Below are 115,343 nucleotides of genomic sequence, written 5' to 3' on the forward strand. Positions count from 1 at the left end.
TGGTCTACTACCCACCCGCCGACAGCCATATCACCGCGCGCGGTGCGGCACGCCAGCCCATGCATGCCATCGTGCATGCACAGCACCCGCTGGCCAGCGCTGAGCAAACCTCGCTGCAGGAGCTCAGCCAATGGCCTATTGCCATGCTTCAAGGTGTGTATGGCATTCGCCAGCTCGTGGAATATGCCGAACACAAGGACAAGATCCACCTCAGCCCCGCGCTGACCAGCAATCTCATCAGCGTGCTGCTGGCCTTTGTCACCAGCGGCCAGGGCGTGACCCTGCTGCCGCCCTGCTCCGTCACGGCCGAGCTGGCAAGCGGGCGCCTGCGCGCCATTCCCATTCACAACCCTGCATTTCAGGATGCGGAGATGCAGCTCATCACTCGCACCGGCCGCCATCTGTCCCCTGCTGCCAATCGCTTTCTGCTGTATTGCATGCAGGGCATGCAGGCGTTCCAGGAACCATGAGCGGCGACCCGCAAGACTCCAGGTCAGGCCGCCTGAGCATGCTGAGGACGCTGCTGCACTTGCCTTAGACTGCACGCAGCATGCAAACCAGTCTGGCTCTCACCCCCTCGCAACTGAGCGAATTCCTTCTCAACGTCGCCACCGTACGCCCCGTGTTCATCTGGGGGGCGCCAGGCATAGGCAAATCGGCACTGGTACAGAACTTTGCGCAAAGCGTGGGGATTGATTGCGTGTCCCTGCTGGGCAGCCAGCTCGCACCCGAGGACTTGCTGGGCGTGCCACAGATCATTGACGGCGTGACCCGCTTCTGCCCGCCCGCCATGATTGCGCGCGAGCAGCCTTATTGCCTGTTCCTGGACGAACTCAACGCCTGCAGCCAGGATGTGCAAAAAGCCTTCTACAGCCTGATTCTGGAGCGCCGCGTGGGCGAGTACCTGATGCCCGAGGGCTCCATCGTGATTGCGGCTGGCAACCGCGCCCAGGATTCCGCGATTGTGCGCACCATGTCCTCGGCGCTGATCAACCGCATGATTCACGTGCAGCTCAAGGTCAGCGCCAGCGAGTGGCTGCAATGGGCGCAGCAGGCCCAGTTGCATACCCTGGTGCTCGAATACCTGGCCCAGCGCCCCGATCACCTGTGGAGCCAGCCGCCCAAACATGAAGAGGCGTTTTCCACGCCGCGCTCCTGGCATATGCTCAGCGACGCCTTGCTCTCCTATGGCGATGCGCTGAACCTACAGACGCTGGAAGCCCTGAGCAGCGGCTGCCTCACGCCCCAGCATGCGGCGCAGTTCAAGGCCTTCTACAAGCTGGCCGACGACCGTCACCGTCTGGACGCCATCTTCAAGGGCGACGCCAACTGGCCCCATGCGCCGCAGGACAGGGATGTGCTGTATTTCCTGGCCCAGGCCTTCCGTGCGCGTCTGCTCAAGATCCTGCCCGCCGACAAGCAGCAAAGCGGCGGCGAGCTGCAGCAAACCGTGCACCGCTCCAAGGCCATGCTCAAGGAGCTGGCCCAGATCAGCCTGGAAATGGCCCAGATCGTCACCGCCGAAAGCGACGGCCAGACCCTGCCCGCCTGGTATATGGTGGAAATCGTGCGCGACCTGCCGCGCCTGGTGGAAGCGCGCGAAGCGGCCAGAGCCTGATGGCCAAAGCTCCAACGCGCGAAACGCCGGCCACCCTGGCCTATACGCAGGGCCTGGCCATGCTGCAGGCACACCCCATCTTTAGCGAACTCAGCCGCAGCCTGGGCTTTGTGCGCGGCGCCCAGTCAGGCTGTCCGATCCATGGCTGGGCGCAGGCCAGCCTCAACCACCAGCGCTTTACCGGCCAGATCGACATCCACCCCAAGCGCATGGCCAGTCCCGAGGAATGGGCGTATTGCCTGGGGCGGGCCACGCTCAGCTTCGCGCTGGAGCTGTTTCAGCGCGACCGCAGTCACTGGGCCCAATGGAGCGCGGCCTGCGATGTGGTCACGGCCCGCTTCATCCAGACCATCAAGCTCGGCCGTCCGCCCGAAGGCATGGAACTGCCCGACGGTCTGCCCCAACGCGACGAGGCTCAGTGGTACGTCCAGTTCTGCGAACAGGGCATACCCGCCTGGGCACAGTCGCTGAGCCTGGCCGGTCCCGGCCAGGGCGGCGCTCACCCCAGCCTGGCCCTGCCGGAGCAGTGGCCACAACCGGCCTCATCCACCAGCAAGCTACAACCGTATTGGCGCAGGTACGGCAACTGGCCCGAAATGTTTGCCGCCGGCCTGGCTCGCTCCGTCACCCAGTCCGTGGAAATGGCGGCAGGCGTGCGCCGCGAGTTTGGCCAGAGCCGTCCAGCCAGCAGCGCGCTGGACCGCGCGCGACACTGGTTCATGGACAGCTTTCCGCTGCTGGGCAGCATGGTCGCGGCGTTTGACATCATCGAGGACGCCAGCATCTGCGAGCGCGAAGACATTGCCGTCGCCGCGGTCGACGAAGTGCTGCGCACCATCTACATCAACCCCGGCCCGCGCCTGTCCGAGCTGGAACTGCGTTTCGTCATCGCCCACGAAGTGCTGCACGTCGCCCTGCGCCATCTGCCGCGCCGACGCGGGCGCGAGCCTTTTCTGTGGAACGTGGCCTGCGACTTTGTCATCAACGACTGGCTGATTCAGATGGATGTGGGTCAACCGCCGGGTATCGGTCTGCTCTACGACCCGGAGCTGCGCGGTCTCGGCGCCGAGGAGGTCTATGACCGCATCGCGAGCGATCTGCGCCGCATGCGCAAGCTGCGCACCCTGGCCGGTGGCCGGGGCGATATGCTGGAGCGCAATGTGGGCGACCAGCGCGGCGCGGGCGACTTTACCGATATCGACGAGTTCTGCCGCACCCAGCTAGGCAAAGGCCTGCTGCGCCACGAGCAAAGCGCACGCGGCCTGCTGCCCGCAGGACTAATCGAGGAAATCCGTGCTCTGCTGCAGCCGCCGATTGACTGGCAGGTCGATCTGGCGCGCTGGTTCGACCATCACTTTCCGCCCATAGAGACGCGGCGCAGCTATGCCCGCATCAGCCGCCGCCAGAGCGCCACGCCCGATATTCCCAGGCCACGCATTCAAGCCGACAGCCGCTGGCTGGAAGGCCGCACCTTTGGCGTGGTGCTGGACACCTCGGGCTCCATGGAGCGCCATGTGCTGGCCAAGGCACTGGGCGCCATCGCAAGCTACGCCGAGGCCAAGGACGTGCCCGCAGTGCGCCTGATCTGCTGCGACGCCGCAGCCTATGACCTGGGATATCTGCCGGCCGCCGACATTGCCCAGCGCATCGCCCTCAAGGGCCGGGGAGGCACCGTACTACAGCCGGGTGTGGATCTGCTGCTACAGACCGATGACTTTCCAAAGGATGGGCCCATCCTCATCATCACCGACGGCGAATGCGACCCGCTGCGCGTGCCGCACGAGCATGCCTATCTGCTGCCGCCAGGCCGCAGGCTGCCGTTTCGTACAACGGCCCCCATCTTTGTGATGGGCTGAGATTCAAGATCAAGCAATAGCTGTCTCGTGCAGCGCATGCCACAGCACGCCGCCAGCTGCGACTTCCAGAATCGCCATGGAATAGCGCGCATGGCTAACGCCGGCCAGCATATGTGTTTCGCGGTAGCGCAGCGCGATATGTGAGCCCGCCTGCCAGATGGTTGTCAGCTCATCCACCGCCATCTGCAAACCGGGCCTGCCGCCAGCAGCGCCCTCAAACATCTGCTGTACCTGGGCACGCGTCACGATCCGGCCGCCTGTGGTGACCATGCTGAAGCCTTCGGCAAACACCTGCATCAGCGCCTTGGTAGCGGCTTGGGCGGCATCGCCCTTTTGAGTAAAAACGGTCTGGATCAGCGCATGCACATCGTTAATGCTTTGTGCGGCGGCTTTGAGGTTCTGGTCGTTCATGCCTGGCTTTTTTCAAGGTGTGTAAACAGGTCAGCGGCAGCAGCCCAACCAGGGCGGCAACGGCAAAGCTTGCTTGATAGGCCGGCAGCGCACCGGTATGCGGCTGCAGCAGGTTGAAGATCATCAAAAACAGGGCCGCGCCCACGCTGAATGCCATCTGGCGGTTGATGTTCCAGACCACGCTGGCCTGGGGCAGTTCCGAGCCGTGAAAATCCATCAGCGCCGTGGTTTGCGCGGCATTGGCAGCCAGACCGCCGCCCAGGCCCATCAGGGCATAGGCCAGCACCAGGGCTAGCAGATCGCCTGCGCTGTTCACCGCCATCAGGCAGACAATACCCAGACTGTGCAGCAGCAGACTGACCACAAACAGCGGCCTCGCCCCCACGCGGTTGTAGATGCGGCCGCACATCAGCATGGCCAGCAGCGCGCCGCCGGCATAGACCAGCATGAACATGCCCGAGCGCTGGGCGCTCAGTGCCAGCAGGTCCTGCAGAAAAAATAGGCTCAGCAGATTGACGCCGGTAAACACGCCGGGCACGGCGTAGTACATGGCCATGGACACCCGCAGGCGTGGGCTGCGCAGCAGGCGCAGCTCGACCACTGGGTCTGCCGCTTTGCGCCAGTGGCGCAGATAGAGCGCGCTGGCTGCCAGACCCAGCGCAAGACACAGCAGCGCCCCAACCCGGCCACGGCCTGCACCGTACAGCGACATGCCCATGAGCACAGCAGTCAGTGCCGTGCCGATCAGCAGCAGTCCGGTCATATCCGGCTTGGCCGCAACCGACGGCTCGAATGACTCTGCCGAATCGCGCACCCAGCACCAGGCCAGCAGCGCGGCTGCCAGAGCCAACGGAATATTGGCAAAAAACACCCAGCGCCAGGAACTGCTGTCCACAATCAGCCCGCCCAGCCCCGGTGACAAAGCCGGTGCAATCAGGGCCACGGCCATGACCATGGTGGAGATGCGTGCACGCTCCGCCCCCTGAAACAAGGCAAAGGCCATGGCCTGCCCCACGGGAATCAACAGCCCACCGGCCATTCCCTGCACGAAGCGCCAAACCACCACGGCCGTAAAACTGCCCGCCATGCCGCAAGCAGCCACAGCCAGTGCGAACACCAGCATGGAAGCTGCCAGCAAACGCCGCGCGCCCCAGCGGCCGGCCAACCAGGTGCTGATGGGAATCACCAAGGTCAGGCCCAGGATGTAGGCATTGCCCACCCAGGCGGTGTCCAGGCTGGCTGTCTCGAACTCGGCAGCCAGGCGTGGCAAGGCGACTGCGGGCATGAAGATATTGATGCAGTCGATAAAAAACCCGGTCAAAAACACCAGGGCAATGCGGTAACGGTAGCTCATGTCTGTCCTTTGAGCTGCGCATAGTAGGCAGCTCAGTTGCCCGCGTCGATACCGCTATGCTTGATACTTTGTTTGACCAAACTGAACAATGGCCGCAACCACAAGCACTGCCATCCACACCCAGCTTCACCGCGTGCAGACTTTTCTGGCCGTGGTGGAACTGGGCAGCTACACCAAGGCCGCCGACTACCTGAACATCAGCAAAGCCATGACCAGCCTGCATGTAAAGGCGCTGGAAGAAGCCCTGTCCATTACCTTGCTGGTGCGCAGCACGCGGTCGGTGGCGTTGACGGAAAGCGGCCAGCAGTTCTATGACGAGTTCAAGCAGATCTTCGGCCATATCGAAGCTGCATTTGACAATGCCCAGCACGGCAGCCGCCGCCTGCGCGGGCAGTTACGCATCAGCACCACGGCCGAGTTTGGCGAGCGCTATGTGCTGCCGCTGATCCCGCAGTTTGTGCAGCGCTACCCAGGCATTGCCATCAGCCACGATGCCAATTCCTCGCTCAGTGATCTGGTAGCCGAAAAGCTCGACCTGGTTGTGCGCCTGGGCAGCCTGGCCGATTCCAGCCTCAAAAGCCGCAAGCTGGCAGATTATGAAATCTGGCTGGTCGCATCGCCCCGGTTGACTGGCCTGCAAGCCGTGCAGCAGCCACAAGACCTGGCCGATCTGCCCTGGATTGCCAACAGTAATCTGGACAGCCCCACGCACTGGGTGCTGGAAAGCGCCCAGGGCCTGCAGACCGAGGTGCAGGGCCGCACCGCCCACCAGTCCAATTCATCGAGCGCGATTCGTGCGCTGGCGCTGGCGGGCCTGGGTGTAGCCGTGCTGCCCGACTGGCTGGTGCAGGACGATGTGCGCAGCGGCCAGCTGCAGCGCGTGCTGCCCGAGTACACCCTGCCCAGCCAGCCGATTCATCTGGTCTTCCCCGGCAGCCGCCACCTGCCGCGCAAGACACGGGTGTTCATAGACTTTCTGGCCGAGCATCTGGTGCGTTGATTTCCCACAAAAACTCAAGACAAAACAACCTCTGACGCTTACCCAGAAAGCGCCAGCAGCTATCAAAAACATAAAATTCATACCATGCGGCTGCGCCCTAGCCTCAGGCATGGCCGTCTTGCAATCCGCACCAATCCGGGACACTACTGTTTAGCAGCTAGGCTTGGTGCTTACTCTTTGAACGGAAGCGAATCCTTGAGCACAGCCACCCTCCCCTCTTGCCCCCAATGCGGTCTGGACAACACCTATCCCGATGGCGATCTGCTGATCTGCCCCGATTGCGCCCATGAATGGTCGGCCCATGCAGAAACCATTGCCGATGAAGACAACGGCCCCCGCATCATCAAGGATGCCAACGGCACGCCACTGGCCGACGGCGACAGCGTTCTGCTGGTCAAGGACCTGAAGGTCAAAGGCTCCTCTACCGTCATCAAAAAAGGCACCAAGATCAAAGGCATTCGCCTGGTCTATGACAACGGCGACCATGACGTGGACTGCAAGACGGATCAGGGTCCATTCATTCTCAAATCCGAGTTTCTGAAAAAGGCCTGAGGCAACACTCCCCATCGCTGAACCCAGCGATCCACCCAACGCCCGGAGCCATGCCGGGCGTATCCGCTGGCACAATGTGGCGGCTCAAAAGCTCTGGCAACCCGCTTGTGCAAATAGAAGCCCAACTGGCTCCTTTCCGCGCTGGCCGTTATCAAAATACATACTCGGCCACATCAGCTATCCGCAGATGAAACGGCTGCCTGCCCCCCCGTGCTAGTGCGAGTTCAGGCGCAGCATGGCTCTCGATGGCGCACGCCATCGCCCCGCAAAACCGCAGCATCTCCCGCTGCCTTGCCGCAGCAAGGCCGACCCTAAGGCTTACCCTCGGATGTCATGATCTGGCAACTGAATTGCGGCATGCGTTAAGTCCATTCAGGGCACCAGACCTACATTGCCCCCTCGAACACCTTGATTTCTGCCCCCGCAGAGGTCAAGACAGGCTGATGCATACCTGTGCGCAGCCAGGTCCAGGCCATGAAGGGCAATAGCAGGAAATGAACCGGGAACTCGAAGGCAAGCAATCCAATCACTGGTCACAACCACAGTCTCCGCCGTGACCTCGTGAGGTCCTGGCAGCAAGACTTGGTAGCCTGTGCCCCACGGCTTGATGCTGTGGGCCTCTGCGCAGTTCCCCCTGTATTCAAGACAACAACAAAAGCCCGGCATAGCCCTAGCACAGCGGCTTGCAGCGTCTACATCGTGATGCAGCAAGACGTGCCGCGAGGAACCACCCAGCGCCCCATACCAACTTCCAAGAGACAAGCATGACCCCAAGCGCGACGACCATTTCGGGCGCAACGCCCAGGCAGGACACCAGCCACGACATCGATGCAGACAACGCGCTGTATGCCAAGGTCAGTTGGCGGCTGCTGCCCCTGCTGCTGATCTGCTACATGGTCGCCTACCTGGACCGCATCAACATCGGCTACGCCCAGATCCAGATGAAGCAGACGCTGGATTTCGGCGACGCCGCCTACGGCTTTGGCGCAGGCCTGTTCTTCATAGGCTACTTTTTGTTTGAAGTGCCCAGCAATCTGCTGCTGGAGAAGATTGGCACGCGCAAGACGCTGATGCGCATCATGCTGCTCTGGGGCGTCATCGCCACCGCCATGGCCTGGGTCTCCACTCCCATGCAGTTCTATGTGGCGCGCTTTCTGCTGGGCGCCTTCGAAGCCGGCTTCTTTCCCGGCGTCATTCTCTACTTCACCTACTGGTACCCCTCGGCACGCCGTGGCCGCGTGATCTCCATCTTTCTCTCAGCCGTCATGGCCATGGCGATTGCGGCCGGCCCCTTGTGCGGCGCCATTCTCAAATATATGGATGGCATCGACGGTCTGCATGGCTGGCAGTGGCTGTTTCTCATCCAGGGCCCTCCCGCCTGCATTCTGGGTCTGATCCTCTACTTCTATCTCCAGGACAAGCCGAGCGACGCCGGCTGGCTGACAGACGCCGAAAAAGCGCGCCTGCAACACAACATCGCCAACGACGGCGGCCAAGTTGCTCATCATGGCGGCCACGGGCACAAGGCGGCCCACAGCAGCGCCTCTCTGGGCCAGTTGCTGCGCGACCCCAAGGTCTATGCCCTGTCACTCGTGTATTTCATGATGCACGGTGCCACCTATCTGTTTGTCTTCTGGATGCCGACCGTGATTCAGGGCCTGGGGGTGCAGGACGTGCTGCATGTCGGCATCTACTCGGCCATTCCCTTTGTCGCAGGCTTCTTCGGCATGATTGCCTTCGGTGCCAGCTCCGACCGGTTCCGCGACCGCCGCTGGCATTTGTTCATCGCCACCGGTATGGCCATTGCCGGCCTGATCGTCACCCTGCAGATGCACGGCCATCTTGAGGGCTCGCTGATTGCCCTGGCCTTCACGCTGATCGGACTTGCGGCCCTGCCCCCGCTGTTCTTTGCCCTGGTCAGCGACTATCTGTCACCGGCCGTGGCCGCCGGCGGCATAGCGCTCATCAGCAGCCTGGGCAATCTGGGCTCGGCCGCCAGCCCCACGCTGGCCGGCCTGCTGACCCAGCACACAGGCAACCGGCACTACAGCATCTATCTTGTGCTGGTCATGCTGATCCTCTCGGCACTGGTGCTGATGGTGACAGTGCGCGACTCCAGGACCAGGCGCAGCTAAGCCATGCCCGGCGCGCTTGCCAGGCAGCGCCCGACCTGGATCTATCTGGCTGGCTGATTCGATGCCGAACGCAGAAAATTCATTAAAAATGACAGCTAACACTTACCTGTAAAGCGTTAGCAGCTATCAAAATCATTCCTCAAGCTGCGCTTCGGCCAAGGGATTCGCCTTGTAACTCAGCCAGCCTGCCGCCACAGACTTGCCCGCAGCAGCGCCTGCGCGGCGGTCGCTGGGGTGCGAGCGCCCCTCGCTCACCACCACTTCGGCAAAGTCAAACGGGCTCATGCCCGCTATGCAAGCCACATTCACACCATACTGATGCGGCGACGAGCGTCGCTGATGGAAGGTATAGATGCCGCAATGCTTGCAAAAGAAATGCTTGGCCTGCCCGGTGTTGAACTGGTAGAGCGTCAGCGCATCCTGTCCCTGCAGCACCTCGATTCCGCTCAAATCAGCCGACACCGCCACGGCCCCGCGCATGCGGCAAAACGAGCAATTGCAGCGCCGCGCGGTGTTCAGGCCATCGCTTAACAGAACGGTAAAGCGCACCGCGCCGCAGTGGCAGGCGGCTTGTAACGGTCGAGAAAAATCAAGGCTGGTGCAAGGCATGGCTGTCTCAATCAAGGGGCAGTTTTGTGGCGAGCGCTGGAATCAGCGCCATCCAATATCCATCAAATCAGGCTCAAGCGTTATGCAGCAAGCGCTAGCAGCTATAAAACTAAAAATATCCCGATCAGGAATTTTTTAACTCAAGGCAGCTGAGCTCAGCACATATTTCCCGTTCGGGAAATTTAATTAATATCGCCGCTTTACGTGTCAGGCGTGAAATCACGTGCACGCTCAGGCCATGCGCCGCAGCGTCAAGGCCCAGCGCTGCTCTATCAGTTGAACGATCTGTTCCACCACGGCATTGCCCGCAAAGCCATGCTGTGGCGCAGCCTGCAGCTTGCAGACCGGCGAAGAAAGGCCGACTCTGATGATCGTCAAACGGCTCAGCCTGCAGCGACTGCGATAAAGCAGTGGCCTGCGGCAGCGCCAACCAGTCGGTCGCATAGGCAAAGCTCAGCCGCCCATGCACCAGCGACAGACTGCCGACGCGCCCATCAAACAGCCAGACTTCGAGTTCATGCGCCATGGCGTGCGCCCTCTGCTACTCCCTCAGATGCTATATACGGCAAACCGCCCAACTGCAACTCTCCCCCCAGCGCATCGATCACCCGCAGCACATGCTCCAGCCGCACCGTGGGCTTGCCCGACTCAAGATCCACAATAAACCGCGTGCCCACGCCTGCGGCCAAGGCAAGCTGCGGCTGGGTCAGCCCCAGTTGTTTACGGGCGGTGCGCAAGGCCGCGCCCAGTTGCTCGGTTGTTTGGATGGTGGACATAAGATGATTAGCCTGGAAATTCCCGTTCGGGAAATTATGAAACAGAGCACGCAGAAAAGGAATCGATATTTCCTGATCGGGAAACTCATTGACAGACAAGCTCAAGCACCAACGCCAAAAATTCAAGATAAAACAGGCTCCAGCGCTTATGCATCATGCACTGGCAGCTATCAAAACTAGTCTTTAAGCTGTGCTTCGGCCTGCGCGTTGGCTTCATAAGACCCCCAACCCGCCGCCACGGGCTTGCCGGCAGCAGCACCCAGCTTATGGTTGCTGGGGTGCAAGCCCTCCTCGCTCACCGCGACCTCGGCAAAGTCAAATGGGCTCATGCCTTCAATGCAAACCACATTTACTCAAGCACTCAAAGCAGCACGATCACAGATAGAAAACTGAGAATCAGTCGGTCTCAAGCGCTTATGCAGCAAGCACAAGCAGCTATGAAATATAAAAAAGGCAGCCCGAAGGCTGCCTTTGTTTTAAGCAAGCGAAACACTCACTTACGTGTGGGTGGCACATCCGTGCAGGAACCGTGGGCCACTTCCGCCGCCATGCCGATGGACTCGCCAAGGGTTGGGTGGGGATGGATGGTCTTGCCGATGTCCACGGTGTCGGCGCCCATTTCGATGGCCAGGGCGATTTCACCGATCATGTCGCCGGCATGCGTGCCGACCATGCCGCCGCCCAGGATACGGCCGTGGCCGTGAGCTTCGGGGGAATCGTCAAACAGCAGCTTGGTGAAGCCTTCGTCGCGGCCGTTGGCGATGGCGCGGCCGGAGGCAGCCCAAGGGAACAGGCCCTTCTTGACCTTGATGCCTTGTGCCTTGGCCTGGTCTTCGGTCAGACCCACCCATGCCACTTCGGGGTCGGTGTAAGCCACCGAAGGAATCACGCGGGCGTTGAAGGCAGCAGAAGCCAGTTCCTTGTTGCCTTGCAGTTCACCGGCGATGACTTCGGCAGCCACATGCGCTTCGTGCACGGCCTTGTGCGCCAGCATGGGCTGACCCACGATGTCGCCAATCGCGAAGATGTTGGGCACGTTGGTGCGCATCTGGATGTCGACGTCGATAAAGCCGCGGTCGGTCACGGCCACGCCAGCCTTGTCGGCACTGATCTTCTTGCCGTTGGGCGTGCGGCCCACGGCTTGCAGAACCAGGTCGTAGGTCTGGGGTTCAGGCACGGTGACGCCGTCCTTGGCAGGAGCGAACGAGACCTTGATGCCTTCGGGCGTGGCTTCGGCACCCACGGTCTTGGTGTTGACCATGATGTTGTCGAAGCGTGGCGCGTTCATCTTTTGCCAGACCTTGACCAGGTCGCGGTCAGCGCCTTGCATCAGGCCGTCCATCATCTCCACCACGTCCAGGCGTGCGCCCAGTGTGGAGTAGACGGTGCCCATTTCCAGGCCGATGATGCCGCCGCCCAGAATCAGCATGCGCTTGGGCACTTCCTTCAGGTCCAGAGCGCCGGTGGAATCGACCACGCGGGGGTCCTTGGGCATGAAAGGCAGGTGCACGGCTTGCGAGCCTGCAGCGATGATGGCGTTCTTGAATTGAACGATCTTCTTGCTGCCGGTCTTTTCCTGGCCGGAACCGGTGGTTTCTTCGACTTCGATGTGGTTGGCAGACACGAAGTTGCCGTAGCCGCGCACGACGGTGACCTTGCGCATCTTGGCCATCTGGCCCAAGCCACCGGTCAGCTTGCCGATGACCTTTTCCTTGTGGCCGCGCAGCTGGTCGATGTTGACTTCGGGAGCCGCGAACTTCACGCCGGCCACTTCCAGGTGCTTGACTTCGTCCATCACGGCTGCCACGTGCAGCAGTGCCTTGGAGGGGATGCAACCCACGTTCAGGCAGACACCGCCCAGGGTGGCGTAGCGCTCGACCAGCACGACCTTCAGGCCCAGGTCGGCTGCGCGGAAGGCTGCGGAGTAACCGCCAGGGCCACCGCCCAGAACGACCACGTCGCAGTCCATGTCCACGGTGCCGGCAAAGTTGCTGGCCACGGGAGCGGGAGCGGCAGCCACGGGGGCGGGAGCGGCTGCGGCGGGCGCAGGCGCTGCGGCTTGTGCCGGTGCGGCAGCACCGGCTGCCACTTCCAGCGACAGCACGACGGAGCCTTCGGCAACCTTGTCACCGACCTTGACCTTGATTTCCTTCACAACGCCAGCGTGGCTGCTAGGAATTTCCATGGAGGCCTTGTCGCTCTCCACGGTGATGAGGGACTGGTCCACGGACACGGTGTCGCCGGCGTTGACCAGCAGTTCGATCACGCCCACTTCGGCGAAGTCGCCGATATTGGGTACCTTGATATCGATGAGGCTCATATGCGCTCCTATCTTGGTTTTTGTCTCTGCGCCGCCTGAAGGATCAGGCAGCAAAAACGATTTTTCTCGGTTTGAAGCCGGACGGTGACGCCTTAGCTCCAATCAAAGGTCTGCAGCACGGTACGGCTTTGGGGCTCGTAGAACAGCAGGATTTCGCAGTCATGCCCCGTGAACTCGTTGGCATAGGTGCTGGTGATGAACTCGAACGCAGCGCCCGTTTCCGGGTGAATGGGGTGAATACCGTCATCCGTACCAATGCCGCTGAGCAGCGGGTTGGTCAGATTGCTCCAGTTACCACCCCACGCAGGCCCGCCCAGCACGCCGAGCAGATAGCGCCCTGAAGTGGAGTCATAACAGTCCGTACCTGGCTCATACAAAGGCAGCTTGGCAACTTCAGCAGCGTCATTCCAGGGCTTGGCGGCATTCCAGCCATGGGCCAGAAAGTCCCGCCTGGCCTGCTCATAGGCCGCGTGCTGGGTTGCGTAATGCAGCTCCATCACATCGCGCCATGAGTACTTGGCCTCATGGTGCAGTTCAAACGGCGGTACAACCCCAAGTTTGACTAGTTCACGATGCTGGCTGCGCACCTCGCGCCAGTCGAGCGATTTTTCCGCCCAGTCGGCCCGATCCTGCTCCAGCATGAAGTAGCGCCAGTCGCCCAGCAGCTCGTACTTGCCTTGTTCGTCGAGTTTGAAAGCCAGCCAGTCAGGCTTGAGCAGCGCGTTGCCAAACTCCTCGCCCCCCCACTCCCCGACTTGCCCTTCGTAGGGCTCGCAAGGGGCGACGAGATGAATCGGCCCGCTCCAGGCATCGTCGAGCAAGGCCAGATCGATGGTGACCAGCGGCAGAAAATGCCGCGCGTACTTCTCGACCGGCTCGGCGAAGACGTCAGCCGCATCCGGAAAAGGCCGGATACCGGGAATGACGCCACGCAGATGCTCGATGGGATGCTGTCTCAGGTTCTTCATCTCACTCATGGGCTGGCAAGGTGAAGCGCAAGGCATCTAAAAAGATAGCTACTTGCGCAGTTCAGATAAGCGCTACAGGCCGATTTCGCTAAAAATCGGCCTGCCCGTCAGCTGCTTAGAGCAGGATGCGGCGGTAGTCGGCCAGCACAGCGCCCAGGTAGGCGTTGAAGCGTGCAGCGGCTGCACCGTCGATGACGCGGTGGTCGTACGACAGCGACAGAGGCAGCATCAGACGAGGCACGAACTGCTTGCCGTCCCACACGGGCTTCATGGCGCCCTTGGACAGACCCAGGATGGCGACTTCAGGCGCATTGATGATGGGCGTGAAGTTGGTGCCGCCGATGCCGCCCAGAGACGAGATCGAGAAGCAGCCGCCTTGCATGTCCGCAGCGCCCAGCTTGCCGTCGCGGGCCTTCTTGGCCAACTCGCCCATTTCCTGGCTGATCTGCAGGATGCCCTTCTTGTCGGCATCCTTGAGCACGGGAACGACCAGGCCGTTCGGCGTGTCAGCGGCAAAACCGATGTTGAAGTACTGCTTGTAGACCAGAGTGTCGCCGTCCAGAGAGGCGTTGAACTCGGGGAACTTCTTGAGCGCAGCCACCACGGCCTTGATCACGAAAGCCAGCATCGTCACCTTGACGTCGCTCTTGGCCTTGGCGCTTTCGGCATTGGTCTGTACGCGGAAGGCTTCCAGCTCGGTGATGTCAGCCTCGTCATTGTTGGTGACGTGGGGGATGACCACCCAGTTGCGGTGCAGGTTGGCACCCGAGATCTTCTTGATGCGCGACAGCTCCTTGCGCTCGACAGCGCCGAACTTGGCGAAGTCGACCTTGGGCCAGGCCAGCACTTCCAGACCGCCGACGTTGCCGCCGGAAGACTTGGGAGCCACGGCCTGCTGAGCCAGGGTCTGCACGGCGCCGGCCATCACCGACTTGGTGAAGGACTGGATGTCTTCCGCCGTGATGCGGCCCTTGTTGCCCGAGCCCTTGACTTCTGCCAGAGGCACGCCCAGTTCGCGAGCGAACTTGCGCACCGAAGGCGAGGCATGGGGCAGCTGACCCGAAGGCGCCACGGTGGGGTTGTGGGCTGCAGGTGCGGCAGCAGGAGTGGCGGCCACAGGGGCTGCAACCACGGTTGCAGGTGCTGCAGCCACAGGAGCGGCAACCGGTGCCGCCACGGGAGCGGCGGCCTGCACGGGGGCAGCAACTGCGCCCTGCACTGTCATCTGGCCGACGACGTCGCCCACGTTGACGGTGTCACCCAGCTTGATGGTCAGCGCCGTGATGGTGCCGGCCGAGGGCGAAGGGATTTCCATCGAGGCCTTGTCGGACTCCACGGTAAACAGCGATTGCTCGGCGGTCACGGTGTCACCCACCTTGACCAGCATCTCGATCACGGCCACGTCCTTGAAGTCGCCGATATCGGGGATCTTCAGGTCCACGGTGGAGGATGCTGCAGGAGCGGCGGCCACAGGGGCTGCAGCCACGGGGGCAGGGGCTGCAGCCACGGGGGCAGGAGCTGCGGCCACGGGTGCTGCAACAGGGACAGGCGCCGCGGCGGCAGGTGCGGGAGCTGCATCGGCAGTCTCCAGCATCACGACCACGGAGCCTTCCTTGACCTTGTCGCCCAGGGCAACCTTGATTTCCTTGACCACGCCAGCCTGGCTGGAGGGGATTTCCATGGAAGCCTTGTCGGACTCCACGGTAATCAGGGATTGCTCGACCTTGATGGTGTCACCCACCTTGACCAGCACTTCGATCACGCCGACTTCGGAGAAGTCGCCAATATCGGGGACCTTGATTTCTGTCAATGCCATGTTATCTGTCTCCCCTTCTTAGGCGTGCAGCGGGTTGATCTTGTCGACGTTGATGCCGTACTTCTTGATCGCTTCGGCCACGGTCGTGGCGTTGATCTTGCCTTCATCGGCCAGACCGCGCAGTGCAGCCACCACGATGTAATGACGGTTGACTTCGAAGTGTTCACGCAGCTTGGCGCGGAAGTCCGAACGGCCGAAACCGTCGGTACCCAGCACCTTGTAGGTACGGCCCTTGGGCATGTAGGGACGGATCTGCTCGGCGTAGGCCTTCATGTAATCGGTCGAAGCGATCACGGGGCCGGGGTGGGCAGCCAGCTGCTGCGACACGAACGGAACCTTGGCGGCTTCCATGGGGTGCAGCATGTTGAAGCGGTCCACTTCCTGACCTTCGCGGGTCAGTTCATTGAACGACGGGCAGCTCCAGACATCGGCGGCAATGCCCCAGTCCTTTTCCAGCAGTTCCTGGGCGAAGAAGGACTCGCGCAGGATGGTGCCGGAGCCCAGCAGTTGAACGCGCAGGCCGCTCTCTGGCACCTTCTGGCCAGGCTTGACCATGTACATGCCCTTGAGGATCTGCTCTTCCGTGCCGGCTTCCAGGCCAGGCATGGGGTAGTTTTCGTTCAGCAGCGTGATGTAGTAGAAGATGTTTTCCTGGTTCTGCACCATGCGACGCAGACCATCTTGCATGATCACGGCCACTTCGTGAGCGAAGGTGGGGTCGTAAGTCACGCAGTTGGGGATGGTGTTGGCCAGGATGTGGCTATGACCGTCTTCGTGCTGCAGGCCTTCGCCGTTCAGCGTGGTACGGCCCGAGGTGCCGCCCAGCAGGAAGCCACGCGCTTGCAGGTCGCCAGCCGCCCAGGCCAGGTCGCCGATGCGCTGGAAGCCGAACATCGAGTAGTACACATAGAACGGGATCATGACCCGGTTGCTATGGCTGTAGCTGGTGGCTGCAGCAATCCAGCTGGACATGCCGCCGGCTTCGTTGATGCCTTCCTGCAGGATCTGGCCGGCCTTGTCCTCGCGGTAGTACATCACCTGGTCCTTGTCGACCGGGGTGTATTGCTGACCGTGGGGGTTGTAGATGCCGACCTGACGGAACAGGCCTTCCATACCGAAGGTACGGGCTTCGTCCACCAGGATGGGCACCACGCGGGGGCCGATGTTCTTGTCGCGCAGCAGCTGCGTCAGGAAACGCACATAAGCCTGGGTCGTGGAGATTTCACGGCCTTCGGGTGTGGGCTCCAGGATGGCCTTGAAGGTGTCCAGCGCAGGAGCGGTGAACTGCTCGTCAGCTTGCTGGCGACGGTGTGGCAGGTAGCCGCCCAGGGCCTTGCGGCGCTCGTGCAGATACTTCATTTCCGGCGTATCGTCGGCCGGCTTGTAGAAGGGAATGTCCGCGATCTGGCTGTCGGGGATCGGAATGTTGAAGCGGTCGCGGAAGGCCTTGATGTCCTCGTCGCTCAGCTTCTTGGTCTGGTGAACGTTGTTCTTGCCTTCACCGACCTTGCCCATGCCGAAGCCCTTGACGGTCTTGACCAGCAGCACCGTGGGCTGACCCTTGTGGCCGTTGGCAGCGGCAAACGCTGCGTAGACCTTCTGCGAATCGTGGCCGCCGCGGCGCAGGTTCCAGATCTCGTCGTCGGACATGTGCTCGACCATCTTCAGGGCGCGAGGATCGCGGCCGAAGAAATGCTGGCGAACGTAGGCACCGTCGTTGGCCTTGAAAGCCTGATAGTCGCCGTCGTTGCACTCCATCATGATCTTCTTGAGCACGCCGTCCTTGTCCTTGGCCAGCAGCTCGTCCCAGCCCTTGCCCCAAAGCAGCTTGATCACGTTCCAGCCGGCACCGCGGAATTCGCCTTCCAGCTCCTGGATGATCTTGCCGTTGCCGCGCACGGGACCGTCCAGGCGCTGCAGATTGCAGTTGATCACGAAAACCAGGTTATCCAGGTTCTCGCGCGATGCCAGACCGATGGCGCCCAGGGATTCCACCTCGTCCATTTCACCGTCGCCGCAGAACACCCAGACCTTGCGGTTTTCGGTGTTGGCAATGCCGCGTGCGTGCAGATACTTCAGGAAACGCGCCTGGTAGATGGCCATCAGCGGGCCCAGGCCCATGGACACCGTGGGGAACTGCCAGAAGTCGGGCATCAGCTTGGGGTGGGGGTAGCTCGACAGACCCTTGCCGTCCACTTCCTGGCGGAAGTTCAGCAGTTGCTCTTCGGAGATACGGCCTTCCAGGTAGGCGCGGGCATAGATGCCGGGCGAAACGTGACCCTGGATGTACAGGCAGTCGCCGCCGTGGTTTTCGTTCTCGGCGTGCCAGAAATGGTTGAAGCCGGCCGCAAACATATTGGCCAGCGAAGCGAAGGAGCCGATGTGGCCGCCCAGATCACCGCCTTCAGGGGGGTGAATGCGGTTGGCCTTGACCACCATGGCCATGGCGTTCCAGCGCATGTAGGCACGCAGACGACCTTCGATCTCGAGGTTGCCGGGGCACTTTTCTTCCTGGTCGACTTCGATGGTGTTCACGTAGCCGGTATTGGCCGAGAAAGGCATGTCCACGCTGTTCTGGCGAGCGTGTTCAAGCAGATCCTCGATCAGCTTGTGAGCATAGTCCGCACCTTCGCGGTCGATCACCGCAGAGAGGGCATCCATCCACTCGCGCGATTCTTGTTGGTCCAGGCCGGCAGGAAAGCCAGCGCCTTTGGGATCAGTCTGAGCTGTCATTGTGAGTGTCTCCTTCGAGAGGGGGGTAGCTTTATCACGAAGCAGTGAGTGCGGCATCACACGGGTGCGGCAAGCGCCACACCGCATAACGCGTGGCACAGCACCTTCGGGTGCTCCCCGGATTAAACCGATTCACTGTGTCGATCGCTGGCGAGTTTCGCACATTTTTTTTAAATTTCAAATTGTGCTTTGTGATTTCACTATATAAAAAAATGCTGCAAATGCACATACAGTGAAGCCTCCATAGATTGTCTTTTACGCGACAGAAATAGTCGCAGATTCCACTAGGTCTCTCCCCTACACTGGAGGCATGCAAACAAGCAATCACGAACGAGAAAAAGAGGACGCAAAAAGCGCGCAATCCGTTGCATCCCCTGTGCGCTGGTGGCGTAGCTGGTGGCGCAGCCTGTCGCCGACCCGGCAGGATCGCTATGCCGCGCTCGCGCCGCTGGCGTCGGTGCTGATGTTCATGGCTGCAATCATTGCGTCGTTCTGGTATTTGCGCACGGAAGAAGTGGATCGCGAGCAGGAGGCACTGCGCCGCGACGTGGAATACGCCCAACAACGCGTGCGCCTGCGTCTGCTGGAGCGCCAGGAGCAACTGATGCGCATGGCTCGTGACATCGGCAACCGCGAGATGCGCAAAGCCGACTTCGACGGCCGCACCGAAGCGTTGATCAGCCAATACCCCGAGCTGCAATCGATTACCTGGATCAATGACAAGCGTCAGGTTGTGTACAGCCAGTCAGCTCCGACTGTGGCCACGGATCAGCTGCGCGCCGTGGGAGAAAGCCTGCATCAGGGCGAGACCCTGCAAGCCTATGAGCAGGCCCGCGAGATGCTGCAGCCCATCTATGTGCAGGAAACAGCCCAGCCCAATGAGTTGCCGCCACTGCTGCAACTGCATGTGCCAATCAGCGCCAACAGCCGCTACCAGGGCGAGCTGCTGGCCGAGTTTTCGGTGGACAGTCTTCTGCGCTATGGCACGCCCACGGAAGTGATGGCCCGTTACGCCATCACCATGCGCGATGCCGACAACCATGTGCTGGCCGGCACTCCTCTGGCACCGCGCAAGACGCCTACCGAGCTGCTGCACTGGCGTGCCATTGCGAATGAATACGAAGTGCCCGTCTCCCCGGTGGGCACGGCGCTGATGATGCGCGCCCAGGCCTACCAGACTTCGCTGGGCGTAGTCGGTAGCGGCCTGTTCTGGCTGGTGGGCACCTTGTCGGCCATGACGGCCTGGCTGCTGCTGGCCACCTGGCGCCACACACGCCGCCGTCAGCGTGCCCAGGAGGCCCTGGTGGCCGAGACCAACTTCCGCCGTGCCATGGAAAATTCCGTGCTGACGGGCATGCGAGCACTGGATCTGCACGGCCGCATCACCTATGTGAACGCAGCCTTCTGCCAGATGACAGGCTGGAGCGAGAAGGATCTGGTCGGCCAGGTTCCACCTTATTCCTACTGGCCCGATAACGACTACGACAATCTGCATTCACAGCTGCGCGAAGAGCTGTCGGGCAAGACCATCGTTGGCGGCTTTCAGGTACGTGTGAAGCGCAAGAACGGCAGCCTGTTCGACGCGCGCCTGTATGTATCGCCGCTGATTGATGCCCACGGCCAGCATACGGGGTGGATGTCGTCCATGACGGACATTACCGAGCCCAACCGGATTCGCGAACAGCTGTCTGCCTCATACGAGCGCTTCACCATTGTGCTGGAGGCGCTGGATGCCTCTGTTTCCGTGGCCCCTCTTGGAAGTGCCGAACTGCTGTTTGCCAACAAGCTGTACCGCCAGTGGTTTGGCTCGCACACCGAAGGACATCTGCAACTGGTCGCCCAGGCTGGCAAGCTGCCGGTTCGCCACCAGCCCGAAGCCGAGAACGAAGACGGCCTCATGGGCTTGCCCACGGACACGCTGACTGCCGCACGCAGCGAGAACGCCGAGATCTTCGTGCCCAGCCTGGGCAAATGGCTGGAAGTCCGCTCGCGCTATCTAAGTTGGGTGGACGGCCGCCTGGCCCAGATGGTGATTGCCACCGACATCACCCAGCGCCGCCTGGCCGAGGAACAGGCTGCGGCCCAGGCTGAAAAGGCCCAGACCGCCAGCCGCCTCATCACCATGGGAGAGATGGCATCCAGCGTGGCGCACGAGCTCAACCAGCCCCTGACCGCCATCAGCAATTACAGCTCCGGCATGCTGACGCGCCTGGAAAACGGCACGCTTACACCCGAACAGATGAAGTTCGCACTGGAAAAGACGGCACATCAGGCACAGCGTGCCGGGCAGATCATTCAGCGCATCCGCTCCTTCGTGAAAAAGAGCGAGCCCAATCGCATGCTGGCCCAGGTAGGCGAGATGGTGAACGAGGCGCTGGAGCTGGCCGGTATCGAGTTGCGCCGCCGCAATGTGCAGCTGACCTCGCATATTGCCGAACGCATGCCGCCAGTAATGGCCGATGCCATCCTCATCGAGCAGGTTCTCATCAATTTGATGAAAAACAGTGCTGAGTCCATTGATATGTCCGACCGCCCGCTGGGCCAACGCAATGTTGAACTGCGCGTGCGCCCTCAGGTCTTTGAAAGCCTGCCTGGTGTGGAGTTCACCGTGGAAGACACGGGCAAGGGCCTGCCGCCGGAAGTGTTGGAACACTTGTTCGAAGCCTTCTTCTCCACCAAGAGCGAAGGCATGGGCATAGGCCTGAACCTTTGCCGCTCGATTGTCGAATCACATCAGGGTCGAATGCATGCCGAGAACCTCTACAATGGAAGCGAAGTCACTGGTTGCCGGTTCTCATTCTGGCTACCGTTGGCAACGGGTGTGGAGACGACAACACTCACCACGACAAGCGAACCCATAAAGAGGACGATTGCATGAGTTTGATTCCCAAAAAAGGCACTGTTTACGTAGTTGACGACGACGAAGCAGTCCGTGATTCGCTGCAATGGCTGCTGGAAGGCAAGGACTACCGCGTGCGTTGCTTTGACTCCGCCGAGACCTTTTTGTCGCGCTACGACCCACGCGAAGTGGCCTGCCTGATCGTCGACATCCGCATGGGCGGCATGACCGGCCTGGAACTGCAGGACCGACTGATCGAGCGCAAGTCTCCTCTGCCCATCGTCTTCATCACCGGCCACGGCGATGTGCCCATGGCCGTGAACACCATGAAGAAAGGCGCGCTGGACTTCATCCAGAAGCCTTTCAACGAAGAAGAACTGCTGGGTCTGGTCGAGCGCATGCTGGATCACGCCCGCGAAGCCTTTACCGGCCACCAGCAGGCCGCCAGCCGCGATGCGCTGCTGGCCAAGCTCACGGGCCGCGAAGCCCAGGTGCTCGAGCGCATCGTCGCCGGCCGCCTGAACAAGCAGATCGCCGACGATCTGGGCATCTCCATCAAGACCGTGGAAGCCCACCGCGCCAACATCATGGAAAAGCTCAACGCCAACACTGTGGCCGATCTGCTCAAGATCGCACTGGGCCAGGGCCAGGGCCAGACCAGCGCTGCGGCCAAAGCGGCGGCTGCCGTCAATTAAGTGCTCCCCGCGAAATCGGAAGCCACTCCAATCGCGAGATAATCCAAGGAGCACTGGCCAGGCCTCGCGCTTTAGCCAACTCCTATTCTGATAGCTGCTAGTGCTTGTTCATCAAGGGCTAGCAGCATTTTTTATTGGTACTCCAGCAATGACAGCCCAACTCATCGACGGCAAAGCCCTCTCCGAACAACTGCGCAAGGAAGTCGCCACCCGCGCGGCAGCGCTCAAGGCCAAGGGCGTCACGCCCGGGCTGGCCGTAGTTCTGGTGGGCGACAACCAGGCTTCCCAGGTCTACGTGCGTAACAAGGTCAAGGCCTGCGAAGACGTGGGCTTCCACTCGGTGCTGGAAAAGTACGATGCCTCCATGACCGAAGCCGAACTGCTGGCACGTGTCGAAGCGCTGAACAACGACCCGAGCATTCACGGCATCCTGGTGCAGTTGCCCTTGCCCAAGCACATCGACGACCACAAGGTCATCGAGACCATCTCCCCCGCCAAGGACGTGGATGGCTTCCACGTGGCCAGCGCCGGCGCACTGATGGTCGGCGAAGTCGGCTTCAAGGCCTGCACGCCCTATGGCTGCATGAAGATGCTGGAATCCATCGGCATGAAGGATCTGCGCGGCAAGCACGCCGTGGTCATCGGCCGCTCCAACATCGTGGGCAAACCCATGGCCATGATGCTGCTGGCCGCCAATGCCACGGTCACCGTCACCCATAGCGGCACCGCCGATCTGGCTGCCATGACACGCCAGGCCGACATCATCGTCGCGGCCGTGGGCAAGGTGGATGTGCTGACCGCCGACATGGTCAAGCCCGGTGCCGTGGTCATCGACGTAGGCATGAACCGCAATGCCGAAGGCAAGCTCTGCGGCGACGTCGACTTCCACGGCGTCAAGGAAGTTGCTGGCTACATCACCCCTGTGCCCGGTGGTGTCGGCCCCATGACGATTACCATGCTGCTGGTCAACACCATGGAATCGGCAGAGCGCGCCGCAGGCTGACGCCCTCCGAGCCGCCCCGCGGCTTCTCCCTCTCTGGCTCTGATCGCCCGAGGGGGGCGACAGCTTTGCTGCGCGGTGGCGCTTGCACGCAGTCCTGGCGCGAGCACGCTTCTGACCACAGGCTGACGCTATGAAGGCGATAGCAATAAATACCCTGAGAGCGCTTGATTTTCCCGACCTTGCCGGCACTTAATACAGCATGAGCAATCCACTTCTCGAATCCTCCTCCCTGCCCTTGTTTGACCGCATTCAGCCTGCGGATGTGGCACCCGCCATCGACACTTTGCTGGCCCGTGCCAGCGAGGCGCTGGAGACCGTGGTTGCACCGGACTTCCCCGCACAGTGGGAGGCCATCTCTGCCGTGCTGGACGTGGCGACTGAAAAGCTGGGCACTGCCTGGTCGGCCATCAATCACCTCAACAGCGTTGCCGACACCCCGGAGTTGCGCGCGGCCTATAACGAAGCCCTGCCCAAGGTCACCGAGTTCTGGACCAATCTGGGCGCCGATGAACGCCTGTACGCCAAGTACAAGGCCATTGACCCGGCCAGCCTCAACAAGGAGCAGCGCGCCGCCTGGGACCATGCCATGCGCGGCTTTGTGCTCTCGGGCGCCGAACTGCAGGGCGCTGCCAAGGAACGCTTTGCGCAGATTCAGGCCCGCTCGGCCGAGCTGGCCCAGAAATTCAGCGAGAACGCGCTGGACGCCACCGATGCCTTTGCCTACTACGCCAGGATTGACGAGCTGGAGGGCGTTCCGGCCGATGTGATCGCTGCGGCCAAGGCCGGCGCCGAAGCCGATGGCAAGGAAGGCTACAAGCTGACGCTTAAGATGCCCAGCTATCTGCCGGTGATGCAGTTTGCCAAGAGCAGCGCACTGCGCGAAAAGATCTATCAGGCTTATGTGACCCGGGCCTCCGACCAGGCCGAGGGCGACGGCAAGCGCTTTGACAACACCGCCGTGATGAAGGAAATTCTCGCCCTGCGTCTGGAAGAGTCCCAGTTGCTGGGCTACAGCAATTTCGGCGAAGTCTCGATCGTGCCCAAGATGGCCGATTCGCCCCAGCAGGTCATAGACTTTCTGCGCGATCTGGCGCAACGTGCCCGCCCCTATGCCGAAAAGGACGTGGCCGATCTGCGCGCCTTTGCCCAGACCGATCTCGCCATTGCCGACCCCAAGCCCTGGGACTGGGCCTTCATCGGCGAAAAGCTCAAGGAGGCCCGCTATTCCTTCAGCGAGCAGGAACTCAAGCAATACTTTCCAGCCCCCAAGGTGCTGGCCGGCCTGTTCAAGATTGTCGAGACCCTGTTCGAAGTCTCCATCCGCCGCGATGAAGCCCCGGTCTGGAACCCCTGCGTGGAGTTCTACCGCATCGAGCGCTCCAGCGCACAAGGCCCACAGTTGGTCGGCCAGTTCTACCTGGACCCGCAGGCGCGCAAGGGCAAGCGCGGCGGCGCCTGGATGGACGATGTGCGCACGCGTTGGCTGCGCCCCGACACCCATCAGCTGCAAACGCCCGTGGCCCATCTGGTCTGCAATTTCGCATCCGGCGTGGACGGCAAACCCGCGCTGCTCACGCACGATGACGTGATCACCCTGTTCCACGAAACCGGCCACGGTTTGCACCACATGCTCACGCAGGTCAACGAACGCGATGTCTCGGGTATTGCCGGCGTGGAATGGGATGCAGTCGAGCTGCCCAGCCAGTTCATGGAAAATTTCTGCTGGGAGTGGGATGTGCTCAAGCACATGACTGCCCATGTGGACACGGGCGAGGCCTTGCCCCGCGCGCTGTACGACAAGATGATTGCGGCCAAGAACTTCCAGTCCGGCATGCAGACCCTGCGCCAGATCGAGTTCGCGCTGTTCGACATGCTCCTGCACACCGAGCACAATCCGGCAGACGACTTCATGGCGCTGCTGAACCAGGTGCGCGCCGAGGTGTCCGTGCTGCAATCGCCAGCCTACAACCGCATGGCACACACTTTCAGCCATATCTTTGCTGGTGGCTATGCCGCCGGTTACTACAGCTACAAATGGGCCGAGGTGCTGAGCGCGGACGCTTATGCGGCTTTTGAAGAAACCATGTTGGCCGATGGCTCGCCCAACCCCGAGACCGGCCGCAAGTACCGCGAGTCGATTCTGGAAGCCGGCGGCAGCCGCCCTGCCATGGAGTCCTTCAAGGCCTTCCGTGGCCGCGAGCCGCAGATTGACGCCCTGCTTCGCCAGCAAGGCATGAGCCAGGCCGCCTGAGCCTTCTGCTGCCACCTGCCCAAAAGCGCCCTGCCCGGGCGCTTTTTCATGTCTGCCATTGCCCCGATAAGAGAGACCCAAGACTGACGCAAGCTGACTCACGCAACGAGGTCAGATCAAGACAAGCCTGAGCATGGGAGCAGACAGTCCTACATGCAAGCTATGCTCTGCCCATTGGCGCTTGCACCCTCAAACCACTTCATTGACCAAGATTGAGATGTCACGATCTTTCATTGCCCGGCCTTCGGCCGAGAAGCCGACCTCCGGCAACGCCCTGCTGCTGACAATGCTTGTAGCCGCCTTTGCCGCATTGGCGAGCGGAGTCAGCCAGGCCCAGAACCTTTATCGCAGTGTAGGCCCCGATGGGCGAGTCACTTATTCCGACCGGGCCATCAGCACCAACGCCAAACCCAGTGCCGAAGCCGCGAGCAATGCCGATGGCCCGGCGTCTTCAGCCAACGCGCAGCTGCCTTACGACTTGCGCCAGGCGGCCAATCGCTATCCCGTCATGATCTATACGGGCAAGGACTGTGGTCCCTGCGACGAGGCTCGGTCTCATCTGCAGAACCGCGGCATCCCGTTCAACGAGCGCACCATAGATACCAGCAGCGATGTTGCAGCGCTGCGCAAGCTCAGCGGACAGGACAACCTGCCCTTTGCCACCATCGGCAACCAACACCTCAAGGGCTTTGGCGCCGACAGCTGGGACCAATACCTGAGCGCTGCCGGCTACCCCAAGCAGCCCCAGCTGCCGAAGAACTACAAAGCCCCCGCTGCCAAGCCCTTGACCGTACCGGCGCCAGCCGCGACCGATGCGGTCAAGCCTGCAGAGCGTCCCGCTGCACGCATCACGGCGCCCGCAGCCCCCGCCCCTGGCGCACCCACACCCGACAACCCCGCAGGCCTGCGCTTCTAGAATTCATGAATTTCAATAAAATCAGGCTCTAACGCTTACCCATCAAGCGCTAGCAGCAATCAATTTCATAAAAAAGCCACCTACACAAGCAGGTGGCTTTCGGGCCGCTGCTTGCTGCTTAGTATTCCAGCGTCTGCACGCCTTGCGCGGTTCCCAGCAGGCAAACCGCAGCCTTCTGATGGGCAAACACGCCGACGGTCACCACGCCGGGCCACTGGTTGACTTCGGACTCGAAGGCCAGCGGCTCGGCGATCTTCAGACCGCGGACATCCAGAATATGCTGGCCGTTGTCGGTCACCAGCGGCGCACCATCCTTCATGCGAATCTGCGCCGTCACTTCAGCGCCCATGGCTTCGAAGCGACGCGCGATCTGGGCTGCCGCCATGGGGATGACTTCCACGGGCAGCGGAAAATTGCCCAGCACTTGCACGCGCTTGGATTCATCGGCAATACAGACAAAACGCTGAGCCAGCGCCGCCACGATCTTCTCGCGCGTCAGCGCCGCACCGCCGCCCTTGACCATATAGCCCTTGCCGTCGATCTCGTCGGCACCGTCGATATAGACAGCCAGGCTGGTGACTTCATTGGCATCGAATACCTTGATGCCCAGTGCCTTCAGGCGCTCGGTACTGGCCACGGAGCTGGAGACGGCGCCAGGAATCTGATCCTTGATAGTGGCCAGTGCATCAATGAATTTGTTGACCGTGGAGCCTGTGCCCACGCCCACAATTTCACCGGCGACCACATATTTCAGGGCAGCTTGTCCGACCAAAGTTTTCAGTTCATCTTGAGAAAGAGGTGCAGCAGATGTCGTCATGAGGGAAAATCCAGGTAATCCTGCGATTATCCCCATGTCTCTTATTCCTTACTCACTGACGCGTCCTATTCTTTTCGGCATGGACCCCGAAGCGGCCCACGACCTCACCATGAATTTCATGGCCAAGGGTCAAAATACCCTGCTCCAAAAGGCCTGGGCGCGCCCTCTGATCAACGACCCCATCGAGCTGGCGGGCCTCAAGTTCCCGAACCGTGTGGGCATGGCCGCAGGCCTGGACAAGAATGCGCGCTGCATCGATGCGCTGGCCGCCATGGGTTTCGGCTTTGTGGAAGTGGGCACCGTCACACCCCGCCCCCAGCCCGGCAATCCCAAGCCCCGCATGTTCCGCATCCCAGAAAAAAATGCGCTGATCAACCGCCTGGGCTTCAACAACGAAGGCCTGGATGCGTTCCTGGCCAATGTGCGTCGCTCGCAAGTGCGCGCAAAAGCAGGAAACAATGGCGGCGCCATGCTGCTGGGCCTGAACATCGGCAAGAACGCCACAACCCCCATCGAAGAGGCCACCAGCGACTACATCAAGGCGCTGGACGGCGTGTACCCTCATGCCGACTATGTGACTGTCAACATCAGCTCACCCAACACCAAGAATCTGCGTGCCCTGCAAAGCGACGAGGCACTGGATGCGCTGCTGGGTGCGATTGCCAATCGCCGCGAACAGCTTTCCAGCCAGCATGGCAAGCGCACGCCGGTGTTCGTGAAGATCGCTCCCGACCTCGATGAAGAGCAGGTCGGCGTCATTGCTGCAACGCTGGAGCGCCATGGCATGGATGGCGTGATTGCCACCAACACCACCATCAGCCGCGATGCCGTCAAGGGTCTGCAGCATGCCGAAGAAGCTGGCGGACTGTCCGGCGCGCCCGTGCTCGAAGCCAGCAACCAGATCATTCGCCAGCTGCGCTCAGCCCTTGGCAGCCGCTTTCCCATTATTGGCGTGGGCGGCATCCTGAGCGGCGCCGACGCCGTGAGCAAGATCCGCGCAGGTGCTGATGTGGTGCAGATCTACAGCGGCCTGATCTATCGCGGCCCCGATCTTGTGACCGAAGCCGCCCAGGCCATCGCCCATATGCACTGAACTTGACGCGTGGCCTGGCTGCGCACAAAGAAACAGCCCGTCATGCCTGAGCCTGACGGGCTGTTTTTTTGGGCCCCCTTCAGCCGCGTGCGCGCTGCTGCAGCTTGAGAATCCAGGGCAGTGCTGCGCTGCCCCAGCGAATCAGCTTGCGCGGTCCCAGAACCATGAGCAAGCCCCCCGCTGCCGCCGTTGCCAGCGGATGCAGACGCACAAAAGACAGCAGGCGTTCGGGCAGGGGAGCATCGGCGTCCACATGCGCAGGCTGCGTGCTGCGCAAGGCCAGCGCCTGCGCCTTGGCAGCGGCTCGGGCCTTGATGCGCGCGCGTTGCTTGGCAATGCGCGACAGCACCAGCTTTTGCTCGGCGGTCGCTTCATCCCAGAGCCGAGCATCCATGCCTGCGGGCTTGACGGGCTCCAACTCTGTGGATCGCGAATCGGGAGAGATGCTGTTCATGCTAAATCCTCTCCTTCATCGCCTGCCAATCCGATTTGAGCTCGCGCCGCGTGAGCCTGAATGGACTGGAGAGTTGATTGACAGCTGCCAGCAGTCGCCACAGCCCCAGGCCCCAGACCAGAACCCAGCCACCGACCAGCAGCCACGCCACCAGCTGACGATGCTCGCTATCCCAGAACTGCACGAGCACAGCCATGGACAGGACAATGAGCACGACCACGGTAAGTGCGCCGAGCACAATGGCCAGCACCGCCAGCGTTTGCATGCTGCGCTTGTGCTGTTGCCACTCAAGCTGCGCAAGATCAACACGATCTTCGGCCGCGATCGCGGCCTCGTTGAGATTGGCACGCCAGCGCTCCAGCAGGGAATCAAGACCTAGTAGTGAAATCAAATTCACAGGCACTTGTCCTTTTGCAGCTCAGCAATGCTTAGCGACGGCCCAGCATGAAACCCAGCAGTGCACCCACTGCCAGCGCGGCACCGGCGACGCGCCAGGGTTCGTCGTGGGCATAACGATCCGCCACATCGGCAGCTTCGCGCGCCTGACGAGCGGCGTCCTGAGCCGCACGCACGGCAGACTCGCGCACGTTGGCCATGCCGTCGTCGATGCGTTGACGAAGCACGCTGATTTCAGGAAGCTTGTCCAGTTCACGGGCAGACAGCAGACCGCGCAGATCGCTGACCAGTTTTTCCAGATCGTCTTGGGCGGTGGAAACGGCGTCGGAAACAGAGCGTGACATATCGATCCTTTCAATGTGACGAAATTGGAATATCGCATGCACTTGGCAGTGCACCAAGATAGCTGCGAGACAGCAAGCATCAGGGCCGGCCGCTCATAAAACCTGCAGCATGTGAACATCTTACAGAAAACGCACCGCCTCCAAGAAACTCACGGGCCTGCGGCACTGTCGGACAGCAGCGAAACTGCCTCATGTCAAGGAATATAAAGCCGTTCAAGGCTCCAAACCAATCTGTTTGCTGCAGCAGCCTTTACGTTGGCGCAGCAGAGCGACCTCAGCCTGAGCTCAGGCATGCCGTGCATGCATAGCTTGACCTCCAGCATCTGCCGCCAAGCAAAGTGGATTACATACGGCAACACACTGATTGCTTAACAGTTCATTAATAAAGTGGCTGCATGCTCGGCAACAAGTCATCTGCTTGCGGGAGTTCCATTCAAAAAACGCTTAAGCAAGCGAAGACTTGACTCAAATCAAGTGGCGCAAACGGCAACTTTTATATAGTCAATTAGACATAAAAGATATTAATTTAATACTCTTTTATGTTTAAAGCATCAGGGTTTTCTGGTGCCAGTGCGACGATGAAAGGAAGGGCCATGCCACTTCAGAAACGAGAACTCTCCGACTGCGCAACCAGCAGTTCGGCCTGCACCTGCAGCACTCCATCCATTACCCAGGCACCTCAGCAGGCAGTGACTGCGCCCACCAAGCGCGGTTTTTTGCAGGATTTGATTGCCATGGCCGCCAGCCTCGGTGTTGTGGGCAGCGCCCGCGCAGCGCTGCCCGGCGACCCCAGCTTCCAGCCCCTGCGCCGACCCGGCATGCAAGGCAAGCGCTTCGGCATGCTGGTCGATATGCGCAAATGCATTGGCTGCCAGGCCTGCACAGTGAGCTGCTCGGTCGAAAACCAGCCCCCCATCGGCCAGTTCCGCACCACGGTGCTGCAATACGAAATCGACCAAGCCGGCGACACGGCTGCCGCCATGGTCAGTCTGCCGCGGCTATGCAACCACTGCGACGAACCGCCTTGCGTGCCCGTCTGCCCGGTGCAAGCCACATTTCAGCGCACCGACGGGATTGTTCTTGTCGATAACGAGCGCTGCGTGGGCTGCGGCTATTGCGTGCAGGCCTGCCCCTACGACGCGCGCTTCATCAATCACGAAACGCAGACTGCCGACAAATGCACCTTCTGCGAACACCGCCTGGAAGCCGGTCTGCTGCCCGCCTGCGTGGAAAGCTGCGTGGGTGGCGCGCGCGTGATTGGCGATCTGAACGACGCGCACAGCGAAATCAACCAGCGCATCAATGCTCACAAGGACGATATCAAGGTCCTCAAGCCCGGCATGAAGACCAAGCCGCACGTCTTCTACATCGGTCTGCCCGATGAGTTTGTGAACGGTGTCGATGGTCAGGCCACGGTTCGCCTTGTTGCCGAACATCTGTGAAAGGAGTGCCCTCATGCAAATCATTGAACTCCTGACCCCAGCCTACGAAGCGGCATGGTTGCCATGGGCCGTGCAGTATTTCTTTCTGGTCGGCATGGCCACGGGGGCCGCACTGCTGACTTCAGCCTGTGCGTTCGGGCCGGCCCAAGGCTTGCTCCAGCGCCTGCTGCCCACAGCGGTGCTGGTGCTGGCCATGAGTGCGATTGCCGCACCGGTGGCCCTGCTGGCCGACCTGCACCAGCCTGCGCGCTTCTGGCATTTCTATGCCCACCTCACGCCCTGGTCGTGGATGAGCCTGGGTGCCGTGCTCATGCCCACGTTTGTCGGGCTGTGCGTGTTGATGTGCGCGCTGTGGTGGCTGGGCAAGCAGCGGTTGATGCGCCTGCTGGTGCCTGTACTGGTGCTGTCCACGCTCAGCATCGTGGTCTACACGGGCGCCGAAATCATGGTCATCCGATCGCGCCCGCTGTGGAACACGCTGTGGGTACCGATCAATCTGGCACTCAGCGGCTGGCTGGCCACCGTGGGCATGGGCTTTGTGCTCTACCGCTTTCTGCCCCGATCCTTGCAGCCCGATGCTGCAGCCCTGCAAGGGCTGCGCAATCTGGGCCTGTGGCTGGCCACCGGCCTGATCGCCAGCGCCCTGACCTGGGGAATTGCCGGCATCGCGGGCCAGAGCCCTTCATTTGACATGGCTGTGCGCCTGTTCAATGAGTTCCCCGTCTGGCGCATCTCCATGCTTGGTTCGGCCGTGTTTGGAGCAGCCGTGGTGATGGCCCTGCTGCGCGGCGAGCATCGTCTGGCAGCCAAGGGCTACACCCTGGTGCTGGGCACCGGCCTGGCGGCATCTGCCTGGGCCTTCCGCTGGGCACTATTCATGGGCGTGCAGGGCGTGCCCAAATTCGGCGCCGGCCTCTATCTCTACAGCATGCCACTGGGCGGTGACGGCCTGATGGGCATGCTGGGCATGGCAGGCCTGTGCGTGGCACTGGTTGCGCTGACCACCTGGGCGCTGGAGCTGTTTCCGGTACGCAAACGAGCGGGCACTGTTTAAGAATCAAGCCAAATACGCCTAAAACGCAATATCAGCAAGCGCTTGCAGCTATCAATATCATAGAACCACTGCTGCGCCTGCCCTTCCCCATACCAAGGGCAAGACCATGAATGACAAGAAACTCTCCCCTGAACAATCACAAGACATCGAGGTCGATCGCACCGATGCCAGCCGCCGCCGCATGCTGCTGCGCGGCGGTGCCGTCGCAGGCGGTCTGGCAGCTTTTGCCGCAGGCTATGGCGAAACCGTGGCCAAGGGAGCCAAGGGGCTGATCACCGGCAGCTCGGGCAAAGCCACCCAGAGCGCCACGCGCGGCAACTCGCTGATGCCCGAATTCCGCATCGACCCCGTCAGTGGCAAACTGACGACCCAGCCCGGCCAGGTGGTCAGCCCCTCCTCGTGTCTGGGCTGCTGGACGCAGTGCGGCGTGCGTGTGCGCGTCGATACTGCCGACAACCGGATCATCCGTATCGCCGGCAACCCTTATCACCCGCTGGCCACCACCCACCCCGCGCCCATGGAAACACCGGTTCGCGAGGTCTACGCCATGCTGGGCGGTGACAACGGACTGGAAGGACGTGCCACCAGTTGCGCCCGTGGATCGGCCATGCTCGAGCACCAAAAAGCACCGCACCGCGTTCTCAAGCCGCTCAAGCGCGTTGGTCCACGCGGCTCCGGCCAGTGGAAGAGCATCACGCTCGAAGAGCTGGTTCAGGAAATCTGCGAAGGCGGCGATCTCTTCGGCGAAGGCCATGTGGATGGCCTGCGCGCCATCCGCGACGTCAACACGTTGATCGATGAAGCCAATCCCGAATACGGCCCAAAGTCCAACCAATTGCTGGTGACGGAGGCCGCCAACGAAGGCCGTACTCCGCTGGTCAACCGCTTTGCCAAACAATCGTTCGGCACCATCAACGTGTCCAACCACGGCTCTTACTGCGGCCAGACCTACCGGGTGGGCACGGGCGCGGCGCTGGGCGATATGGCCGGCATGCCCCACGGCAAGCCGGACTGGAAGAGCTCGCGATTTGGCCTGTTCATAGGCACCTCGCCGGCTCAGTCTGGCAACCCATTCCAGCGCGTGGGCCGCGAGCTGGCCGAAGCCCGCTCGCGCGGCGAGAACACCTATCGATACGTGGTGGTCTCGCCCATGCTACCCACATCGTCCAGTCATGCGGCAGGTGACAACAACCGCTGGCTGCCCGTCAAACCCGGCAGCGACCTGGCACTGGCCATGGGCCTGATCCGCTGGATCATCGACAACGAGCGCTATGACAAGCAGTTTCTGACCCAGCCCGGCCCCGCAGCCATGGCTAGCGTTGGCGAAGCCAGCTGGAGCAACGCCACCCACTTGCTGGTCAACGAGCCCAAGCATCCGCGCTACGGCCAGTTCCTGCGCGGCGCAGATATTGGTCTGCCCATGCCAGATCCTATCGACGAAAAAACACCCACCGAAGATGTGTATGTGGTGCAGCTGAACGATGGCAGCCTGGCCGCTCATACCGTGGCCCAACCCGCCGAACTGGTTGCCGAGCGCAAATTCACACCCATCAAGGCTGCCGACGCCACCGAAGAGCCTGCGCCTATCGCCGTCTGCACCGCCTTTGTCAAACTGCGCGCCGAAGCACACAGGAAGACGCTGGAGGAATACGCGACCCTGTGCGGCGTGCCCGTCAAGGAGATCGAGGAGTTGGCGCGCGAATTCACCAGTCATGGCAAACAGGCCGTGGCCAACTCGCACGGCGGCACCATGAATGGCTCGGGCTTTTACACCGCCTATGCCATTGCCATGCTCAACAACCTCATCGGCAACCTCAATGTGCGCGGCGGCTGGGTCATGGATGCCGGCCCGTTCGGCCCCTTTGGCCCGGGACCGCGATACAACTTTGCACAGTTTGAAGGCGCAGTCAAACCCCGGGGCGTGGCCCTGTCGCGCACCCGCTTCCCTTACGAAAAGACCAGCGAATTCAAGCGCAAAAAGGAAGCGGGTCAGAACCCCTACCCCGCCAAGGCGCCCTGGTATCCCGCGCCTGGCGGCCTTTCCAGCGAGATGCTGGCCGCCGGCATGCTGGGCTACCCCTACCCGGTCAAGGCCTGGATCAACCACATCAGCAACCCCATCTACGCCATGTGCGGCTTCGAGAATGCGCTGGCAGACTCGGTCAAGGACGTGAAAAAGCTACCGCTGTTTGTCTCAGTGGACCCCTTCATCAACGAGACCTCTGCTCTGGCCGACTACATCGTGCCAGACACCGTCACCTATGAGAGCTGGGGCATTGGCGCGCCCTGGGCCGACGTCGTAGCCAAGAGCAGCACAGTGCGCTGGCCCACGGTAGAAGCCGCCACGGCCAAAACGGCAGACGGCCAGGCCATCAGCTTCGAGACCTTCATCTTTGCCGTGGCCAAGCAATTGGGTCTGCCAGGTTTTGGCAAGAATGCGATGAGCACCAAGCAAGGCGAGCTGCTGGACCTGGAAAACGCCGAAGACTTCTACCTGCGCGGCATGTGCAATATCGCCTATCAGGCGGGCAAGCCTGTACCCGAAGCCAGCGATGACGACATAAAAATCACCGGCCTCGAGAAATGGATGCCATCGCTGGAACAGCGTGTCGCCCCCGAAGAAGTGCGCCGCGTCGCCATGGTCATGAGCCGTGGCGGCCGCTTCGACAAGGTTGAAGACGCATGGACGGACGACCAGCTCAAGCTGCAGGCCAAGTTCCCGGCCACTTTCTGGCACGAAGGTCTGTCCAGGATGCGCCACTCCATGACCGGCGAACGCTACAGCGGCTGCCCCACCTGGTACCCCACGCGCCTGGCCGACGGCTCGGACATGCGCCAAGTGTTTTCCGAACAAGACTGGCCGCTGACCATGACCAGCTACAAGTCCAACTTGATGAGCAGCATGTCCATCGCCGCCTCACGCCTGCGCCAGGTGCACCCGCACAATCCTGTGGGCATCAACAAGGCCGACGCGGCAAAACTGGGCATCGCCAATGGCGACCACATCGAACTCAGCACCCCCGGCGGCAAACTCCAAGGCGTGGCCCTGGTACGCGCTGGTATCGCGCCCGGTGCGATCGCCATTGAGCACGGCTACGGTCACAAGCAACTGGGCGCCGTGGCCCACAAGGTTGACGGCCAGCCCACCCATGCCAACCCACAGCACGGCAATGGCGTGAATCTCAATGCTCTGGGCTTTGTCGATCCGACCCGACCTGCCAAGGACAATGTCTGGATCGACTGGGTATCGGGGGCAGTGGTCAGGCAAGGGCTGCCAGTGAGAGTGAGAAAGGCTTGATAAGGGCCTAAAGCTCTGGCGGGCGATCGGGATGGAAAGTCCCGTCGCTCGCGCCTACGAGGGATGGCATTGAAACGACTGCCAACAACTTGCGGCGATATCTTGAACCTGGCGAGGAGCAACCGTATTGCCGACCATTGGCTTGCAACAAGAATCTGGGCCGGATTAGGCTCGCCCCGACATCGGACATGACAAACCACAAGCACCACTCCTGAGTGATCGTCTTTCAGCTTCTCCGAAAAATCAAAAAAGGTAATAAATCCACGAAATACTATTCAATCAAATGGGACAGTACATTATTTACAATTAAAAACCACTGGATATTGGTATTAAAAATCGAGAAGAACAAGATTGCTTTCTTCTCGGAAAATATTCGTATACAGCCATCTCAATATAGACAATTATATTGTTTTGAAACTTACACTTATAAACAATAATGGAATCATCTGATTTTGCTTCATTGTTGATAGCAATGTAGTTCTATATTTCAATAAATTGCACAAATAACGATAGCAGATCAACAGAATCCTAATTCGTGCCCAAACAAGGTATTTCTGTTTTCATCCGGCTTATTGAAACTGCCATTAACCGAAAGAACGTTTTGGAACAGGCATCTGCGACGCCAAAACGCAACTCCGGTTGGCATTGATCATTGTGCAATGGCAAATGGTCTTTCGCCTGAATTCATCCCCGTGGTCTGAGAACTCGCTATTCAAAGGAATGATCATGAAAAAGTCTTTGATTGTCATGGCGGTTGCTGCCTTGGCTGGTGTGGCATCTGCTGCGACCAATACGGGGACCAATGCGTCCTCAGGAACTTATTCCTCGGTTGCCAGCTCCGGCACAGGCAGCGCTGTGAGCTTCAATAGTGCGACGGCCAGCGCTCAAGCAAGCGGCTTTGGAACCAGCACCGGCACCACCGGCTCTTGGGGGCCTGTGGCCTCGGGGCAATCGAGTGTCGGCGGAAGCGCCTCCACCACAGGAACCGTCAGCAGTCTTGCTGCGACCAGCGGAGGCGGCGTTGCCGGCGGCTACGGAACCACCAACGCCAACGCACATTCGGACGTAGGTAGCAATTACCTCGGCCACGCTCCCGGCAAGTTGGTCAGCGGTGGCGCCGGAGGCTACGCCAACTCGAGCACCAACAATGTGGCTGGAACTGCATCCATCGGCAACGGCATTGCGGTGGTGAACAGCACTGCCCATACCAACTCCAACTTTGGCGGGAACTCGCAGGCGATCTCGGGCCCGGGAGGAACCTCGACCAGCAATAACTCCGGCGCCTCCTCTGTCGGCAACGCGACAACTACCGGCTTCAGCCTGGGCACAGCCTTCGGAGGCTCCAATGGTGGTGGAACTTCGGGTAATGCTTATGGATGGGCGAACTCGGCCGCCAACTAGATAAAGTCCGTGAACTCAGTTGTATTGCCCCCGAGTTGAGGCGTCCCAAGTCAAGACTCGGGGACAAAGGAGAAACAGCATGAAAGCCTCAATAGCCTTGCTAAGCCTTTGTGTCCCTTTGTGCAGCTTTGCGCAGAATGCCGATAGCAGTGCACAAAGCCTCTCCAGCTCCTCGTCAGTGGGAGCACAACAGAATCAATCCATCACCATCGTGAATCCGGTTGCCGCGGCGGACAGCCGATCAGTATCCAGCATCGAAAGCAGGTCGACCTCAAGCTCGGATCAAAACATCACGACCAGCGGAACCACCACCCAGAATCTGAACAACACGGTATCCGGGACATCCAGGAACATCGTCGAGTACAGCGGTACTTACACCGTGAAGAACGTTCCCAGCGTGAACGGCCCCAATCTCACGACCAGCAATGACACCTGCATGGGCAGCAGCAGCGGCAGTGCCAATGGCCCTGGCTTTGGCGTGAGCTTCGGCACAACCTGGACGGACGAGCATTGCAAACGCCTGAAAATGAGCCGTGAGCTCTGGAACAAGGGCATGAAGGCAGCTTCTCTGGCAATGGACTGCATGGATCCCGCCGCTCGCGTGGCACTGGAGATCACGGGTTCTAAATGCCCGCAATCCATGACCGCAGACGAGCGCCGCAACAACTACGGGCCGGATGCTTCGGCACAAGGCAGTCCTGCACCGTCTACCACGCAGGCCGTTTCTGGCACCAGTCTCGAGCAGGCAATCGAGCCCAGGCAAACGGCAAGCCTCTATCCGAACTGACGAGCGCTCAGGCCAATCCTGGCGGGCGGCACGAGGGCAGCCTGAGCCTGGGCGAATTCTGTGAAATGCAGCAGCAATCCGTGCAATGACCAGGGCTCTGGTCCAAGCCAAACACGGTTGGTGCTGCTGCGGAATCTCTGTCTCGTGGAAGGGAAAATCCATCTCAGCCTGATCCATTGTGGACTGCAAGTCCTCCTGAATCCTCTCCATCCAGGCAAACCTAATCTCGCGGGCTGTTGCGATACGCTAGCATCCTCTTTGCGCCTTGGTGCTCCGTCACATCGTGTGGGATTTCTCCGCCTGCCCCTTCGAGATCCGCTCCATTTATCAGTCATGCCCATCTATGTCGCTCTGCTGCGGGCCGTCAATGTCGGCGGAACCGGCAAACTCCCCATGACGGAGTTGAAGTCCATGTGCGAGGCCGAAGGGTTTGCGCAGGTACAGACCTATATTGCCAGCGGCAATGTGGTGCTGGATGCAGATTGCACCGAGCAGCAGCTCAAGTCGGCATTGGAGCGACGCCTGGCCAGTTATGCGGGTAAGCCCGTGGATGTCATCGTGCGCACGGCCCGGGAGATGACGGAGGTGCTGGCCAACAACCCCTTTCCCGAATCCCCGGGCAACCGCACTGTTGCCATCTTTCTCGATGAAGCACCACCAACAGACGCGCTGACCCAGATCAAAGGCCGCAACGACGAACAACTGCAGTTGGGACGGCGCGAGATCTATGTGGCTTATGGTGCTGGAATGGGCAGTTCCAAGCTCAGGATTGCAGCAGCTGCCCAAGGTACGGCCAGAAATATCAACACGATTGCCCAATTGGTTGAAATGGCGGCAGCACGCCATGAAGTTGCGACACGGAAAAAGCGCTGATACCCGCTTGAGCCTGTCGCACGCAGGCGGTGAAAGCGGCACAGCCACCTGACATCTCATCCTTTGTCTTGGCTCAGGCAGGCTCCTTCTATCCACTCTTGCTCATGAATGCATAGTGTTCTGCTGCCGGTACCGGCTTGCGTGCACTCGAATGTATGGAGCCCTGCTCCGTGAAGAGAAAAGGATAGAAGCTCATGCAAGCATCATTGCCCATGCCGGCCACCTCGGCTTCCCAGCCTTCCCAACGCAAATCACGGTAGAAGTCGCGCAGCCCACCTGTGAAAGCCCATTGCACAAAAGCCGTATGCCCCATCTCCAGCGATTCCCAGGCCCAGGTGTCCGGAGCCAGATAATGGACAGCCCCCAGATCCTCGCCCAGGGCCCCGCCATTGATGGCAAAGAATCCACCCACGGCATCGTCGGCAATCAGCAAAAATCCGCTGCTGCGCGCGCGATTCCACGCCGCGAGATCGCGTGTGAGCCTGGGATGCCCCGAGCCCAGCATTCTGAGCCAGCCCCCGTCGATGAGAATTCCACCGGTTCCATGAGCCATGGCCCCCAGAGGCGAGCGTGTCGTGACCTGCAAAGCAAGCAACACCGAGTCTCTCTGAGCCGACGGAGGAAGACATTCGACAGGAATGCTCGCATCCTGCGCCCAGGCTTGTATCAGCGACAAGGCCGGCTCGTCGCGCTCCAAAAGTTCTGCCAGTGCACGCATCGATCTCCTTTGATGCAAAAGTCAACAACATCGGAATTCTGACATTTGATCTTGGTATCCAGAAGCCTCGTGAAAGGCTTCAAATCGGTGCATGGCTCGACATTGACTTGATGGCTCATTCGCCAGGCATCGGCTTCGGCTGCTGGCTGACGCTTGGCAGTGTCTGGAGCGCTTGCTCCGAATGAGGATGTGACTGATTCAGCCCTATGGTGCAACCAAAGGGGTCAAGCAGCATTGCCGCAGCTGCACCAAGGCTTGTGACAATAGGACCTCGGTACAAAACTGCCCCTCTTTGTTCAAGTCTCCGTATCGCCTCCTGCAGATCAGCCACCTCCCAATAGACTGTCGCCCCGCCGACTCCACCCGGACACTTGCTGTCCTGCGGATGGAAACCAATCAGGCATCCCGGCGTCCTGATAAAAGCGTAGTGATGATTCTCGTATTGCACCTCGGCCTGAAACAATTCGGCATACCAGATAGCAGTGGCATCAATATCTTGGACAAACAGCACGACGGATTCAATTTGCTTCAGCAACATAAGCTCTCAAGGACTCTGCAAAACAGCGGTCCACAAAATATAGCGCTGGCCTGGTGCTAAAAGCAGCCGATATGCAGAAACCGAGATCTTCTGAGAAGCATGCCGCACAGGAGCCAGGAGCAACCGATCTCCGAGAATGTCGCTTCCTCCTCACCCTCCATTGGGCGGCACCCTGAAGCCCGCCCCTACTCGCGCCTCGGCACGCTCCAGCAAATTCCGGACTTGTGCCAGCCAGCGCTGTGCGCGGGCCTCCCCGGATCTTGCTGCTTCAAGCCCGTGCTTGGGCCCAGTTGCAGTCCTGTCATCCAATACGTCATAGCCCGTATCAGGGTCTTCAATTCGATGATTTTTCATGGTCGGTCAATGGTCTTGGGCCGCCAAACATCTGTAAAGTTGAATGATCTGACCATTCAGTTCAGAAAATCTGACTCAAAGTCCATGCGAAACCTGAATCTCGATCAGCTGCAGACGCTGATTGCCATCGCCGATCTCGGTACCTTTGCCGCAGCAGCCCAGGCGCTGCACCTGGCACCACCTACGGTCAGCCTGCACATCAAGGAGCTGGAGGCACGCATGAACGCCACGCTGTTGCTGCGCGGCAGGCGCCAGGCGGAGCTGACATCGGCCGGCCAGGTGCTGGTGCAGAAAGGACGCAAGCTGCTCGAGGCCGGCGACGACCTGATCGATCAGGTGCAGCGTCACGCCAGCGGCCGCGCCGGCCTGGTCAAGGTAGGCGTATCGGCCGGGGTCAATATCCGGCTGTTTCCGCTGATGCTCGACGCCCTCAGTCGTCACAGCCCGGGCATTGACATCAAGCTGGAGGCTGTGGGCTCAGCCGACTCCATGCAGCGCCTCAAGGCCGGAACACTCGATATCGCCCTGGTCGCCAGCCCGCAGGCGGAGACGGCCGAGATCATGCTCACGCCCTGGCGTAACGATCCCATGGTGGCCCTGTTGCCCTCAGCCTGGGAGGTCCCCGAACGGGTCAGCCCCGAATGGCTGGCAAGCCGCCCCTGGGCCTGCTTTGCTTCCGCCACGCAGATGCACGGTCTGATTGCCGGCTGGTTCGGCCAGGCAGGCCTGAGTCCTCGCCCATTCATTGCTCTGACCTATACCGAGGCGCTAAAAAGCCTGGCAGCCGCCGGTCAGGCTGCAGCCCTGCTGCCGCTGGAAGCCATGGAAGAGCAGCAGCAACAGAGCAGCGTGCAGATACGGCATCTGTCACCCACCTTGATGCGCCCCATGGCCATCGCCCATCGCCAATTGCCAACGCTGAACCCTGCGACCGCCAGCGTGCTGACGGTGCTGGCAGAGTTCGGCAATCAGGCAGCGGCGTGCGCGCCACAGCTCGCTTGACCTCAGCGCTGGACTGCCTAGAATTGAGAACTTTCGCTTTCAAACGAGACTCTTCACCCATGCGCCATTGATGCCGCCGTCTGATTGACGGCCACCTCCCCTCCTCCCAATCGCTGCCGTCCACATGTGCAGCCTGGGGATGTCAGGCATCACCCCATCGCATGGTCTTATGACAGAAACTCGCCTGACGCTGCATGGCGTCTCTTACACACTGCCCAATGGGCGGCCACTCTTTTCCAATCTTTGCTGCAACTTCGGCTCACAGCGCACGGCGCTGGTGGGCCGCAATGGAGTGGGTAAAACCGTGCTGGCACGCATTCTGGCTGGCGAGCTACCTCCCGGCAGCGGCGGCGTAACCCGTGCGGGCCGCATTCACTATCTGCCACAGAACCCTCTGACATCCCGTCCAGACCTGAGCATCGCTGCACTGGCAGGCCTGAGCGACACGCTGCTGGCACTGGAGCGTATTGAGCAAGGCAGCTGCGAAGCCAGCGACTACGAACTGCTAGCCGAGCGCTGGGACATACGTCAGCAGTTTCGGATGCAACTCGAGCGGATCGGCCTGCCTCCGCTGGCACCGCAAACACCTGCCAGCCAGCTCAGTGGCGGCCAGGCCATGCGCGTGGCGCTACTGGGTGCACAGCTGTCCCTGGCCGACTTTCTGATTCTGGACGAGCCCAGCAATCATCTGGACGCTGCCAGCCGCTCTGCCCTGGCGCAGCAACTGCAGCAATGGCGCAGCGGCCTGCTGCTGATCAGCCATGACAGAGTCTTGCTGGAGGTCATGGACTCAGTTGCGGAACTGACCCCCAGCGCAATCAACATCTACGGCGGAAACTACTCTTTCTACAGAGAAGTCCAGCGCCAGAAAACCCAGAATGCACAAGACGAACTGGCCCGCCTCAAGCTGGAACGCAGCCGCGCCGAGCAGGCCTTGCACACGCAGCAGGAGCGCCAGAGTCGCAGGCAGGCACGCGGTGAAAGACTGGGAAAGAACGGCAATCAGGCCAAGATTCTGCTGGACGCAGGCAAGGAACGCGCCCAGAGTTCGGGCGGCAAGCTGGCGACCCAGCAGGCCGCAGCGCGCGAAGCCCTGAACCAAAACGTGCGCGAGGCCGCCCTGGCACTGCAGCGCCAGGTGGACTGGCAGGCCGACAGCATCCACTGGCATGCGCCTCAAGAGCCGAGGAGCCAGGGAGACCGCATCGTTGCCGAGCTGCGTGATGTGCAACTGCCTCATGTTGGGCCGCACCCTCCTCTGAATCTGGTGCTGCGCGCCGGTCAGCGCCTGGCCGTCAGCGGCCCCAATGGCTGCGGCAAGTCCATGCTGTTGCAACTGCTGGCCGGGCAGTTGCAGCCGGTGACGGGCGAGCACTGCCTGAATACGCCGTTTGCGCTGCTGGACCAGCACCAGAGTCTCTTGCAAGCCGAATCACCGGTGCTGAGCCAGTTGCTGGCCGCCAGTCCGCGCACGCCCGAGTCGCTGCAACGTATGCGACTGGCACAGGTCGGGCTGGATGCGCGCCATATCGATCAGCCTAGCGGACAACTCAGCGGTGGCGAGCGCCTCAAGGCTGCCATGGCCTGTGCACTTTACCGTGACGAGCCAGCGCAATTGCTGCTGCTGGACGAACCCGACAACCACCTGGATCTGCCATCCCTTCAGGCGCTGGAGAACATGTTGCGCCAATACGCGGGCACGCTGATCATCGTCTCACACGACAGCATGCTGCTCCGGGCGCTGAAGTTGACGCACCAGCTGAGCTTTGCCGCTGAAACATGGACATTGACAACGCTCTGATCACTGCAACCGGCTCTGTCACCGTCATTACCGGCTAGCAGGTCCAGCCCTCGGTTGAATCTCGGTTGTGCAACGCCGTGCATTTTGCCCACGGTTCGGCAATGTTGAAGGCACCCTTACCCCCTGATTTCGACCTCAGGGGTTCAGGAGGTCTTTTTCCAGCTTCTTCCGTCCGTGGAGCGATAGTCACCACCCGTGGCACAGCAACCGCCCGCACCAAAAGCCATGCGCCCCAGTGTGACCCGCAGCACGCCTTCCTCATAGCGGATGGATTGACGCTGGCAGGAGGTGAAGAACGGGTATGGCTCGGGCGCCAGCACCTTTTCCCAGCGGACTTCGCCCTTTTCCAGAGGCTCCACAAGAAAGACCTCGCAATCGTGGACCAACAGGAGCACCGGCTGGCCTGCCAGCACGCCCTTGAAGACCTGCTCCGGCGCTGCATCACGCGTGGCCTGCGCCTGTTTGCTCAGAGGTGCTTGGGTTTCACCAGAGTTGCAGCCCGCCAGACCTGTCAGCGCCAGCAGCAGAAAGGAGAACAAGGGCTTTGCGATCATGAGAGTTCAGTATGCCAGTTGCTTGCCATCGCCACGACTGAAATCGTGTTGCAGAATCAAAGCAGTCATCCAGCATATTCCGTGTGATCCGCAATGTCTTCGTGCCCTACTACGCCGGCACGAGCGAGAAGCCCAATATCGCGCCCTCCTGGAGCACGGTGTCAGATCATCAGCGCAAGCTGTGTTTTTTCGAATCGGTCCACGCCCCATGCCCTCTGGGCGAATCTCAAGGCATTGGACTTCAACCCGAAAACCGACAAGATCAAGAAGCTTGAGCTGGGCGCAGGCCAGAGCCATGCCTCTTCGGGCAATGCCACGGCAGAACTCAAGCCCTCGGCACCGTTTCAATTTCTGGATATCCAAGGTCTGGCGGACTTGTAAAAAAAGCGACCAGCGCTGATGTATCAGCGCTGGTCGCTATGGTTGTAGTGATTGCGACTTAGCCGACCTTGGCGCCCACGCGTTCGCGCAGTGACGCCAGAAGCTCCGCCGGCAGAAATCTGAAAGCCAGTTGCAGCAGCAAAAAGCCGATCAGGCCATCGTCCAGCCAGCCCAGAATGGGAATGCTGTCGGGTACGAAATCTATGGGGCTGACGATATAGAGCGCCGCCAGCACGGTGACCAGCTTGGCCGCCCTGGGAGAACGCGGGTCGCGCAGCACGGCCCAGGCGAGCAGCAGCTCTTTGCGAAAGCGTGACAGCGCACGACCCAGTTTCCACATAGCAGTCACTCCGGCAAAAGTGAAAAAACCGAATCTTCAGTTGCGGTCGAACTGGACGATGGCAAGAGCGAGGCATTGCCGGTCTGCCACAGAATGTATCCAAGAGCCGAAACCCAAAAGCATCATTTGAATTATCGAAAAAGATTGATGCTCCTGATTTGACAGCAAATCAACCGTCGATAGGGTGTTCCGGCGTCTGCAGCGTGAGCTGGTAGAAGGCCAGATCCAGCCAGCGGCCGAACTTGAAGCCCACCTGGGGCATCAGTCCCACGGACTCGAAACCCAACCGCTTGTGCAGTGCAATGCTGCCCGCGTTGGCGGCGTCGATGGCACCGACGAGCACATGCACATCTCCACGCTGCCTGGCCTCGGCAATCAGCAGTTCCATCAATTGCTGCCCCAAACCTCGGCCCCGGTGCTGTGGATGGACATAGACCGAATGCTCGACCGTGTACTTATAGGCGGGGTAGGCGCGAAAACCTCCCCAGCTGCAAAAGCCCAGCAACCGGCCTTGCGCATCCTCGATGCCGATGACGGGGAAGCCGCCTGCACGTTTGGCCTCGAACCAGCTGACCATGTTTTGTGTCGTGCGCGGCTGGTAGTCGTAGAGCGCCGTGGAATTGACGATGGCATCGTTGAAAATGTCCAGAATCGCAGCGGCGTGGCGTTCGTGCGTGCATTGCACGATGTTCAGATCACTCATTTCTTGGCCTCAGGCACCCAAATCAGAGTCGGTATTATGGGCAAGGTCCAAGCAGTCGTGGCCCGCGCAGCGTTTAACTGCACAGGCGCGGGTGCTATAAGAATAGATTCAGCTTCCGTCCCGCCGGTATTTTCAGGAAACCCTCATGCAAAGCAGCGCACGCAACCAGTTCAAGGGCAGTGTCTCCCATATCAGCCACGGCATCGTCACCGATGAAGTCCAGATCCGTACCGAGCACAATGCGGAGCTGGTGGCGACCATCACGCATGGCAGTGCCGTCAGCCTGGGTCTGAAGGCCGGCAGTACGGTGATCGCCATGGTCAAGGCGCCGTCCGTGATGGTGGTGACGAATTGCGAAGGCGTGCGCTTCTCGGCGCGCAACCAGCTCAACGGCAAGATCACCCGAATCAAGTCCGGAGCAGTGAATACCGAAGTGACCATAGACGCCCAGGGCCTGCAGGTGGTGGCCATGGTCACCCAGGAAAGCACCGAAAACCTGGGCCTTGCCGTGGGCAAGACGGCTACGGCCTTGTTCAAGGCTTCTCAGGTCGTGCTGGCGGTGCTGCCCTGATGAACGAATCCATTGTTCTGCAGCCCATAGGCCGCGTACACAGCCCGTTCAAGCATGCCGTGGGCATGCCCATACAGACCGTGGCTGCCCAGCAGCATGAGGGAAAGATCGAGGTTTTTTCGCCTTTTGCCGCGGGTTTGCGTGATGTGCAGGAGTTTCAATACCTGATCCTGCTCACGCACTTGCATGAAGCTACGGAAAAGCTGGAAGTCGTGCCCTTTATGGACACCAGCAGCCATGGCGTTTTTGCCACAAGGGCGCCGGCAAGACCCAACCGCATCGGCCTGTCCATTGTCGAACTGCTTGGCATGGACGGATGCTGGCTGCATTTCCGCGGTAACGACATGCTGGATGGCACGCCCGTGCTCGACATCAAGCCCTATGTGCCGCAGCTGGATGTGCGCGAGACAGCACGCATAGGCTGGTTTGCCAGAGGGCTGGATCAGTTGCCGGGCAGGCTCTCCGACGAGCGCATGCGTTGAGAGCTATTTGTTTTCCGAGCTGGAACAGCTGATGCGTCTATCTCCAAAGCGCATGCGGCTACTTGATGTGTGGCATGGTACTTAACGCTCTTCGTACCTGCCGGTCACTCGCCCCTGGCTATCCGTCACCACACTGCTCTTGACCTGCCAGACCAGACCATCGAGTCCGGGCACGGTGTACTCGCCGTCGCGCCCCTTGACGGCCTGTTTCCAGGCCTGCATCTGAGCCTGGGTCAGGCTGAGCTTGAGCTCGTGGTCGCTATGCCAGTCCAGCATCCCGCCTTCACTGTCGCCGGCAGGCACCAGCTCCAGCGTGGAACCATCGCCTGCCAGAATCAGCGGGCGGCCATGAGGCAGGCGAGCCGGCAGCATGGCCTTTAGGTCGCGCACGCCCAGGCTTCCCAGACGTATCACGGTCTGCGGGCTGCGCAACAGGCGCTTGCGATGACTGAAGCCAAGCACATCGTTGTAGAGCACGCCCGTCTTGGAGCCTTCTCGTGCCGCCCCCGCATCGATGGCGGCCTGCATATCGGGCAAGTCATGCAGACTGGGCCGGGCCAGATCGGTGATCCACAACGGCATATAACTCTGCAGAGACTGCAGCGCTCCCAGCACATTCCAGCGGCGTACCTCGCGCAACTCGTCACTGGTCAACCCAACCAGCTGCAGAAACATCAGGTCACCATAGGGCGTGTGAATGGCCGGCAGCTCGGGATCCTGCACAAAGCCCATCTCGGTCAGCAGCGTGTCGGCATCGGCCTTGATAGGGCCGCTGGCCGTCATCCAGTGGCCGGGGGCCAGCACATTGCCGGTGCGAAATACATATCGAGCAATATTTTGCAAGAAGTTAACAGGCCAACTAGGCGGCTCCTGCTCGCTGACGGCACGCATCAGCCTGAAGCTCAACTCGAAACCATAGCCACTGGGCTTGCCTGGAGCGATGTCGTAGCTGTCGTCGAGATCGCCATACAAATCGCTGAAGCCATAACTGACATAGTGCCAGTGCGGCACGCCCTGCTCGCTGCGATAGACGCTGACGCCGTCCAGCGGCTCTTCTCCTCCAAGACGAAATTTGATCAGCGTCCCGAAATGCGCGGGCTGCTGATCGCCATAAACCGTCTGCAGCGCCCTATCGATTGCATCCCATCCCTGGCTGCCCTCTTGCCCGTTCGCGTGGGTTTGAGAGTCGTAGGTTTCGCGGGAATTCATGGCCTTTTTCTCCTTTGCCCCAAGTATCAAGGCTGGCGAAAGCCGTTCGAGCGGGATTACAAACGGAGATGTGAGCGAGCGTTTCTGGCAACCATGCGTTCAGAAACCTCGGTCGACCCCTTCGATCTGCCACCAGGCAGGCAACAGCGCACGCACCTCGGCGCGCGCGAAGCGGTCGTCCATCAGCACCAGAATGCCACGATCATTCTCGCCACGTATGACCCGGCCAGCCGCCTGCACCACCTTGCGCAAGCCCGGGTAAAGATAGGTGTAGTCATAGCCCAGCCCCACTCCCATGGCCTGATCCATGGCACGCTGCATGGCTTCGTTGACAGGATTGAACTGGGGCAGACCCAGCGTGGCAACAAAAGCACCGATCAGACGGCTGCCGGGCAGATCCACGCCTTCGGAGAACGCCCCGCCCAGCACGGCCAGGCCCAGGCCCTGACCGCCCTCGACAAAGCGGGCCAGAAATTCGGCACGCCCAGCCTCGTCCATGCCGCGCTGCTGCAGCCAAAGCGGCAGTTGCGGCTGCAGCCGCTCCAGGGTGGCAGCCAATTGCTGCAGATAATCAAAGCTGCTGAGAAAACACAGATAGTTGCCGGGCTGACGCGCATATTGCTGCGCGATCAACTCGGCCATGGGGATCAGCGATGCCTCGCGATCTCGCCAGCGTGTCGATATATGGCCTGCGATATGCACCTGCAGCTGCCGGGCCGCAAACGGCGACGGGACATCCAGCCAGGCAGTATCGGCAGGCAGTCCCAGCAGGTCACGGTAGAACCCGGGCGGACTCAGCGTGCCCGAAAACAGCACCGTGGCCTGTGCCGCCTCATGGCGTGGCGCCAGATGCGGCCCGGGCACCACATTGCGAATGCACAGCGTGGATGCCGGCGTACGCACTCTGCTCGCACGCTGCTGCTGCGGCGTGGCCAGTTGAATATCAAACAGCGCATGCGGCCCGAACTGATCGGCCAGCGCCTGAAAGTGCAGCAGTTCCCAGTAAAAATCCAGCAAGGCATGGTCGGCAAGCGCGGGCGGCCCCCCTGCGGTCGCATGCCCGGCTATTTCCTGCTCGGCCAGTTGCTCCGCTATTGCACCCACGGCCCGCTGCACGGTGCCCAGCAGTGTGTCAGGAATGCCCTCGTAGCTTTGGTAACTGGCCTGATCCTGGGCCTTGTTCAGCGTCTGCCACTGGCGCTGCAGTGCATCGAGTGCCTTTTTGACAGCTCCGGTCGCGGCCTGACGGGCCTGCGCCAGAGCAAACTGGGACAGCGGTGCCGTGTACATGCTGCGCGCGCGCTCCAGCAGATTGTGCGCCTCGTCCACCAGAACGCCCACACGCCAGTCCTGTTGCAAGGCCAGCGCATAGAGCATGGCGGCACTGTCGTAGTAATAGTGGTAGTCGGCCACCACTACATCGGCCCAGCGCACCAACTCCTGCGACAGGTAATAGGGGCAGATGCCATGTTCCAGGGCCAGAGTCCGTAACGCTGGCGCATCCCATAGCGGCAGTTGCAGCGCCAGCTGCCTGGCCGCAGGCAGTCGGTCAAAGAAACCGCGCGCCAACGGACAGGACTCTCCATGGCAGGCCTTGTCTGGATGCTCGCAGGTCTTGTCGCGCGCCTGCATATCCAGGACACGCAGTGGCGCAACCGATGCCGATGCCGATGCCGATGCCGATGCCGATGCCGATGCCGATGCCGATGCCGATGCCGATGCCGATGCCGATGCCGATGCCGATGCCGATGCCGATGCCGATGCCGATGCCGATGCCGATGCCGACAAAGCTTGCTGCAGCTGCCACAGTGCGTGCAGTGCCAGCCCATGTCCAGTCCCCTTGGCTGTGAGAAAGAACAGCTTGTCCAGCCCTGCTGAATCCGTGGCCCCCTTGCCCATGGCGGCTCCCATGCTCTTGAGCAGGGGGAAAATCGTGGCCAAAGTCTTGCCGATACCGGTCGGGGCCTGGACCATCAGGCAACGGCCTCCTTCGCTGGCATGGGCCGTGCGGTAGACGGCCACGGCCAGCTCCCGCTGCCCGGCTCTGAAGGCAGGCATGGGAAACTGCAGCTGCGCCATGGCCGCATCGCGCGCCTGACGGTGGGCGGCCTCGCTGCGTGCCCAGACGAGATAGTGGGCACATTGCGATTCGAAAAAGGCTTGCAGTTCGGTGGCAGAACATTCCTCCACCAGCACGGTCTCCTCTGCGCTGCCGATCTGGAAATAGACCAGCGCCAGCTTGATCCGCTCAAGACCGCGCTCCTGACACAGCAAATGACCGTAGACCCTTGCCTGGGCCCAATGCAGTGCCCGATGATGGGGGCGCACGCCGTCAAGCCGGCCCCGGTAGGTCTTGATCTCTTCGAGTTGCTGCTTGACGGCATCAAAGCCATCGGCCCGGCCGCGAACCTGCAACTCTTCGAACCGGCCGCGGAGCGCCAGCTCCGTCTCGTAGCCGCCCACTTTTTCACGCCGTTTCTGCACCACGGCATGGCCTTCCATGCCCTCCAGCGCACTAGGCGCGGGCGTGAAGCGCAGATCCAGATCACCGCCGCGCGCAGTGAACTCGCACAGCGCGCGTACTGCCACGCTAAGCGCAGGCTTCATGACGTGCCACCTTCGTCGCGCCACTGCACATGACAGACGCGCACAGGAATGCCCTGCTCCTTGCAATAGGCCAGCCAGCGAATCTGGTTGTCCTGCAGCTTGTCACCCGGCGCTTTGACTTCCACCAGCTCGTAGCGTGAACCGGCATCGGACCGCAGAGGCCAGAAGCGCACCAGATCGGGAAAGCCGGTGCGGTTGGCCTTCAGGTCCAGCAACAGCCGCGCGAACAGAGTCCGCAGATGGGCGGCAGGCATGCAATCGAGCGCCAGCTCCAGCAGCTCTTGCGTCAATGAGCCCCAGAACACAAATGGTGACTGAACCCCTTGCTTGTCGGCAAAACGCTGGCGAATCGTGGCCCGGTAGCAACCGTCCTCCAGCTCGGCCAGACAGGCATCAAACAGCGGCTGGCGGCGCAGCACAAAATCCGGTGCTCCCAGATCGGCCGGCCCACTCTGGAAGGGATGAAAAAACGCCCCCGGCAGCGGCGCAAAGATGGCGGGCCAGCACAGCAGACCGAATAGCGAGTTGACCAACGCGTTCTCCACATAGAACACAGGCGCATCGGCGCTATGCCAATGGGCTTGCAGCGCGTACTCCACCGCCATGGGCTGGGCGGGTCGGTCCAGCAGCACATCGCTGCGCAGGGCTGCCACGGCCGGGGCCAGAGCTGGCTGGCGCCCCACGGCCCCCAGTCCCAGGCTGCGGCTCAGACGCGGCAGCATGCGCGCCACACGCTGGCGCTCCTCCTCACTTTCAGGCGCGGCTTGCGCCTGGCTGGCAAGAGCCAGCGCCTGATCAAAGCATTGCATGCGCTCCAGCACGCGAATATGACGGTGGCGTGCACCCGCATAGCGGCTGGCCGTGTAGGCCTGAGCCGCCAGCGGCCAGTCCTGCAGCCTCTCGCACATCTGGCCAAGCTTCAGCAGAACCTTGGCCCGGCGCATGTCCAGCCATGGGTTCTCGCTATGATTTTCAATAAGCGCAGGCAGCAATTGTGCCGGCTCCACGCCTTCGTCGAGATCCCGACGCCGGGCCGATATCTCCAGATAGAAGTCCAGATCTTCGCGGCGTTGAAATGCGCGCGAGTCAGCATCCAGCGTCACCGGCTCATAGCGAAAAATACCGAGGTCGGCCAGCACGAACTCCGACCAGTCCTGGTAGAGATTGCCGAAGAACATCAGCCTCAGACGCTCTCCCAGCTCACCCACCATGACGCGCCAGACAGGTTCCACGGCCTCGGGATGCCAGACGGCATACGGCAGAGGCTCGGGTTGCCTCTCAGCCAGCAGTTGCAGCATCTCGGCCTTGCGCATGGAGGAGCACAACTCAAAGCCAGTCAAGATCTGCAGCAGCTCGGGTTTGGTGTGCAAGCCGAATAGTTCGACCGCCTCCATGGGCTCGGTGGTACTGAGCCAGCCACGCTCCAGCAAGGGCGCTGCAGCATCGACCGTCACCGGAATCTCCTCATAGGCCAGCTTGCTGGCTCGAAACCAGGGCCCGCGCCGCATCAGCATTCGTACCAGCAGCGCCCTGGAGTTCTGCGGCAAGCGCGCAAAGCCAGCGATGAAATCAGCCTCCTGCTCGCTGAGCAGATCTCCATAGCGCTGCGCCAGCCAATCCAGCGCCTGCTGGAAGTTGTGCAGATAGTAGAAGCGGTGCGGCGCAAGAATGGCGGCCTGGGATGCGGTCACGGTGACGCTCACAAAATGCTCGGCGAAAAGACGGCTGGATGCCGACAACGAACCTGTATTTTCATACAGCCCACAAATCCCTGCAGGCTCCTCCGAACCCAGTACTGCCGATCGTCGGACGAAACGCTTGCGACTTGAATGCCCTGTGACAGTGGCACACAATCAATGCTTCATTCAACAAGGAGCAGGCAATGCTGGACTGGAACGAATACCGCAAGGAATTGGCGGGCAGGCTGGGAGAGTTTTCCGAGTTGAGCCCAGGCACCATGGAGGGCTACAAGGCCTTGTCCGGTGCAGGCAGGAAGACCGGCCATCTCGATGCCAAGACGCGCGAGCTGATTGCCATTGCCGTGGGCGTGACCACGCGTTGCGACGGCTGCATTGCCGTGCATACCAAGGCTGCCAAGGCAGCTGGTGCCAGCCGGGAAGAAATCGCCGAAGCCCTGGGTGTGGCCGTGGCCTTGAATGCGGGTGCCGCCATGGTCTACTCGGCTCGCGCTCTGGACGCTTTGGACGAGTAACGTTCTAAAAAGATAGCAGCCAGCGCCTGTCTGGCTAGCCATACCTAGCCGTCAAAGCACAACCTGCGTGCCCAGCTCCACCACCTGGTTGGCTGGCAACTTGTAATAAGTCGCCGCACTGGCCGACTGGCGAGACATCCAGCCAAACAGCGCGCAGCGCCAGGCCGAGAGACCGCCTGGCCCGTCCACCACCTGCACCCTGGCCACAAAGAAGCTGGTCGTCATCGGGTCGAGGTTCGGTATCTCGCCATCGACGTCCGGCGCAATCCGCTGGAGCGCCGCCGGAATATCAGGCTGCTCGCGAAAGCCGAAATGCATGTCCAGTGCCCAGACCCCATTGCACATAGGCTTCAGCTGCAGGCGCTCGCCATCATGCACATAGGGCGTGTTCTCGTTGATCACGTGGAGAAACACCGTCTGCTCATGCATGACCTTGAAATGCTTGAGATTGTGGAACAGCGCATTCGGCACAAGCTTGGGGTCGGAGGTCAGATAGATGGCCGTGCCGGACACCACCGGCACGCCGCTCATGGGCGAGCTCATCAGATCGCTCATGGGAATATCAAGGCGACGGCGATGTTCGGCCACCAGCTGGGTACCGTCGCGCCATGTGGTCAGCGCGATGAAGATGATGGCGCCCAGAGTCAGCGGCAGCCAGCCGCCCTGCTCCAGCTTGGTCAGGTTGGAGGCAAAAAAGCCTATCTCCAGCACCGCAAAACAGGCCAGCGCCGCCAGTGTCATGGCTCTTGCTCGGCTGCGCCCCAGATAGACCACAAAGCCCACCAGCATGGTGGTGATCAGCATGGTGCCCGACACGGCAATGCCATAGGCCGCCGCCAGCGCTCCCGAGGACTTGAAGGCCAGCACCAGCGCGATCACGGCCAGCAGCATCAGCCAGTTCACGCTGGGGATATAGATCTGGCCCTGCTCCTGATCGGAGGTATGCAGCACGCGCACACGCGGCAGATACCCGAGGCGGCTGGCCTGCAGCGTCATGGAATAGGCCCCCGAGATGGTCGCCTGAGAGGCAATCACCGTGGCGGCCGTGGCCAACACCACAAAAATCAGCAGCCAGGACGGCGAAGCCAACAGAAAAAAAGGATTGCTGGCAGCCGATGCATCACGCAACAGCAAGGCGCCCTGGCCGAAGTAATTGAGCATCAGAGCCGGAAACACCAGTCCATACCAGCCCAGACGCACGGCCCGGCTGCCGAAGTGGCCCATATCGGCATAAAGAGCTTCGGCACCTGTCATCGCAAGAAACACTGCCGATAGCAGAAAGAAGGCCTTGTCCGTGTGTTGCACGGCGAAGCGCAGCGCATGCAGCGGGTTGACGGCCTGCAGCACCATGGGCGTCTGCACAATGCTGGCCACGCCCGCCCAGGCAATGCAGAGGAACCAGACAATGGTGACCGGGCCGAACAGCTTCCCCACCACACTGGTGCCCTTCATCTGAATGGAAAACAGTCCGATCAGTATGCCTATCGTGATAGGTACGATGAAATGCTCGAACTCCGGCGTGGCAATGCTCATACCCTCCACGGCAGAGAGCACGGAAATCGCCGGCGTGATGATGGCGTCCCCATAAAACAGTGCGGCCGCAAACACGCCGGCCCCGACCACAAAGCGCGAGCGGCGCGACTGATCGCCCATCACGCGGTGGGCCAGCGCCGTCAGCGCCAGCACGCCGCCCTCGCCATCGTTATCGTGGCTGAGCACCACCCACACGTATTTGATGGCGACGATGACGATCACGGCCCACAGCAGGGCCGAGAGCGCAGCCAGCACATTATCGGGACCCACCGTCAGTCCATGGGCGCCGGTAAAAGCCTCCTTGAACGCATAGAGCGGGCTGGTACCGATATCGCCAAACACCACCCCCAGAGCCGCCAATGTCAGTGCCGACTGGCTGCTGCCCTGCCCCGTATTCCCAGCCCCCTGAAGCCCGTGTTTGCTTTGTGACATAGCCATGCTTTTGCAGTGATAGAGGCCGCCGCAGTCGGGCGGCGGCAGCCCAGTATGGCACGCTGACGGAAATTGGAAAGCCTGGATGACGCCGGACCGAGCTGTCTTTCTTTATGCAATCTTGATAGCAGCAGCCACAATCCATACCAGGGCTTGACGCCTGATTTTCTAGATTCAAGGCTTCGCAACAACCGGCTTGCCCTTCAAGCCCGCCTCCCATGAAGCCTGTCGCCATCCTCCAGCATGAAGCATCGCAAGGCCCTGGCATCCTGCTCGACCATTTGCGCCAGCAAGACATTGCCCATGTGCTGATAGATCCCTGTGCCGAAGGCGCGGCCCCGGCCAATGCGCGCGACTATCGCGGCATCATCGTGCTGGGCAGCAACCATTGCGCCAACGAGCAGTTGCTCTGGATCGATGAAGAGCGCTGCTTGCTGCAAAGTGCCCTGCAGTACGACATCCCCGTGCTGGGCCACTGCTTTGGCGCGCAGATGCTGGCCCGCGCCATGGGCGCAGGCGTCTGGCGCAACCCCTGCGCGAATATCGGCTGGAGCGAAGTCCGCATCACCCCCTGCGCTCAGCAACTGATGAACCTGCCCGCGCAAGCCACCATCTTCAACTGGCACTACGACACTTTCGACATTCCGACGGCCGCCAGGCGCACTATGTACGGCCAGCATTGCCTGAACAAGGGCTTTGTCCACGGCCGGCAATGGGCGTTTCAAGGCCATCTGGAAGTGACCGCAGACAGCGTGCGTCAATGGTGCGGCGAGGGCCACGATGAGCTGCTGCAGGCCCGGGGTCCGGCCGTTCAGAGCGAGGCCCAGATCCTGGCCCGACTGCCGCAACACATAGACCAGTTGCATGCCATGGCACTGCGCACCTACAAGGCATGGACCGATCAGCTGGACAGGCCGGTTTCGGTTTCGTGCAACAGCCTTTCGGAGATTGTGAGCCGATTTCGCCTCAAATCCAATGAGTACTTGCACATGCAGCGATGAATTTGCAAGCGTCAGCCTCCAGCAATGCAACGAACAGACGTTTTGTTGCATCTAGCGGACAGTCTCTGGCAAGGCAGGGCCGCCGTCTGGGCCAGAATGGCCTGCAAACTCACTGCCCCAAGCTTCATGGACTTCACAACGCTTGAAAAACACCTGGATGCCTCGCCGCTGCTCAAGGCGCACAAGCAATACTTCCTGAATCTGGCCCAGCCCGCCGTCGCCAGTCGCCTGGGCCCCACCATGGGCGAGCCCTTGCAAAGCCGCTTTGGCGGCCAGCCCATGGTGCCAGCGGGCTTTGTCTGGCCCGAGCATCCGAACGGCCACTACCTGTTTGTCGGACAGATCAACTTTGCCGAGCTCCCCGGCAGACCCGGTCGCCCTGCAGAGCTGCCGGCCAGCGGCCTGCTGTCGCTGTTCCACGGCTTTGACGAGGACGACGCCATCTTCTGGCGCGACCAGGACTATCTCAAGGCGTTCTACTGGCCGGACATCAGCGGCATGCATGAAATCCAGGCTCCCCACCAGTGGGTCACGGACAGCCGTGCGCTGCAGTTTGAGAACGGCATCGACCTTCCTCGCCACGAGGAGCTGTGCAAGGACTGGCCCGTGGAGTTCGATGAACTCCAGGACTGGCTCCATGGGCTTGAGGAAAGCGGCGATCTGCCTCGCGACTATCTGCTGGGCCGCCCCTCCTGGGACAGCCTGGGCTACGACCCCACGCCCGAGGCCGAGGAACACCCCGGCAGCTCGCACTGGCGCTCGCTGCTGACGCTGCAGTCGCACGAGGAATTCCACTGGTGCTGGCAGGACGGTGCACGGCTCATGGCCTTTATCGAGGATGCCAAGCTGCACGCCAGGGACTTCAGCCATCTGCAAGTGGACTGCGGCTAACGCCTGGTTCAACAGCCACAACCTTGAAGAGCAGCCCATGCCCACACAGATTCCAGCAGAGATCCTCAAGCACTGGCAAAGCGGTCACAAGATCGAAGCCATCAAACAGCTGCGCGAGCAAAGCGGGCTGGGTCTGAAGGAGGCCAAAGATCTGCTGGAAGCCAGCGACGAGCCGGACTTTGTCCAGCATGGCGCTGCAGAGCAGACGCAGGCGATACAGCAGTTGCGCGAGCAGCTGGAAAAACTGAGCATGAAAGATGCCACGTTGCTGCTGGACCAGCTGAATCGGGACGACGCCGCGTCCAACAGTTCCTTCTCTTCCATCAAGACCACCACCACGACCGTCAATGGCAAGACCACCACCAGCGTCACCGTGAGCGGCGATCATGCAGAGGCCATAGAGGCGTTGCTGTCCGGCGCAAACGCAGTGCCTGCAGAGACCAGGGCCGAGGTGGAAGACGCCATGGCACGCGGCAACAAGATCGAAGCCATCAAGCTGCTGCGCGAGGCCACGGGCCTGGGTCTGGCCCAGGCCAAGGAACATATCGATGCGGCCATGGATGGCATTGCGCTGGACTGGCAGATCCTGCAGCGGCAATCGGTGCGGGCCAGCGCGCAAACCGACTCTCGGGCCACGGCAACCGCGCCCGGCGAAGTCCCCAAAGGACAAGGTCAGTATCTGTGGCTGCTGGTACTGGCACTGGCTGCTGCCGGCCTTTGGTACTACTTCAAGATGCCCTAAAACTCATAACAGACAAGCGAAGAGAACTCACTTTTCAGGAGCTTTCGACTCGAACTCAAGGTTGCGGGGCGGTCGTATCCGCCAGTTGCCAGCCGCCACCCAGCGCCTGGTACAGCGCCACGGCGTTTTCCAGCTGGCTCTGGCGCAGGCGCAGCACTTCCTGCTGCACGGCAAACAGATTTCGCTGGGCATCCAGCTCCTCCAGATAGCTGGCGTAGCCGGCCTCATAGCGATCCTTGGCAAAGCCCAGGGTACGACCCAGCACTTTTTCGCGTTCCTTGGCATGCTCCCACTGGGCTTGCAGTTGCTGGGAGCTGACCAGGGCTGTTTCCACATCGCCAAAGGCCTTGATGACCACGCCGCGATAGGCGTAAGCGGCCTGATCGCGCTGGGCAGATGCCGCATCGAACTGGCCCTGCAGGCGACCGCCGTTGAACAGCGGCGCCAGAATGCTGCCGCCAAGCGACCAGACCCGGGCCGGGTTGTAATCCAGCGCGTTGATGAACAGGCTGCCGAAGTTCGCACTCAGGCTCACCTGCGGCAAAAAGGCCGCGCGCTGTGCCGCAAGATTGCTGTCGCTGGCCGCCAGCAGCAGTTGGGCGCGCGCAATGTCGGGGCGGCGCTCCAGCAAGCCCGATGGCAAGCCAGGTGCAGGCATGGCGGGCAGGCTCATGGACTCGAGCCCAGCATGGGCGCTCAAGCTGGAACGGGCCAGGGCCTGTGCCTGGTCATCACCGCTGCCGCCCACCAGCTGCATCAGTGCTATGCGCTGGCGCTGCAGCGCCAGAGACAGCTGCTGCACCGATTGCCGCACGCTTTCCAGCTCGGCCAGTGCCTGGCTCTGCTGCAGCTGCGAGATATAGCCCACACGCACCTGGTCGGTGAGCAGACGCAACGCATCCTCGCGCGACTTCACCGTATCCTCGGCCACGGCGAGCTGGGCCTGCAGCGAGCGCAGAGCGATATAGGCCTGCGCCACGGTCGCGGCCACCGTCAGACGCATCGCGTCGCGATCCGCCTGGCTGGCCTGCAGGCGCTGATCGGTGGCCCGGCTCAGACTGCCCAGGCGATCCCAGAGATCCAGCTCCCAGCTCGCTTGCAGCACGGGCTGAGCCGAACGCACATGCACCATCTGGCCGGTTCGTGCGCTCAGGCTGCGGTTGGCCGAGCCCGGTGCGCTGAGTGACAGCTGAGGCGCAGCTGCCGAGCCCGTCACATCGAGATTCGCACGTGCCTCCTCCACCCGGGCCAGGGCGGTGAGCACATCGTTGTTGTGCTCAAGCGCCAGCTCCACCCAGCGACTCAGCTGCGCATCACCAAAGGCCTGCCACCAATCGGTCTGAACTGCGCTGGCAGCACCTGCAGCCCGTTCCGTGCTCCAGCTGGCTGGCACTGCAGGCCGGGCGCTGTCCGGGGCCCGGGTCAGACTGGGCACGCTGCAGCCAGCCATCAGCAATGCAAGCGCCAAGGGCAAGACACGCACGGTATGGAAGGCGTTCTTCATGGCTTGGCCTGTTCGGATGCGGAAACTGCGGGCGCTTGAGATTTTTGAGCCGAATTGGCCTCAATCGCTTGATGGGTCTGCGCTGAATGCTCTACTTTTTGTGCAGTATCGAGGCGCACGATGACCGACATCCCAGGGCGCAGCCGCGCCGCATCGGCCTGGCCCTCGTCGATGGCAATCTTGATGGGCAAACGCTGTACGACCTTGGTGAAATTGCCCGTGGCGTTGTCGGCCTTGAGTACGCTGAACTCCGAACCCGTGGCCGGTGCAATCTCCAGCACATGACCCTTGAGGCGCAAGCCGCCCAGCGCGTCCACGCTGAAGCTCACGACCTGGCCGATCTGCACCCGGGCGGTCTGGGTTTCCTTGTAATTGGCCACCACCCAGTAAGTGGGCGGCACCACATACATGAGCTGCGTACCGGCTGCCACGTACTGGCCCTTGCGTACCGATACCTCGCTGACCTGTCCATCGCTGGGTGCATGGACCACGGTGTTGTCCAGATTGATCTGTGCCTGGCGCAGCAGCGCCTCGACCATCTGCACCTGGGCCTTGAGAGAGTCACGGCCCACGGTCGTGGCCTTGATCTTTTCCTGGTTGATCGCGATGTCTGCCTGGGCCTTGGCCACGTTGGTCGCGGCCAGGCGCGAGGTGGCGCGCACCTTGTCGCGTTCGTTCAGAGACACGGAGCCTCGCTCGGCCAGCTCCTGCACACGCTTGAGCTCCGCCTGCGAGCGCTGGGCCTCAGCCTCCACGGCAGCCAGACCGGCGCGGCTGGCGCTCAGCGTGGCACGGTTCTGGGCCTGTGTCTGTTCGGAATTGCTCAGCTGCGCCTGGGCATTGGCCAGTTGCGCCTGGGCCTGGGCGACGGCCGCTTCATAGCTGCGGCTATCGATGCGCACCAGCGCCTGGCCGGCCTTGACCTGCTCGTAATCCTTGACCAGCACCTCGGTCACGTAGCCATTGACCTGCGGAGCCAGCACGGTGACGGCACCACGCACATAGGCATTGTCCGTGGTCACCACAGAGCTGTTGAAAGGCCACAGATTCCAGGCCCGCAGCACGAGCAGCATGCCTGCCAGGGCCACGACCAGCATGATGAGCACGCTGCGCAAAGAAGGTTTGATCTTCTTCGGCGTGGGAGGCAAGGCTGCAGCGGGTGAAGGGGCAGTTGTCGCCGCAGAGGCGGCGGGAGAATGGGGTTGTTGACTGTCGCTCATGCTCAATCTCTTGCTGTTATCGGTTTGAGTTCCTTGCCTGGGGGCCGGAGCCATCCCGGCCGCCATCGTCGGCCGCAGGGCTGCTGCGGGTGTCCTTGTCGATTTCCTGCTCCAGTTCGGCCTCGAGTTCGAGCGCCTGGGCGTTGTCCTGCAGGGGGTCGCGGCTGGCCAGCACGGCCTGCTCGCGAGTCTCGGCCGCCTGCGCAGCGGCAGCCAGGTGCGTGGCCTGCGCGCCTTCGATCACCACGGTCTGCGCCGGACTGGCGGGCCCGGCCTGAGCGCCCTCTTCCACATCGCCGTAGGCATCGGTGGCCGTGGGCTGCACCACGACCGTGACACGCTGCGATGCGTCGGGCTCATGGGCGTTCGCTGCCTCAGGCTCTGCAGCCGGCGCCACCGAAGGTGCGCGCTGGGGCGTACCGTCGGTCCCGGCGGCTGCCGCTACCTGGTTGCCGCTTTGCCGTGTCATGGCGCGCACCATGGCCGCAGCCTGGCGCACGCGCGCCGAGGCTCCCAGACTCCAGAGCAGATACAGCAAGGCGATGGCGGCCGTCAGCGCAAACACATCGTTATAGGCGCGCACATTGGCTTCGCGTCGCACAATCTGCGACAGCTGCAGCGTTCCCTGGTTGGCGCGCATGGCGGGATCGGGCGTCACCTTGCCGTAGATCTGGTTCTGTATCTTGAGCCGCTCGGCCACCACGGGGTCGGTCGGGTCCATCTGCGCCACCAGAGCCACGGAGTAGATCTGCTCGCGGTAGGTCTGGTAAGTGCTCAGCAAGGCCGAACCCAGCAAGCCGCCCATGGCCTGGGTCATGGAAATCGTGACCACGGCGGTGAGCATGTGGTTGGCACCGAATTTCAGCCCCTGGATGATGCCGGTCAGCATCAGCGGGCCCATGAAGACGCCCGAGCCCACCGCCAGCAGAAACTGGCTGAAGAAAAAGTCCGAAGGACGGTCCACGCTGCTGCGGTGGTGATCGAGAAACGCTGCCACGGCAAACAGTGCAATCGCCACCACGATCTGCTTGTCCATATTGGGAACACCGAAAGTAATAGCAGACAATGCAACACCTATAAGTGTCCCCACCAGAATCACCATGAATAGCGGCTGCATCTGGTCGGATGTCATGCCCAGCGTGCGCATCAACCCCACCACGCCGTAACTTTGCTCAGCCGTAAGAAAGCGCAGCAAGATGGCTCCGATCACGAAACGGATCGTCGGCATCTGCGCGAACCAGCGCGTGTGGAGCATGGGGTTGGCACGATGGTGTTCGATGTAAAGCGCGACGCTGAGCAGCGCGATCGCCGCCACCAGCATCCAGGCCAGCCCCGGCGTATCGAACCACCAGCGCGAGTAGCCCTGGACCAGCACCGCAATCAACAGGCCCAGACCCGGCACCATCAGGCTGAAGGTGACGAAGTCCAGCTTCTCGAAGGTCTTGATGTACAGGCCCGAGGGTAGCTTGAGCAGCACCACGGCGGCAAAGGACATCAGCGCCAGACCGGCTTCAAACAGATAGAGGTTGTGCCACTCGCTGTTATAGAGCAGACCCGGCGACAGAATCCAGGCCAGCGGCGTGGCCAGCTGGACCACGCCCACGCCGATCACCAGCATCTTGAGCACATAGGTGCGCGGTGCCGACTGCAGCATGTAGAGCGTGCTCAGCGACGAGCAAGTCGCGGCGGCCAAGCCGCTGGCCGCACGCAGCAGAATCAGGCTGTCGTAGCTGCCCAGCAGCAGATGCAGCACGCTGAGCGCCGCGTAGCAGCCCAAGCCGATCTCGGTGAACAGGCGCATGCCAAACTGCTGGCGGAATTTGTAGACCAGCAGATTGGCCGTCATATTGAACATGACGTAGGCGCCCGTAAGCCAGGCGGCCTCGACCGCCGTCAGCCCCAACTGTCCCTGAATCGTGGGCAGATTGGCGGTGAACAAGGCATTGCCCAGGCCGCCAGTCAGCCCGACCAGGACCGCAATCAGCCCATAGCAGACGCGGACCCAGGGCTCGTGATGGGGCATGGCCGGCGAGCCAGGCAGCGCGGGCTTTTCATGCTCGGCCCAGTCCGGCGGGCGGCGCAGCAGGATGACGGGCCCCTGCGCAATGGCTGGAGAAGCTGAAGCCTGGCTGCTGGGAGGTTTCGGGCCTTCTTGATTGGCTTGAGCCCCAGTGGCTTGTGCTGCAGCTTGACTCATAAACCTCAGGCCTTGATTCCGTCCAGAATGATTTGCAAGGCACGACGCGCCAGTTGCTTGCGTTGGGCAGGAGTTTCGCCACGCAGGGCACCGCCCAGCATGCCGAACACCAGAGACAAATCCTTGGCATTCAAGGCCTGCTTGCACAGGCCCTTGGCCACCGCACGCTTCATGGGCTCTTCGAACACCAGCCACATCTGCTGGCGCGCATGAATGACTTCTGCATCGCTCTGGTCCACCGTACGCCAGTAGTCCACCAGCGTGGCGGACACAGCAATGCGCTCGCCCACCAGAGCCAGCAGCTTGAAGAAGGCCTGGTCGTCGTCCTTCCAGGAAGCTGCGGCGGCGCGGGTCTTCTCGACCGAGCGCTCCAGCAGCGCCAGCATGATGGCGCGACGGTCCGGAAACTGACGATACAGCGTGGCACGGCCCACCTGGGCACGCTCGACGATGAGATCCAGGGGTGCGGTCACGCCATGCTCGGCAAACACGGCATCGGCCGCGTCCAACAACTGGGCGCGGCGTTCGGCGGATGGAGGACGGGTGGTGGACATGGCGCCAATTATCGGACAGTTTTGTCCGATAAACTGCAGCACTCGGCGTTTCCCCTGACCTGGCAAGGGTCGGACAGGACTGCGCTCAGTCGCGCGGCAGCGCCTGCAGGCTGCGCCGGCTGGTGAACTCGCGCCGTTGTCCAGTCAGGGGATCATCGAAGGCCAGGCTGCGCGCCAACAGCTGCAAGGGCCTGGAATAGTCGCCCGGCTCCGGGTCATTGACCATGGGATAGAACGCATCGCCCCTGAGCGGCAGACCCAGCGCCGCCATATGCACACGCAGCTGATGGCGCTTGCCCGAAACCGGACTGAGCCGGTAACGCGCCCAGGCGCTGTTGTGCTCGATGATTTCCATCAGGGTGCGGCTATTGGGTTCGCCAGCCACCTCATGCATGCGAAAGAAATGCCCGCTCTCCTCCATGCGGCTCGCGTGCTCGCGCGGAAAGCTCAGCTCCGCGCGGTAAGCCGCCACGGCCTCGTAGACCTTGTGAATGGCCCTGTCCCTGAACAGCCCTTGATAGATGCCGCGTGTGGCGCGCTGTACCGAAAACACCACCAGCCCCGCAGTGTCGCGGTCGATGCGATGAATCGGCGACAGCTCGGGCAGGTCGAACTCGCGCCTGAGCCGCACCAGCAGCGTGTTCTGCAGATAGTGGCCGGCTGGCACCACAGGCAGAAAATGCGGCTTGTCCGCAACGAGCAGATGCGCATCGCGATGGATGACTTCAGCCGCGAACGGAATCTCTGGCTCGGCCTCCAGTTCGCGATAGTAGTAATAGCGCAGCCCCGGCATGAATGCAGCATTCGGACCGGCCTTGTCTCCCGCTTCGCTGACCACTTGACCGGCTGCCATGCGGCGCAGCCAGTCTGCGCGCCCGACAGCGGGCAGGCGTTCGCACAGAAAGTCGATCAGCAGGCCCCCGCCCTGGGACGGCAAGACCACACAGCTGGGGCTGACGCCATCGCGCACCGGCAGAACCTTGGGATCGTGGGAGTTATGCATGGCGCGGGATTTTAGTGGCTGGCCCGGCTCCTGGCTTTCGTGGCCCCACGGGCCCTGGTCAGACCATGATGCGACTTCGCGCCGGCTAATCTGTTCGGATATTGGCTTTGCGAATGGTGTTCTCCAGAACTCTTTTCTCCTGCTCCAGATAGGCCAGAAACTGAGGATGCCCCATACGCATGGGCTTGAAGCCTGCGTCCGTCAGTTTTCTGACCATCTCGGGGTCCGCTTGCAGGATCGCGATTTCATCGGCCAGACGCTTCACGATACGGGCATCTGTATGAGCGGGAGCCAGCAAGCCTTGCCAGGCCTCGACTTCCAGATTGCGAAGGGCCGGCGTCTCCGAAAGACTTGGCGCCTGGGGCAGCGTGATCAGACGCTGGCGGGATGTCACACCCAGTGCCTTGACCTTGCCCTCCAGAACAAACGGCTGCGCCAGCGCAACAGGCAGAACGGCAAGGTCGATCTGACCACCTGCCAGCTCGGTCAGCACCTGCGGGCCAGATCTGTAGGGAACATGTACCAGATCGATACCGGACATCTGCTGAATCAGCTCCCCCGTCAGGTGCAGGCTGGTTCCGATGCCATCGGTGCCCAGGGTCAGTCGCCCCGGCTTCTGGCGCGCAAGTTCAATGAGATCGTCCGCACTGCCCGCAGCTAGTCCCGGGCGTGCGAGCAGCACAAAGACCGAAGAGGCTACAGGTGCCACGGGCTTCAGCTCCTGCAGTCCGTCGTAGCGAAACTTGGTCGGCGAGATCAGCGGCGCGACCAGCACCGAGCTGGCCACACCGAAGAGCAAGGTATAGCCATCGGGTCTGGCCTTGATAACACGCTGCGTTGCAATAGTCCCCGATGCCCCGACCATGTTCTCTATGATCACGGGCTGGCCCAGGCGCTCTGCCAGACGTGGCATGACCAGTCTGGCAGCCACATCAACACTGCCGCCCGGTGCGAAGGGCACCACCACCGTCAGTGCCTGGGAAGGCCAGGCCTGTGCCGTCGCCTGGCTGGCCAGTGGCAGTTGCTGAAGCAGTGGAGCGCCCAGCGCCCAGGCTGCAAACTGTCTGCGTCGTATTTGCATGATGATCTTTCTGCTGGGCCTGGAATGGCTCAGCGGGACAGCCAAGGCAGTTGCTCTGCCTGATAGCGCCAAGTCTGGAACACCGTGTTCAAGCGCCCCGGGCCTGTGCGGCGTGCAGCGGCATCGGAGTACTCGCCGAACCAGGGCAGAATGAACTCCCAGACCAGCTCGCCCTGCGGCGTCACTTCAAACAATCGCCCAGTGGCGGACTCCGTGATGTGCGTGTTGCCGTTCCAAAGCCGCTGCGCGCTGCCCATGAAGGCGGTGTAGAAGGCGTTGACCATCTCGTCCTGGTAGCTCCATGCGATCTCGTGGGAAACAGGATCTATCTCCAGCACACGCGAGAAAGCCACATGGGCTCCCTGGCGGAAGTTGCCGTTGTCAAAGGTCAGGACATGGCCGTTTGCCAGCGCAACCGGAGCATGCTGGTGCGAGACCACCGATGGCGGGATATGCAGCTTCACTTTGCCGCTGGCCTTGTCCACGCCAATGATTCCCGAGGTGGTGCGCAGACTCATGAGCACTGTCCCATCGGCGGCCAGCCCGAGTCCGTTGACCAGGGGCCAGTGATAGCGGCCGAAGCCCGGGTGAATGGGGAAATCCTCAGGCTCCAGATGCTCCCAGGCCTTCCATTCCCAGACCAATCGACCTGTGCGGTCCACTTCCCGGATCACATCGCCATACATCAGCTCATCAGCACCAAGGGAGGTGCCGCCGGGCACCCGTTCGGCAAAGCCCTGGGGAACAGGGGCACAGGCTGCATAGAGCAGATGACCGTTGGGCAACCACTGTGCGTCATGGTGGTGTGTCGGGTCTTCATAGCGCCAGACCACCTCCCCGTCGGGCCTGACCTCGTAGAAATCACCGCCATGCCACATGGACCAGGGCGCATAGAGATCAGGCGATTCACGATGGTTTCCGTTGTAGCCGAGATTGCCGTTAGGCAAGATGACCGCATGGCGACCGGCGCGTACAGGCAGCTTCCACTCATGCGCCACCTGACCGTGGATATCTATGAGGTAGACATGTCCATCGGCCGTCTGGGGGGCGATCAATGTGTAGCCGCCGGCGCTGAGAGCGCTGTCATGAGCGATAAGACCTGTGCCGCGTCGGCGTTGGGTGACCTGGTCAACGGTGGTAGCCATGGGGTTCTTTCTGTGACTTGAGGGATTGATGGCTGCCACTCTAGGAGTTCGTCAGCGTCAGGAATAGCTGATTGTTTTTTAATAGATGTCAGAAAAAACTTTACACTCAGCCCATGCCAGCGATTTCACAAGCCTTTCGGTGCTTTGACGAGGTGGCGCGCCGAGGCTCGGTGCGAAAGGCCTCGGTGACGCTGCACCTGACCGCCGCAGCGGTCAACCAGCAGATCCTCAATCTCGAAGCGCAGGTCGGTCAGCCTCTGTTCGACCGGTTGCCCAGAGGCATGCAGCTGACCGTGGCGGGCGAGATCGTGCTGGCAGCAATCAGGCGCAGTCAGCGAGACTTTGACAATGCCCTGGCCCAGGTCGAAGATCTGAATGCCTTGCGACATGGGCATGTAAGCGTGGGTGTTCCCCACGCGACGGCCGAATACCTCGTGCCTCAGGTGATTGCGGCAATGCATCAACGCTATCCCGATATCACCTTCAGCGTGCGCGCCGGAATCGGTGAAGAGCTGCTGCGCCATGTGGCTCAGGGCGAGATCGATGTGGCCTACTGCCTGCGCCGAACACCTCCTGCCGGTGTCGAGGAGATGCGCTCCTGGGCACAGCCCCTGGGCGTGGTGATGGCTCCGGACCACCCTCTGCGAATGCGTCCGCGACTGCTGCGTCTGCGTGACTGCCTGGCCTATCCGCTGATCATGATGACTCCCGACATGGAGTTGCGCAGCATGCTCGAGCGTCTGGGCGACGGTGCGCTGAGCCGGATCCAGCCGCTGGTGGAGACCAGCAGCATCCCCATGGCCCGTCGCCTGGTGGCAAGCGGCCAGGCACTGGCCTTCATGCTGCCGGACAATGTGGCGGAAGACATGGCCGCTGAGCGTCTGAGCTGGCGTGCGTTGCACGATGCCGGTTCGCTGCTGCACAGCTGCGCTTATCAGCGCACCGGCTATGCGATGGCAGCCGCAATGGAAATGTTTCTGACCGAGCTGGAACATGCAGCGGACGAGCTGAAGGCGAACTTCGATACCGGTGTTTCCTGGTCCATCGGCAATCTTGCCGTTTGACTGCACTGGTACGACGCGCGCTGGAGAAGCACAAGCGCCAGAAAGTCGATGCTGAAGTCTCTTGCGGAGTGGAGCTGCATTTCTTGAAGCGCTGTAGCCATTGCTGCAGACGATTGCGCCCACAACACAAGGAGGCTTCGAGCTGCTGCACCGTTTCCTCGACCGGTGTGGAAACTTCTGAACTCATAGCATGCGGACCTGCATGCGTCAGGCAATTGGATGACGAGGCAGTACCTCTATGCGTAATAGCATGTGGCAAAAGGATGCAACCGCCATGGTCGATAACGCCAGCACTTCAGCCTCTGAACCCAATCCTGCACATCAGCGCCTGACGCGCCACTGGCTGCGCTGGGCGGCCATTGCGATTGCGCTGCTGCTGGCCTTGATTCTGGCAGCGGCACTGCTGATTGCCTTCATGGACTGGAACAAGCTCAGGCCATGGATCAATGAAAAAGTCAGCACTTCCGCGGGCCGCGACTTTGCCATCAACGGTAACCTGCAGCTGCAATGGACCTGGCCACAGCCCCTCGATACGGGCTGGCGCCACTGGGTGCCCGGAGTGGTGCTGCATGCCAGCGATCTGACACTTTCGCAGCCCCAGGGCTGGCTGGTTCGGCAGGCACCTGAAAAAGCCGATGACAAACAGCCGGTATTGCCTGCGACACCCAAGGAGCTCAATACCGGTCGCCTGCCCGAGCAAGACCAGGTAGCGAACGAGAAAAAGACGAGCGTAGATGACGAAGACGCCATAGCAGATGCCGGCCGGCAACCGCCCGAGCGCGATGCTCGCACCATGATCACCGCAGCAAATGCCACGGCCAGCCTGCGCCTTTTGCCACTATTGGCGCGCCATGTACAACTCGACTCCTTGCTGTTGCAGGCCCCGGATATGGTGCTGGCCCGCAACGACAAGGGCGAGAACAACTGGACATTTGACAAGCCCGCAAGCAACGGCCCGAAGTGGAGTTTTGAAATAGGCCAGCTGCGCATCAGCGACGGCGTTCTGGGCTGGTCCGACGCCGTCAAGAACATGGCCGTGCGCGCCCGTTTCGACACGCTGCGCAGACCGGTCAGCGCCGATCAACCTTATGGTGTGCGCTTCGACCTCGCTGGCTATCTGCATCAAGGCAAGACCCGCGCGCGGATTCAGGCCCAGGGTCTGGCGGGACCGGTACTGGATCTACGTCAGGACAGGCTGCGCTTTCCGCTGCGCATATCGGCCAAGGCCGGCAGCCTGCAAGCGTTTGCTGAGGGGATTCTCGACAATCCCAAGACACTGGACGGACTGGACTTTCAAGTTCAGATACGCGGCAAGAGCATGGCCGACCTGTTCGAGCTCAGCGGCCTGCTGCTGCCCGCCACTCCGCCGTTCGAAACCAGCGGCCGTCTGATCGGCAGCCTAGCGCCGGGCAAAGCCGTCTGGCAGTACGAAAATTTTCAGGGCAAGCTGGGTCAGAGCGATTTGCGTGGCGATCTCCAATACCGCTCCGCCCAGCATCGGCCAAAGCTGACGGCACAGCTGCACTCCAAACAACTGCGACTGGTGGATCTGGGACCGGTCATAGGCGCAGCCCCGTCCGGCAGCCCCGACAAGCCCCAACCCGTCAACGGCAAGGTACTGCCACAAGTCCGGTTCCAGACCGAGAACTGGGACAAGATGGATCTCGACCTGCGCTATGAAAGCAGCCATATTCTGCGGCCCGAAGCTCTGCCCCTGCAAAACCTCAGCGTGCATGCGCTGCTGGACAACGGCAGACTCACCCTCTCGCCACTGAAGTTCGGCCTCGCCGAAGGCTCGCTGAATATCGACGCCAGCGTGGACAGCCATGCCAAGCCCGTTGCTGCCAAACTCAACGCACAGGTGCAGTCGCTCAAGCTCTCCGCCCTGTTTCCCACGATTGAAAAGATGAAGAAAAGCCTGGGCCGGCTCGATGGCGCAGTCGCGCTCACCGGACAGGGCGAGTCGCTGGCACAGTGGCTGGGCACGGGCAATGGTTCGCTGCGCCTGTTTGTACGCGACGGCACTTTCAGCTCGCAACTGCTGGACCTCGCGGGGCTGAACGTAGGCTCCATCGTCATCGCCAAGCTGTTTGGCAGTGACAAGGAAGTTCAGCTGCGCTGTGCCGTGGCCGACTTCAATGTGCAACAAGGCATTGCCCGCCCACGCATGGCCAAGCTGGCCACCACAGAAGCCGTTGTTGAGGCCACGGGCGAGATCAATCTGGCGCAGGAACAGCTCAATCTGCGCATCGTCCCCGAATCGCTGAAGTGGAAGTTCTTTTCGTTGCGCACGCCACTTTATGTGCGCGGCAGCTTTGCCAAGCCCGATGTGGGCCTGGAGCCAGGCCCCCTGGCAGCCCGTGCCGGCGCTGCAGTGGCTGCTGCCGTTTTTGCACCAGCGGCACTGGCTTTGGTACCGCTGACCGTACCTGCCGCTGACGACGATGTGAACTGCAAGCAGTTGCTGACTCAAGTACGCAACCGCTAATACGGGCAAGCAGCTCACAGCCCGATCTCAGCATCGAGTCCTGGCACACTGCAAAGAATGCAGGCAGCCGCTCGGACGGAATATGGCGGAAGTGCCTCACACCATATTTCATGTCTCGGAGATCAGCAAAGCGGAAGCGGCAACCGCAAGCCCTTCAGCCTGGACTGCGGCAGCGTCACGGAATCAAGCGCTCTTGAGGCGGAAGACGCTGACCATCTGCGACAGGTCGCTGGTCTGCTGCTGCATGGATTGCGCAGCAGCGGTGGACTCTTCCACAAGAGCGGCATTCTGCTGAGTCACCAGATCCATCTCGGCCACAGCGCGGTTGATCTGCTCGATGCCGCTGGTCTGCTCATGGCTGGCGGCTGTGATCTCACCCATGATGTCCGTCACGCGCTGCACGCTGCTGACGATTTCATCCATGGTCTGACCGGCCTGGCTGACCTGCGCGCTGCCCTCTTCCACCTTGGTGACCGAGGCCTGAATCAGCTGCTTGATTTCCTTGGCCGCTTCAGCGCTGCGACCGGCCAGAGAGCGCACTTCCGATGCCACGACGGCAAAGCCGCGACCTTGTTCGCCGGCACGGGCCGCTTCCACGGCGGCGTTCAGCGCCAGGATATTGGTCTGGAAAGCAATGCTGTCGATCACGCCGATGATGTCGGAAATCTTGCGCGAGGACTGGCTGATGGCCCCCATGGTCTCCACCACTTGCGACACCACCATGCCGCCCTTGACGGCCACATCGGAGGCTGACAGCGCCAGCTGATTGGCCTGACTGGCGTTATCGGCGTTTTGCTTGACCGTGGAAGTGAGCTGCTCCATGGAGGCAGCGGTCTGCTGCAGGGAACTGGCCTGCTCTTCCGTGCGCGCAGACAGATCATGGTTGCCCGCCGCAATCTGGCCCGACGCTGTGGCAATGCTGTCCGTGCCCTGACGCACCTGCCCCACCAGCCTATCCAGGCTGGTATTCATATCGTGCAAGGCCTGCATGAGCTGCCCGGTTTCATCGCTGCTGCTCACATGGATCCGGGCCGTGAGATCACCATCGGCCACGCGGCGGGCCACGCTGACCGCATGCTTGAGCGGAGCGGTGATGCCTTGCGTCAGACGCCAGGCGCTGACGGTGCCGATGGTCAGAGCCAGCAAGGCCAAAATCAGGAAGTACGTCCTGCTGCTGCTCTCGATCTGCTCCACCTCTGCCGCCTTGGCGTCGAGGCTGGCGCGCTGCAGGTTCAGCAGCTCGCCGAGCAGCTTCAGATAGCCCTGGGCGGCCGGCACATAGCTGTTGATCAACGTGGACTCAGCCTCTTCGGCCATGCCGTCGGCCTTGAGCTGACTGACCTTGTCGCGGCTGGCAATATAGGTTTTGCGCACCTGCATGATCTTGTCCAGGATCTCGCGTTCCGCAGGCTGGGTGATCAGGGGCTCGATCTGCTTTAGCACATTGGCCGTGCTCTTGGTAGTGGCGGCCGCATCTGCCGCCAGAAACTGCACCAGACTTGCGTCGCTGCTCTTGGCGATGGCCGTGGTGCGAGCCACCGCCACGCTGACATTGCTGTTCCAGTCGCTGATCAGGCGCTCCTTGGTCAGCGGCTCCTGCATCATCTGCTGCGTGGCCTTGCCCACCGAGTGCAGCTGCCAGATGCCGATAACCGTGATCACCACGGCAAATGCCAACACCACTGCGAACCCCAGGCCCAGTCGGGCACCAATGTTCAGCTTGGTCAATCTCATCGCTTTCATCCATTCCATAGAAAAGTAAATAGCCGGCAAAGCGGCCACTCCGATACATGAAATGAGGCCAACCCGGCAAAGCCGCTTGCTGCGTCGCTCGCCTAGCGCAAATAGCAACACAATGTAATTAGTATTATCAAGGGATTACGTCGCTGGATTGGCCGACCCGAAACATCATCTCAGCAAGCAAGGCGCTGCAGCCTTCGCCAAAACAAACAAGGGCGCAAAATGCGCCCTTGCTGTCTTTGTTACCTGGTCTGGCTACGCAAACCTGCCGGCTCATGAGAAGCGGGGAGCCCGCTTCTCGACAAAGGCCGTCACGGCTTCACGATGATCGGCCGTTTTATGGGCAATTGCCTGATACCCGGCCGATATTTCCAGCAGCGAAGCCAGCGTGGCGTTCTGGCCCTCTCGCAGCAAACGCTTGGTCATGCGCATCACCCCGCCCGGATTGGCAGCAATCTTGAGTGCCAATGCCCTGGCTGCCGGCAGCAGTTCATCCGGAGGCACGACCTGGCTCACCAGACCACAGGCCAATGCCTGGCCCGCGCTGATCGCCTCTCCCGTGAAAGCCATTTCGCTGGCCTTTGACATCCCCACCACACGCGGCAGCAACCAGGCCCCGCCATCACCGGGAACAATGCCCACACGAACAAAGCTCTCCGCAAAAGTGGCATTCTCCGATGCAATCCGGATATCGCACATGCAGCTCAGATCCAGACCCGCGCCGATAGCCGGGCCGTTGACGGCGCAGATCACAGGAACATCCAGCTGGTAGAGGGCATTCGGAATTTGCTGAATGCCCTGGCGGTATTCCTCGCGAATCATGTCGGGAGTGAGTGCGTCATCGAAATAGCGCCTCATGTCCTTGACATTGCCGCCGGAGCTGAAAATAGAGCCGGCGCCGGTCAGGATCAGCACCTTCACGCTGGCGTCCAGGCGCACGTCTGCGCAGAGCTGCACGAATTCCGCCACCGCCGTATTGCCGGTCAGCGCATTGCGTGTCTCGGGCTGATTCATGGTGACGGTCAAGATACTGCCATCGCGTTCAATATTCAGAAATGCCATGTTCCAGGTCTCCGTAGTTGTGGGGCAGCTTCAAGCCAGGGCCTCGACATCGGTGATCCGACGGATCAGATCCAGTGTCATGCCCTCGTGCGACATCAGGGCCTGTCCGGCCAATGCCTGCCAATAGGCTTCGCTGCCGGCCGTCAGGCGCCATGCATGCAGTCTGCGGGTAAACAGCTGTAGGTCATATTCCTCGGTGAAGCCAATAGCACCATGAATCGCATGCGCAAGCTCCGTGACCACCAAAGCCGCCTCGCTGCAGCGTGCCTTGGCGACGGCCACACGCAATCTGTCAGGCTCGATGCCGTCACCGCTGCAACCGAGCTGAGCCGCCATGCGGGCGGCAAACACATGCTCGCTCATAACTGCCAGCTGATGCTGGATCGCCTGGAACTTCCCGATAGCACGCCCAAACTGCTGACGCTCGTTCGCATATTGCAAGCTGCGCTGGAACACGTCACGCATGGCCCCCGCCATCTGCGCGGCCACCACGGCGGCCTGCAGGCTCCGGGCATCGAATTGCGGCCCTTGCCGGATGACGCCGGCGGCCCGCAACTGCTCTGGCGACCAGGTCAGCGACGCGTCCAGCGCCATAGCGTGTGGCGCAAGCCCAGCCTGAGACACGCTCAGCAGATACCAGACCCCGGCTTCCTCTTGCACTTGCACCAGCACCGAGTCCGCGACTTGCCCGCCTCGCACCAGCGCGCAATGCAAACCGCCATCTGCCTGCATCGCACCCTGCGCCAGCGCAATGCTACCGGCAGGGCAGGCCATATCCGCCTGCGCCAGCATGGCCCGCGCCAGCATGGTCTCTCCCAGAGGCAGAGGCAGGGCATGGGCTCCGCACTGCTCCAGCACGCCAAATATCTCACCCAAGCCCAGACCGGCGCCGCCCTCTTCTTCGGCCAGCAAGGCATCGGCCAGGCCGGTTTCCTCCAGCTGCTGCCATAGCCGGGCGACGGCCACCGAGCGGCTACCGGAGCTCTCGATCTCGCGAATCACCTGAGGGGTGCACCAGTCTGCCAGCACCTTGCGCGCGGCATCTGCAAACAAATCGTTATTGCTCATGAACTTGTCTCCGATCAGCGCAAACCCAGTCCACGGGCGATCATGCCGCGCAGAATGTCACGCGTGCCACCGCGCAAGGAAAACGAGGGAGAAGCTTCGGTGACGTATTTGAGCGTCAGCAGCAGCTCCACCGGAACATCCTCGGCCGGTCGGGCAAACAGCTCCTCGGCAATGGCCGCCGGGATCATCTGCTCCAGTGTCGTGCCCAGCTCCTTGACCAGCGCAGCTTCTACAACAGGACTTGCTCCCTGGGTCAGCTTCTGCTGCACCGATACCGACATCGCGCGCAGCGGTGCCAGTTGCGTCAGCACCTTGCCCGCAAGCCGCATGCCGGACTCGCTGCGTCCCTGCGGCGTGCGCGCATACTGCAGCCATTGATCGAACAGCACGATGCTGGAGAACAGGCGCTCCGGGCCACTGCGCTCGAAAGCGAGTTCGGCGGTAACCTGTTCCCAGCCCTGACCTTCGGCACCGATCAGCGCATCGGCAGACAGCTGCACATTCTCGAAAAAGACCTCGCAGAAATGGCTGTCACCCGATAGATCCTGGATGGGACGCACCGTCACACCGGGCAATGTCAGGTCCACGATGACTTGCGACAAGCCCTTGTGACGGTCCTCGGCACTGCCGGAGGTTCGCACCAGAGCAATCATGTACTGGCAATGATGCGCGTTGGTGGTCCAGATCTTCTGGCCATTGAGCAAGAAACCCTGCTCATTGGGAACCGCTCTAGTCCTCACACTTGCCAGATCCGAGCCGGCATTGGGCTCGCTCATGCCGATACAGAAAAACACCTCTCCCCGGCAGACTCTAGGAATGTAGAACTGCTTTTGCGCTTCCGTACCGTATTTGAGGATCAGTGGCGCACTCTGGCGGTCGGCAATCCAGTGCGAACCCACAGGCGCACCGAAGTTCAGACACTCTTCCACCAGCACATAGCGGGCGAACGCGCTGCGCTCGCCTCCGCCATAGGCCTTGGGCAAGGTCATGCCGATCCAGCCTTTTTCACCCAGCTTGCGGCTGAGGGCCGGGTCGTATCCGCTCCAGGATTTGGCGCGGACATGCACAGGAATGCCTTTGACAGCGTCCTGCAGAAAAGCACGCACCTCGGCGCGCAGTGCCTCGCCCTCCGGCGGAATGCCTGTCAGGCTCAGTCCATCGAGAATGGTCATCGTCTTGCTTTCTTTCAGTCCAGGGACACGCCCGTGCTTTTGACAACGCCTGCCCAGCGCTTGATTTCGCTCTGGATGTAGTCGCCATACGCTTTGGGCGTGGACCCCAGCGGCTCTGCTCCCTGCACGCGCAGCTTCTCCAGCACACCCGGGTCCTTGAGTGCCTTCATCAGCTCGGCATTCAGGCGTTCCACGACCGCAACAGGTGTTTTGGCGGGCACCATCACGCCTTGCCAGGCACCGGCCTCGAACCCTGTCATGCCGCTTTCGGCCAGCGTAGGCGCATTGGGAAAATTGGGAATCCGTCCGGCCGTGCTGACGGCCAGCAGCCGGAGCCTGCCGTCCTTGATGAAAGGCGCCACCGAATTGATGGTGTCGGTCATGAAATCGATCTGGCCAGCCACCAGGTCCACGTCGGCGGGGGCGCTGCCTTTGTAAGGCACATGACTTGCATCCATGTTGTAGTGCTGCACCACCTGAAAAGCCGCCAGGTGCGTGACATTGCCGTTGCCAGCCGAGCCGTAGGAGAGCTTGCCTTTGTGCTCCTGCGCGTACTTCACGAGCTCCTGCACGGTGTTGGCAGGCACCTTGGGATTGACGACAAGCCCCAATGGCACCACCGCCGTCAAGGCCACCGGGCGCAGATCCCTGGTCACGTCATAGCTCATCTTCTTGTAGAGCGACGAACTCAGCGCAATCGAGGAAGTGTTGTAGAGCACGGTGTAGCCGTCGGCTGGCGCCTTGGCCACCAGCGCATTGCCGATGTTGCCGTTGGCACCAGGCCGGTTGTCCACGATGACCGACTGCCCCAGTTGCTGGCCTACCTGCTGCGCCAGCACCCGTGCCACCATATCCGTGGGACCGCCGGGCGGGAAAGGGACGATCAGCGTGATCGGCTTGCTGGGCCAGTTGTCCTGCGCCTGCGCCGCACCACAAACTGCCAGCGCGGCAACCGCCGGCGCGGCAACGGCGAGCAGCGACGACCGACGTGAAAATCGATAACTCATCTTGTGTCTCCTGTAGTTTTTTCATCTCGGCGCACTGGAAAGTACGCACCGGTGCAACGGCATCCGCAGCAGCGCGGATCTAAGCCCCACGGCCGGCCAGCAGGCGCACGGCGGTATAGGCCATCACCTGCTGGTGACGTTGGTTGTAGACCTCGATCCGCGAGCTCACTACTGCGCGACCGCCTTTGCTCGTTGGCTTGATGTCGATCACTTCGACCAGCGCCTCAATGGTGTCGCCCACCACCACAGGAGCCAGAATCTTCTGGTGCAACTCGAGCATGGCCAGGCCCGTGCCCTGGATCATGCTTTGCAGGATGAAGCCTTCGATCAAGGTATAGGTGAGCGCACCCGGCACCGCGCGGCCCTGAATGGCACCGCCGTCATAGCCGTCCTCGATGAAGATCGCCTCGAGCATGCCTGTGGTGTTGATGAAGTTGACCAGATCGGTCTCGGTCACCGTACGGCGAAAGGTGCGCAGTTGCTGGCCTACGCGCAGGTCCTGCCAGACAAAACCCTGGCCCATGCGCGGCGTGTCTGCCAGCGCTGCGGCACGGTTTTCAGTGGATGAAATCAAATTGCTCACGCTCATTCTGTCTCCGCTTCTTACTGTTTGTTCAGCAGTCCTTCGACTGCAAGGCCGCAATGCGCGCGTCGTCCCAGCCCGCCTCGCGCAGCAATGCCTGTGTGTGCTCGCCCAGGCGCGGGGGCATGCCTATGGGTGGCTGGCTGCCGTTGATGCGCACGGACGAACGCGGAAATTTCACAACCCCCATCGCTGCGTCTTTCTTCTCGACAAAAAAGCCGGTGGCCTGCAAGTGCGGGTCATGGGGCAGATCGTCCATGCGTGTCACCGGGGCGGCTGGAATCTCCAGCTGTTCGCAGCTGGCCAGCCAATAGGCGGTGTCCTTTTGCGCCACGTAGCCGCTCATCGTCTCCAGCAGCTCAGCTATGTGCCGGGTGCGCATCGCCTGGGTGGCAAAGCGCTGGTCCTGTGCCAGCTGGGGCTGAGCGACGGCCGCAAAGAAACGGCGCCAGTGCGCATCGGTGTAAGGCATCAGGCAGACATGGCCGTCCAGCGTCCTGTAGGGCTTGCGCCAGGGCGCCATCACGCGCGGATAGCCCGCGCCACTCTGTGCGGGTGTGAAATGCATGCCGTAGAAATGCTCCACCAGGTTGAAGCCCGCCATGGTTTCGTACATGGGCACTTCCACATAACTGCCCTCGCCCCTGCGCTCGCGCTGGTACAGAGCCGCCAGCACCGCATGCGCGGCTACCAGAGCGCAGGTCTTGTCGGCCGCAATCGTGGGCAGATAGCGGGCCTCGCCCGTCTGGCGCTGCATGAGATCGGCCAGGCCACTCATGCCCTGGATCACGTCGTCATATGCAGGCTGTCCGGCATAAGGGCCGTCTTCGCCAAAACCGTGCAGGCCCACATAGATGAGGCGCGGGTATTGCTTGCGCAGACTGTCCGGATCGAGCCCGAGCCTGGCCAGCTTTTGCGGGCGCATGCTGTGCATGAGCACATCGGCGCCCTGCAACAGCGCATGCAGCGCGGCCTGCGCCTGCTCTTGCTTGAGGTCCAGCACCACACTTTTCTTGCTGCGATTGGAGCCCATGAACATTGCCGCCATGCCAGGCTCCAGCGCCGGGCCGGTGTGGCGCGTGGAGTCGCCCTGCGGCGGCTCGATCTTGATCACCTCGGCACCGTAGTCGGCCAGAACCTGGCTGGCCATGGGGCCGAAAATCACGCTGGAAAGGTCCAGTACCCGCACCCCTGACAATGCCCCCTGGGCTTGGTCCTGGCCCGCGATGCGCGTGTGCGTCAACGATTCCTGGCTGTTCATCCCAATACTCCGCTGTCCCGATAGGCCTGCATTTGCTGAACAGAGAGACCCAGATGGCGCTCCAGCAGCTCTTGTGTGTGCTGGCCCAGTTGAGGCGGTGCATGGCGGTACGTCACCGGTGTGTCCGACAAACGGATGGGACTGGCGACCAACGGCACCTGGCCCGCCTTGGGGTGTGTCATGGTGATCTGCATGCCGCGAGCCCTGACCTGCGGATCCTCGAACACCTCACGCACCGTGTTGATGGGGCCGCAAGGCACGGCATGCTGCTCCAGCAACTGCACCCAGGCCCTGGTGCTGCGCGTGAGCGTCACGCGGCGGATCATCTCCACCAGCTCGGCTCTATGGGCCAGCCGCGCCGCATTGCTCCGGAAGCGCTCGTCCTCGGCCCATTCGTCCCTGCCTGCCGCCTGGCAGAAACGGGCAAACTGGCCATCATTGCCCACGGCCAGAATCATGTGACCGTCTTCGGTCGGGAACTCCTGGTAGGGCACCGTGTTCGGATGTGCGTTGCCCATGCGCTGCGGCACCTGGTCCCCGTACAGATAGTTCATGCTCTGGTTGGCCAGACAGGCCACGCCGACATCGAGCAAAGCCAGATCTATGTGCTGGCCGCGCCCCGAATGCTCGCGGGCCTGCAGAGCCGCCAGAATCGCCGTGCTGGCATATAGCCCGGTGAGGATGTCGGTCAGCGCCACGCCCACCTTCATGGGACCGCCTCCAGGCTGGCCGTCGGCATGGCCCGAGATGCTCATCAGCCCCCCCATGCCCTGGATCAGAAAGTCATAGCCCGCACGGTGTGCATAGGGACCGTCCTGACCGAAGCCCGTGACCGAGCAGTAGACCAGACGCGGATTCAGGGCACTGAGGTTCGCGTAATCAAGCCCGTACTGCGCCAGACCGCCAGTCTTGAAGTTCTCGATCAGCACATCGCATCGGGCCGCCAGCTGACGCACGATCTCCTGGCCTTCGCCGCGGGTAAAGTCCACGGAAATCGACTGCTTGTTACGGTTGGTGCACATATAGTAGGCAGACTCCCCCGTGGGCAAGCCTTCGGGGTCGACCACATAGGGCGGCCCCCAGGCACGCGTGTCGTCACCGCTGCCGGGTCTTTCCACCTTGATCACCTCGGCGCCCAGATCACCCAGCGTCTGTGCCGCCCACGGGCCTGCCAGAACCCTTGAAAGATCAAGCACCTTGATGTGCTGCAGCGCCTGTGCCGGCTGGCTGTCATATGCCTTCATTGCAGGGGAACCTTGGCCTTGACGACGATGCGCTTCCACAGCGCGATTTCGTTCTTCTGGAATTCATGCATCTGTGCCGGGCCGCCGGTCATGGGAATGGCTCCCAGACGCTCGTAGAAGGCACGGGTTTCATCCATCTTCGAGATGGCGGTGAAAAGCTCGGCGAGCCTGGCAGTCTCTGCAGCCGGTGTCCTGGCGCTCACCATGGCACCCACCCAGGTGTAGGCCTCGAATCCGGGCAGGCCGGCCTCCGCGGCCGTGGGGATCTCGGGGGAAGTGCTCACGCGCTTGTCGGATGCCACCGCCAAAACCTTGACACGCCCTCCGCGGGCCAGTTCCTGCACTGCAGTGACTTCCGCGAAGGTGTAGTCCACCGTCCCTGAAGCGACTGCCGTGGTGGTTTCCCCCGCCCCCTTGAACGGGACATGCACGGTTTCGATCCTGGCAGCGTCGTTGAACAGCTCGCCCATCAGTTGATAGCCTGCCGAGCCGGCTCCGAAATTCACCTTCCCCGGGTTGGCCCTGGCATGGCTGATCAGACCCTTCAGGTCGGAGTAGGCAGCTTGGGGCATGACGGCCAGCATGGCCGGCGAGCGCATCATCATGGTCAGCGGCGCAAAGTCCGTTAACGGGTCGTAGGGCAGATGCCTGAACAGTGCCGCATTGACCGCCAGCGTCGAGTTGCTGCCGATGAATACGGTATAGCCATCGGCGGGCGCAGACAGCACCTGCTTGACAGCAATGAAGCCGTTGGCTCCTGCCTTGTTTTCGACGACCACGGGCTGGCCCGTGAGCTCCTGCAGCTTGCGCCCGAAATAGCGCGCCGAGGTGTCGGTGCCGCTGCCCGGACCGAAGGGCACGATGAGCTTGATCGGCTTGGCAGGAAAGCCCTGAGCCGGTGCCTGAGCCATGGAGGTCATGCCGACGCCGAGCAGGCCGCAGCCCAGCAGTGCCGCCAGCAGGTATCTGCGTGCTTGTTTCAAGTTTGTCTCCTGATACGGAATTGCTGCCGTGTTTTTCTTGTGAGCCCACTTTAGGCAGGCGTGGAATTAATGTCTAATATTAAAAATTTCGTTTCTGATATCGATTGAATATCAATGAATCTCAAGCAACTGCAGCAGTTCATTGCCCTGGCCGAAACCGGCAACTTTCACCGTGCCGCTGAGCAGCTGCATATGGCCCAGCCGCCGCTGTCCATCTCGATTCGCAAGCTGGAGGAGGAGCTGGGCAGCGCCTTGTTCGATCGCACCAGCACCGGCGTCGTGCTGACGCCTGCCGGCAAGGCCATGCTGGAGAGCGCACGCGCGACCCTGTTTCATGCCGAGCAATGCCGCCAGGCGGTGCGCGATACCAGGGAAGGCGTGGGCGGCCTGATCCGGCTGGGCTTTGTCGGTTCGGCCACCTACGAACTGCTGCCGCGCCTGATTCCCTCGTTTCGCGAGCGCTACCCCAAGGTAGGGCTGGAGTTCTACGAAGCGACCAGCGCCGAAATCCTCGAAGGGCTGGCAAGCCGGCGCTTCGATGCCGGCCTGCTGCGCTACCCCGTGCTCGAACTCGATGAGCGCATCGCGCTCACGCCGCTGGATCAGGACGAGTTCGTGCTGGCCGTCTCGGACAACAGTCCCCTGGCGCAGCGCGACGCTATCGCCCTGTCCGAGGCAGCTCATGAGCCTTTTGTGATGTATCCGCAGGACACGGTACCCAGCCTCGCCGCACTGGCCAAGCTACGCTGCCAGCAATCGGGCTTCACCCCTCGCATCGCCCAGGAGGCCATGCAGGTGCAGACCATCATGAGCCTGGTGGCTTCCGGCCTGGGCGTGGGTCTGGTCGCGGGCGTTTCGCATCTCGTTCAGCCGCGCGGCGTGAAGTGTTTGCCGCTGCTGGACAATCCTCCGGGCTTTCATGTGGGCATTGCGCTGGTGCATTCGCTCACGCCGGGCAGCCGGGCAGTGCAGACGCTCATTGAACATGCACTGCAATTTGCCAAGCTGCCGGCAGCGTCCTGAATTCGCAGCGGCCAGCGCGCACCAGCCTCGGCAGGCTCAATGAAAATCCCGGCTGTTCAGCCCGACCTCGGCAAACCGCCCCAGCCAGCGGGTCACATCCCTGGCCTTCATCACGACCAGATGGCGAACCGCAGGCTCATCCACTTTCTTGGCTGCAGGCATATTCCCTGCTGATTCCGGTGCCTCCAGTTGCGGGGCCGTGCTGCGCTGCCAGATGCCCTCCACGGCCAGCAGACGCGAGGCCAGCAACGCAGAGCGCCAGCGCGCAAAGGTCTGGCTCCAGACCACCAGGTTGATGACGCCGGTTTCGTCTTCCAGCGTGATGAACAGCGTGCCGTTGGCGGTAGGCGGGCGCTGGCGCACGGTAACGATGCCGCAGGCGCGGACCTTCTGGCCTGGCAGCATATGACGCAGCTCGGCTGCGGTCTTCAGCCCATGGCGCGCCAGCCTGGGACGCAGCAAGGCCAGCGGGTGGCGGCGCAGGCTCAGACCCGTGGCGGCATAGTCGAACATGATTTCCTCGCCCTCGGCGGCCTGGGGCAGCTCAAGTCCTGGCTCATGAATCGCGGCCTGCGCAAAAATAGGCGGCAGGCTGGCCTGCGCAGCAGCATCCCACATCTGCTGGCGACGGTGACCGGCCAGGCTGCGCAGCGCATCCGCTGCGGCCAGGGCTTCCATATCCGCCTTGTCCAACCGGGCTCGCATGGCCAGATCGCTCACGTCCTTCCAGGCAGCCTGCGCAGCTTCACCCTCGATTCGCAGCGCTGCGGCCTTGCCCAGCCTGGCAACCCGGTTCAGCCCCAGGCGCACGGCCGGCTGGGGCTGGGCCACGCCGCGCATGGCTTGCAAAGGGGCTTCCAGCGTGCAATGCCAGTGGCTATGACAGACATCGACGGGCAGCACGCGCACTCCGTGTCGGCGTGCATCCTGTACCAGTTGGGACGGCGAATAAAAACCCATGGGCTGGGCATTGAGCAGCGCCTGCAGAAAGATGGCCGGCTCATGGCGCTTGAGCCAGGCGCTCGCATAGGCCAGCAGCGCAAAGCTGTAGGCATGACTTTCGGGGAAGCCATATTCGCCAAAGCCCAGCATCTGCGCAAAGATGGCCTGAGCGAATTCCAGCTTGTAACCACGCGCCACCATACCGTCGATCAATGGGCGCTCGAACTTGTGTACGCCGCCCTTGCGCTTCCAGGCCGCCATGGAGCGGCGCAGCTCATCAGCCTTGCCGGCCGAAAACTTGGCAGCATCCATGGCGATCTGCATCACCTGCTCCTGGAAAATGGGCACGCCCAAGGTGCGCTTGAGCGCATTTGCAAGCTCCGGCTTCTCAAGCTTGAGCGGCAGCTTGCGGCGCGCGCGCTCACGTGCCAGCAAATAGGGATGGACCATGCCGCCTTGAATCGGGCCGGGGCGCACGATGGCAACCTCAACCACCAAGTCATAGAAAGTGCGCGGCTGCAGGCGCGGCAGCATGCTCATCTGGGCGCGGCTTTCGATCTGGAAAGTACCCACGGTATCGGCCTGGCAGATCATCTCGTAGGTCGCGGCATCCTCCTGCGGAATCTGGTGCAGCCCCCATGGTTCGCCACGCCAGCGGGCGCGCTCGTTCAAGGCATTGCGCAACATGGTGAGCATGCCCAGGGCCAGCACATCGACCTTGAGCAAGCCCACGACATCGAGATCGTCCTTGTCCCACTGAATGACGGAGCGCTTGGCCATCGTGGCGGGCTCCACGGGCACCAGGCGCGTGAGCTTACCCTCGGTCAGCACAAAGCCGCCCACATGCTGGCTGAGGTGGCGCGGGCTGTCCCTGAGCTGCCAGGCCAGCTCTATCCAGAGGCGCAGCCGATGCGCGCCCACAGCACAATTCATTTCGCTCGCCAGCACCTCGGCTTCCTGGAGCTTGCGCTGCCCCCAGTCTTCGGGCAAAGCTTCGGGCGCCTGGTCCTCCTCTGCCGAATCGGCCGCCTCGGCATGCGTCTGTGCTTGCGCCTGGGCATGTTCGCTGAACCAATACTGCCCCTTGGCCAGGGCATCGATCAGATCGGCAGGCAGGCCCAGCGCCTTGCCCACATCGCGCAGCGCGCTACGGCTGCGCCAGCAACTGACCACGGCCGTGAGCGCGGCGCGGTCGCGCCCGTATTTGTCGTAGATGTACTGGATGACCTCTTCACGCCGCGCATGCTCGAAGTCCACATCGATATCGGGCGGCTCGCTGCGCTCCTTGCTGATAAAGCGCTCGAACAGCAGATTGTTGTTTTCCGGATCTACCGCCGTAATGCCCAGGCAGTAGCAGACCGCAGAATTGGCCGCCGATCCGCGCCCCTGGCAGAGAATGCCGACGCTGCGCGCATAGCGCACGATGTCATGCACGGTGAGAAAGTACATCTCGTACTTCTGATCCTCGATCAGCGCCAGCTCTTTGTGCAATTGATCGTGCACGTTCTCGGGAATGCCCTGGGGATAGCGTCCCGCCGCGCCATCCCAGGTCAGCCAGGCCAGGGTCTGCGTGGCCGTCATGCCGGGCAGCACGCTCTCCTGAGGATAGTGGTAGCGGATCTCGTCCAGGCTGAAGCTGCAGCGCCCGGCCAGCTCCAGCGTCGCCTCCAGCATGACCCTGGGATAGAGCGAAGCCAGCCGCAGACGCGAGCGCAGATGCCGCTCGGCATTGGGCTGCAGCGCAAAGCCGCATTCGGCCACGGTGCGCCCCAGGCGTATTGCCGTGACCACATCCTGCAGCGGCTTGCGCGAGCGCGCATGCATATGGACATCGCCGCAGGCCAGCAGCGGCAGGCCCAGCACCACGCCAGCCTGCTGCAGGGTCTGCAGCCACAGGCTGTCGTCGGGCGCCAGATGCAGCTCCACACCCACCCACAGGATATTTGTCGAAAAATGCGCTGCAACGTTTTCCAGACAAGCGGTTACAGCTATCAAATCCGATGCATCGAGCTGCTCGCGCTGCGGCAGCAGCAGACATTCGCAGCCTTGCTGCAGCAGCTGCCAGGGACTGGATTCATCGACCAGATACTCCCCTTTGGCAGCCCGGCTGCGTGCAACGGTGATGAATTCACAGAGATTGCCCCAGCCTTGCAGATCACGCACCAGCACCACGATCCTGAGCGGGCCCCAGGCGAATTCGCTGCCATGGATCAGGTGCAGGTCGCTGTCCCGCGCCGCCTCATGAGCGCGCACGGCACCGGCTACCGAGCATTCATCGGTCAGCGCCAGCGCCGCATAGCCCAGGCTTTTGGCCCGGTGCACCAGCTCGGCCGGTGATGAAGCACCGCGCAGGAAGCTGAAGTGCGAGAGACAGTGCAGCTCGGCATAGGCCAGCGGCCCTCTGTCCATGCCCTGGGCCACGGGGCTGGCCGGTACAGCGGCAGGCGGCGGCCCTGCGAGACGCAGTGCGGGAGCGGGCAGCTCGGCCGTGATCTGCTCAGCCATACACGCCTTGCGCAAACCAGCTGGCGGGGCTGGCTGTCATGCTCATCAGGTGTTCGCTACGGGCGCGCTCGCGGTAAATCCAGACATGGCCGACCACGGCGTTATAGGCCACGAAATAGTCACGCACGGCCAGGCCGGCCGGCGCGCCGGCCTGGGCATCGCCAGCCGCATCCCACCAGCCGGACTCCAGCCTGTAGGGCCCGGCCCTGAGCTGCAGCGGCCCATGCCATTGGGGACGATTGCCCTGCACGGGCAAGGCCTGGGGCTTGGACAGCAGCCAGGGCGGCCACAGGGCTTGCCAGGGGTCGGCACAGCCGGTCTGACGGCGTGGCCCGAAGCCGGCTCCCACCTCGGCCCTGGCGCTAGCCCTGGTGCCGCCTGGCTTCTGGCTCTGCAGCAGCTTCGCCGCAGCTTGCCAGCACTGCATCTGCTCGGGCCGGTGATCGGCCAGCGGCCGCACCATTTGCACGGCTTCCTCGCCCCAGCGGGCGCTCAGGCGCTCCACCCATTCATGCCAGGCCAGGCTGTCCGACGGGCTCTGGCCCTGGACGGCAGGCAGACAGCTCAGCGGCTCTGCCGCCCAGGCAACCGTCTCCAGCGCCTGCAACTCCAGCATGTCCACGGGGGCGCGCCAGCGCTGCTGACCCAGGTGCTCACGCAACAGGCGCTGCAAATGCGCCATACCCTGCGTGGGCTGGGCCGTGCGGATGACAAGCGCTTCCCAGGCCGGTAGCTCCTGGCCGTCGATACGACGCAGATCATGGTGCCAGCGCAATCGCAGCGCCAGCACCGCATGGTGACGGGCCTGCAACCAGGACTGCAGCGCGCGCAACAGCGGCTGCGCGGCATGGAGCACGGCATCGGCATGGTGAGCCGGATAACCCAGGTCGTGGCGCAGCAGGAATTGCTGGGGCAGTTGCAGCCACTCAAGCGGCTGGGGCCGCAGACCATAGGCCTCGTCGAGCGCACGCAAGGCCTTGGCTCCAATGCGGCGCGACAGTCCCGCGCGCGGCAGTGCGCGCACATCGCCCCAGCTACGGCAGCCCAGGCGCAGCAGCACGGAGCTGTGCTGCTCCAGGGAGCTCAGCGTCCATAGCGGCAGCGCATCGGCATGCAGCGATGACTCGGACATGGACAGGGAAACAGGGACGGAGCCGCAAGGCCGGCCCTGCTGCAGCCGCAGCCGTGCCAAAGCCTGCCAGGCCGTGCCGCCCTGTCCGCGCAGCGGCTGCAATGCCGCATCGCCGCCCCCGGACTCCGGGGGGTCAGCCTGACAAGCTTGCGCAAAAGCACTGTCCAGCCGCGCCAGCAAGACCTCGGCTCCGCCCCAAAGACGCTGCACCATGCTGGTCTCCATGAGCAAGGCGTCTTCGAGCAAGGCCACACGCGGCGAGAACTCCAGCGCCCACCAGCAGGAACTCTCGGGCACCGGGCTTGACTCGCTCAGGCAGGCCAGAGGCCAGGCCATCCAGTGCTCTGCACTGCCCATCTCATGCCTCCGTCATCCAAGGCGAGGCCGTTGCAGGAGCGGCGGCTGTCATGCGCCCTTGCATGAGCATGGCAGCCTCCTCGCTCTGGCGCGCATGTCTTTGGGCCTGCGCCTGCAGCACGGGCTGCCAGGCCCACTGCGAAAGCGCGAGCTGTATGGGGCGCTCCAGCAAAGGCCCACGGCGCTTGAGTATCTGTATCTGCAAATCCGGCGTCTGCTGGGCAGCGGAGTCTGCCGTGACTCTCTCCAGCCTCAACCGCAATGCGGCGGGAGAGCTGTGCGGCTCGGCCTGCAGCTCCTGCCATAGCCACAGAGGCCGGCCCTGCGAAGCGGCAGCCAGCTGCAAGCGGCGCAGCGTGGACGCTGGAAGTTCGGGCAGCCAGGCCAGCACCGCCAGCACATCCCGGCAATGCAGAGCCTGCTCGCAGGCCCAGGCCAGATCCTGGGCACTGCGCCCCGGCTGCACCGCGCACAGCCGCTTCGCGTCAATACCGGCGGCCTGCAAGGCCGGAGCAAAAGGCAGATAGGGTGGCGCCACCAGCACCAGTTGCCCCATCCGCGAATCCCCGAGTGAAGCCGCATGCTGCTGGACACGGGCGGCCAGCGCGGGCAACAGCAAGGCCCACTCAGCATGACAGTGCGCGGGTTGCTGCAGCTGAATCAAGGCATTGCCGGGCCAGCCGCCGCCCGGCAGCTCGGCATCCAGCGCAGCATGGCCGCTGGGCCAGACCTGAGGGCCGGCGCCGGCCTGCCAGTCCGTGCCGCGCCAGACACCTGGAATCCGTATGGCGGACAAAGGCAGGCTGCCCGCAACGGGCAGACCCGGCCGCATGCCCTGCTCTGCACCTGTTTGCTGCCGGACAGACTCCGTCATGCCGGGCGGTGAGCCAGGATGGGCCAAGGATGTCAGGGGCTGGGTGTGCATGCGAAAGCTCTTGAATACTGTACAAATATACAGTTATTCAAGTTTCCGCGCAAAACAAGGTCTTAATATCGGTAGCAGATACGGTCGACTCTTGTAGATTGGACGTCGTGCGCTATCAAAAATACTTCTTCAGGATGGCGCAAGCAGACGCAGCAAAGCACGCCGCGCTGCGGCGTGATGCACAGAGTTTTGAAGAAATACCGGTTTGGCGCCTGTCAATCAAGCGCCTGCCGCTATCAGACTTGAGGCCAGCCGTCCCAGGCAAAACTCGCAGTCAATGCCTTCAATTGAGCGACTGCCTGTCGGCATTCATGGCCGAGCTGCGGCCGGCCTGCGGCATCAGCTGAGCACAGGCCTCGCACCATTCGGCCACGGCGACTTCCAGCGTGGAGCCGCCCTGCCCCAGCGTGGGCCAGCGGCGCAGGCAGTCGTTCATGATGGCCTGCAACTGCCACAGGGCCTCGCGGTTGACCAGGGCCAGCTCACTCATGCCCAGGGCATCATCCTTGAAATAGCTCAGCACGTCCAGCTGCTGGCTGGGGTGAGAGCCTGCCTCGGCCAGCTGTTTCTGCAGTTGCGCAAGACTGGCTTCCACGGCCACCGCCGCCTGCGCATCGGGCATTTGCTGCCAGTGCTCGGGAAACTCGCACCTGAGTTCGCTCCATTTGCGCAGCGCAGCCTCCAGGGCCGCAATGCTGTGGGAGAACTCGGCCTGCAGCGGCGCCAGCGGCTTGCCGGGACTGATTTCGTCGTAGAGCAGCGGCAAAATCAGGTGCACCAGATCAGCCGGATAGCTCTTGTGGTTCATGCGCAGCATGAGCGACAGGCGCTGGCCAGGCATGTCCGTGAATTTCTCGAAGAAGGCCGAGACCACCTCGGCCAGCAACAGCACCTGACCCATGGGAGAAATGGCGTTGCCCTTGATGCCGCGCGGATAGCCGGAACCATCCATGCGCTCATGGTGCTCGAGCACGGCGATTTCCACGGCGCGCGAATACAGTTCTGTACTGCGCACCACCAGCATGGCCGTGACGGAATGCGCGACCAAATGCTTGCGTTCCTCGCCGCTCAAGCGGTGGTCCGGGTCGGTCCAGACCGGGTCCATATAGAGCATGCCTACATCGTGCAGCAGCGCGGCCGTGGCCAACGGCACGCATTCGCGCTCGGTCCAGCCGTTCTTGAGTGCCAGAAAGATCGCCACCAGCGTCATCTGCAGGCTGTGCTGGTAGAGGTCGGAGCGCTGCTCGCGCATGACGGTGAGCTTGAAGGCAATGGCCTGAGGCAGCAGCAAGCTCTTGAGCGGTGCCAGCAGACGCTCGACATCACCGATGGACGCCACCATGCGATGCAGCAGATCGACCTGCTCGCATTGCTGGCGCGCCAGAGCGACCAGGGATGCCACGTCGACCAGGTCGCCCGTGATCAGGTTGGCATCGATGGGGTCACGCAGCTTGTGCATGACCAGACGGTCATAGAGACGACTGTCAACACGTGTGCCTTTGTCCACCAATTTCATGCCCTTGTCGGTATAGATTGCATCGCCTGTCATGACCTCCGTATGCTCGGCCATATCGGTGACTGCGCGCAAAAAATGTACATCGGTCTCGTGCCCCTGCGCACCAGCGTTCTCACTCATCAAAGCGCTCTTTTTCTGTCTGCTCAATCAAACTCGATTGTTGCAGATTGCAATAATTTGTGGGCCACAATTAAAGCAAAAACAGCTTACATCGCTTGTTCTATCAACTCCGGTAGCTATTAATTCTGCTGATTCCGCAGAAAAAGCATAAAAAAAGAACCGCCGCAGCGGTTCTTGCCCGGGAGCGCAGCGCCGCTTATTTCAGCAGCGTCACACCGGTCTTGGACTGGATCTCGTCAAAGCTCACGCCCTCGGCCAGCTCCACCAGCTTCAGGCCCTCGGGTGTCACGTCCATCACACCCAGATCGGTGATGATGCGATCAACCACGCCGAGCCCCGTCAGCGGCAGGGTGCAGCTGGGCAGAATCTTCAGGTCGGTCGTGCCGTCCTTTTTCTTGGCCACATGTTCCATGAGCACGATGACGCGCTTGACGCCCGCCACCAGGTCCATGGCTCCGCCCATGCCCTTGACCATCTTGCCGGGAATCATCCAGTTGGCCAGATCGCCTTTTTCGGACACCTGCATGGCGCCCAGAATGGACAGATTGATCTTGCCGCCGCGGATCATGGCAAACGACTGGTCGGAGCCGAAGATGGCCGAGCCGGGAAGCGTGGTCACGGTCTGCTTGCCGGCGTTGATCAGGTCGGCGTCGACCTGGTCTTCGGTCGGGAAGGGGCCGATGCCCAGCATGCCGTTCTCGGACTGCAGCCACACTTCCTTGTCGCCCGTATGGTTGGCCACCAGCGTGGGAATGCCGATACCGAGGTTGACGTAGAAACCGTCTTCGAGTTCTTGGGCCGCGCGCGCGGCCATCTGGTCTTGGGTCCAGGGCATAAGAGCCTCCTGAATAAATCTTGATTGACGTTATTGGTAGTCGCCGGAGTCGATCATGGGCTGCAGGTGCGAAATCACACCATCGAGCAAGTGCAGCAGATCGACGCTCTGGCCGTCTTCGAGCCGTTTGAGGACCATGTCGCGAGCCCCCACCTGGATGCTGGTTTCGCGGTAGCGCACAACGGGGTCGGTTCCCCAGTCGTCGCTCACCATATGCCAGTCCATATCGTCCATTTCGCAGCTCAGCGCGTCCCCCAGCACCACACCCAATCCTCGGGCCAGCAGCAGGTTGTCGGCCGACACTAGGCCACGATCGAGCAGCGGCTGCAACTGACCCAGGCCAGAGCGATCCATGCTCCAGTCGCTCAGCCCCAGTTCACGGGCCGCGACCTGGCACACCAGCAAGCGTTCGCGCTCCAGTTGCTCCAGTTCCTGCGCAGCCAGCGCACGAAAGACCGGTACGTCGGCCTGGGCGGCAGCCTCGGGCGAATAGGACGTATCCGCCATGTTTCAGGCTTCGCGCACGGTGCGCTTTTCGATGCGCTTTTCGGGATTGGCGTTGTGCACGATGCGGTGCACATAGATGCCGGGCAGATGGATGTCGTCGGGAGCGATCTCGCCCACTTCCACCAACTCCTCGACCTCCACCACGCAGACCTTGCCGCAGGTGGCTGCCGCAGGGTTGAAGTTGCGCGCCGTCAGGCGGAACTGCAGATTGCCGCTCTTGTCCGCGCGCCAGGCCTTGACCAGGGACACATCGGCCACGATCGCGTGCTCCATCACATAGGTCTCGCCATCGAATTCGCGCAATTCCTTGCCCTCGGCCACCAGCGTGCCCACACCGGTCTTGGTGAAGAAGGCGGGAATACCGGCGCCGCCGGCGCGCATCTTCTCGGCCAGCGTGCCCTGAGGCGTGAACTCCAGCTCCAGCTCACCGGCCAGGTACTGGCGCTCGAACTCCTTGTTCTCGCCCACATAGCTGGAGATCATCTTCTTGACCTGGCGGGTGTCCAGCAGCTTGCCCAGACCAAAGCCGTCCACGCCGGCGTTGTTGGATGCCACCGTGAGGTTCTTGACGCCGCTGGCGCAAACCGCATCGATCAGGGCCTCGGGAATGCCGCACAGGCCGAAGCCGCCAACGGCCAGCAATTGCCCGTCGGACACCACGCCCTGCAGCGCCGCTTCTGCGGATGGGTAGAGCTTTTTCACACATGTCTCCTTGAAATTGGATGCGCTACGATACTACGTACTTGAGTAAGTAGTTTTTCGTAAAGAGCAGTACCATGGTTGTGGATTACCGGCTGGCGTTCGACGCCGCCCCTGTAGGTCTCGTCATCTCGCGCAACCGCATCATGATTGACTGTAATCGGCAATTGTGTGAAATGTTCCATGCATCGCGCGAAGTACTCATAGGACAGACCTTTCAGGTGCTTTATCCCAGCGTTGACGAATACGAGCGCCTGGGCGCGCGCATTGCCCCGATTCTCAACACCACAGGCATCTATTCCGACAACCGCATCATGAAGCGCGCCAATGGCGAGGTGTTCTGGTGTCATGTCAGCGGCCGCACGCTGGACCGAAACGATCCCCATGCCTCGGGCATCTGGAGCTTCGAGGACCTCTCGGCCCATCGCCCCGTCAAGGCCGAGCTCACAGGCCGCGAACGCGAAGTCGCTGCGCGCCTTCTCGAAGGCATGACCAGCAAGGAAATCGGCAAGGCACTGGCCATCAGTCATCGCACCGTGGAAATCTACCGCGCCCGGCTGATGCGCAAATACGGCGCCTCCACCGCAGCCGATCTGGTGCACAAGCTGGTAGCCGGCTGAGCCGCTGCCACAGCTGAGGCCAGGTAGGTCAACGACCTGATTTGATGGCTCATGCTTGTGTAAACAGGCAGGCTCGCATACGCTCAAAAAGTCACAGTCTCAGTCACTTTGCGAAGTATCTGAACCCGACTTTGCGTCGGCTCAAGACTCGACCCATATTTCTTCCTATGGCGCTGCTTAGTAATTTCAATAGCACAACACGCCCTTCAAGCCAGCCGCGCACCGATAATTCATCTCAACCAATCGCAAATAGCTATTGAGTTGAATTTATTGATATCAATCATTGATTGATATCTGTTTCCTGGACCTACCGACCTGTCGGATCGTTGAAACGGAGAGCCCCATGACTACTGAATCCAAGTGCCCCTTCCACCAAGGACAGAACAGCGAAACCGCCGCCGCAGGCAACGCCACCAGCAACAAGGACTGGTGGCCCAATCAGCTGCGCGTGGATTTGCTGAGCCAGCACTCCGCCAAAAGCAACCCCTTGGGCGAAGACTTCAACTACGCCCAGGCTTTCCAGAAGCTGGACTATGAAGCCGTCAAACGCGACCTGCGTGCCCTGATGACCGACTCGCAGGACTGGTGGCCTGCAGACTTCGGCCACTACGGCCCTCAGTTCATCCGCATGGCCTGGCACGCCGCCGGCACCTATCGCATTCAGGACGGTCGCGGCGGCGCAGGTCGCGCCCAGCAGCGCTTTGCGCCGCTCAACAGCTGGCCTGACAACGTCAACATCGACAAGTCGCGCCGCCTGCTGTGGCCGATCAAGCAAAAGTACGGCAACCAGATTTCCTGGGGCGACCTGATGATGCTGTGCGGCAACGTCGCACTGGAAACCATGGGCTTTCGCACCTTCGGCTTCGGTGGCGGTCGCGTGGACACCTGGGAACCCGATCAGGACGTGTACTGGGGTGCAGAGAAGGAATGGCTGGCCCCCACCCAGAACCCGCACAGCCGCTACAGTGGCGAGCGCGACCTCGAGAACCCGCTGGCCGCCGTGCAGATGGGTCTGATCTATGTCAACCCCGAAGGCCCGGACGGCAATGGCGACCCCCTCTCGGCCGCGCATGACATCCGCGACACCTTTGCCCGCATGGCCATGGATGACGAGGAAACCGTGGCGCTGATCGCCGGCGGCCACACCTTCGGCAAGACCCATGGTGCGGGCCCCGCCAGCCATGTGGGTGCCGAACCCGAAGCCGCCGGCCTGGAAGCCCAGGGCCTGGGCTGGGCCAGCAGCTACAAGTCCGGCAAGGCCGGCGATGCCATCACCTCGGGCCTGGAAGTGACCTGGACCCAGACTCCTGCACAGTGGAGCAACTTCTTCTTCGAGAACCTGTTCAAGTATGAATGGGTGCAGGAAAAAAGCCCTGCGGGTGCCATTCAGTGGGTTGCCAAGGACGCTGGCGATGTCATCCCCGACGCGCATGGCGGCCCCAACAAAAAGCCCACCATGCTGACCACCGACCTGTCGCTGCGCATGGACCCGGCCTACGAGAAGATCTCGCGCCGCTTCCTCGAAAACCCGCAGGCTTTTGCTGAAGCCTTTGCCCGCGCCTGGTTCAAGCTGACCCACCGCGACATGGGCCCGCGTGCACGCTATCTGGGCCCAGAAGTCCCCCGGGAAGAGCTGATCTGGCAAGACCCCATCCCCGCCGCCAAGCATGAACTGGTCAACGACGCCGATGTGGCCGCCCTCAAGGCCAGGCTGCTGGCATCGGGCCTGTCGGTGCAGGAGCTGGTGGCCACGGCCTGGGCCTCGGCCTCCACCTTCCGCGGTTCGGACAAGCGCGGCGGTGCCAACGGTGCCCGCATCCGACTGGCTCCGCAAAAGGACTGGGCTGCCAACAACCCTGCGCAACTGGCCAAGGTACTGGGCAAGCTCGAGGAAATCCAGCGCGAATTCAACAAGGCTGCCGACGGCGACAAGCGCATCTCGCTGGCCGATCTGATCGTGCTGGCCGGCAGCGCGGGCGTTGAAAAAGCAGCGGCAGACGCTGGCGTGAAGATCAACGTGCCCTTCACTCCCGGCCGCGGCGACGCCAGCGACGAGCAGACCGATGCCGAATCCTTTGCGCCGCTGGAGCCCAAGGCCGACGGCTTCCGCAACCATCTGCAAGGACGTTTCCCGGCACCTGCCGAAGCCCTGCTGATCGACAAGGCCCAGCTGCTGACGCTCACGGCCCCCGAGATGACCGTTCTGATCGGCGGCCTGCGCGCCATCAACATCAACACCGCCGGCAACCACGGCGTGCTGACCCAGACTCCGGGCAAGCTGACGAACGACTTCTTCGTCAACCTGCTGGACATGGGCACACAGTGGCAGCCTCTGGAGGATGGCAACTACGAAGGCGTGGACCGCAAGAGCGGCGCCAAGAAGTGGACCGGCACCCGTGTGGACCTGGTCTTCGGCTCCAACGCCGTTCTGCGTGCCGTGGCCGAGGTCTATGCCGAAAAGGGCAACGAGCAGAAGTTCTACCGGGACTTCGTCGCTGCCTGGGTCAAGGTCATGGAACTGGACCGCTTCGACCTGAAGAAGTAACAGGGCGCGCCGGGGTGAAAGCCCCGGCTCCAGGAAAATCCAAAAAGAAAAAGCTGCCAGCGCCTGTCAATCAAGCGCTGGCAGCTGTTTTTTCAGGATCAACACATCACATCTCCAGCTCGACCGCTTCCTGCGACAGATCCCAGCCCAGCACAAAGACTTCGTAATGATTTTGCCCACTGTCATCGCTCCAGACCTCCGGGCCGAACTCGCTCATATTGCCGTTCAGACTCTGTCCTTCACGCAGCGCGCTGGAATCGGTCTGCTCGGCCAGCACAAAGCGGCCGTTGCCGGTGCGCAAGGCGACCCGTCCGGAAGACTGCTTGAAGGCGACGACGGTGGCTTGTTCTGACATAAGGACTCCTGTGCCATTGCTGGCTGTTGTGGATTACAGCCAAGTCTAATCAGACCTGGGCAAAGCGAAAGTCCTGCTATTTCGGCCTGTGTGTTCCACCCGTAGGACGATCTCCGTTAGGCTTGCGATGTCTCCCCCAATCAAGCCCCACAAACCATGCTTTTCATTCTGTTCAAACTTCTGCACCTTCTGGCCATCATCATCTGGGTGGGCGGCATGTTCTTCGCACATTTCTTTCTGCGTCCTGCCGTCCAGGGCCTGCAACCACCCGAGCGCGTGACGCTGATGCATGGCGTGCTGCAGCGCTTTTTTGCCTGGGTCCTCGTGCTGGTGGTCGTCGTGCTGGCCACCGGCATCGGCATGATTGGCAGCATTCACGCCATGGCCGCCCAGGCCGGCGGCCAGTTCAATATGCCGGTCAACTGGATCGTGATGAGCATTCTGGGCCTGGTGATGATGGCCGTGTTCGGTCATATCCGCTTTGCGCTGTTCAAGCGCCTGGATGCGGCCGTGCAGCTCAAGGACTGGCCCGCAGGCGGCAAGGCGCTGGAGAGCATCCGCAAATGGGTCTCCTTCAATCTGGCCCTGGGTCTGGTGATCGTGGTCGTGCTGCGCGTGCCGCTCTGAGCCTGAAGCAGCCTTCAGCAAGCCCGGTCTTCATGGCCGGGCTTTTTTATGAGTCCGGCAAGGCTCTAGCGCATACCAACAATGCTCAAACTGCTTTTGTTTTCATAGCAACAAAAACAGAGACTGCGCAGGCAGGTCCGGCCCCATTCAAAACCTTGCTGACATTTTTTTGCAGCTGCACAATAATTGCCGACTCAATCATTGACCAAGCAAATATTGGTGGCGCCATTGCAAAACCAGACCGACCCCATCATCGACCCGCAGGACGAATCCAGCTTCTTCTACCAGGCAGGGGTCTACGCGCCGGACAAAAGCATTGGCTTTCTCATGCGGCGCGTGCTCAGCTCCATCCTGCAGCTGGCCGACGCCCAGCTGGCCGAGCAAGGACTGACCTATGTGCAATGGCTGCCGCTGTACAAGCTGCTGATCTGCGCCGACACCAATAGCAGCACGCTGGCCAAAGACCTGGGCATGGACCCGGCTTCGGTGACGCGCGCGCTGGACCGCATCGAGGCCAAGGGGCTGCTGCGCCGCGAGCGCTCCACCACCGACCGACGCGTGGTGCACCTGGTGCTCACCGAGGAGGGACGTAGCGTCGCCACCCAGGTGCCCAAGGTTCTGACCAAGGTGCTCAACGGCCATTTGCGCGGCTTCAGCCACAGCGAATGCACGCTGATGCTGTCCATGCTGCAGCGCATGCTGGTCAACGGCGATGCGCTTCGAGAGGCCCTGACCCAGGAGCCAGGCAAGCCCCCCATCCAAACGAGCGAGGCAGGCCGCGCCCCCGGGGACTAGGCTGACCTGCTGCCTACTTTTTTACCGCCCTATTTCAATAAAAACCACTGGCACTTTTCCATGACCTCTAGACCTTCACGCAAACCCGCCGCAGAGCAAGCCCCTGGTCGCCCGCTGCTGGCAACCGCAGCACTGGCCGCCGTGCTCGCGCTGGCAGGCTGTGCCTCGCAAGGGCCGGCGCACCAGCCGCTGGCACGACTGGGCTCGGCCGATGTCGGCCTGAACGACTCCGCCAGCCTCAACACTGCAGATGCCACGGCACTCGCCTCCTCCCAATGGTGGACAGGTCTGGGCGATGCCCAGCTCGATCAGCTCATCGGTCAGGCCCTGGCCGGCAGCCCCAGCCTGGCCGCCAGCAACGCCCGCTTTGAAAAAGCCGCAGCCCTGGCCACGGCCAGCAGCACGGCCAGCGATGTGCGCGGAACGCTGAGTGCCGACGCCACACGCCAGCGCTACACGGCCAACGGCATGATTCCCGCCCCCATCGCGGGCAATATCTACAACAGCGGCAATCTGCAGGCCGGCCTGTCCTGGTCGCCCGACTTCTTCGGCAAGCATGGCGCGGACCTGCAGGCCGCGCTGGGCCAGGCGCGCGCCGCCAGGGCCGACAGCGCTGCTGCCGCCAACCAGCTGACCGCACAGGTGGCGCGCAGCTATATCGCCCTGGCCCGGCTGATTGCCCAGAAGGAAGTGGCAGAGCGCACGCTGGGCCAGCGCCAGTCCTTGCTGAGCCTGAGCGAGCAGCGCACCCGAGCGGGCCTGGACAGCCAGGTGGAACTGACCCAGGCCCAGGCCGGCATGCCCGATGCCCAGACCCAGATCGAGATGCTCGGCGAGCAGATCACGCTGGCGCGCCGCACGATTGCCGTGCTCTGCGCCCAGGCGCCCGATGCGCAAAATGCGCTCTCGCCCAGACTGTCGGTGCTGCGCATCCAGCCCGTGCCGCAGGCTCTGGGCGCGGATCTGCTGGGCCGTCGCCCCGATGTGGTGGCCGCGCGCTGGCGCGTGGAAGCGGCCACGCAAGGCATTGAATCGGCCAGGGCCGACTTCTACCCTGATGCGAATCTGACCGCCTTTGTGGGCCTCAACGCGCTGGGCCTAGACAATCTGCTGCAGGGCAGCTCGCGCCAGATGGGCATCACGCCTGCGCTGCGCCTGCCTATCTTCGACGGCAAGCGCCTGCGCGCCCAGCTGCGCGGCAAACAGGCCGATCTCGACACCGCCATCGCCCAGTACAACGGCGCCGTGCTCGATGCCGTCAAGCAGGCGGGCGACGCGATTGCCTCCGTGCAATCGCTGCAGCGCCAGCAGCAGTTGCAAACCGAGTCGCTGTCCAAGGCCGAGCGGGCCTATGACTTTGCCGTGCAGCGCTATCAGGCCGGCCTGGGCAGTCAGATCACCGTGCTCAACACCGAAACCCAGCTCATCAACCAGCGTCGCCTGGCCGTGGACCTGCAGGCACGCGAGCTCGATACCCGCGTGGCCCTGGCCGCAGCCCTGGGCGGTGGCTGGAGCGACGACACCCCGGCTGTTGCACTGCAATAGACATCGAACTCAACAAAATCAATAGCTGCTACCGCTTTACTGCCATTGCATTCAAGGCAAAAACACTCTCAATTCTTTTATTGATAAGCGCTAGCAGCTCCTCTTTTCAATAGCGCAAAACCGCTTCACAGATAACAAAGCGCCAACATCATGACCGACACCAAGCCTACTCAGAACGCTCCCCAAGCTCCTGCGGCAGCTACGCCCAGCGCCAACCCTGCGGGCCGCCGCAAGGGCCTGACCATCGTGGCGGCCGCTGTCGCCGTGGCCGCCATCGCCTGGGGCGGCTGGCACTGGATGGTGGCCCGCAACTACCAGACCACGGACAACGCCTATGTGGCCGGCAACGTGGTGCAGATCACGCCCCAGGTCGGCGGCACCGTGATCAGCATCGGTGCCGACGATACCGACTATGTCCGGGCCGGCCAGTTACTGGTGCAGCTGGACCCTGCCGACTATCTGGTGCAACTGGCCCAGGCCGAGTCGCAGCTGGCCCAGACTGCGCGCCAGACCCGCACCCTGTATGCCAACAACGCCCCGCTGGCCGCCCAGGTGGCCCAGCGCGAAGCCGATCTGCTGCGCCTCAAGGCCGATGCCGCCAAGGCCAACGACGATGTGGCGCGCCGCCGCCCGCTCACGGCCACCGGTGCCGTGGGCAAGGAAGAGTTTGACCATGCCAAGGCCCTGGCCACGGCCGCCGGCAACGCCGTGGCGGCCGCAGAAGCCGCCGTGCGTGCTGCCAAGGCCCAGCTGACGGCCGCCGAAGCCCAGACCAAGGGCACGACGGCCGAGGACTTCCCCGCCGTCATGGCGGCCGCAGCCAAGGTGCGCGAGGCCTATCTGGCCCTGCAGCGCACGCGGCTGATCGCGCCCGTGGACGGTTTTGTGGCCAAGCGCGGCGTGCAACTGGGCCAGCGCGTGGCCGCCGGCTCGCCGCTGCTGACCGTGGTCGACCTGCACAAGCTCTGGGTGGATGCCAACTTCAAGGAAAGCCAGCTGGCCGATCTGCGCATGGGCCAGAAGGTGGAGCTGACCGCCGACGTCTACGGCGACAAGACCACGTACGAAGGCAAGGTCGTGGGCCTGGGTGCGGGCACGGGTGCGGCGTTTGCACTGCTGCCCGCGCAGAACGCCACCGGCAACTGGATCAAGGTGGTGCAGCGCGTTCCCGTGCGCATCAGCCTGGAGCCCGAAGCGCTCAAGCAGCACCCGCTGCGTGTGGGCCTGTCCATGGACGCGAAGGTCGATATCCGCGACAAGGACGGCCAGGCCCTTGCCAGCACGCCGCGCAGCGAGCCCGTGGCCCAGACCACGGTCTATGACGGCAGCCTGGCCCAGGCCGAGCAGCGCATCCAGCACATCATCGCGGGCGACAAGCTGCCGGCACTGACCCAGCTGGCCGATCTGCCCGCAGCCCAGCCTGCGCAATAAGACGCGGAATCAGCCATGACTTCCTCGACTTCTGCCAATCCCGGAGCGGGTGCCTCGCCACCGGCTCCGGCGGCCCGCCCCATGCCGCCAGCCATCGCCCCGCTCAAGGGCGCGCAGCTCGCCCTGGGCACGCTGGCGCTCTCGCTGGCCACCTTCATGAACGTGCTGGACTCCTCCATCGCCAACGTGGCCATTCCAGCCATCTCGGGCGATGTGGGCGTCAGCCCCAGCCAGGGCACCTGGGTCATCACCAGCTTCGGCGTGGCCAATGCCATCTCCGTGCCGCTGACGGGCTGGCTCACCCAGCGCTTCGGTGCCGTGCGCCTGTTCACCATGAGCGTGCTGCTGTTCGTGCTGACCTCCTGGCTCTGCGGCTTTGCCTCCTCGCTGGAGATGCTGGTGCTGTTCCGCGTGCTGCAAGGCGCCGTGGCCGGCCCCATGATTCCGCTGTCGCAGACCCTGCTGCTGTCCAGCTATCCGCCCGCCAAGGCCGGTGTGGCGCTATCGCTATGGGGCGTGACCACGCTGGTCGCACCCGTGGTGGGGCCGCTGCTGGGCGGCTGGATCACGGACAATATTTCCTGGCCCTGGATCTTCTACATCAATGTGCCCGTGGGCCTGCTCTCGGCCCTCATGACCTGGAGCATCTACCGCAACCGCGAAACGCCCACGCGCAAGCTGCCTATCGACACCGTGGGCCTGTCCCTGCTTGTGCTCTGGGTGGCGGCGCTGCAGCTGATGCTGGACAAGGGCAAGGAGCTGGACTGGTTTGCCTCCAATGAAATCATCGCCTTTGCGGTGATCGCCGTCGTGGCCTTTGCCGTGTTCGTGGTCTGGGAGCTGACCGACGCCCATCCCGTCGTCGATCTGCGCCTGTTCAAGAGGCGCAACTTCGCGGCCGGCTCGATCGCGCTGTCCATCGCCTACGGCCTGTTCTTCGGCAATGTGGTGCTGCTGCCGCTGTGGCTGCAGCAATGGATGGGCTACACCTCCACCTCGGCCGGCCTGGCCCTGGCGCCGGTGGGCCTGCTGGCCATCCTGCTCACGCCCATGGTGGGCCGCAAGGTCGGTGTCTGGGATCCGCGCAAGATGGCCACGATTGCCTTCATCGTGTTTGCCATGGTGCTGTGGATGCGCTCGAAGTTCACCGTGGAGACCGACTTCGCCCATATCCTGATTCCCACGCTGATCCAGGGCGGCGCCATGGCCTTCTTCTTCATTCCGCTGACCACCATCACGCTGAGCGGACTGACCCCGGACCGCATTCCGGCCGCCGCAGGCCTGTCCAACTTCGTGCGGATCACGGCCGGCGCCATGGGCACCTCGATTGCCACCACGCTCTGGGAAAGCCGGGCTTCCATGCACCATGCCCATCTGACCGAGTTGCTGGTGCAAGGCCAGGGCACGTTTGCCAGCACGGTCAGAAATCTGCAGGCAGCGGGCATGAGTGCCGAGCAGGCCTATGCCCAGATCAACCGGCTGATCGATCAGCAGGCCTTCACGCGGGCCGCCGACGACATCTTTCTGGCATCGTCCTTTCTGTTCCTGAGCCTGATCGTGCTGATCTGGTTCACCAAGCGCCCGGCTTCTGCCGCAGGAGCCTCCGACGCGGCCGCTGGCGCACACTGACGAACTTCAGACAGAATTGGCTGGAAGCGATTGACCCACAATCGCTGCCAGCTATTTTTTGATAGTTTCTAGGCGCCGGCAGCCTGCTTGTCCAGGCGCCGCAAAAAAACCTGCAGCTCCTTGACGACCTGGGCATCGCCCTTGGCCTGGGCGCAGCTCAGCCCTTGCTGCCAGGCGGCTCGCGCCGCCTGCGCATCGCCCAGCGCCAGCTCCACCTTGCCCAGTTGCTTCCAGGCGACGGAGTATTCGGCATCCAGTGCCGTGGCCTTGCGCAGATGCTCGCGCGCCACGGCCATCTGCTCGTCGTCGGCATAGGCCTTGCCCAGGGTATAGCGCAGCAGCGCACCATCCTTGCCGGCCGCCAGCATGCTCTCCAAATTGTGAACCATGGGATTCATGTGCATTTGCTCCTCAGGCAGCGAGTGTCGCATCCGCCCCGAGAAAGCAGCTGAATGGCCGTGCCTGTGTTACGGCCTCTTGCAAGCCGGCTCTTGCAGCGCTGCAAACCGTCCCAAACTGCGGCCAATGTCTCAATAAGGCGCCTGATCTTGTTTCGCAAACCAAGTCTCTCCACCTCCATCACCGACTACGAGGACTCGCCCCAGTATTCGGGCGGGCGTTTTCGCAACACGCATCCGCGTCCGGTCAACAGCCCCAAGCCAGATGCCGGGACGCTATGGAAGTTCCTCTTCAACAAGCCGGCCGATTCCCAGCCGGGCAAGGCGCTGCCCGTTTTGCCGCTGAGCACGACCGAACTGAACCTCGCGCCCGAACGCAGCCTGTATCGCCTGGGCCATTCGACCTTGCTGATGAAGCTGCGCGGCGCCTGGTGGTTGACGGACCCCGTGTTTTCCGAGCGCGCCTCGCCGCTATCGTTTGCCGGCCCCAAGCGCTTTCATGCCCCGCCGATTGCCCTGGACGAGTTGCCTGCCTTGCGCGGCGTGCTGCTCTCGCATGACCACTACGACCATCTGGACCGCGCCACCATTCGCGTGCTCGCGCCCAAGGTGGGAGTTTTTCTCTGCCCCTTGGGAGTGGGAGACAGACTGGTGGCCTGGGGCGTGCCGGCCGACAAGATCGTGCAGCACGACTGGTGGCAGGGCAGCGAGGTCGACGGCCTGCGCTTCACGGCCACGCCGGCCCAGCATTTCTCGGGACGCAGCCTGCGCGACGGCAACCGCACGCTCTGGGCGTCCTGGACCATAGAAGATCGCCAGGCCGACAGGCCGCTGCGCGTCTTCTTCAGCGGCGATGGCGGCTACTTCGACGGTTTTGCCGAAATCGGCAGGCGCTTCGGCCCCTTCGATGTCACGTTGATGGAGACCGGCGCCTACGACGCCCACTGGCCCTATGTCCATATGCATCCGGCGCAGACCGTGCAGGCACACCGGGATCTCGGCGGCCAATGGCTGCTGCCCATACACAACGGCACTTTCAACCTCGCCATGCATGCCTGGTGGGACCCCTTCGAGCAGATCCTGAGTCTGGGCAGGCAGCACGGCATAGAGATCGCCACGCCCATGATGGGTGAGCGCCTGGACCTGGATGCCCCCCATGCCGGATCGCCCTGGTGGCGCGCCTGCGCCGAGGCCGACAGCAAGGGACTGGATCTGCGCCCCGCGCAACCCTGAAGGTGCAACCCGCATGGCCGACAATGTCCTCATGGACATTTCGCGCACCTCACACCTTGCCGCCGCCTGCGCCGCGTCTCTGACCGCCTTGCTGCTCGGAGCCTGCTCCCACCTCTCCGATGGCAGCCAGCCCAAGCAACCACCGAATGCCGGCATCTCGATCACAGTTTCCGGGCAGCCGGAGCCGACGCCGGCTCCGCCATTGGACACGCAGCACAGGCGGCCACAGAGCATGGAATGGCCTGCCTGGATCAAGGCAGACTGCACACCCCCCGCCCAGCTCGATCGGCAACCGCAGCCACGCCGCCACACCACGCCTTTCATCAGCGCCCACTGGTTTCCGAACGGGCTGGAGACCACGGTGGTCTTCCGCCTGGAAGTCACGGCCCAGGGCGAACTCGGCCGTGTGGCCTACCAGCCCGCCGATACCGATCCCCGCATCGTGAAGTCCATCATGCGCTCGCTCGAACGCTGGAAGTTCAAGCCCGGCATGCGCCAGGGCCAGCCCGTGACGTCCTGCTTCGAACAACCCTACCAACTGGTGTTTCCGCGCCAGGAGATCGATGTTCCTCGTACGCCCGCCATGAACACAGAACCGCAGTGAGACCGCAAGCTCAATTCCAGCGATCTGTGCTCGAAAACCCCAGAATCCATCCGATTCGGTGGTGCAAGCCCCTTGCCCACCGCTAGAATCGCCAAGGTCAGGAGAGAGTGCCTGCAGCTTGAAGCTGCCTCGCACCGCCGAAGGCGCAGACCCCCAACCCGGTGTCAAAACGCTCAGGCAAAAGGACTGACAAGCGCTGCAAGGTGTGCAAACCTGCAGCGTCCCTTGCTGGAGAGAGATGCAGGCCGTCATTTCGTATGTGCGCCGGCATCCACCGAAGGAGCAAACTGCCCGATGCAATGCGTGCAGTGAATCTCTCAGGTAAAGCGGACAGCAGGGCAAGCCCGCCACGCATGGCCCAGTCATGCATGGCCACTCATTTTGGTTTGACCACCGGAGCGCTTGCCTGTGACTGCTGCTGACACCTCTTCCGATCTGCGTTCCACACCGCTGTTTGCACTGCACCAGAAACTGGGTGCCCGCATGGTGCCGTTTGCCGGCTACGCCATGCCCGTGCAATACCCTCAAGGCCTGATGGCCGAGCATCTGCACACGCGCAAGGCTGCCGGCCTGTTCGATGTCTCGCACATGGGCCAGTTGCTGTTGCGCGGCCCCGATGCCGCCGCCGCGCTCGAATCGCTGATGCCCGTCGATGTCATGGACCTGGGCCTGCACAAGCAGCGCTACGGCCTGCTGCTCGATGAACAAGGCGGAATTCTCGACGACCTGATGTTCGTCAACCGCGGCGAAGATCTGTTCCTCATCGTCAACGGTGCCTGCAAAGAGGCCGATATCGCTCATATCCAGAGCCGCATCGCCAGCCGCTGCGAGGTCGTCCCACTGCCCGAGCGCGCCCTGCAGGCCCTGCAAGGCCCGCAAGCCGTCACTGCCCTCTCGCGTCTGATTCCCGGTGTGACGCAACTGCTCTTCATGACCGGCAATTACTTCGACTGGCAAGGCCATGCGCTCTACATCACGCGCAGCGGCTATACGGGCGAGGACGGCTTTGAAATCTCCCTGCCCGGCGAAGCTGCCGAAGCCTTTGCCGAAGCTCTGCTGGCACAGCCCGAGGTGGCCCCCATCGGTCTGGGCGCGCGCAACTCGCTGCGCCTTGAAGCCGGACTTTGCCTGTACGGCAACGACATAGACACCAGCACCACGCCGGTCGAAGCCGCGCTGAACTGGGCCATGCAGAAGGTTCGCCGCACCGGCGGCGAGCGCGAGGGCGGTTTTCCCGGTGCGGCCATCGTGCTGGAGCAATTGCAGAACCCTCAGTCGCTGCGCCGCAAGCGCGTGGGCCTGATCGCGCTGGAACGCATTCCCGTACGCGAGCCTGCCGTGCTGGAAAACATGGACGGACAGCATATCGGCCACATCACCAGCGGCCTGCTCAGCCCCACGCTCAACCAGCCTGTGGCGCTGGCCTATGTCGAGCCCGACTACGCCGCCATCGATACGGAAATCTTCGCCATGGTGCGCGGCAAGCCCGTGCCCATGAAGGTAGTCGCCACGCCCTTCGTTCCCACCCGCTACTACCGCGGCTAGGTCTGCCGCCGCGCATGAGACGGGCCAGTTTGCCAAACAGCGGCCAGAACACCGCTAAAGTGCGAGCTGGACCTTTCTCAAACAACACCCGATTCCCCTGAATCCCCCATCTGGAGCTTTCCATGAGCATCAAGTATTCCAAAGAACACGAATGGATCAACGCCGCTGACAGCAATGCCGCCATCGTCGGCATCACCGTACACGCACAGGATGCACTGGGCGATGTGGTGTTTGTGGACCTGCCTGCCGTGGGCTCCACCTTCAAGGCCGGCGATGTGGCTGGCGTGGTCGAGTCCGTCAAGGCCGCTGCCGATGTCTACATGCCCGTGACCGGCGAGATCGTCGAAGTCAACGAAGCCCTGCGCGACGACCCGTCGCTCGCCAACAGCGACCCCCTGGCCGCTGGCTGGTTCTTCAAGGTCAAGATGAGCAATGTGGGCGAGCTCGAAGGCCTGATGGAAGAGACTGCCTACAACGACTTCGCCAAGGACAACTAAGCGTATCAACGGCCCTCGCATTGCGAAGGCCGTTTTTGCATGCAGCCATGAGCACCATTCTGTATTTCGACGATCCGGACGTCGGTCTCGCCCGCGAGACCAGCCACCCGACCTTTGCGCGCATCGCAGCCCAGGACTTCTATTACGACTGCGGTGACGACTTCAGCCCCTTCGGCAGCGATGATGGCAGCGACACACTGGCCGCTCTTCAAGAGTGGTACCAGGAGCAGACGGGCGGCAAGTCTGCCAAGACCCTGCGCTTTCTGCACCAACAACTGAGCGGCTGGGATCTGCCCGTGCCCAAGGACATGCTGGCTCATGACGATGCGGCCAAGGCCCAGTGGCTGGCCAGCGACGACATGAACCAGATCTATCTGCGCTCGGTCTGTCGCGCCCACGTGGCCACCGCCTTTGGTCAGCTCAAGATCACAGGCAGCATCGATGCCGATCTGCAACAGCAAGCCCTGCTTGCCCTGGCCTGCCAGCAATGGCTGAACACCGTGGCACGCAGCAAATATCCCGATTGGGAATATGCCGACCAGGAAAGCGAACGCCTGGCTCTGATGAACACCGCGCTGGAACAAGCCAGCGCTGCTTGAAGCACCGGCCGCATGCCTTCAGGCATACGGCATTCACGCATGCCTGGCATGCAAACCGTCAGTCACAGTATTTGAGAATAGGTCCCTCCCATGCTGATGTCGCCTCCCGCCCCCGTCGCTTCCCTGCAAGCGCTGGAAAACAGCCACGAATTCATCCCCCGTCATATAGGCCCGGACGCCGATGAGCAGCAAAAAATGCTGGCCGCCATCGGCAAGCCCTCGCTGGATGCCTTGATTCGCGATGTGATGCCCGACTCCATCGCACGCGCCAGGCCCATGGATCTTCCGGCGCCGATTACCGAAGCCGCTGCGCTGGCCGAACTCAAGGCCATCGCCAGCAAGAATCAGGTTCTGAAGAGCTTTATCGGCCAGGGCTACTACGGCACGCACACGCCGGGCGTCATCCTGCGCAACATCCTCGAGAATCCAGCCTGGTATACGGCCTATACCCCCTACCAGGCAGAAATCTCACAAGGCCGCATGGAGGCGCTGGTCAACTTCCAGACCATGGTGACCGACCTGACCGGCATGCCGATTGCCAATGCATCCATGCTGGACGAGGCCACGGCAGCCGCCGAGGCCATGACACTGGCCAGGCGCTCCGTCAAATCCAGAAGCCATCGCATCGTGCTGGCCGGCGATCTGCACCCGCAAACAATTGAAGTCATCGAGACCCGTGCCCGGCCGATCGGCATCGAAGTGGTGATCGCCAACAGCCAGCAAGAGTGGGAGGCCGCGCTGGCAGGCGATCTGTTTGCTGCCGTCATCCAGTACCCCGCATCCAGCGGCTGGATCGTGGACTGGAAGGCCGATGTGCAAGCCATTCACGCCAAGCAGGCCGCCGCCATCGTGGCCACCGACCTGCTGGCTCTGACCCTGCTGACACCGCCCGGCGAATGGGATGCCGATATTGTCGTGGGCAACAGCCAGCGCTTCGGCATGCCCATGGGCGCAGGCGGTCCACACGCGGCCTTCATGGCCTGCCGCGACGAATACAAACGCAGCCTGCCCGGCCGTCTGGTGGGTGTCAGCGTCGATGCGCATGGCAAGCCCGCCTACCGCCTCGCGCTGCAGACGCGCGAACAACATATCCGCCGCGAGAAAGCGACATCCAATATCTGTACGGCCCAGGTCCTGCCGGCAGTGATTGCCAGCATGTATGCCGTCTACCACGGCCCCCAGGGGTTGAGGCGCATTGCCCAGCGTGTGGCACGCTTCACAGCGATTCTGAGCCGTGGCCTGGCCCAGTTGGGCTTCAGCGCCCATCACCACGACACAGCCTTCGACACCGTGAGCCTGCACACCCGGGAGGCCACCGACGCCCTGGCGGCTCGCGCCGTCTCCCGAGGCGTCAACCTGCGCAAAGCCTGGGATGAATATCTCTGCATCAGCCTGGACGAAACCACGACCCGGGCCGATGTCGAGCTGCTCTGGAGCATCTTTGCCCAGGAGGGCCAGGCCCTGCCCACCATCGAGGCCATGGACGAAGGCCCGACCTCGCTGATCCCCGAATCCCTGCAGCGCAGCACGGCCTATCTGACCCACCCGGTCTTCAACACCCACCACTCCGAAACCGCCATGCTGCGCTATATACGCAGCCTCAGCGACAAGGACCTGGCGCTGGACCGCAGCATGATCCCGCTGGGCAGTTGCACCATGAAGCTCAATGCCACCAGCGAGATGATTCCCATCACCTGGCCAGAGTTCGCCGACATCCACCCGTTTGCGCCCGCCAACCAGCTGCAAGGCTATGCCGAGCTGGACCGACAACTGCGCGACTGGCTGTGCCAGGCCACGGGCTACGCGGGCATCAGCCTGCAGCCCAATGCAGGCAGCCAGGGCGAATACGCAGGTCTGCTGGCCATCAAGGCCTTCCATGAATCACGCGGCGAGGCACACCGCAATATCTGCCTGATTCCCAGCAGCGCCCACGGCACCAACCCGGCCAGTGCGCAAATGGTGGGCCTGCAGGTCGTGGTCACCAAGTGTGATAACAACGGCAACGTGGACATAGCGGATCTGAAGCTGGCCTGCGAGAAGCACAGCGCCAATCTGGCCTGCATCATGATCACCTACCCCAGCACGCACGGCGTGTTCGAGACCCAGGTCAAGGAACTGTGCCAGCTGGTGCATAGCCATGGCGGCCGCGTTTATGTGGACGGCGCCAATATGAACGCCCTGGTAGGTCTTGCCGCACCCGGCGAGTTCGGCGGCGATGTCAGCCATCTGAACTTGCACAAGACCTTCTGCATTCCTCACGGCGGCGGCGGCCCCGGCGTCGGCCCCGTGTGCGTGGTCGAGGATCTGGTGCCCTTTCTGCCGGGGCATGCCACCGCAGGCGACGTCCGCCAGGTGGGAGCTGTCAGCGCAGCGCCTTTGGGCAATGCAGCCGTGCTGCCTATCAGCTGGATGTATATCCGCATGATGGGCGAGCCGGGCCTGAAGCTGGCGACCGAGACCGCCATCCTCAACGCCAACTACATCAGCGCGCGGCTCATGCAGCACTTCCCCACGCTGTATGCGGGCGAGTATGGTCACGTAGCCCATGAGTGCATCGTGGATCTGCGCCACTTCAAGGACAGCTGCGGCGTGATGGCCGAGGACGTGGCCAAGCGCCTGATCGACTACGGCTTCCACGCACCGACGCTGTCCTTTCCCGTGCCCAACACGCTGATGGTGGAGCCGACCGAGAGTGAAAGCCTGTCTGAGCTGGACCGCTTCATCGAAGCCATGATCGCCATCCGTGCCGAGATTGCCGAAGTGGAGGCCGGCAGACTGCCCAGGGATGACAACCCGCTCAAGAACGCGCCCCATACGGCAGAGGCCTTGCTGGCCGCAGACTGGCAACATGGCTACAGCCGCGAAACCGCCGCCTATCCCGTGCCTGCCCTGCGCCGCGCCAAGTATTGGAGCCCCGTGGGCCGCGTGGACAACGTCTATGGCGACCGCAATCTGTTTTGCAGCTGCGTGCCCATGGACGCTTACGAAGACTGATAGCCAGGGTCTCCCCCAAGCCAGTGCGCTCTGCCGCACTGGCTTTTTTATGCTCAATCAATGTCGAACACCAGCCCGCCCGCTGCTGTTCGCCCGCAGTGAATGCATTCACGACATCAATGCAATCGGCGTTGCTGCCGCCAAACCGAGCATCGAGTTGCCTGAATACAGGTTGACTGCCCGCCTTTTTCAAGGGCAGGTGCAGGGACCGGCTTACACTGCCAAGGTCTTCTGCCTGTCTCATGAGCTCCTCTGAACCCACTCCCCCTCCCTTGCTGCCTGTCATTGATGGCGGCCTGCCTCTGCATGCCCTGCTGGCCCCCGGTGCTGCGCCGCTGGGCCTGAGCGCCAACACCCAGCCATTGGTGCCGGAGGATGAAGACCCGCTGCAGGCCCTGGTGGCGGAGTTGCGCAACTACCAGCACGAGCTGGAGCTGCAAAACGAGGTACTCAATTACAGCCAGGCCGTGGCCGAGAGCGCATCGGAGCGGTTTGAAACGCTGTTTGCAAGCATTCCGCTGCCGCTGCTGGTGGTTGATGAATACGATATGGTGGTCCAGGCCAATGCCATGGCTCACCGCGCATTTCAGCCCACCGAAAAAGACCGGCTGCTGATCAACTTCAAGCCCTTTGTGCATGTCAACGACGCAGAGCGCGTGACTACGGCCTTCGAGCAGGCCAAGGCGATGGGACGCGCCGAGGTGCACGAGGTTCTGTTCCAGATCACCGAAGAATTCGAGCTCTGCGGCGACCTGCATGTGGCCGGCGTGGTCGTGCCCCAGCAAAACGGTCCGGCCACCTGGCAGTATTTGTGTGCCGTTGTCAACCAGGGCCCGCTGCTTGCCGAGCGCAAGGCGCTGCAAGAGCGCAACCAGCAGCTTTATGCCAGCGAGAGACGGCTGGAATCGGTCATCAACTCTGCGCTGGACGCCATCATCTGCGTCGATCAGCATCAGCGCATCACTGTCTTCAACCCCACAGCGGCAGCCCTGTTTCTGTGCTCGCCTCAGGATGCCCTGGGCAGCCCGCTGGAGCGCTTTTTACCCGATGCCGCTCGGGCACTGGCTTTTTCCTCGCTGACCACACAGGCCGTGCTGGGCGAGATGACGGGGCTGACCCTGTCGGGGCGCGAGATTCCCATGGAAATCAGCGTCTCCTTCGAACACCACAGCAGCGGCGACACCACCACCATCTTTGCGCGCGACCTGACCAGCCGCAATCGCGCCGAAGCCCAGCGCAATGCGCTGGAAACCCAGCTGCGCGAATCCCACAAGATGCAGGCCGTAGGCACCATGGCCGGCGGGATTGCCCACGACTTCAACAACATCGTGGGCGCAATCCTGGGTAATGTGGAGCTGGCCAAGGCCGATAGCTGCGGCAACCCGGCTGCCATGGAAAGCCTGCGCGAGATCGAAAAAGCCGGTCGCCGCGCCCGCGATCTGGTGCGCCAGATTCTGACCTTCAGCCGCAATGACCTGCCCGAACGCCGTCCGGTTCAGGTGCAGGAAGTCATGTCCGACACGGCTCGCCTGCTGCGCGTGACCCTGCCTCCCTCCATAGAGCTGCAGGTGCAGGAGTCCAACGATCTGCCGCCGCTGCTGGCCGACCCCACTCAGGTGGAACAGGCGCTGTTCAATCTCTGCAACAACGCCATGCAGGCCATTGGCAGTCAGCGCGGCATCATCCAGATGCGGGCCATGCGCATTGCTCCCGACAGCTACCAATGCGAACGCCTGGGTCTGGCCGTGGCCGAATACCTGGTCTTTATGGTGCAGGACTCTGGTCCAGGCATGGACGTCGCGACTCAGCGACGCATCTTCGAGCCTTTTTTCACCACCAAACCGGTCGGCCAGGGCACAGGCCTGGGCCTCTCGGTCGTACATGGCGTGATGCGCACCCATGGCGGCGCTGTCGATGTGCACAGCGAACTGGGCCAGGGCAGTTGCTTCACGCTGTACTTTCCTCTCAGCGACCCGACTTCCAGCCACTCTGCGCTGCCGCCCATGCGCATGGACAAGCCCGAAGCCCCGCTGCCCGAGCCTGTCCTGGCCACGCGCGCCAGCCATGTCATGTATGTGGACGACGATCAGGCCCTGGTCTTTCTGTTTCAGCGCCTGCTGCGCCGTCGCGGCTATGAAGTCTCGGGCTTTACCGATCCCCATGAGGCCATGGCCGCCCTGCATCAGGAGCCGCAGCGTTTTGACCTCATAGTCACCGACTACAACATGCCCGGTTTCAGCGGACTGGACTTGCTCAGACAGGCTCTGCAGATCAACCCTCAACTGCCGGTTGCACTGGCCTCCGGCTATGTGACGGCCGAAATCGAGCAAGCTGCGATCGCAGCCGGAGCCAGAGCCTTGATCCACAAGCCCAACGATGTGCAGGAGTTCTGCGCCACGGTGCATGAACTGCTCAACCCCTGAAACAATCGATAGCTGTTTGAATGAGTGCGTTGAACTGTGTGTATGAAGACGAGCACCTGCTGGTGCTCGACAAGCCCTCGGGCCTGCTGTGCGTGCCCGGTCGCGGCCCCGACAAGCAAGACTGCCTGAGCCTGCGTGCCCTCCGGCATTTCGGCGATGCACTGGTCGTGCACCGGCTCGATCAGGCCACATCGGGCCTGGTCGTCATGGCTCGCAATCCGGCCGTCCAACGCCAGCTCAGCCAGGCCTTTGCCGAACGCAAGGTCGACAAGCGCTATATCGCCGTAGTGGCCGGCGAGTTGCAGGCGCACAGCGAAGCAGCGGATGACAGGGGCTGGCAACTGATAGACCTGCCGATTGCGGCCGACTGGGAGCGTCGGCCGCTGCGTGTCATCAACCACGAAACCGGCAAAAGCAGCCAGACGCTGTGGCAGGTGATTGAGCACACCGACCAACCAGGAATACCCCGCACCCGGGTTTTGCTGAGCCCGCTGACGGGCCGCACCCATCAATTGCGCCTGCATATGGCGGCCATAGGCCACCCCATGCTGGGCGATGCGCTATATGCTAGCGAAGCCGTGGCCTGCGCCAGCCCACGCCTGTTGCTGCATGCGGCAGCACTGGAGCTGGTGCATCCGGTCACCGGCGGACTGCTGCAGCTAAAAAGCGATCCACTTTTTTAATCCCCCTCAAATCGGCAGCAACCGTCAAGCTCTCAAAGTTGCCACGCCGCAACAGAAAACCCTTCGGTACAGCTCTGAGGCAGGACAGAAATCTGCGCAAAAAGACCGCTGATGCAGACACTTGCCGCACAGTTCAGGCATGGACTGCGCATATACATCACAAATGCAGGCTGCGCCATAGCCCTTGCGTACTAGCTGCTATGCACGACATAGCAAAAACCGAAAGCCTGCACCAGCCCCTGCATACCCTGTTGCCTTCGTTGACCACTCGATTAATCTGAGCTTCTTTGCGCGAACTGCTATGGCAGCAATCGCGCTTTTCGAACATCTCTCGAGATTAAGGAAGTCCTCATGAGCATTCCGTTCCGCATGCAAACCGTTGTTGCCGCCCTGGGCCTGGCTGGTGCCGCCCTGGTCTCCACCGCGCATGCCCAAATCAAGATCGCCCTGGTCATCCCCACCACCGGTGCGCTGACCCAATACGGCGACATGGTCAAGGAAGGTGCCACCACCGCCGTTGAAATGGCCAATGCCGCTGGCGGTGTCAATGGCAAGAAGATCGAGTTGGTACCCGTGGACGATGCCTGCGAACCCAAGCAAGGCCCCGTCGCTGCCAACCGCGTGGTCAACAGCAAGATCGGCTACGTAGTCGGCCCCGTCTGCTCGGGTGCCTCGATTGCCGCAGCGCCCATCTACAACAACGAAGGCGTGGTGGTCGTCACTCCTTCTGCCACCTCGCCCGCTCTGACCGACGGCAAGAACTACCACTTCATCTTCCGCACCATTGGCCGTGACGACCAGCAGGGCCCGGCAGCCGCCAAGTTCATTGCCGAGAAGCTCAAGCCCAAAAAGGTTGCCGTGCTGCATGACAAGCAGTCCTACGGCCAGGGCATTGCCTCTTCCGTGCGTGACGACCTGAAGAAGGCCAAGATCGACGTGGCACTGTTTGAGGGCATCAACGCAGGCGACAGCGACTACTCCGCCGTCATCACCAAGCTCAAGGGCGCAGGCGTGGACTTTGTCTATTACGGCGGCTACCACCCCGAAATGGGTCTGCTGCTGCGTCAGGCTGCCGAGCAAGGTCTGAAGGTCAAGATGATGGGTCCTGAAGGCGTGGGCAACCCCGAAGTCAACGCCATTGCCGGCCCTGCCGTCGAAGGCATGCTGGTAACCCTGCCCGCCGACTTTGCCGCCAATCCCAAGAACGCTGCCGTGGTCAAGGCCTTCCAGGACAAGAAGCGCAATGCTTCGGGCGCCTTCCAGCTGACCTCGTTTGCCGCCACCCAGTCTCTGTTGGCCGCCATCAAGGCCGCTGGCGACAGCCCCGCCAAGGTGGCCGACTGGATGCACAAGACCACAGGCGTGGACACCGTGCTGGGCCCTGTGTCCTGGAACAAGCAGGGTGACCTGAACTCCTTCGATTTCCAGGTCTTCCAGTGGCACAAGGACGGCAGCAAATCGCTCGCCAAGTAATTCCACCACTCTCTCCGGAGGCAATGGCAGGGGCCATGCCTCCGGATGTTTGTTATCTGGCCCTCGGGCCTTTTCCTGTTTCAAGGGTGGCGTTACATGTCAGACTTTCTCCCCCAGCTGATACAACAGCTATTCAACGGGCTCTCACTCGGAGCCATTTACGCCCTGATCGCCATTGGCTACACCATGGTCTACGGCATCATCGGCATGATCAATTTCGCACACGGTGACATCTACATGATCGGGGCCTATATAGGCCTCGTGACGCTTTCGGCGATTGGCACGCAAAGCGGTCTGCCCATATGGGCCATCATCGGCCTGATGCTGGTGGTGGCGGTATTCGTAACCGGTGTCTACGGCCTGGTTGTCGAACAGGTGGCCTACAAGCCCGTGCGCCAAAGCCCGCGTCTGGTTGCGCTGATCTCGGCCATCGGCATGTCCATATTCCTCCAGAACTGGGTGGCTCTGGGCCAGGGCGCGCGCGATATGGCCGTGCCTTCGCTGTTGCCGGGCGCCATCAATTTCCACATGGGCAATTTCGAGGTCTTCATCCCCTATACCCGCGTGCTCATCATCGCAGTAACCGTGGTGCTGATGATTGCACTGACCATGTACATCAAGCATTCGCGCATGGGCCGTGCCTCGCGCGCCTGCGCTCAGGATATGCATATGGCCAATCTGCTGGGCATAGATACCAACAAGGTCATCTCCTTCACCTTTGTGCTGGGCGCCGTGCTGGCCGCCGTGGGCGGCGTGCTGATTGCGCTGGCTGTGGGCAAGCTCAATCCCTTCATCGGCTTCCTCGCCGGCATCAAGGCCTTCACGGCCGCCGTGCTGGGCGGCATAGGCTCCATCCCCGGCGCCATGCTGGGCGGTGTGATTCTGGGCGTAGCCGAGACCTTTGCCGCCGCCTACATCTCGTCGGAATACAAGGACATCGTGGCTTTCGGCCTGCTGGTGACCATATTGATGTTCCGCCCCTCGGGCCTGCTGGGCAAACCTGAAGTGGAGAAAGTCTGATGAAGTACAGCTTTTCCGCCGCTTTGCGCGATGCGCTGATCGCCACCGTGATGACGGCCATCGTCGTCACCCCCATCTTCAGCCTGCACCTGGAGCGCGCCGGCGTGCGCACCATCATCACCCCCGACTGGAGCATGACCGGCTGGGCCTGCCTTGCCATCTTCGTCGTGCAGATGCTCAAGCCCCTGCTCGCTGGCAAGCTGCCCAAGGTCAATCTGCCGGCTGTCCCGCAGATGAAGTCGGGCACGCGCAACGTCGTCATCTTTGTGGTGCTGATGATGGCCGCCTCCTGGCCATTCTTCGCGGGCCGCAATGCCGTCGACATCGCGACTCTGGCCATGATTTACGTCATGCTGGGCCTGGGTCTGAACGTTGTGGTCGGCTTTGCCGGCCTGCTGGACCTGGGCTTTGTGGGCTTCTATGCCGTGGGTGCCTACACCTATGCGCTGCTGTTCCACTGGGCTGGCTGGACGTTCTGGGAAGCGCTGCCGCTGGCTGGCGCAGCCTCGGCTCTGTTCGGCTTCGTGCTGGGCTTTCCCGTGCTGCGCCTGCGCGGTGACTATCTGGCCATCGTGACGCTGGGTTTCGGTGAGATCATCCGCCTGCTGCTGACCAATCTGACCAGCTTCACGGGCGGTCCCGACGGCATCTCCAGCATTCCCAAGCCTACGGTGCTGGGCCTGCCCATGACCCGCTCGCCCCTGACCGAGGACGGCACGACATTTCATCAGTTCTTCGGTATGGAGTTCAACTCCATGCACATGGTGATCTTCGTCTACCTGATGGCCCTGCTGCTGGCCATGGTGACGCTGTTCATCAGCAACCGACTGATCCGCATGCCCATAGGCCGCGCCTGGGAAGCGCTGCGCGAGGATGAAATCGCCTGCCGTTCGCTGGGCCTCAACCCCATGAAGATCAAGCTCTCGGCCTTCACGCTGGGCGCCATGTTCGCGGGTTTTGGCGGCGCCTTCTTCGCCGCTCGCCAGGGCATCGTCAATCCCGAGTCCTTCACCTTCATCGAGTCGGCCCTGATTCTGGCCATTGTGGTGCTGGGCGGCATGGGCTCTCAGCTGGGCGTGATCGTGGCCGCCATCATCCTGACCGTGCTGCCCGAGCTGGCACGCGAATTCTCCGAATACCGCATGCTGATCTTCGGTCTGGTCATGATTTTGATGATGGTCTGGCGCCCTCAGGGCCTGCTGCCCATGAAGCGACACCAAGTGGAGGTGAAGTCATGAAGCTGCACCTGAACGCTATTATTTCAATAACTACAACCACAGGCAGGGCAAACGCATGAGCGAGTATTTGCTGGAAGTCAAAGACCTGTGCATGCGCTTCGGCGGCCTGCTGGCCGTGGACAACGTGGGCTTTAACGTACGCCCTCAGGAAGTGTTTGCCATCATCGGCCCCAACGGCGCGGGCAAGACCACGGTATTCAACTGCATCAGCGGTTTCTACCAGCCCTCGGGCGGCTCGGTCGTTCTGGACGGCCAGAGCATTGCAGGCCACAGCAGCCACCAGGTCGCCAACCACGGTGTGGTGCGCACATTCCAGAACGTGCGCCTGTTCAAGAGCATGACGGCGCTGGAAAACCTGCTGGTCGCACAGCACCGCCAGTCGCGCGCCACGCTGCTCGGCGGCCTGTTCAACACGCCAGGCTATCGCCGTGCCGAACAGGAAAAGATCGACAACGCGCTCCAATGGCTGGACGTGATGGGCCTGCGCCAGTTCGCCAACCGCGAGGCCGGCAATCTGGCCTACGGTCACCAGCGCCGGCTGGAGATTGCGCGCTGCATGATCACCAAGCCTCGCGTGCTGATGCTGGACGAACCCGCCGCCGGCCTGAACCCGCAGGAGAAGAAAGACCTGCAGCATCTGATCGACGATCTGCGCAAACAGTACGGCGTGGCCGTGCTGCTGATCGAGCACGATATGGGTCTGGTCATGGGAGTGTCCGAGCGCATTCTGGTCATGGAATACGGCAAGCCCATCGCCATGGGCCTGCCCGAGGCGATTCGCAATGATGAACGGGTCATCAAGGCCTATCTGGGAGAGGCCTGATGAGCCAGCATATGTTGCAACTGGAGCAGGTCTCCACCCATTACGGCGCGATCTGCGCGGTCAATCATGTCAGCCTGCATGTCGATCAGGGCGAGATCGTCACCCTCATCGGCAGCAATGGTGCTGGCAAGACATCGCTTCTGATGACGATCTGCGGCAACCCTCGTGCCAGCGGCGGGCGCATTCTGTTCGAGGGCGAGGACATCACCCAGATGTCCACCCATCACATCATGCGCCGCGGCATTGCCATCTCGCCCGAAGGCCGTCGTGTCTTCAAGGACCTGACGGTGACCGAGAACCTGCAGATGGGCGGCTTTTTCCTGAGCAAGGCCGAGATCGCCGACGGCGTCGAGCATGTGTTCAAGCTCTTTCCTCGTTTGAAGGAGCGCGCAGCGCAACGCTCGGGCACCATGTCGGGTGGCGAGCAGCAGATGCTGGCTATAGGCCGCGCACTGATGAGCAAGCCGCGCCTGCTGCTGCTGGACGAACCCACACTGGGCCTGGCGCCGCTCATCATTGCGCAGATCTTCGAGATCATTCAGACCATCCGCGCAGCGGGTGTGACGGTGTTCCTGGTCGAGCAGAATGCCAACCGCGCCCTGCAGATTGCCGACCGAGGCTATGTGCTGGAAACCGGCAAGGTGGTGCTGGAGGACAGCGGTGTCAACCTGCTGAGCAATGACGAGGTGCGCAAGGCCTATCTGGGTCATTGACAGCTCGCTGAGGTCATCGCCAGGCCCCGCCGGACGCAAGTCTTGCGGGGCTTGCTCTTTTCGGTCTTCAATCAACCGTAAGATGCTTCGCATGACAAAGCACTTAACGATTCTGACCGGTGGCTCTCGCGGCATGGGCCTGTCCATGGGACAGCAACTGCTGCAGCAAGGCCATCAGTTGCTGAGCATTGCCCGCAAGACCAGCGCCACCCTAGCCTCCAGCGCCAGCAAGCCTGCACAGCTATTGCAATGGGAGCAGGACCTGGCACAAAGCGCTGCTGCTGCGCAGCGCCTGGCGACCTGGCTAGGCACGATAGATCCGCGTGAATGGGCCAGCATCACCCTGATCAACAATGCGGGCGTCATCCCGCAGATTGCGCCGCTGTCTCAGGTGCCTTCAGCCGACATGATCAATGCCCTGCGCGTGGGTCTTGAGGCCCCCATGGCCCTGACCGGAGCCTTTCTCGGTGCAACCGAGAGCTGGAGGATTCCCCGCAAGGTGCTCAATATCTCCTCGGGCCTGGGCCGCCGCGCAATGGCCTCGCAAGCCAGCTATTGCACGGCCAAGGCCGGCATGGACCAGTTCAGCAGTTGCGTGGCGCTGGAAGAGGCTGCCAAGCCCAACGGCGCACGCATTGTGTCTCTGGCGCCAGGCGTCATCGACACCGATATGCAGGTACAACTGCGCAGCGCAGCTTCAACCGACTTCCCTGACGTGGGGCGTTTTGCTGGTC

General features: G+C 62.0%; 100 protein-coding genes and 2 riboswitches (2 of these 102 cut by a window edge). Of the genes, 52 read left to right on the forward strand and 48 right to left on the reverse strand.

The window, feature by feature from the left end:
• The 3 genes from FSY45_RS00280 to FSY45_RS00290 all read left to right on the forward strand — a co-directional run.
• Window positions 1-470: the 3' portion of a LysR family transcriptional regulator gene (locus tag FSY45_RS00280; RefSeq protein WP_004340866.1), read on the forward strand. Its footprint begins 469 nt before the window's first position; the window shows 470 of its 939 coding nt (coding positions 470-939); its start codon lies beyond the left edge, outside the window; it ends in the stop codon at window positions 468-470.
• An 80-nt stretch (window positions 471-550) separates the two neighbouring features.
• The gene (locus tag FSY45_RS00285) at window positions 551-1,618 is read left to right on the forward strand and encodes an AAA family ATPase (RefSeq protein WP_046462438.1); all 1,068 of its coding nucleotides are present in this window, start codon (window positions 551-553) and stop codon (window positions 1,616-1,618) included.
• Window positions 1,618-3,474, forward strand: coding sequence for a hypothetical protein (locus FSY45_RS00290; RefSeq protein ID WP_046462439.1), 1,857 nt, complete (start codon window positions 1,618-1,620; stop codon window positions 3,472-3,474). Before FSY45_RS00285 ends, FSY45_RS00290 begins: the two co-directional genes overlap by 1 nt.
• 9 nt (window positions 3,475-3,483) lie before the next feature.
• On the opposite strand, the gene FSY45_RS00295 is transcribed toward FSY45_RS00290, so the two are convergent.
• Both FSY45_RS00295 and FSY45_RS00300 read right to left on the reverse strand, forming a co-directional pair.
• Complete coding sequence (locus FSY45_RS00295; protein ID WP_046462440.1) at window positions 3,484-3,885, reverse strand: hypothetical protein; 402 nt, start codon at window positions 3,883-3,885, stop codon at window positions 3,484-3,486.
• Window positions 3,845-5,239, reverse strand: a complete 1,395-nt coding sequence (locus FSY45_RS00300) for an MFS transporter (RefSeq protein ID WP_046462441.1) — start codon at window positions 5,237-5,239, stop codon at window positions 3,845-3,847. Before FSY45_RS00300 ends, FSY45_RS00295 begins: the two co-directional genes overlap by 41 nt.
• 88 nt (window positions 5,240-5,327) lie before the next feature.
• On the opposite strand from FSY45_RS00300, the gene FSY45_RS00305 reads away from it, so the two are divergent.
• From FSY45_RS00305 to FSY45_RS00315, 3 genes are all read left to right on the forward strand, one after another.
• Window positions 5,328-6,239, forward strand: coding sequence for a LysR family transcriptional regulator (locus FSY45_RS00305; protein ID WP_046462442.1), 912 nt, complete (start codon window positions 5,328-5,330; stop codon window positions 6,237-6,239).
• Window positions 6,240-6,434: 195 nt separating this feature from the next.
• Window positions 6,435-6,791 carry a zinc ribbon domain-containing protein YjdM gene (locus tag FSY45_RS00310; RefSeq protein ID WP_046462443.1) on the forward strand — a complete coding sequence of 119 codons (357 nt, stop codon included), beginning with the start codon at window positions 6,435-6,437 and terminating at the stop codon, window positions 6,789-6,791.
• A gap of 764 nt (window positions 6,792-7,555) precedes the next feature.
• Window positions 7,556-8,926 carry an MFS transporter gene (locus tag FSY45_RS00315; RefSeq protein ID WP_080944562.1) on the forward strand — a complete coding sequence of 457 codons (1,371 nt, stop codon included), beginning with the start codon at window positions 7,556-7,558 and terminating at the stop codon, window positions 8,924-8,926.
• Window positions 8,927-9,058: 132 nt separating this feature from the next.
• Here the strand turns inward: FSY45_RS00315 and FSY45_RS00320 are convergent, their stop codons facing one another.
• From FSY45_RS00320 to aceE, 8 genes are all read right to left on the reverse strand, one after another.
• Window positions 9,059-9,535, reverse strand: a complete 477-nt coding sequence (locus FSY45_RS00320) for a GFA family protein (protein WP_080944563.1) — start codon at window positions 9,533-9,535, stop codon at window positions 9,059-9,061.
• Between the two features lie 124 nt (window positions 9,536-9,659).
• Window positions 9,660-10,061 (reverse strand): HipA N-terminal domain-containing protein, encoded by a 402-nt coding sequence (locus FSY45_RS28135; RefSeq protein WP_223305762.1) that lies wholly within the window; start codon window positions 10,059-10,061, stop codon window positions 9,660-9,662.
• Window positions 10,051-10,416, reverse strand: a complete 366-nt coding sequence (locus FSY45_RS00330) for a helix-turn-helix transcriptional regulator (RefSeq protein ID WP_223305763.1) — start codon at window positions 10,414-10,416, stop codon at window positions 10,051-10,053. Before FSY45_RS00330 ends, FSY45_RS28135 begins: the two co-directional genes overlap by 11 nt.
• A 71-nt stretch (window positions 10,417-10,487) precedes the next feature.
• Window positions 10,488-10,640: a hypothetical protein gene (locus FSY45_RS00335; RefSeq protein ID WP_046462444.1), complete on the reverse strand. Its 153-nt coding sequence runs from the start codon at window positions 10,638-10,640 to the stop codon at window positions 10,488-10,490.
• A gap of 164 nt (window positions 10,641-10,804) precedes the next feature.
• Complete coding sequence (gene lpdA, locus FSY45_RS00340) at window positions 10,805-12,631, reverse strand: dihydrolipoyl dehydrogenase (protein WP_148747884.1); 1,827 nt, start codon at window positions 12,629-12,631, stop codon at window positions 10,805-10,807.
• A gap of 92 nt (window positions 12,632-12,723) precedes the next feature.
• Complete coding sequence (locus FSY45_RS00345) at window positions 12,724-13,599, reverse strand: hypothetical protein (protein WP_046462446.1); 876 nt, start codon at window positions 13,597-13,599, stop codon at window positions 12,724-12,726.
• Window positions 13,600-13,714: 115 nt separating this feature from the next.
• Complete coding sequence (gene aceF / locus FSY45_RS00350; RefSeq protein WP_046462447.1) at window positions 13,715-15,415, reverse strand: dihydrolipoyllysine-residue acetyltransferase; 1,701 nt, start codon at window positions 15,413-15,415, stop codon at window positions 13,715-13,717.
• Window positions 15,416-15,433: 18 nt separating this feature from the next.
• Entirely contained in the window at window positions 15,434-18,148 is a 2,715-nt protein-coding gene (gene aceE / locus FSY45_RS00355) for a pyruvate dehydrogenase (acetyl-transferring), homodimeric type (RefSeq protein ID WP_004340841.1), read from the reverse strand.
• 310 nt (window positions 18,149-18,458) lie between these two features.
• Between aceE and FSY45_RS00360 the strand changes: the two genes are divergently transcribed.
• The 5 genes from FSY45_RS00360 to FSY45_RS00380 all read left to right on the forward strand — a co-directional run bounded on the left by FSY45_RS00360 (window position 18,459) and on the right by FSY45_RS00380 (window position 25,852).
• Window positions 18,459-21,026, forward strand: a complete 2,568-nt coding sequence (locus FSY45_RS00360; RefSeq protein ID WP_004340840.1) for a PAS domain-containing sensor histidine kinase — start codon at window positions 18,459-18,461, stop codon at window positions 21,024-21,026.
• Window positions 21,023-21,682 carry a response regulator transcription factor gene (locus tag FSY45_RS00365; protein ID WP_046462448.1) on the forward strand — a complete coding sequence of 220 codons (660 nt, stop codon included), beginning with the start codon at window positions 21,023-21,025 and terminating at the stop codon, window positions 21,680-21,682. Before FSY45_RS00360 ends, FSY45_RS00365 begins: the two co-directional genes overlap by 4 nt.
• Before the next feature lie 148 nt (window positions 21,683-21,830).
• On the forward strand, window positions 21,831-22,685 hold the full coding sequence (gene folD / locus FSY45_RS00370) for a bifunctional methylenetetrahydrofolate dehydrogenase/methenyltetrahydrofolate cyclohydrolase FolD (protein WP_046462449.1): 855 nt from the start codon (window positions 21,831-21,833) through the stop codon (window positions 22,683-22,685).
• A gap of 199 nt (window positions 22,686-22,884) precedes the next feature.
• Window positions 22,885-24,936 (forward strand): M3 family metallopeptidase, encoded by a 2,052-nt coding sequence (locus FSY45_RS00375; protein WP_148747885.1) that lies wholly within the window; start codon window positions 22,885-22,887, stop codon window positions 24,934-24,936.
• A gap of 217 nt (window positions 24,937-25,153) precedes the next feature.
• Window positions 25,154-25,852 carry a glutaredoxin family protein gene (locus tag FSY45_RS00380; protein WP_046462502.1) on the forward strand — a complete coding sequence of 233 codons (699 nt, stop codon included), beginning with the start codon at window positions 25,154-25,156 and terminating at the stop codon, window positions 25,850-25,852.
• A 118-nt stretch (window positions 25,853-25,970) separates the two neighbouring features.
• On the opposite strand, the gene rpiA is transcribed toward FSY45_RS00380, so the two are convergent.
• A complete protein-coding gene (gene rpiA, locus FSY45_RS00385) occupies window positions 25,971-26,669 on the reverse strand; it encodes a ribose-5-phosphate isomerase RpiA (RefSeq protein WP_046462451.1) in 699 nt (232 codons plus the stop codon).
• A 34-nt stretch (window positions 26,670-26,703) separates the two neighbouring features.
• Between rpiA and FSY45_RS00390 the strand changes: the two genes are divergently transcribed.
• Window positions 26,704-27,762 carry a quinone-dependent dihydroorotate dehydrogenase gene (locus tag FSY45_RS00390; protein WP_046462452.1) on the forward strand — a complete coding sequence of 353 codons (1,059 nt, stop codon included), beginning with the start codon at window positions 26,704-26,706 and terminating at the stop codon, window positions 27,760-27,762.
• 79 nt (window positions 27,763-27,841) lie between these two features.
• Here FSY45_RS00390 and FSY45_RS00395 read toward each other — a convergent pair whose 3' ends face one another.
• The 3 genes from FSY45_RS00395 to FSY45_RS00405 are packed head-to-tail and all read right to left on the reverse strand — an operon-like array spanning window position 27,842 to window position 28,956.
• Window positions 27,842-28,216, reverse strand: a complete 375-nt coding sequence (locus FSY45_RS00395; RefSeq protein WP_039051047.1) for a hypothetical protein — start codon at window positions 28,214-28,216, stop codon at window positions 27,842-27,844.
• A 1-nt stretch (window position 28,217) separates the two neighbouring features.
• A complete protein-coding gene (locus FSY45_RS00400) occupies window positions 28,218-28,619 on the reverse strand; it encodes a phage holin family protein (protein ID WP_012838300.1) in 402 nt (133 codons plus the stop codon).
• 25 nt (window positions 28,620-28,644) lie between these two features.
• Entirely contained in the window at window positions 28,645-28,956 is a 312-nt protein-coding gene (locus FSY45_RS00405; RefSeq protein ID WP_004340823.1) for a DUF883 domain-containing protein, read from the reverse strand.
• Between the two features lie 593 nt (window positions 28,957-29,549).
• Here FSY45_RS00405 and dsrO point away from each other — a divergent pair.
• The 6 genes from dsrO to FSY45_RS00435 all read left to right on the forward strand — a co-directional run bounded on the left by dsrO (window position 29,550) and on the right by FSY45_RS00435 (window position 37,811).
• A complete protein-coding gene (gene dsrO, locus FSY45_RS00410) occupies window positions 29,550-30,398 on the forward strand; it encodes a sulfate reduction electron transfer complex DsrMKJOP subunit DsrO (protein ID WP_046462453.1) in 849 nt (282 codons plus the stop codon).
• A gap of 13 nt (window positions 30,399-30,411) precedes the next feature.
• Complete coding sequence (nrfD, locus tag FSY45_RS00415; RefSeq protein ID WP_046462454.1) at window positions 30,412-31,452, forward strand: NrfD/PsrC family molybdoenzyme membrane anchor subunit; 1,041 nt, start codon at window positions 30,412-30,414, stop codon at window positions 31,450-31,452.
• A 106-nt stretch (window positions 31,453-31,558) separates the two neighbouring features.
• Window positions 31,559-34,750: a tetrathionate reductase subunit A gene (locus FSY45_RS00420; RefSeq protein ID WP_046462455.1), complete on the forward strand. Its 3,192-nt coding sequence runs from the start codon at window positions 31,559-31,561 to the stop codon at window positions 34,748-34,750.
• A gap of 726 nt (window positions 34,751-35,476) precedes the next feature.
• The gene (locus tag FSY45_RS00425; RefSeq protein ID WP_004340813.1) at window positions 35,477-36,151 is read left to right on the forward strand and encodes a hypothetical protein; all 675 of its coding nucleotides are present in this window, start codon (window positions 35,477-35,479) and stop codon (window positions 36,149-36,151) included.
• A 79-nt stretch (window positions 36,152-36,230) separates the two neighbouring features.
• A complete protein-coding gene (locus tag FSY45_RS27725; RefSeq protein ID WP_171832509.1) occupies window positions 36,231-36,938 on the forward strand; it encodes a hypothetical protein in 708 nt (235 codons plus the stop codon).
• A gap of 333 nt (window positions 36,939-37,271) precedes the next feature.
• Window positions 37,272-37,811 (forward strand): DUF1697 domain-containing protein, encoded by a 540-nt coding sequence (locus FSY45_RS00435; RefSeq protein ID WP_046462456.1) that lies wholly within the window; start codon window positions 37,272-37,274, stop codon window positions 37,809-37,811.
• 88 nt (window positions 37,812-37,899) lie between these two features.
• On the opposite strand, the gene FSY45_RS00440 is transcribed toward FSY45_RS00435, so the two are convergent.
• The gene (locus FSY45_RS00440; RefSeq protein WP_039051052.1) at window positions 37,900-38,529 is read right to left on the reverse strand and encodes a DUF2625 domain-containing protein; all 630 of its coding nucleotides are present in this window, start codon (window positions 38,527-38,529) and stop codon (window positions 37,900-37,902) included.
• A gap of 115 nt (window positions 38,530-38,644) precedes the next feature.
• Window positions 38,645-39,067, reverse strand: a complete 423-nt coding sequence (locus FSY45_RS00445) for a VOC family protein (RefSeq protein WP_148747886.1) — start codon at window positions 39,065-39,067, stop codon at window positions 38,645-38,647.
• A gap of 438 nt (window positions 39,068-39,505) precedes the next feature.
• Here FSY45_RS00445 and FSY45_RS00455 point away from each other — a divergent pair, with 438 nt between their 5' ends.
• Both FSY45_RS00455 and FSY45_RS00460 read left to right on the forward strand, forming a co-directional pair.
• Entirely contained in the window at window positions 39,506-40,423 is a 918-nt protein-coding gene (locus FSY45_RS00455) for a LysR family transcriptional regulator (RefSeq protein ID WP_046462488.1), read from the forward strand.
• 169 nt (window positions 40,424-40,592) lie between these two features.
• The gene (locus FSY45_RS00460; RefSeq protein WP_046462489.1) at window positions 40,593-42,224 is read left to right on the forward strand and encodes an ATP-binding cassette domain-containing protein; all 1,632 of its coding nucleotides are present in this window, start codon (window positions 40,593-40,595) and stop codon (window positions 42,222-42,224) included.
• Window positions 42,225-42,367: 143 nt separating this feature from the next.
• Here FSY45_RS00460 and FSY45_RS00465 read toward each other — a convergent pair whose 3' ends face one another.
• Window positions 42,368-42,778, reverse strand: coding sequence for a hypothetical protein (locus tag FSY45_RS00465; RefSeq protein ID WP_039051055.1), 411 nt, complete (start codon window positions 42,776-42,778; stop codon window positions 42,368-42,370).
• 234 nt (window positions 42,779-43,012) lie between these two features.
• On the opposite strand from FSY45_RS00465, the gene FSY45_RS27730 reads away from it, so the two are divergent.
• Window positions 43,013-43,159, forward strand: coding sequence for a hypothetical protein (locus tag FSY45_RS27730; protein ID WP_171832508.1), 147 nt, complete (start codon window positions 43,013-43,015; stop codon window positions 43,157-43,159).
• A 58-nt stretch (window positions 43,160-43,217) separates the two neighbouring features.
• Here FSY45_RS27730 and FSY45_RS00470 read toward each other — a convergent pair whose 3' ends face one another.
• Both FSY45_RS00470 and FSY45_RS00475 read right to left on the reverse strand, forming a co-directional pair.
• Window positions 43,218-43,499 carry a YkvA family protein gene (locus FSY45_RS00470; protein ID WP_012838288.1) on the reverse strand — a complete coding sequence of 94 codons (282 nt, stop codon included), beginning with the start codon at window positions 43,497-43,499 and terminating at the stop codon, window positions 43,218-43,220.
• 169 nt (window positions 43,500-43,668) lie between these two features.
• Complete coding sequence (locus FSY45_RS00475) at window positions 43,669-44,202, reverse strand: GNAT family N-acetyltransferase (protein ID WP_004340770.1); 534 nt, start codon at window positions 44,200-44,202, stop codon at window positions 43,669-43,671.
• Window positions 44,203-44,347: 145 nt separating this feature from the next.
• Between FSY45_RS00475 and FSY45_RS00480 the strand changes: the two genes are divergently transcribed.
• A complete protein-coding gene (locus tag FSY45_RS00480; protein ID WP_046462490.1) occupies window positions 44,348-44,773 on the forward strand; it encodes a molybdopterin-binding protein in 426 nt (141 codons plus the stop codon).
• The gene (gene tsaA, locus FSY45_RS00485) at window positions 44,773-45,255 is read left to right on the forward strand and encodes a tRNA (N6-threonylcarbamoyladenosine(37)-N6)-methyltransferase TrmO (RefSeq protein WP_046462491.1); all 483 of its coding nucleotides are present in this window, start codon (window positions 44,773-44,775) and stop codon (window positions 45,253-45,255) included. The genes FSY45_RS00480 and tsaA overlap by 1 nt, the downstream gene beginning before the upstream one ends.
• Window positions 45,256-45,336: 81 nt before the next feature.
• Here tsaA and FSY45_RS00490 read toward each other — a convergent pair whose 3' ends face one another.
• The 3 genes from FSY45_RS00490 to FSY45_RS00500 all read right to left on the reverse strand — a co-directional run bounded on the left by FSY45_RS00490 (window position 45,337) and on the right by FSY45_RS00500 (window position 50,741).
• Complete coding sequence (locus tag FSY45_RS00490) at window positions 45,337-46,464, reverse strand: suppressor of fused domain protein (protein ID WP_046462492.1); 1,128 nt, start codon at window positions 46,462-46,464, stop codon at window positions 45,337-45,339.
• Between the two features lie 99 nt (window positions 46,465-46,563).
• A complete protein-coding gene (locus tag FSY45_RS00495; protein WP_148747887.1) occupies window positions 46,564-49,071 on the reverse strand; it encodes an ATP-dependent DNA helicase in 2,508 nt (835 codons plus the stop codon).
• Window positions 49,068-50,741 (reverse strand): VRR-NUC domain-containing protein, encoded by a 1,674-nt coding sequence (locus FSY45_RS00500; protein WP_046462143.1) that lies wholly within the window; start codon window positions 50,739-50,741, stop codon window positions 49,068-49,070. The genes FSY45_RS00495 and FSY45_RS00500 overlap by 4 nt, the downstream gene beginning before the upstream one ends.
• Window positions 50,742-50,953: 212 nt before the next feature.
• On the opposite strand from FSY45_RS00500, the gene FSY45_RS00505 reads away from it, so the two are divergent.
• Complete coding sequence (locus FSY45_RS00505) at window positions 50,954-51,283, forward strand: carboxymuconolactone decarboxylase family protein (RefSeq protein WP_004340750.1); 330 nt, start codon at window positions 50,954-50,956, stop codon at window positions 51,281-51,283.
• Between the two features lie 51 nt (window positions 51,284-51,334).
• Here the strand turns inward: FSY45_RS00505 and FSY45_RS00510 are convergent, their stop codons facing one another.
• A complete protein-coding gene (locus FSY45_RS00510) occupies window positions 51,335-53,248 on the reverse strand; it encodes a potassium transporter Kup (protein ID WP_187427512.1) in 1,914 nt (637 codons plus the stop codon).
• A gap of 218 nt (window positions 53,249-53,466) precedes the next feature.
• On the opposite strand from FSY45_RS00510, the gene FSY45_RS00515 reads away from it, so the two are divergent.
• The 3 genes from FSY45_RS00515 to FSY45_RS00525 all read left to right on the forward strand — a co-directional run bounded on the left by FSY45_RS00515 (window position 53,467) and on the right by FSY45_RS00525 (window position 55,882).
• The gene (locus FSY45_RS00515; protein WP_046462122.1) at window positions 53,467-54,249 is read left to right on the forward strand and encodes a type 1 glutamine amidotransferase; all 783 of its coding nucleotides are present in this window, start codon (window positions 53,467-53,469) and stop codon (window positions 54,247-54,249) included.
• A 126-nt stretch (window positions 54,250-54,375) separates the two neighbouring features.
• Window positions 54,376-55,140, forward strand: a complete 765-nt coding sequence (locus FSY45_RS00520) for a YwqG family protein (protein WP_046462121.1) — start codon at window positions 54,376-54,378, stop codon at window positions 55,138-55,140.
• A 37-nt stretch (window positions 55,141-55,177) separates the two neighbouring features.
• On the forward strand, window positions 55,178-55,882 hold the full coding sequence (locus FSY45_RS00525) for a ribosomal protein L7/L12 (protein ID WP_046462120.1): 705 nt from the start codon (window positions 55,178-55,180) through the stop codon (window positions 55,880-55,882).
• A gap of 55 nt (window positions 55,883-55,937) precedes the next feature.
• Here the strand turns inward: FSY45_RS00525 and FSY45_RS00530 are convergent, their stop codons facing one another.
• From FSY45_RS00530 to FSY45_RS00560, 7 genes are all read right to left on the reverse strand, one after another.
• The gene (locus tag FSY45_RS00530) at window positions 55,938-57,386 is read right to left on the reverse strand and encodes an efflux transporter outer membrane subunit (RefSeq protein WP_046462119.1); all 1,449 of its coding nucleotides are present in this window, start codon (window positions 57,384-57,386) and stop codon (window positions 55,938-55,940) included.
• Window positions 57,383-58,606, reverse strand: a complete 1,224-nt coding sequence (locus tag FSY45_RS00535) for an HlyD family secretion protein (RefSeq protein WP_046462118.1) — start codon at window positions 58,604-58,606, stop codon at window positions 57,383-57,385. The genes FSY45_RS00530 and FSY45_RS00535 overlap by 4 nt, the downstream gene beginning before the upstream one ends.
• Before the next feature lie 16 nt (window positions 58,607-58,622).
• The gene (locus tag FSY45_RS00540) at window positions 58,623-60,803 is read right to left on the reverse strand and encodes an MFS transporter (RefSeq protein ID WP_046462117.1); all 2,181 of its coding nucleotides are present in this window, start codon (window positions 60,801-60,803) and stop codon (window positions 58,623-58,625) included.
• 5 nt (window positions 60,804-60,808) lie between these two features.
• Entirely contained in the window at window positions 60,809-61,357 is a 549-nt protein-coding gene (locus tag FSY45_RS00545; RefSeq protein ID WP_004340736.1) for a TetR/AcrR family transcriptional regulator, read from the reverse strand.
• 85 nt (window positions 61,358-61,442) lie between these two features.
• Window positions 61,443-62,360, reverse strand: a complete 918-nt coding sequence (locus FSY45_RS00550) for a pseudouridine synthase (RefSeq protein ID WP_046462116.1) — start codon at window positions 62,358-62,360, stop codon at window positions 61,443-61,445.
• A gap of 85 nt (window positions 62,361-62,445) precedes the next feature.
• Entirely contained in the window at window positions 62,446-63,441 is a 996-nt protein-coding gene (locus FSY45_RS00555) for a tripartite tricarboxylate transporter substrate binding protein (protein WP_046462142.1), read from the reverse strand.
• 29 nt (window positions 63,442-63,470) lie between these two features.
• Window positions 63,471-64,586, reverse strand: coding sequence for an aryl-sulfate sulfotransferase (locus FSY45_RS00560; RefSeq protein ID WP_004340730.1), 1,116 nt, complete (start codon window positions 64,584-64,586; stop codon window positions 63,471-63,473).
• A gap of 113 nt (window positions 64,587-64,699) precedes the next feature.
• Here FSY45_RS00560 and FSY45_RS00565 point away from each other — a divergent pair, with 113 nt between their 5' ends.
• Window positions 64,700-65,650 (forward strand): LysR family transcriptional regulator, encoded by a 951-nt coding sequence (locus tag FSY45_RS00565; RefSeq protein ID WP_046462115.1) that lies wholly within the window; start codon window positions 64,700-64,702, stop codon window positions 65,648-65,650.
• A gap of 250 nt (window positions 65,651-65,900) precedes the next feature.
• Window positions 65,901-68,138: an AsmA family protein gene (locus FSY45_RS00570; protein WP_080944513.1), complete on the forward strand. Its 2,238-nt coding sequence runs from the start codon at window positions 65,901-65,903 to the stop codon at window positions 68,136-68,138.
• Window positions 68,139-68,321: 183 nt separating this feature from the next.
• On the opposite strand, the gene FSY45_RS00575 is transcribed toward FSY45_RS00570, so the two are convergent.
• The 9 genes from FSY45_RS00575 to FSY45_RS00615 all read right to left on the reverse strand — a co-directional run bounded on the left by FSY45_RS00575 (window position 68,322) and on the right by FSY45_RS00615 (window position 78,258).
• Window positions 68,322-69,872: a methyl-accepting chemotaxis protein gene (locus FSY45_RS00575; RefSeq protein WP_046462114.1), complete on the reverse strand. Its 1,551-nt coding sequence runs from the start codon at window positions 69,870-69,872 to the stop codon at window positions 68,322-68,324.
• A 279-nt stretch (window positions 69,873-70,151) separates the two neighbouring features.
• The gene (locus FSY45_RS00580) at window positions 70,152-70,940 is read right to left on the reverse strand and encodes a crotonase/enoyl-CoA hydratase family protein (RefSeq protein ID WP_046462113.1); all 789 of its coding nucleotides are present in this window, start codon (window positions 70,938-70,940) and stop codon (window positions 70,152-70,154) included.
• A 30-nt stretch (window positions 70,941-70,970) separates the two neighbouring features.
• Window positions 70,971-72,008 carry an acyl-CoA dehydrogenase family protein gene (locus FSY45_RS00585; protein WP_046462112.1) on the reverse strand — a complete coding sequence of 346 codons (1,038 nt, stop codon included), beginning with the start codon at window positions 72,006-72,008 and terminating at the stop codon, window positions 70,971-70,973.
• Between the two features lie 14 nt (window positions 72,009-72,022).
• Window positions 72,023-73,180 (reverse strand): acyl-CoA dehydrogenase family protein, encoded by a 1,158-nt coding sequence (locus tag FSY45_RS00590; protein ID WP_046462111.1) that lies wholly within the window; start codon window positions 73,178-73,180, stop codon window positions 72,023-72,025.
• A gap of 14 nt (window positions 73,181-73,194) precedes the next feature.
• The gene (locus FSY45_RS00595) at window positions 73,195-74,187 is read right to left on the reverse strand and encodes a tripartite tricarboxylate transporter substrate binding protein (protein WP_148747888.1); all 993 of its coding nucleotides are present in this window, start codon (window positions 74,185-74,187) and stop codon (window positions 73,195-73,197) included.
• Window positions 74,188-74,266: 79 nt separating this feature from the next.
• Window positions 74,267-74,776, reverse strand: coding sequence for a MaoC family dehydratase (locus FSY45_RS00600; protein ID WP_004340712.1), 510 nt, complete (start codon window positions 74,774-74,776; stop codon window positions 74,267-74,269).
• A 25-nt stretch (window positions 74,777-74,801) separates the two neighbouring features.
• Window positions 74,802-76,031 carry a CaiB/BaiF CoA-transferase family protein gene (locus FSY45_RS00605; protein WP_046462110.1) on the reverse strand — a complete coding sequence of 410 codons (1,230 nt, stop codon included), beginning with the start codon at window positions 76,029-76,031 and terminating at the stop codon, window positions 74,802-74,804.
• A complete protein-coding gene (locus tag FSY45_RS00610; protein ID WP_046462109.1) occupies window positions 76,028-77,275 on the reverse strand; it encodes a CaiB/BaiF CoA-transferase family protein in 1,248 nt (415 codons plus the stop codon). Before FSY45_RS00610 ends, FSY45_RS00605 begins: the two co-directional genes overlap by 4 nt.
• Window positions 77,272-78,258, reverse strand: coding sequence for a tripartite tricarboxylate transporter substrate binding protein (locus FSY45_RS00615; RefSeq protein ID WP_046462108.1), 987 nt, complete (start codon window positions 78,256-78,258; stop codon window positions 77,272-77,274). The genes FSY45_RS00610 and FSY45_RS00615 overlap by 4 nt, the downstream gene beginning before the upstream one ends.
• A gap of 114 nt (window positions 78,259-78,372) precedes the next feature.
• On the opposite strand from FSY45_RS00615, the gene FSY45_RS00620 reads away from it, so the two are divergent.
• A complete protein-coding gene (locus FSY45_RS00620) occupies window positions 78,373-79,281 on the forward strand; it encodes a LysR substrate-binding domain-containing protein (RefSeq protein ID WP_004340705.1) in 909 nt (302 codons plus the stop codon).
• Window positions 79,282-79,317: 36 nt separating this feature from the next.
• Here the strand turns inward: FSY45_RS00620 and dnaE are convergent, their stop codons facing one another.
• The 7 genes from dnaE to FSY45_RS00655 all read right to left on the reverse strand — a co-directional run bounded on the left by dnaE (window position 79,318) and on the right by FSY45_RS00655 (window position 88,822).
• A complete protein-coding gene (dnaE, locus tag FSY45_RS00625) occupies window positions 79,318-82,728 on the reverse strand; it encodes a DNA polymerase III subunit alpha (RefSeq protein ID WP_046462107.1) in 3,411 nt (1,136 codons plus the stop codon).
• Window positions 82,721-84,217, reverse strand: coding sequence for a hypothetical protein (locus FSY45_RS00630; protein WP_052951093.1), 1,497 nt, complete (start codon window positions 84,215-84,217; stop codon window positions 82,721-82,723). The genes dnaE and FSY45_RS00630 overlap by 8 nt, the downstream gene beginning before the upstream one ends.
• A gap of 1 nt (window position 84,218) precedes the next feature.
• Window positions 84,219-85,142, reverse strand: a complete 924-nt coding sequence (imuA, locus tag FSY45_RS00635) for a translesion DNA synthesis-associated protein ImuA (protein WP_080944511.1) — start codon at window positions 85,140-85,142, stop codon at window positions 84,219-84,221.
• Between the two features lie 283 nt (window positions 85,143-85,425).
• The gene (locus FSY45_RS00640) at window positions 85,426-86,778 is read right to left on the reverse strand and encodes an HD-GYP domain-containing protein (RefSeq protein WP_046462106.1); all 1,353 of its coding nucleotides are present in this window, start codon (window positions 86,776-86,778) and stop codon (window positions 85,426-85,428) included.
• Window positions 86,779-86,974: 196 nt separating this feature from the next.
• Window positions 86,975-87,613, reverse strand: a complete 639-nt coding sequence (locus FSY45_RS00645; RefSeq protein ID WP_003079436.1) for a 3-oxoacid CoA-transferase subunit B — start codon at window positions 87,611-87,613, stop codon at window positions 86,975-86,977.
• A gap of 30 nt (window positions 87,614-87,643) precedes the next feature.
• The gene (locus tag FSY45_RS00650) at window positions 87,644-88,120 is read right to left on the reverse strand and encodes a DUF3806 domain-containing protein (RefSeq protein WP_046462105.1); all 477 of its coding nucleotides are present in this window, start codon (window positions 88,118-88,120) and stop codon (window positions 87,644-87,646) included.
• A 3-nt stretch (window positions 88,121-88,123) separates the two neighbouring features.
• Window positions 88,124-88,822 (reverse strand): CoA transferase subunit A, encoded by a 699-nt coding sequence (locus tag FSY45_RS00655; RefSeq protein WP_003079441.1) that lies wholly within the window; start codon window positions 88,820-88,822, stop codon window positions 88,124-88,126.
• 74 nt (window positions 88,823-88,896) lie between these two features.
• Here FSY45_RS00655 and FSY45_RS00660 point away from each other — a divergent pair, with 74 nt between their 5' ends.
• Both FSY45_RS00660 and katG read left to right on the forward strand, forming a co-directional pair.
• Window positions 88,897-89,439, forward strand: a complete 543-nt coding sequence (locus FSY45_RS00660) for a PAS and helix-turn-helix domain-containing protein (RefSeq protein ID WP_003055436.1) — start codon at window positions 88,897-88,899, stop codon at window positions 89,437-89,439.
• A 343-nt stretch (window positions 89,440-89,782) separates the two neighbouring features.
• Entirely contained in the window at window positions 89,783-91,984 is a 2,202-nt protein-coding gene (gene katG / locus FSY45_RS00665; RefSeq protein ID WP_004340688.1) for a catalase/peroxidase HPI, read from the forward strand.
• Between the two features lie 106 nt (window positions 91,985-92,090).
• Here katG and FSY45_RS00670 read toward each other — a convergent pair whose 3' ends face one another.
• Window positions 92,091-92,339 carry a hypothetical protein gene (locus tag FSY45_RS00670; protein WP_012838249.1) on the reverse strand — a complete coding sequence of 83 codons (249 nt, stop codon included), beginning with the start codon at window positions 92,337-92,339 and terminating at the stop codon, window positions 92,091-92,093.
• A gap of 156 nt (window positions 92,340-92,495) precedes the next feature.
• On the opposite strand from FSY45_RS00670, the gene FSY45_RS00675 reads away from it, so the two are divergent.
• The 5 genes from FSY45_RS00675 (at window position 92,496) to FSY45_RS00695 (ending at window position 98,366) form a co-directional block, all read left to right on the forward strand.
• On the forward strand, window positions 92,496-92,966 hold the full coding sequence (locus FSY45_RS00675) for a CopD family protein (RefSeq protein WP_039048689.1): 471 nt from the start codon (window positions 92,496-92,498) through the stop codon (window positions 92,964-92,966).
• 219 nt (window positions 92,967-93,185) lie between these two features.
• Window positions 93,186-93,761, forward strand: coding sequence for a MarR family winged helix-turn-helix transcriptional regulator (locus FSY45_RS00680; RefSeq protein ID WP_171832506.1), 576 nt, complete (start codon window positions 93,186-93,188; stop codon window positions 93,759-93,761).
• Window positions 93,762-93,821: 60 nt separating this feature from the next.
• The gene (locus FSY45_RS00685) at window positions 93,822-95,306 is read left to right on the forward strand and encodes an efflux transporter outer membrane subunit (RefSeq protein WP_046462104.1); all 1,485 of its coding nucleotides are present in this window, start codon (window positions 93,822-93,824) and stop codon (window positions 95,304-95,306) included.
• Between the two features lie 150 nt (window positions 95,307-95,456).
• On the forward strand, window positions 95,457-96,737 hold the full coding sequence (locus tag FSY45_RS00690) for an HlyD family efflux transporter periplasmic adaptor subunit (protein WP_004340680.1): 1,281 nt from the start codon (window positions 95,457-95,459) through the stop codon (window positions 96,735-96,737).
• Between the two features lie 15 nt (window positions 96,738-96,752).
• Window positions 96,753-98,366, forward strand: coding sequence for a DHA2 family efflux MFS transporter permease subunit (locus tag FSY45_RS00695; protein ID WP_004340679.1), 1,614 nt, complete (start codon window positions 96,753-96,755; stop codon window positions 98,364-98,366).
• A 68-nt stretch (window positions 98,367-98,434) separates the two neighbouring features.
• Here the strand turns inward: FSY45_RS00695 and FSY45_RS00700 are convergent, their stop codons facing one another.
• Window positions 98,435-98,764 carry a hypothetical protein gene (locus FSY45_RS00700; RefSeq protein ID WP_004340677.1) on the reverse strand — a complete coding sequence of 110 codons (330 nt, stop codon included), beginning with the start codon at window positions 98,762-98,764 and terminating at the stop codon, window positions 98,435-98,437.
• A gap of 150 nt (window positions 98,765-98,914) precedes the next feature.
• Here FSY45_RS00700 and FSY45_RS00705 point away from each other — a divergent pair, with 150 nt between their 5' ends.
• The 15 genes from FSY45_RS00705 to FSY45_RS00775 form a co-directional block, all read left to right on the forward strand.
• A complete protein-coding gene (locus tag FSY45_RS00705) occupies window positions 98,915-99,997 on the forward strand; it encodes an MBL fold metallo-hydrolase (RefSeq protein WP_122975093.1) in 1,083 nt (360 codons plus the stop codon).
• A 13-nt stretch (window positions 99,998-100,010) separates the two neighbouring features.
• Complete coding sequence (locus tag FSY45_RS00710) at window positions 100,011-100,601, forward strand: energy transducer TonB (protein WP_046462103.1); 591 nt, start codon at window positions 100,011-100,013, stop codon at window positions 100,599-100,601.
• Between the two features lie 88 nt (window positions 100,602-100,689).
• Window positions 100,690-100,800, forward strand: a riboswitch (glycine riboswitch).
• Window positions 100,801-100,819: 19 nt separating this feature from the next.
• Window positions 100,820-100,945, forward strand: a riboswitch (glycine riboswitch).
• 64 nt (window positions 100,946-101,009) lie between these two features.
• Window positions 101,010-102,146: a glycine cleavage system aminomethyltransferase GcvT gene (gcvT, locus tag FSY45_RS00715; RefSeq protein ID WP_187427513.1), complete on the forward strand. Its 1,137-nt coding sequence runs from the start codon at window positions 101,010-101,012 to the stop codon at window positions 102,144-102,146.
• Between the two features lie 122 nt (window positions 102,147-102,268).
• The gene (gene gcvH, locus FSY45_RS00720; protein WP_046462101.1) at window positions 102,269-102,643 is read left to right on the forward strand and encodes a glycine cleavage system protein GcvH; all 375 of its coding nucleotides are present in this window, start codon (window positions 102,269-102,271) and stop codon (window positions 102,641-102,643) included.
• A gap of 47 nt (window positions 102,644-102,690) precedes the next feature.
• Window positions 102,691-103,242 (forward strand): MolR family transcriptional regulator, encoded by a 552-nt coding sequence (locus FSY45_RS00725; RefSeq protein WP_046462100.1) that lies wholly within the window; start codon window positions 102,691-102,693, stop codon window positions 103,240-103,242.
• A 90-nt stretch (window positions 103,243-103,332) separates the two neighbouring features.
• Entirely contained in the window at window positions 103,333-106,236 is a 2,904-nt protein-coding gene (gene gcvP / locus FSY45_RS00730) for an aminomethyl-transferring glycine dehydrogenase (RefSeq protein WP_046462099.1), read from the forward strand.
• 49 nt (window positions 106,237-106,285) lie between these two features.
• The gene (locus tag FSY45_RS00735) at window positions 106,286-106,492 is read left to right on the forward strand and encodes a hypothetical protein (RefSeq protein ID WP_131667131.1); all 207 of its coding nucleotides are present in this window, start codon (window positions 106,286-106,288) and stop codon (window positions 106,490-106,492) included.
• Window positions 106,479-108,659: a PAS domain-containing sensor histidine kinase gene (locus tag FSY45_RS00740; RefSeq protein ID WP_034362511.1), complete on the forward strand. Its 2,181-nt coding sequence runs from the start codon at window positions 106,479-106,481 to the stop codon at window positions 108,657-108,659. The genes FSY45_RS00735 and FSY45_RS00740 overlap by 14 nt, the downstream gene beginning before the upstream one ends.
• Before the next feature lie 20 nt (window positions 108,660-108,679).
• On the forward strand, window positions 108,680-109,342 hold the full coding sequence (locus FSY45_RS00745; protein WP_034362509.1) for an RluA family pseudouridine synthase: 663 nt from the start codon (window positions 108,680-108,682) through the stop codon (window positions 109,340-109,342).
• Between the two features lie 351 nt (window positions 109,343-109,693).
• On the forward strand, window positions 109,694-110,815 hold the full coding sequence (locus tag FSY45_RS00750) for a branched-chain amino acid ABC transporter substrate-binding protein (RefSeq protein ID WP_004340660.1): 1,122 nt from the start codon (window positions 109,694-109,696) through the stop codon (window positions 110,813-110,815).
• A 96-nt stretch (window positions 110,816-110,911) separates the two neighbouring features.
• A complete protein-coding gene (gene livH / locus FSY45_RS00755) occupies window positions 110,912-111,835 on the forward strand; it encodes a high-affinity branched-chain amino acid ABC transporter permease LivH (protein ID WP_004340658.1) in 924 nt (307 codons plus the stop codon).
• Window positions 111,835-113,073 (forward strand): high-affinity branched-chain amino acid ABC transporter permease LivM, encoded by a 1,239-nt coding sequence (locus FSY45_RS00760; RefSeq protein WP_004340655.1) that lies wholly within the window; start codon window positions 111,835-111,837, stop codon window positions 113,071-113,073. The genes livH and FSY45_RS00760 overlap by 1 nt, the downstream gene beginning before the upstream one ends.
• 55 nt (window positions 113,074-113,128) lie before the next feature.
• Window positions 113,129-113,896 carry a high-affinity branched-chain amino acid ABC transporter ATP-binding protein LivG gene (livG, locus tag FSY45_RS00765; protein WP_003079486.1) on the forward strand — a complete coding sequence of 256 codons (768 nt, stop codon included), beginning with the start codon at window positions 113,129-113,131 and terminating at the stop codon, window positions 113,894-113,896.
• Window positions 113,896-114,609, forward strand: a complete 714-nt coding sequence (locus FSY45_RS00770; RefSeq protein ID WP_046462098.1) for an ABC transporter ATP-binding protein — start codon at window positions 113,896-113,898, stop codon at window positions 114,607-114,609. The genes livG and FSY45_RS00770 overlap by 1 nt, the downstream gene beginning before the upstream one ends.
• Before the next feature lie 82 nt (window positions 114,610-114,691).
• Window positions 114,692-115,343 carry the 5' portion of an SDR family NAD(P)-dependent oxidoreductase gene (locus FSY45_RS00775; protein ID WP_080554185.1) on the forward strand. The gene runs 113 nt beyond the window's last position, so 652 of the gene's 765 nt are visible here — the first part of the coding sequence; it begins with the start codon at window positions 114,692-114,694; its stop codon lies beyond the right edge, outside the window.

The sequence above is a fragment of the Comamonas sp. Z1 genome (assembly GCF_008121555.1).
Lineage (GTDB): Bacteria > Pseudomonadota > Gammaproteobacteria > Burkholderiales > Burkholderiaceae_C > Comamonas > Comamonas thiooxydans.

Bases quoted from the DNA above. Each gene is read 5' to 3' on its own strand.
- FSY45_RS00285 (WP_046462438.1), top strand. From the start codon at position 551: ATGCAAACCAGTCTGGCTCTCACCCCCTCGCAACTGAGCGAATTCCTT.
- FSY45_RS00290 (WP_046462439.1), top strand. From the start codon at position 1,618: ATGGCCAAAGCTCCAACGCGCGAAACGCCGGCCACCCTGGCCTATACG.
- FSY45_RS00295 (WP_046462440.1), bottom strand. From the start codon at position 3,885: ATGAACGACCAGAACCTCAAAGCCGCCGCACAAAGCATTAACGATGTG.
- FSY45_RS00300 (WP_046462441.1), bottom strand. From the start codon at position 5,239: ATGAGCTACCGTTACCGCATTGCCCTGGTGTTTTTGACCGGGTTTTTT.
- FSY45_RS00305 (WP_046462442.1), top strand. From the start codon at position 5,328: ATGGCCGCAACCACAAGCACTGCCATCCACACCCAGCTTCACCGCGTG.
- FSY45_RS00315 (WP_080944562.1), top strand. From the start codon at position 7,556: ATGACCCCAAGCGCGACGACCATTTCGGGCGCAACGCCCAGGCAGGAC.
- FSY45_RS00320 (WP_080944563.1), bottom strand. From the start codon at position 9,535: ATGCCTTGCACCAGCCTTGATTTTTCTCGACCGTTACAAGCCGCCTGC.
- FSY45_RS28135 (WP_223305762.1), bottom strand. From the start codon at position 10,061: ATGGCGCATGAACTCGAAGTCTGGCTGTTTGATGGGCGCGTCGGCAGT.
- FSY45_RS00335 (WP_046462444.1), bottom strand. From the start codon at position 10,640: ATGAGCCCATTTGACTTTGCCGAGGTCGCGGTGAGCGAGGAGGGCTTG.
- lpdA (WP_148747884.1), bottom strand. From the start codon at position 12,631: ATGAGCCTCATCGATATCAAGGTACCCAATATCGGCGACTTCGCCGAA.
- FSY45_RS00345 (WP_046462446.1), bottom strand. From the start codon at position 13,599: ATGAAGAACCTGAGACAGCATCCCATCGAGCATCTGCGTGGCGTCATT.
- aceF (WP_046462447.1), bottom strand. From the start codon at position 15,415: ATGGCATTGACAGAAATCAAGGTCCCCGATATTGGCGACTTCTCCGAA.
- aceE (WP_004340841.1), bottom strand. From the start codon at position 18,148: ATGACAGCTCAGACTGATCCCAAAGGCGCTGGCTTTCCTGCCGGCCTG.
- FSY45_RS00360 (WP_004340840.1), top strand. From the start codon at position 18,459: ATGCAAACAAGCAATCACGAACGAGAAAAAGAGGACGCAAAAAGCGCG.
- FSY45_RS00365 (WP_046462448.1), top strand. From the start codon at position 21,023: ATGAGTTTGATTCCCAAAAAAGGCACTGTTTACGTAGTTGACGACGAC.
- folD (WP_046462449.1), top strand. From the start codon at position 21,831: ATGACAGCCCAACTCATCGACGGCAAAGCCCTCTCCGAACAACTGCGC.
- FSY45_RS00375 (WP_148747885.1), top strand. From the start codon at position 22,885: ATGAGCAATCCACTTCTCGAATCCTCCTCCCTGCCCTTGTTTGACCGC.
- FSY45_RS00380 (WP_046462502.1), top strand. From the start codon at position 25,154: ATGTCACGATCTTTCATTGCCCGGCCTTCGGCCGAGAAGCCGACCTCC.
- rpiA (WP_046462451.1), bottom strand. From the start codon at position 26,669: ATGACGACATCTGCTGCACCTCTTTCTCAAGATGAACTGAAAACTTTG.
- FSY45_RS00390 (WP_046462452.1), top strand. From the start codon at position 26,704: ATGTCTCTTATTCCTTACTCACTGACGCGTCCTATTCTTTTCGGCATG.
- FSY45_RS00395 (WP_039051047.1), bottom strand. From the start codon at position 28,216: ATGAACAGCATCTCTCCCGATTCGCGATCCACAGAGTTGGAGCCCGTC.
- FSY45_RS00405 (WP_004340823.1), bottom strand. From the start codon at position 28,956: ATGTCACGCTCTGTTTCCGACGCCGTTTCCACCGCCCAAGACGATCTG.
- dsrO (WP_046462453.1), top strand. From the start codon at position 29,550: ATGCCACTTCAGAAACGAGAACTCTCCGACTGCGCAACCAGCAGTTCG.
- nrfD (WP_046462454.1), top strand. From the start codon at position 30,412: ATGCAAATCATTGAACTCCTGACCCCAGCCTACGAAGCGGCATGGTTG.
- FSY45_RS00420 (WP_046462455.1), top strand. From the start codon at position 31,559: ATGAATGACAAGAAACTCTCCCCTGAACAATCACAAGACATCGAGGTC.
- FSY45_RS00425 (WP_004340813.1), top strand. From the start codon at position 35,477: ATGAAAAAGTCTTTGATTGTCATGGCGGTTGCTGCCTTGGCTGGTGTG.
- FSY45_RS27725 (WP_171832509.1), top strand. From the start codon at position 36,231: ATGAAAGCCTCAATAGCCTTGCTAAGCCTTTGTGTCCCTTTGTGCAGC.
- FSY45_RS00435 (WP_046462456.1), top strand. From the start codon at position 37,272: ATGCCCATCTATGTCGCTCTGCTGCGGGCCGTCAATGTCGGCGGAACC.
- FSY45_RS00440 (WP_039051052.1), bottom strand. From the start codon at position 38,529: ATGCGTGCACTGGCAGAACTTTTGGAGCGCGACGAGCCGGCCTTGTCG.
- FSY45_RS00445 (WP_148747886.1), bottom strand. From the start codon at position 39,067: ATGTTGCTGAAGCAAATTGAATCCGTCGTGCTGTTTGTCCAAGATATT.
- FSY45_RS00455 (WP_046462488.1), top strand. From the start codon at position 39,506: ATGCGAAACCTGAATCTCGATCAGCTGCAGACGCTGATTGCCATCGCC.
- FSY45_RS00460 (WP_046462489.1), top strand. From the start codon at position 40,593: ATGACAGAAACTCGCCTGACGCTGCATGGCGTCTCTTACACACTGCCC.
- FSY45_RS00465 (WP_039051055.1), bottom strand. From the start codon at position 42,778: ATGATCGCAAAGCCCTTGTTCTCCTTTCTGCTGCTGGCGCTGACAGGT.
- FSY45_RS00470 (WP_012838288.1), bottom strand. From the start codon at position 43,499: ATGTGGAAACTGGGTCGTGCGCTGTCACGCTTTCGCAAAGAGCTGCTG.
- FSY45_RS00475 (WP_004340770.1), bottom strand. From the start codon at position 44,202: ATGAGTGATCTGAACATCGTGCAATGCACGCACGAACGCCACGCCGCT.
- FSY45_RS00480 (WP_046462490.1), top strand. From the start codon at position 44,348: ATGCAAAGCAGCGCACGCAACCAGTTCAAGGGCAGTGTCTCCCATATC.
- tsaA (WP_046462491.1), top strand. From the start codon at position 44,773: ATGAACGAATCCATTGTTCTGCAGCCCATAGGCCGCGTACACAGCCCG.
- FSY45_RS00490 (WP_046462492.1), bottom strand. From the start codon at position 46,464: ATGAATTCCCGCGAAACCTACGACTCTCAAACCCACGCGAACGGGCAA.
- FSY45_RS00495 (WP_148747887.1), bottom strand. From the start codon at position 49,071: ATGAAGCCTGCGCTTAGCGTGGCAGTACGCGCGCTGTGCGAGTTCACT.
- FSY45_RS00505 (WP_004340750.1), top strand. From the start codon at position 50,954: ATGCTGGACTGGAACGAATACCGCAAGGAATTGGCGGGCAGGCTGGGA.
- FSY45_RS00510 (WP_187427512.1), bottom strand. From the start codon at position 53,248: ATGTCACAAAGCAAACACGGGCTTCAGGGGGCTGGGAATACGGGGCAG.
- FSY45_RS00515 (WP_046462122.1), top strand. From the start codon at position 53,467: ATGAAGCCTGTCGCCATCCTCCAGCATGAAGCATCGCAAGGCCCTGGC.
- FSY45_RS00520 (WP_046462121.1), top strand. From the start codon at position 54,376: ATGGACTTCACAACGCTTGAAAAACACCTGGATGCCTCGCCGCTGCTC.
- FSY45_RS00525 (WP_046462120.1), top strand. From the start codon at position 55,178: ATGCCCACACAGATTCCAGCAGAGATCCTCAAGCACTGGCAAAGCGGT.
- FSY45_RS00530 (WP_046462119.1), bottom strand. From the start codon at position 57,386: ATGAAGAACGCCTTCCATACCGTGCGTGTCTTGCCCTTGGCGCTTGCA.
- FSY45_RS00535 (WP_046462118.1), bottom strand. From the start codon at position 58,606: ATGAGCGACAGTCAACAACCCCATTCTCCCGCCGCCTCTGCGGCGACA.
- FSY45_RS00540 (WP_046462117.1), bottom strand. From the start codon at position 60,803: ATGAGTCAAGCTGCAGCACAAGCCACTGGGGCTCAAGCCAATCAAGAA.
- FSY45_RS00545 (WP_004340736.1), bottom strand. From the start codon at position 61,357: ATGTCCACCACCCGTCCTCCATCCGCCGAACGCCGCGCCCAGTTGTTG.
- FSY45_RS00550 (WP_046462116.1), bottom strand. From the start codon at position 62,360: ATGCATAACTCCCACGATCCCAAGGTTCTGCCGGTGCGCGATGGCGTC.
- FSY45_RS00555 (WP_046462142.1), bottom strand. From the start codon at position 63,441: ATGCAAATACGACGCAGACAGTTTGCAGCCTGGGCGCTGGGCGCTCCA.
- FSY45_RS00560 (WP_004340730.1), bottom strand. From the start codon at position 64,586: ATGGCTACCACCGTTGACCAGGTCACCCAACGCCGACGCGGCACAGGT.
- FSY45_RS00565 (WP_046462115.1), top strand. From the start codon at position 64,700: ATGCCAGCGATTTCACAAGCCTTTCGGTGCTTTGACGAGGTGGCGCGC.
- FSY45_RS00570 (WP_080944513.1), top strand. From the start codon at position 65,901: ATGTGGCAAAAGGATGCAACCGCCATGGTCGATAACGCCAGCACTTCA.
- FSY45_RS00575 (WP_046462114.1), bottom strand. From the start codon at position 69,872: ATGAGATTGACCAAGCTGAACATTGGTGCCCGACTGGGCCTGGGGTTC.
- FSY45_RS00580 (WP_046462113.1), bottom strand. From the start codon at position 70,940: ATGGCATTTCTGAATATTGAACGCGATGGCAGTATCTTGACCGTCACC.
- FSY45_RS00585 (WP_046462112.1), bottom strand. From the start codon at position 72,008: ATGAGCAATAACGATTTGTTTGCAGATGCCGCGCGCAAGGTGCTGGCA.
- FSY45_RS00590 (WP_046462111.1), bottom strand. From the start codon at position 73,180: ATGACCATTCTCGATGGACTGAGCCTGACAGGCATTCCGCCGGAGGGC.
- FSY45_RS00595 (WP_148747888.1), bottom strand. From the start codon at position 74,187: ATGAGTTATCGATTTTCACGTCGGTCGTCGCTGCTCGCCGTTGCCGCG.
- FSY45_RS00600 (WP_004340712.1), bottom strand. From the start codon at position 74,776: ATGAGCGTGAGCAATTTGATTTCATCCACTGAAAACCGTGCCGCAGCG.
- FSY45_RS00605 (WP_046462110.1), bottom strand. From the start codon at position 76,031: ATGAACAGCCAGGAATCGTTGACGCACACGCGCATCGCGGGCCAGGAC.
- FSY45_RS00610 (WP_046462109.1), bottom strand. From the start codon at position 77,275: ATGAAGGCATATGACAGCCAGCCGGCACAGGCGCTGCAGCACATCAAG.
- FSY45_RS00620 (WP_004340705.1), top strand. From the start codon at position 78,373: ATGAATCTCAAGCAACTGCAGCAGTTCATTGCCCTGGCCGAAACCGGC.
- dnaE (WP_046462107.1), bottom strand. From the start codon at position 82,728: ATGGCTGAGCAGATCACGGCCGAGCTGCCCGCTCCCGCACTGCGTCTC.
- FSY45_RS00630 (WP_052951093.1), bottom strand. From the start codon at position 84,217: ATGGGCAGTGCAGAGCACTGGATGGCCTGGCCTCTGGCCTGCCTGAGC.
- imuA (WP_080944511.1), bottom strand. From the start codon at position 85,142: ATGCACACCCAGCCCCTGACATCCTTGGCCCATCCTGGCTCACCGCCC.
- FSY45_RS00640 (WP_046462106.1), bottom strand. From the start codon at position 86,778: ATGAGTGAGAACGCTGGTGCGCAGGGGCACGAGACCGATGTACATTTT.
- FSY45_RS00645 (WP_003079436.1), bottom strand. From the start codon at position 87,613: ATGCCCTGGACCCAAGACCAGATGGCCGCGCGCGCGGCCCAAGAACTC.
- FSY45_RS00650 (WP_046462105.1), bottom strand. From the start codon at position 88,120: ATGGCGGATACGTCCTATTCGCCCGAGGCTGCCGCCCAGGCCGACGTA.
- FSY45_RS00660 (WP_003055436.1), top strand. From the start codon at position 88,897: ATGGTTGTGGATTACCGGCTGGCGTTCGACGCCGCCCCTGTAGGTCTC.
- katG (WP_004340688.1), top strand. From the start codon at position 89,783: ATGACTACTGAATCCAAGTGCCCCTTCCACCAAGGACAGAACAGCGAA.
- FSY45_RS00670 (WP_012838249.1), bottom strand. From the start codon at position 92,339: ATGTCAGAACAAGCCACCGTCGTCGCCTTCAAGCAGTCTTCCGGACGG.
- FSY45_RS00675 (WP_039048689.1), top strand. From the start codon at position 92,496: ATGCTTTTCATTCTGTTCAAACTTCTGCACCTTCTGGCCATCATCATC.
- FSY45_RS00685 (WP_046462104.1), top strand. From the start codon at position 93,822: ATGACCTCTAGACCTTCACGCAAACCCGCCGCAGAGCAAGCCCCTGGT.
- FSY45_RS00690 (WP_004340680.1), top strand. From the start codon at position 95,457: ATGACCGACACCAAGCCTACTCAGAACGCTCCCCAAGCTCCTGCGGCA.
- FSY45_RS00695 (WP_004340679.1), top strand. From the start codon at position 96,753: ATGACTTCCTCGACTTCTGCCAATCCCGGAGCGGGTGCCTCGCCACCG.
- FSY45_RS00700 (WP_004340677.1), bottom strand. From the start codon at position 98,764: ATGAATCCCATGGTTCACAATTTGGAGAGCATGCTGGCGGCCGGCAAG.
- FSY45_RS00710 (WP_046462103.1), top strand. From the start codon at position 100,011: ATGGCCGACAATGTCCTCATGGACATTTCGCGCACCTCACACCTTGCC.
- gcvH (WP_046462101.1), top strand. From the start codon at position 102,269: ATGAGCATCAAGTATTCCAAAGAACACGAATGGATCAACGCCGCTGAC.
- FSY45_RS00725 (WP_046462100.1), top strand. From the start codon at position 102,691: ATGAGCACCATTCTGTATTTCGACGATCCGGACGTCGGTCTCGCCCGC.
- gcvP (WP_046462099.1), top strand. From the start codon at position 103,333: ATGCTGATGTCGCCTCCCGCCCCCGTCGCTTCCCTGCAAGCGCTGGAA.
- FSY45_RS00735 (WP_131667131.1), top strand. From the start codon at position 106,286: ATGCTCAATCAATGTCGAACACCAGCCCGCCCGCTGCTGTTCGCCCGC.
- FSY45_RS00740 (WP_034362511.1), top strand. From the start codon at position 106,479: ATGAGCTCCTCTGAACCCACTCCCCCTCCCTTGCTGCCTGTCATTGAT.
- FSY45_RS00745 (WP_034362509.1), top strand. From the start codon at position 108,680: ATGAGTGCGTTGAACTGTGTGTATGAAGACGAGCACCTGCTGGTGCTC.
- FSY45_RS00750 (WP_004340660.1), top strand. From the start codon at position 109,694: ATGAGCATTCCGTTCCGCATGCAAACCGTTGTTGCCGCCCTGGGCCTG.
- livH (WP_004340658.1), top strand. From the start codon at position 110,912: ATGTCAGACTTTCTCCCCCAGCTGATACAACAGCTATTCAACGGGCTC.
- FSY45_RS00760 (WP_004340655.1), top strand. From the start codon at position 111,835: ATGAAGTACAGCTTTTCCGCCGCTTTGCGCGATGCGCTGATCGCCACC.
- livG (WP_003079486.1), top strand. From the start codon at position 113,129: ATGAGCGAGTATTTGCTGGAAGTCAAAGACCTGTGCATGCGCTTCGGC.
- FSY45_RS00770 (WP_046462098.1), top strand. From the start codon at position 113,896: ATGAGCCAGCATATGTTGCAACTGGAGCAGGTCTCCACCCATTACGGC.